We start from the raw sequence: 112,850 nt of genomic DNA, 5'->3' as shown, positions 1-112,850 counted from the left end.
GATGCGGCGAAAGCCCTGGATCGGGCTGTCGTAGCGGGCGGCCTCTTCGACGGCGTTGGGGATCAACTCCGGCTTCTCGCAGAGCAGTTCCCACTGGGTGGGGTGGTGCATCAGATGCAGCATCGTCGTGCCGATCAGTGCGCTCGTGGTGAGATGCCCGGCGAGCAGGAAGTTCTGGAGATGGGCGACCATCTCGTGGCGCTCGTCCAGGGTGAGTTCGGCGACGGGCGACTCGCCGCCCGATGCGAGCGCGCCGATCAGGGCGCTGCACAGGTCGTCCTGGGGGCGGGCGTGGCGTTCTCGTACGTAGGTGTCGAGCAGGTGCTGCATCGCTACGACGTCGCGGGCGGCGGCGAGCTGGTCCGCCTCGGGCATCGGGCGGAACAGGAGCTGTTCGGCGCGGTGGCCGCCGTGCACGGCGAGCGGCACGTCCGCGGGGTCCAGGCCGATGAGGCGGCCGATCACCTGGCCGGGCAGCTTGAGGGCGAACTCCGCCATGAGATCGGCCGAGCCGCGCTCGACGAAGGCGTCGATCAGCGCGGTCGCGCGCTCCGCCGCGTACGGCACGATCGCGGCGACGCGCGCGGGTGAGAGGCCCTGCACGACGGGGGCGCGCAGCCGCTGGTGCAGGGCACCGTCGGAGGTGACCACGACGGGGCGGCCGCCGAAGCCCCGGCCCATCTCGGCGAGCACGGTGGGCCCGGGCAGGACGTCGGGGCGCAACGCGTTGGCGGAGGAGAACGCCTCGGGGCGGCGCAGGACTTCGCGCACATCCGCGTCGCGGGCCACCAGCCAGGCGTCGAGCTCGGACACGAAGGTCAGGCCCTCGGCGCGCCGGGCCCGCGCATAGTGCGGATAGGGGTCGCGCTGCAGCGCGTCGAGCCGAGCGTGCTCATGCCTGTCCACAGGCCCATCGTCTATGACGTCCGGCCACATCGGAAGAGCGCCGGACGGGCGGAACGTGGCGCTTTCGCCGCCGGGGCCCCCTCGGGGCTCCGGCGGCGGTCGCGTACGCCTCAGACGGCCCGGTCGAGCACGCCGATGAGGCGGGTGACGGTCTCGGCCATCGCCTGCCGGCCGACCGTCAGATAGGTGCGGGCGTCGACCGCCTCGGGGTGGGCGGCGAGGTAGGCACGGATGGCGTCGGTCATGGCGATGTTCAGCGCGGTGCCGATGTTGACCTTGGCGATGCCGCCGGCGACCGCGGCCGACAGGGCCTCGTCCGGGACGCCGGATGAGCCGTGCAGGACGAGCGGCACCCGCAGGGCGTCGTCGAGCCGGGCGAGCAGCGCGTGGTCCAGTTCGGCGGTGCGCGAGGTCATGGCGTGGCTGCTGCCGATGGCGACGGCGAGCGCGTCGACGCCGGACTCGGCGACGAACTGCCGCGCCTGGCCGGGGTCGGTGCGGGCGCCGGGCGCGTGGGCGTCCAGCGGGGGCTTGCCGCCCTTGCCGCCGACCTCCCCCAACTCGGCCTCGATCCACAGCCCTTGGGTGTGTGCCCAATCGGCGGCGGCTCGCGTCGCGGCCAGGTTCTCCTCGTACGGCAGGTGCGCGGCGTCGTACATGGCGGAGCTGAATCCGGCGTCGGCGGCCTGGCGCAGCAGTTCGTCCTGCTTGACGTGGTCGAGGTGGAGCGCGACCGGCACGCCGGCGGCCTCGGCGGCGGCCGCGGCGGCACGGGCGAGCGGCAGGACCCGGCCGTAGCGGAACTTGACCACGTTCTCGCTGACCTGGAGGACGACCGGGGACTTGGCGGCCTCGGCACCGGCGATCACGGCCTCGGCGTGTTCCAGCGTGATGATGTTGAAGGCCGCGACGGCGCGCCGCTTGACCGCGGCCTCGGCGACGAGCGTCCCGGTTCTGGCGAGTGGCATCAGTGCTTCCCCTTCACCTGTGTCACGTGGTGCGGTGCCGCGTGGTGCGGTGCGGTGCTGCGCGGTTGCGGTGCCGCATGGCTCCGCGTCACGACGTTCGGTGTCACGGTCCGCCCGCTCAGGCGCCGTCGAGGATGACGGAGCGGGTGAGGTGGCGCGGCCGGTCCGGGTCGAGTCCGCGGGCGGCCGCGACGGCGACGGCCAGGCGCTGGGCGCGGACGAGTTCGGCGAGCGGGTCGAGACGCCCCTCGATCCACAGCGCGCCGGTGGCGGCCACCTGCTCGGCGAGGCCCGCGGGCGCCTCGCCGAACATCCAGGTGGCGGTCGTGGTGGTGGAGATGCTGATGGGACCGTGGCGGTACTCCATCGCCGGGTACGCCTCGGTCCAGGACAGCGACGCCTCGCGCATCTTGAGCGCGGCTTCCTGCGCGAGGCCATTGGTCCAGCCCCGGCCGAGGAAGCTGAACTGGGTTGATTTCACGAGCCGTTCGGGCAGCGGCTCGTCGAGCGCGGTCCGGGCGTCGGTGACGGCCTGCTCGGTGTGCAGCCCGAGGTGAGCGCGCAGCAGCGTGAGGGCGGTGGTGGCGAAGCGGGTCTGGACGACCGACTCCTCGTCCGCGAAGTCGAGGACCACGACGTCGTCGGCGGCCCGCATCACGGGGGTGGCGGGGTCGGCCGTGATGGCTGTCGTACGGGTGCGTCCGCGCACCAGCGCCAGGAGGTCGAGCACCTCGGTGGTGGTGCCGGAGCGGGTCAGCGCGACGACCCGGTCGTAGGGGCGGGAGGCGGGGAATTCGGAGGCGGCGAAGGCGTCGGTCTCGCCGAGGCCCGCCCCCTCCCGGAGCGCGGCGACGGCCTGCGCCATGAAGAAGGAGGTGCCGCAGCCGACCACGGCGACGCGCTCGCCCGGGGCGGGCAGGGCGTCCTTGTGCTGGAGGGCCAGTTCGGCCGCCCGCTTCCAGCATTCGGGCTGACTGCTCAGTTCGTTCTCGACATGGCTCATGCCGGGCTCCCACCCTCTGGATGTGACGCGCTGCCGTACGGAGTCGTGCTTGTTTCTGCAAAATATAACGGGATATCGAGCACGATCAAGCATGTGGCCGTGCGCTAAGGTCACTACGGACGGTTACCGGTACGAAGAACGGAGGGCGCGGATGTCGCGCGATGCCCGCTGGCAGGCGCTCCTCGAACTGCTCGTGGAGCAGGGCCGCCTCGATGTCGAGGAGGCGGCGACCGCCCTCGGGGTGTCGGCGGCGACGATCCGCCGCGACTTCGACCAGCTCGCCGAGCAGCAGATGCTGGTGCGCACCCGGGGCGGGGCGCTGCTGCACGGCGTCTCCTACGAGCTGCCGCTGCGCTACAAGACGGCGCGCCAGGCCTCGGAGAAGCAGCGCATCGCGAAGGCGGTGGCGGATCTGGTGGCGCCGGGCGAGGCGGTCGGCCTGACCGGCGGGACCACGACCACGGAGGTGGCCCGTGCGCTGGCGGTGCGGCCCGAACTCGCCCATGGATCACCGGCGTTGACGATCGTGACGAACGCGCTCAACATCGCCAACGAGCTCGCGGTGCGTCCCCAGTTCAAGATCGTGGTGACGGGCGGAGTGGCCCGCCCGCAGTCCTACGAGCTCACCGGGCCGCTGGCGGGCGGCGTTCTGAACCAGATCACGATGGATGTGGCGGTGCTCGGCGTCGGCGCCTTCGACGTGACGCACGGAGCGTCCGCGCACGACGAGGACGAGGCGGGCATCAACCGGCTGCTGTGCGAGCGCGCCGAGCGGGTCGTGGTGGCCGCCGACTCCACGAAGCTGGGCAGGCGCACCTTCGCCCGGATCTGCGCGACGGCCCAGGTCGGCACGCTGGTGACGGACACGGCGGTCTCCGAGGAGACGGTCGCCGCGTTCACCGAGGCCGGGGTGACGGTGGTCGCGGTCTGAGTCACGGACGGCGGAGCCCCGGGCGACGGTGTCGTAGCCCTCGGGGGCTGCGCCCTCGGCGGCGACGACGCGCGCGAGGGACGCCCAACTCCCTTGAGGGCCGGGCCTGTTGGGCCGGTCAGCCGATCCGCAGCGCCGGGAAGACGACCGCTTCCAGCAGCCCCAGCACCGTGTCGTCGCCGTGGAAGCGGTCCTCGAAGAGCCGCTCGACGCGGAGCATGCCCATGATCATGGGGGCGACGTAGCCGATCGCCGGGTTGTCCGCCGCCACCTCGCCGCGTTCGACCCCGCGCCGCAGCATCGCGTCCAGGGCCGCGATCTCGGGGTTCAGCACGGTCTCGCGCAGGGCCTCGCGCAGGTCGGGGTGTTTGATGTAGGCCTGGCCCACGGCCTCCATCAGCGCCGTGTCGGGGCCTTCGCGCCGGCCCACCACCCGGGCCGCCTCCCGCAGGTCCCCGGCGAGCGAGCCGGTGTCGATGCCGGCGAAGAAGGAGCAGCGGTTGCGCCCGAGCGCCGCCGTGACCAGCAGCGGCTTGCTCTTCCACTGGCGGTACAGGGTGGCCTTGCCGCACCTGGTGCGCGCGGCCACACCCTCCATGGTCACGGAGTCGTAGCCGCCTTCTCGGAGCAGGTCGAGCACCGCGTCGTACAGCTCCAGCTCACGCTCGGGGCTGATCTTGCTGCGGCGGGCAGCGGCCGTGGCGGCCTGCGTCGACATCGTTCCCTCCGGAGAAAAACAAGCGGCACTCCTGCACGTACGAGAGTAGGCTCCGCTCGTTCGAGACGCAAACGTATCGAGACGTTTGCGTCTCGATGAGTTTCGATCTAGCCTTCCTACGTTTGCTTGTGTTTTTCCCATCTATCGATCCAGGTTCAAAGGGGCCGGAGAATGTTTGCCGGTATAACCACGGGGGCGCGTCATCAGGCCCGTCCCGCCGGACCGGAGACGACCGCTTCCCGGCCGCCCCTGGTACGCGAGCTGCTGCTCGTGACCGCGCTCTTCCTCGTCTACAAGTTCGGCCGCCAACTGGCCAACGGTCACGAGGCGAGCGCCTTCGACAACGCCGACCGCGTATGGAGCTGGGAGCGCGCGCTGCACCTGCCCGGCGAGGGCTCGGTCCAGCACCTGCTGCTGCACGGCGACACGCTGGTCGAGGCCGCCAACACCTTCTACGCGACGGTGCACTTCCCGGCCACGGTGGCCTTCCTCGTCTATCTCTACCTGCGCCGCCCGGGTCACTACCTGTGGTCGCGCCGGGTGCTGGCCGGGCTCACCGCCGCCGCCCTGGTGCTCCACATCACGGTCCCGCTGGCCCCGCCGCGCATGCTCACCACGGCCGGACTCGTCGACACCGCGCAGGTCTACGGGCCCTCGGTGTACGCGGCGACCCCCGACACCGACACCATGGCGAACCAGTTCGCGGCGATGCCCTCGCTGCACTTCGGCTGGGCGCTGATGGTCGCGATCGGGCTGATCGCGGCGGGCCGGAGCCGCTGGCGCTGGCTGTGGCTCCTGCACCCGCTGCTCACCCTGCTGGTGGTCGTCGGCACCGCGAACCACTACTGGCTCGACGCCATCGTGGCCACCGCACTGCTGGGTGCGGTCCTCTTCTTCGTGCCCGTGCCGCGTCGCGCCACACAGTTGCCTGCGGCACCCAAGCCTGGCCGTCGGGCGTCCGCCCCCAGCGCGTCCGGCTCGCGCACGCCCGCACCCTCCCCGCTGTCCCAGGTCACGCTCGCGCCCCAGCCGGCGCCCGCTCCCCCGCGCACCCCCGCGCCCGAGCTCACCGAGGCCGTGCGATGAACGAATCCGCGTTGCTCGCCATCCTGCTCTCCCTCGCCTCCGCCGCAGGCTACGCGCTCGCCGCCGTCGGCCAGTCCCGGCTCGCCGCCCAAGGGGGCCCGGGCATCGGCCAGTTGCTCACCCGGCCGCTGTGGTGGTGGGCGGTCGGCCTGAACGTCGCGGGCGCCCTCATGCATGTGGCCGCGCTCCACTACGGGCCGCTCACCCTGGTCCAGCCGCTCGGCGCGCTCACCCTGGTGGCCGCGCTGCCGCTCTCCGCGTACTACGCGCGGCGCCGTGTCACCCGGCGTGAGTGGCGCGGCGCGGCCTGGACCCTGGCCGGGCTCACCGGTCTGATCGCGGTCACGGGGCCCGCGAGCCCCGGAGACGCGCTCAGCCTGCCCGAGGCCCTCGCCATCGCCGCGGCCACCGCGCTGCTGCTCGCCTTCCTGGTCCGGGCCGGGGCGCACTCCCCGCACGGCGGCGGCCTCGGGCACGCCACCGCGTCCGGCATCGCCTCCGGCGTGGCGTCCGCGCTGACCCAGACGGTCACCGCCTCGCTCGCGCGCGAGCTCCCCGGCGGCCCGCTGACCTGGTGGCAGACCACGCTGCTCGCGGTGCTGGTGGCGATGTTCGCGGTCGGTGGCCTGCTGCTCTCGCAGACGGCCTACCGCGGTGGCCTCGCCGCCCCGCTGGCCGTGGTGAACCTCGCCAACCCGGCGGCGGCCGCGGTGATCGGAGTGACGCTGCTCGGCGAGAGCTTCCACGGCGGTCCGCTCGGCTGGCTGGTGGCGGCCTCGGCGGCGGGCGTCGCGGCCCGTGGCGTGCTCATGCTGACCGGCGCCGCACCCGCGGACCTGCCCGCCGCGCTTCCCCCGCAGGTGCCGGTACCCGCGGAGCGGCCGGCCCCCGAGCCGGCCGTGCGGATCCCGGCCTGACGCAGCCGGTGCCCTGCCCGGCACTGGCCCGGAGCGCGCCTCACCCGTCAAGGGCGACGGCGTTCTTGGCGCGCTCCACGGATTCCGTACTGGCCGGACCGCCCGGGTTCTCCGTCGCCAGCGCCTGGTTGAGCGTGACGAAGGGGCGCAGCCGCGCCTCGTACCGGGCGAACGCCTCCCGGTGCTCCCCGCCCGCCCGGCCGAGCTCCTGCGCCAGGACGTACGCCCCCACCAGCGCGAGGCCGGTGCCCTGGCCGGAGAGGGGTGAGGCGCAGTACCCGGCGTCCCCGAGCAGCACGGTCCGCCCCCGCGACCACCGGTCGAGCCGGATCTGGGCCATCGCGTCGCTGTACAGGTCGGGCGCGGCCCACAGCGCCTTCACGAGCCGCGCCCTCTCCCAGCGGAGCGCCCCCATCCGGTCGGCGATCGCGCGCTTCAGCGCGTCGGGCTCCCGGGGCACGGCGTCGAGCGGTCCGGACGCGAAGCCGAAGGTGATCCGCAGCTCGCTGTTGTCGCGCACCGGGTAGATCCCGTACCCGGCGTCGCCGTCGCGCTGCCACACCTGCCAGTTGTCCAGGCCGAGGAAGTTCTCCGCGCCGAAGATCGCCAGATGGCTGCCGAGGTGGTGCGTGAACTCCCGCTCGGGGCCGAAGGCGAGCGCGCGTACCGCCGAGTGCGGTCCATCGGCGCCCACCACGAGGTCGAAGGTGCGGGACGGGCCGTGTGCGAAGTCGACGGTCACCCCGTGCTCGCCCTCATCGAGCCCGGTGATGCGATCGCCGTACATGAACTCGGCCTGTCCGTCGGCCAGTTGCTCCAGCATGGCGACGAGGTCCTCGCGCAGCAGCTCGACGTCCCCGCTGTCGAGCCGCCCGCTGCTGAAGGTGGCCTCGGTGGAGCGGTGTACCTCGTTGCCGTCCGCGTCGAGCAGGGACATGCCCCGCATCCGGGTGGCCGCCTCGCGCACCCGGCCGAGCAGCCCCATCCGCTCCACCACGTCGAGCGCCACTCCCCTGATGTCGACCGCCTGCCCGCCCGGTCGCGTTCCCGGGGCGCGCTCCACGACGGTCGGCGCGAAGCCGTGGCGACGCGACCAGTACGCGAGCGCGCAACCGGGCACCCCCCGGCGAGCTCGCCCCGGGCGACCGGGTCCCCTCGACCCGGGGGATCGTCAAGGAGTGGGGCGTCGCGCTCGCGACCGCCACCAAGGTCCTCACCGTGCTGCGCCTGGAGGGGCTCGTGGAGACGCTCCCCCGGGTCGGCACCGTCGTGAGCGCGCGCACCCCGGCACCGCCGCCCCCAGCACGCGTCAGGGCCGAGGGTGAGCTGACCCGCGAGCGGATCGTGGCGGCGGCCATGGAGATCGCGGACGGCGAGGGTCTGGGCGCCCTGTCCATGCGCGGGGTCGCCGCCCGGCTCGGGGTCGCCGCGATGTCGCCGTACCGCCATGTCGGCGGCAAGGACGAGCTGGTGCTCCTGATGGCGGACGCCGCCTTCGGCGAGGCGCGGTATCCAGCCGTGCCACCGGCCGGCTGGCGCGCCCGGCTGGAACTGGGCGGCCGGACGCTGTGGTCACTGTTCCGCAAGCACCCCTGGCTCGCCCAACTCGCGCCGCTCACCCGCCCGTTGCTGCTCCCCAATCTGATGACGCACGCCGAGTGGGCGCTGGCCGCGCTCGACGGACACGGGCTCGACCCGGCCACCCTGCTCGACGTCCATGTGCTCCTGTACGGCTATGTGCAGGGGCTCGCCGCCGGCCTTGAACAGGAGACCCAGGCCGCGGCCGCCACCGGGGTGAGCGAGGAGGGGTGGATGGAGCAGCAGGCCGCGGCCCTGCACGCGCTGGTGGCATCGGGCAGATACCCGGTGTTCAGCCGGGTCACCACGGCCCTCGACGGCGGATACGACCTGCGCCTGGACGAGCTCTTCGAGTTCGGCCTCGGTCCGCTGCTCGACGGATTCGCGGGGATCATCGAGGGCGGCGGGCGCGGGCCCACCGCCCCCGGGCCGGCCGTCAGGCGTTGACGTCCACGACGGTGCGCCCGCGCACCTGCCCGGCGAGGATGCGTTCCGCGACACCGGGCACCTCGTCGAGACCGATGACCGTGGTCATCGTATCCAGGCGGGCCGGATCGAGATCCCGCGCGAGTCGCTCGTACGCCCTCACCCGGCGCTCCATCGGCGCCTGTACGGAGTCGATGCCGACCAGGGTCACCCCGCGCAGGATGAACGGCAGCACGGTGCCCGGCAGATCGACGCCCTGGGCGAGGCCGCAGGCGGTGACGGTGCCGCCGTAGCGGGTGCCCGCGAGGACGTTGACCAGGGTGTGGCTGCCGACCGAGTCGATCGCACCGGCCCAGCGCTCCTTGCCCAACGGGCGTCCGGGGGCGGAGAGTTCGGCACGGTCGACGATCTCGGCGGCGCCCAGCTCGCGCAGATACCCGGCTTCGGCGGGCCGCCCGGTGGAGGCGAGCACCCGGTAGCCGAGCCGGGCCAGGAGGGTGACGGCGACCGAGCCGACACCGCCCGCGGCGCCGGTGACGAGCACATCGCCGCTGTCGGGGGTCAGGCCGGCGTCCTCCAGGGCGAGCACGCTGAGCATCGCGGTGTATCCGGCGGTGCCGATCGCGGCCGCCTGGCGGGTGCTGAGCCCCGCGGGCAGCGGGACCAGCCAGTCGCCGCTGACCCGGGCCTTCTGCGCGAACCCGCCGTCGTGGCCCTCCCCGACGCCGAAGCCGTTGAGCACCACCTTGTCGCCGGGCGCGAACGAGCCGTGCGCGGACGACTCGACGGTGCCCGCGAAGTCGATGCCGGGCACCAGCGGGTACGTACGGACGATGCCCTTGCCGTGGGCGAGCGCGAGGCCGTCCTTGTAGTTGACGGTCGAATAGTCCACGGCGACGGTCACATCGCCCTCGTGGAGGTCGTTCTCCTGCAGCGTGACGGTCTCGACCCGGTGGCCCTGCTCGTCCTTGGTCACACGGATGGCGCGGAATGACATCGAAGCGATCTCCTGGCGGTGGGGTGCCTGTTCGGCCGTACGCCGATCTTGCCCCAGGCACCCCCGCACACATGCGGAGGGGCCGCACCGGACGGCTCACGGTGCGGCCCCCGAACCGGTGGCGGCCCTCAGGTCACGCGATCTCGACGGAGAAGCCGTGCCCGGTCGGCTGCGACGGCGTCCTGACCTCCGTCGCTCCCGTCGCCGAGTCGAAGAACCAGCCGGAGCCGGCCGCCGCGAGCTCGGCCGCGGACCCGTACCGCTGCGACCGCTTCCCGCCGAGCGCGACGATCCCGGGCGCGGACTGCCCGTGGACGGTGAGGCGGTAGGAGCGGGTGGTCGGCTTGCCCTGGTAACTGCCGTCGCTGGCACCGATGGTGACGACCGAGGCGCGTCCGGCCGAGGTCACCTGGACCCGCTGGGTGGCCGAGGCGCCCTGGGCGAACTGCCGGGTGACGCCGTCGTCCTCGTACAGCGTGTAGGAGGAGGTGCCGAGCCGCGGGTAGATGTCGTAGTCCAGTTCGCCCTTGTCCCTGGTCTGCCAGGAGGTCGTGCCCTGGGGCCACATCGGCACGATCGAGCCGCCCTTGACGAACAGCGGGAGGGTGTCGAGCGGGGCGGCGTAGTGGTCGATGGTGGTGGGGCCCTGGTAGGTCTTGCCGCTCCAGTAGTCGGTCCAGGTGCCCTGGGGCAGATAGATGCCGTCGCGGACGCTGGTGTCGCTGTAGACGGGGGCGACGAGGAAGTCCGGCCCGGCGAGGAACTCGTACTTGGCGTTCGCGCCCAGGGTGTTGGGGTCGTCCGGGTACTCCAGGGAGAGCGGGCGGACGGCGCCGACGCCGGTGGTGGTGGCGTCCTTGGACAGCCCGTACATGTACGGGATGAGCCGCTCCTTGAGCTGGAGGTACTTGCGGTTGATGGAGGCGTACGGCTCGCCGTCGAGCCAGGGCTGCTGGTCGGCGGCCTTGCCGGTGGTGAGGTCCTTGGCCCAGCCGTCCATCGTCATGATGGCGGGCAGGAACGCCTTCCACTGGAGGTCACGCGTGTACATCTTGGGGTCGTGACCGAAGATGCTGCCGACGTCGCCCGTGTTGTACGCGATGCCGGAGAGCGTGGCGCCCGCGTAGGTGGGGATCTGCCAGCGCAGATAGTCCCAGCTCAGCTTCTGGTCGCCGCTCCACAGCACGCCGCAGCGCTGTGCTCCGGCCCAGGACACGGGCAGCCAGACGAAGCCGCGGGCGTCGCTGTTGTCCTCGATGCCCGCCTTCGCCTGGTCGCAGGCGTCGAGGGCGAAGCCGTAGCCGTTGCCGACCCAGGCGACGTCGAGCTTCGCGACGCGCTGGCCCGCCTTGACCTGGTCGGCGAGCTTGTCGAGGCCGTCCTGGGTCCACAGGCCGAGCTGGGCGTTGTGCGCCTGGAGCCCATTGCCGGTCTCGGCGAGGTTCTCGTAGCCGCAGCCGTAGCCGTCGTTGACGAGCATCCAGCCGAGCGGCATCTGGTTGTGGGTGTAGCCGTCGGCGACCTTGAGCGCGTCGAGGGTGTGCCGCTCACCTCGGTTGGCGTTGTGGAGGTAGCAGTCCGAGTCGCCCGGTTCGAGCCCGTACACGGGCGGCATGAACGGCTTGCCGACCAGCGCGGTGTACTTGCCGATGACGGACTTCACATCACCTGTGAAGTAGTAGGCGTCCAGGCGCCGTTCCTGCTGCCCGGTGCGGACCCGTGGCCCGAAGTCGTACACCCCCGGCGTGAAGGTGTTGCGGAACACCCCGTATCCGGCGGAGGAGATGTAGAAGGGCTGGGAGTTGTTCCAACCCCCTTCGTTCCAGTTGGTGTTGTTGCCCACGTTCATGATCTGGTCGCGGTGGGAGAAGCTGCCGTTCTGCTCGCCACCGCCGAAGAACTGCTCGTGGGCGCCGCGGGTCAGGCTCTGGCGCATGCCGCCGGAGGTCCACCGCAGCGGGTCGGCCTCGGACCAGATGACGGTGGTGTTGTCGCCCTTGTAGAGCGCGAAGCGCAGCGGCTTCTTGTAGACGCGCAGGACGGCGTCCTTGCTCCGGATGCCGTAATAGGCGCCCGCGTCAAAGGGCTTGGTGTCCTTCCGTGGCTTCGGCCGGGTCCGGATCATGTGACTGTTGGGCGGATCGGTGAAGGTGCCGTCGGGGGCGGCCCGCAGCCGCAGCGTGTCATCGGCGAGGAAGTCCACGCGCGCCTTCAGATCACCGGCGGTTATGTCGTACGTGCCGTCCTTGCCGCCGAAGGCGGTGAGGTTCCCCGCGTCGGTCGGCTCGGGAAGGTACGCCGTGCCGGTGAACGAGTTGTGGTGCACGTCGTAGGGGACGACGACCACGTGGTACGTCCCCGAGGCCTTCGGGATGACGGTGGCCTCGGGGTCGGCGGTGCCCGCGCTGGAAGCGACCTGCTTGCCCGCGTCGTCGTAGACGTACAGGTCGAAGTCGTCGGTGGGCGTGGCCCATTGCACGGAGACGGGCACCCCGCCCTCCGGGTTGTCGTCCCACTCACCGGCCGGCGGCTTCACGGTCAGGTCGAAGCGGGCACACACCGCGCCGTCCGGGTCCTGCGCGGCCGGCGGGCACTTGTCGGGCGAGTCCACGGTGCCCTTCTCGTAGACCGGGCTGTGCCAGGTGAGCGACTTCGTGCCGCCGTCCAGGACGCCACCGGGCGGCGCCCCGGCCTGCGCGTGGGCGGCCGGAACGGCCAGAGTGGTGAGGCCGAGCGCCAGCGCCGACAGGACGGCGACGGCGGGACGTCGGGGCGGGCGTGAGCCATGCCAGGGGGTCCGCAAGGTTTCGTTCTCCGTTCGTACCGAGCAACAGCCGGGCGCGGCATGCGCGTTCATGCTTGGAACCTTGGAGTTTCGAGCATCAAGATTCACCGTGAGCCGGGTACATGTCAACGGCTGAGGCGCATATGGAGCCCAACTGGGTATCCGCAAAAGGAGGTTGTCGCCCGATAGCGGAAAAGGTGGGGACGGAACGGGTCTTGCTACGACTGCGGCGGGTTCCGGGTCCACTGTTAGCCTGCCGATCTGGATCGCCGAAAACACCGAAGCGCCCCGCTGGACGGTGGCCGCGCTGTTCGCCCTCAACGCCGCCTTCTGCGTCCTGACGCAGACCAGGATCGGCTCCCGCATCGAACCCCCGCAGGACGGCGGCAGGGCGTTCCGCACCGCAGGGCTGCTCTTCCTGGTGAGCTGCCCGATGACGGCGCTGGCGGCGTACGCCCCGGTCCGGCGGCCACGGGGCTCGTCCCTCACGACCCTGGGCGCGGCCGGCCCCGCCCTTGCCCGCTGGGGGACGCGGACCCGGCCGCGGCCGGGGGTTCCGGCGGACGTGACGCGATGACCGTGCGGCAGGTGCCGGACGTTCTCCACCTTCCCGGTACGCGAGCACGCTTGCGTTGCGGCGGCGCGGCCGGCCGACCCCGTCGAAGCCGCTACGGCAGCACGAACCAGTCCATGGCGAAAGCGGCGGCGAGCCCCGCCACCAGCAGCCAGGAACCGAGCCGGGTGCGGCCGTTGCGGCTGAGTTCGATGACGACACCGCAGAGGATGAGGGCGATCCCGTACACGCCGACCACGAGCACCGAGGACTGGGTGGCCAGCCGCACGACGAGGATGGCCCCCATCACCGCCATCAGCACCCCGGCGGCGACCATCCGAATCCGCCGGGCCTGCCACGGCGCCATGCCGCGCCGCCGCTCGGGCTCGACGTCGAGTTTCCCCAAGTCGCTTGCTTCTTGCGGGGGTTGAGGCACCGGACGGCCCTCGGGGGGTGTGGGGCGCTCGGCGTGTTCGGGGGTGGTGCGGGCCGCGGAGACTGCCGACTCGGGGGCCTGAGCGGGCTCCGCGGGCTCGGCGGGCTCGGCGGGCTCGGCGGGCTCGGACGACCCGACGGCCGCCGAGTCATCAGCTGCCGAGCCGTCGGCTGCCGAGCCGTCGGCTACCAAGCCGTCGGCTACCAAGCCGTCGATCACCGAGTCATCCGCCACCGAGTCATCGGCCACCGAGCCGTCGGTTCCGGTGGCCTCGGCCTTCCCGGCGGCCTCCGAGCCCTCCCCCTCCACTGCGGCCCCGCCCACTCCCCGCGGTCTCGAAGCCCCGTCCCCCGTAGGCCGGTTAGGGGCCTGGCTCGGTAGCTTCTTCTCGGGCGGGGTCGACGCTCCGCGCGTTTCCGGGGCCGTGCCCACCGCTTGGTCCTGATCCGACGTGCTCATAAGTCCGGATCGTAATCGCTCCCTCGGGACCTTGTTCGACGTCCCTTCCACGACGGGGAGTCCAGGCGTGCGACAGCACTGCGCGCGCAGTGCTGTCGGCGAACCGGACCGGGTCAGCCCGCCAGGCGAGCCAGGGCCAGGGCGTGCGCCTGGTCGAGGGCGTCGGCGGCGGCGCAGGGGACGTCGGGCCGCACGCCGGTACCCTCCCAGTTCGTGCCGGAGACGGGGTTGATGGCACGCCCGACGGGCACGGTGGCTTCCAGATGGGGGTGCACCGTCCAGCCCTGGCAGGGATGGGCGCCTCCGCGGCTGGGCTCGCCGACGACCACCGCGCGACCGAGCTGTTGGAGGTCGTACGCCAACTCCTCGGCGGCGGAGAAGGTGCTGCTGCTGGACAGCACGTACAGCGGCTTGCTGCCGCCGAAGCGCGCGCCGGGAACCTGCGGCAGGCTCCAGGACTGCTCGCTGCGCTCGTCCCGGCGCCAGTACATCGTGTTGAGGTGGGTGCGCTCGTCGAGCAGGTAGCTGCACGCGAAGGCGACCGCGTCCGGGTCGCCGCCCCGGTTGGCGCGGAGGTCCACGATCAGCGCCTGGGCGCGGGAGGCGAGGGAGAGCGCCGCGGTCAGGGGTTCGGCGGCCCACTCCAGCGGGAACAGCATCGGCGCCAACTCCACCACGGCGACCCCTCCGTCGAGCAACTGCACCCGGGGTGCACCGCCCAGCGAGGCGTCGAAGTCCCGCCGCATCGACTCCAGGGTGGCCGCCCCCTGCTGCTGGGGAACCGGGTCGGCGTGGTACTTCAGTCTCAGGTGCCGGTCGCCGTTGACTGATTGTAGGTCCGCGGTGACCAGCCGGGCGAGCTTCTCGGCATTATCGACGTCGTAGGCCCCTTCGGCGAGGCGTCGCCGCAGCAGGGCACCCAATTGTTCGGCTATGTCGGGGAAAACGTAGTGCTCGGAGAGCAGTTGGACTGTCTCGCCGATGACAGGAGCGGGCTCAAGCTTCGTCAGGGTGGTCATGCCAGGAGTAGAGCATTGCCCTGCTCATGCATCAAAGCGTTTGTACACGTCGGGCAGGCGCGACCACGGTTCAGTCCGCGAAGACCTGATTGCGTGGGGAGTCCCAGAAGAGCTGCTTGATGGCGCCGTCCTTGCCCCGGTAGAAGGCGTGTTGCTGGTCGGGCCACAGCAGGCCGGCCGGGGTGTCCGAGACGTCGGCGGCGACATGCGCCTTGGCGGTCCAGTCGTCGGCGAACACCTGGTTGCGCCCGGAGTCCCAGAATAGATGCTTCAGGCTGCCGTCGGCGCCGCGATAGAACACGTGCTGCTGGTTCGGCCAGACCAATGTCGCCGGATCACCGGCCACATCGGATCCCGCATTCGCCTTCGCGGTCCAGTCGTCGGCGAACACCTGATTCTTCCCGGAATCCCAGAACACGTGCTTCAGGCGGCCATCCGTACTGCGGTAAAAAACATGCTGTTGTTTGGGCCACACCATCGTCGCCGGGTCACCAGCGACATCAGCACCCGCACCCGCCTTGGCACTCCAATTGTCCGCGTACACCTGGTTGGTTCCGGAATCCCAGAACAGATGCTTCAGACTCCCGTCCGCACTGCGGTAGAAAACGTGCTGCTGGTTCGGCCACACCAACGTCGCCGGAGCGCCGGTGACATCGGCAGCCACGTGCGCCTTGGCGCTCCAATTGTCCGTGTACACCTGGTTGGTTGCCGCATCCCAGAACAGGTGCTTCAGACTCCCGTCCGTACTGCGGTAGAACACATGCTGCTGATTGCGCCAGACCAACGTCGCCGGATCACCGGCCACATCGGACCCCGTACCCGCCTTCGCAGACCAGTCGTCGGCGAACACCTGATTCTTCCCGGAATCCCAGAACACGTGCTTCAGGCGGCCATCCGTACTGCGGTAGAAAACGTGCTGCTGATGGGGCCACACCATCGTCGCGGGGTCACCAGCGACATCAGCACCCGCACCCGCCTTGGCACTCCAATTGTCCGCGTACACCTGGTTGGTTCCGGAATCCCAGAACAGATGCTTCAGACTCCCGTCCGTACTGCGGTAGAAAACGTGCTGCTGGTTCGGCCACACCAACGTCGCCGGCCTACCCGCGACGTCTGCGGCGGAATGCGCCTTGGCGTTCCAGTCACCCGGCGCCGGCGCGACCTGCCCGCCGCTCGGAATGGCGCGCTGCCCGTCGATGTTGCCGGCGGCCGCGTACCGGCACACCAGAATCCACCCGGTTCCGCCCCCTACCGGCACGCCCTCTTTCACTCCGCAGCCGATCGAGGTGGTGACCGAGGTGGGGGACATCCAGACCATCTGGGAGTAGTGGCCCCACGCGTGGTAATTGGTGCCGTCGGGCGCGTTGTTCTGGACCACCGCGTTGGCATCCGCGTCGAATTTGGCCTTCTCCGCCGTCCAGCTGTAACTCACTGACGGATCCAGCGCCAGAGCGGGACGCGCGGGCACGGGTGTGCTGTTCAGGAGATTTTCGCCCTCGTTGCCGTTCGCCTCACGCTTGCTGTGGTGCAGCCCGCCGCTCGCGCTGGACTCGGGGTCATCGGCCCAAGCCTGCGCGTCACACGCGAGCTTGGGGCTCCAGGTGACGGGGGCGAGGGACAGCCCGGGGTGGTATGTCTTGATGGCTTCCTGGCGCGCCTCGTTGTGGCCACGGACCATGGCATCGGCATCTGCCGCGCTCATCCGCGAACCCGTTCCAGGAGGAGGATCGCCAGAGGGGCACATGGCGGATTTGTCCTGGGCGGCGGGGACAGAACCGGCTTGCGCGTGTGCGACCGAGGCGGCCGACATCGGGCCCATCAGAACAAGACCGCAGACCATGGCGGCCGCCGTTACGAATGAGTTCGGTTTCATCGAGCGCTCCGATGCGGATTGCACGAAAGGCCAAAATGTCGGGGCCGCCCACTCGGGCTCGACCCGTTCTCGCCTGCGGGCCGCAGGCGGCTGGTGGCGCAGTTCCCCGCGCCCCCGAACCCTCTTGAACCTGCGGGTCGTGGGCGCTTCTCACGCAGTTCCCCGCGCCCCCGAAGCACCCGTCCCCGCCCGCGTAGAGCGGTCGGTGGTCGGTGGTCGTCGGGCACATGACGATCACGACCATTGTCGCCCATGTGGCCTACGTCTGCGCGTTCAGCGCTCGACCGGTTGCTCCAGCGCCGCCGTGCGCGCCTTTGATCGACCGGACATGGACGGCGCTGACGGCTCCGACGGCTCGCACCCGAGGCACCGGGAACCTTCAACGTGTCTCAAGAGAAGGGGAGTTGGCCCGCCTCCGCACCACAAGCACGGCCCGGTCGTCGACATGGCCGGTCAGGGAGTCGTCCTGTGCCATCAAAACGTCCGCCAGCTCCCCGAGAGGTGCCTCCCGGAGGCGGTCGGTCGCGGCGCAGACGTCGGCCAAGCCGTCGTCGATGGGCAGCCGGGGGCCCTCAACCAGGCCGTCGGTGACCAGGGCGAGCACATCGCCGGGGGCCAACTCCAGTGCGTGTACGGGGAATTCGCTACGGGCGAGCACCCCCAGGGGCAGGCCGCCCGGGTACTCGCGGACCCGTGCCCCGTCCCGCGCGGCGTGCACCAGGGGGACGTGTCCGGCGCGCGCCGTCAGGGCCCGGCCGTCGGGGGTGAGCAGGACATACAGGCAGGTCGCGAAGACCGGCAGGCGCATCTGGAGCATGAGGTCGTTGGTGCGGGCCAGTACCCGGTCGGGGGTGGGCTCCTGCCACGCGTAGGCGTGCATCGCGGTGCGTATCTGGCCCATCAGGGCGGCGGCCTGCACATTGTGGCCCTGGACGTCGCCGATGATGCACGCCGTGCTCCCGTCGGGCAGCGCGATCACGTCGTACCAGTCACCGCCCACGTCCAGCCCCTGATGGGCGGGGCTGTAGCGGGCCTCGACCTCGTACCCCGTGACGGTCGGCAGCGTGGCGGGCAGCAGGTTGCGCTGTACCGTCGCGGCCAGTTCGGTGCGGGCGGACTGGAGCCGGATGCGCTCCCACGCCTGGCCCGCGACATCGGCCATCACCCCGACCAGGATCCGCTCCTGGGGGGAGAGGTCGTGCGGCCGGTCGAAGGTGACGACCCAGCCTCCGAGCGGGGACGCCCCCTGGCCCCGGAGCGGAATCATGATGAACGAGGTGGCGGACGTGGCGTCCAGCAGGCCGTGCGCCTGCGGCCACGAGCGCCGGTATTCGTCCCGGGTGGCGATGAACAGGGGTCTTCCGGTGCGGATCGCCTCGGTCAGGGGCTTGGGGGCATCCAGCGGGAGTCCATGCAGGGAGCGGGCAAGGGCGGGGTCGATGCCGTCCCCGAACGTCACCCGCAGCCGTCCCTCCTCGACGAACGCCAGCAGCGTGCCGGTGCCCCCGAAGGCCGGGGCGACGCGGTTCAGGATCGCCGCGGTCAGTTCGTCCTCCGTCGCGGCCCCGACGAACGCGGCGGCGAGCTGCTGAACCAGGTCGACGCGCCGCCGGGCGTCCGCGTGCGCCTTGAGCAGCGTCTGATGGCGCTCCACGGCCGCGGTCGTGTTGGCCGTGGTCCCCACGACGCGCCGCCCGCCGTCGAAGCCGAACCGCACGAGGCGGGCGAGGGTGCGCAGCCAGTGCAGCCGGCCGTGCTCGTCCGGCATCCGGAAGTCGACGTCCACCTGCTGGGTCTCGCCTCTGCGCAGTGCCCAGAACGCTTCCTGCACGCGCGCCACGTCCTCGGCGTGCACCCGGTCGAAGAGCTCGGCGAGCGGCATCCGGTCGCCGGGCCCCATGCCGTTGTACAGGCGCTCCCCGTCGAGCCAGCTGAACCGGTCGGCCTCCTCGTCGTAGACCCACAGCGAGTGGTCGGCCAGGACGGTCATGGAGCGCAGCGCTTCCCAGTGCAGCCACTCCCCGTGTTCCTCCTCCTCGATCTCCACCAGGAGCGCGGGCGGACCGGAGCCGCGCGTGTCCAGGCGGCGTGCGGAGGTCATGCAGATGACCGTGCCGTGCGGATGCGCGTACTCGACCGGCTGACGGTAGGCGCGCCCCTCGCCCCGGACCGCGTCCAACAACAACTGGCGCGAGATGGACGCGCTGCTCGGCGCCACCAAGTCGGCGAAGGTCCGGTGCGGCGTGACCTCGTCAAGGAGTACCTTCCGGGCGCGCGGGCTGGCACACATGAGATGCGCCGCTCCGGCGGGCGCGGTGGCGGGTTCGAGCACCATCCACATGCCGTCGAGGGGGAGCGTCTCCTGCGGCGGGCAGGCTCGGGGCGTGGTGTCTGCGCACATGGACATCGATCTCGAGAGCGGGCGGACGGCGGGCCCTGCCTACGGGCGGGTCTTCCATCCCAGCCGACATCCGCCCCCGGCGGCGGGCGCAAAGGTCACGACCTTCGGGCCGAAAGTCCCTCGCGCACGGACCCGGCTCCTCGACGGCGACCCCGAGCCGGAACCATCGACAAGAACCATCGGCCGAAAACGTGAGCCGGAACCGCCGCGGGCGGGGCCTCAAAAGATCGACAACGGCCGGGAAACGAGTCAGGGCCGGTCTAGGATTTCTCCGTAACCGGCCCTGACCTCGACTCTTTCGAGTCGGGACGACAGGATTTGAACCTGCGACCCCTTGACCCCCAGTCAAGTGCGCTACCAAGCTGCGCCACGTCCCGATGCCCGTCTGACCTGGGGTTTCCCCCGGCCGTTCGTGCATGAGAACAATACCGCACTTCCCCGGGTGGTCACGAACCCCTTTCCCGGAGTGGCCGCCATCGGGCTCGGCTCAGCCGCCCGGCGCGGGGTGGGCGTCCAGGAGCTTGCGCGGGGCGGCCTGGCGCCAGGAGTCGGTCAGGATCGCGGACAGCTCGGCGTCTCCGTCGAGCGCGCCGAGCCGGACCCGCAGCCAGTCGTAGTGGTCGTCGTGCCCCTCGCGCAGGAAGAACTTGTCGGGTTCGGCGGCGATCAACTCCTCCCGGTCCTCCTTCGGGCACTTCACGCCCACCCAGGCGTCGTCGTCCCCCAGGGAGGCGAATATCTTGCCCGCGACCCGGAAGGTGGGCTTGCCCCAGGCGAGCTTCTCCGTCGCCCCGGGGAGCGCGAGCGCGATGCGGCGTACGTCGTCGGCGTTGGCCATGCGAGCACCGTACGCCGCACCACCGACAGCCGGCCCCCTGAAGGAAGCCGCACCACCGACAGCCGACCCGCTGAAGGAAGAGGGCGCCGCTCGGAGGGGGAAGGGAGAGGCGGCCCGCACCGGGCCACCCTCCGGCCCGAAGGCCCCGAGCCGCTCTCATCCGGCGTCTTCCCTCTGGCCCCACTCGAAGTACGCCGCGAGGTCCGGGTCGAGCACCGGCACCTTCTGCGGGGTTCCTCCCGCCCTCAGGGAGGCCGTGGCCTGGAAGCCCGCCGCGACCGCCATGCGGGCCGCGACCGGCGAGGTGTCGGTGGGGCCGCCGTCGCGTACGAAGCGCAGGAACTCGTCGATGACCACCGGATCCGCCCCGCCGTGCCCCTGGTCCCCCTCGTCCCGCGCGGAAGCGCCGGCTCCGGGGATGTCGTACGTTTCGTCCGGTTCGGGGCGGTAGCCGGAGCGGCGGGTGTTCCACACCTTCACCTGGCCGCCCGGGCCGTCGCCGAAGTTCTCCAGGCGGCCCGCGTCGCCGATGACCGTGTAGTTGCGCCAGTAGTCCGGGGTGAAATGGCACTGCTGGTAGGAGGCGAGCACCCCGTTGTCCAGGCGCAGGTTGAGCAGCGACACGTCCTCGACGTCGATCACCGGGTTGAGGGCGCGCTGGGTGTGCGGCGGCCAGTGGCCGTCCTCGGTGTACCAGTCCCGCGCCTTGGGTTCGCCGGGCGCCCGGCGGTGCGGGTTGGCTCCGTACACCATCAGGTCGCCCATCGCCTGGACATCGCTCGCGTAGCCGCCGGCCAGCCAGTGCAGTACGTCGATGTCGTGCGCGGCCTTCTGGAGCAGGAGGCCGGTGGTGCAGCGGCGCTCGGCGTGCCAGTCCTTGAAGTACCAGTCGCCGCCGTACCCCACGAAGTGGCGCACCCAGATCGTCTTGACGGTGCCGATGGAGCCGCGGCGGACGAGGTCGCGCATCATCCGGACGACGGGCATGTGCCGCATGTTGTGGCCCACGTACAGGCGCGTCCCGGTGTCGCGCGCGGTCCGCAGGATCTCGTCGCAGCCCTCGACCGTGATGTCCAGGGGCTTCTCCACGAAGACCGGCCTTCCGGCGCGCAGGGCGGCACAGGTCAGGTCGGCGTGGGTGTGGTCGGGGGTGAGGACGAGTACGGCGTCGAGGCCGGCCGCCTCGGTCACCGCGCGGGCGTCGGCGCGGACGAGCGCGCCGGGGAAGGCCGCGGCGGCCTCCGTGCGGGCCCGGGGGTCGGGGTCCGCGACGGCGGTCACGGCTGAGCCGCGCCCGGGCCGGTGGGCGACGCGCGCGATGCTGCCGCGCATGCCGTATCCGATGACGCCGATACGGAGGTCGGTCATGTCAACTTCCTTCGCTTGGAGCCGAGTTGTGACCATGGCCAAGGATGCGATCGGTGAACGGGCAGGGCGAGGGCGGCGGCCGGAGGACCCGCTCCCGCCGGCGAACCGGAGCCGACCGGGCACGGTTCCGACCGTCGCCCCGTGGCCGGTCGCTCCCGCCGACGAACCGGAGCCGACCGGGCACGGTCCCGACCCTCGCCCCGTGGCCGGATTCCTCACCACTTCCCCACACCTTCGTGCTCGTTACGGCGCACGCGACGCCGCAGACCCTCGGGCACCTGGCGTCAGGCTTCCGGGTCCCGTGTCCGAATGACGCCGCCTCCGGTTCCCGGCGGGGCCGCTCGCGAGGGCGCGCCGAGGGCAGCGCTCGATTCCGTATCTCGCGCTCCGACGCGCGCCCCGAGCCACCGCAATGCACCGTTCACGCTGGTCCACACCCCAACGCGCCCTCGCCGGACGCAACCAATTCCAGGGGCGGCGACCGTTCACCGACCCTTACATCAGCGTCCGACTCCCTTATGGCGCGCGTCCGTTGTGCAACAGTCGGGCCGGTGACCAACGGCCGTCGGGGCCGGTGCCGAGCCGCGGCAAGGGCGCCACGGCCGGCCCGCCAGGGACCGGAGTCGTTCCACGGACCTCGGGCCCGTGCCCCGGGCGAACCGATCCTCACGGAGAACCACCAGGTCAGCGGCGCGATCCGGGGGCTTCCGTCCGCCTCTCCCCCGCCGTACGACGCCCTTTGCCGGAATGTGACGCGCCCGCCCCATGGCCCGATCCGCCACCCGACGCCACCCCGGGCAGCGGAAAGTGCTGGTCGGCGGGGTGGCGCGGAGCTCTTCCGTTCACTCACACGTATGAAGGACAGGTCGTTTTCGTCGATGTCGAAGCGGAATCGGTTCTGCACCTGTTCTCGGATGTCATGACCGTGTCGATCTGATTCCGCTTCCTGGCCCTCAGTGCCACATGCCCACGAAACTTTTGCCGTTGTCATGTGGCGGAAAGTTGTGTGAAGGGGATGCAATCGACTGGGACCGAACAGGCCGGGGCACACACAACACATCGCCATTACGTCGTCAACACGCCACCTTCTGGCCATAGTTGGCGGAGAGTGGTGTAGCGGAGGGGGGCGTTTCACAGCATGGGGAGGTCGGCCTCTTCGGGACGGGACCACTGCCGATGCACCACCTGCCGGGGCCTCCCGCGGCAGGCGTTTCGCGGAGGAGGGCTCGCGGATGGACGGATACTTCAACAGCCGACTGCACCAACAACTGAGGGAAGACGTACGGCACTTCGCGGAACGTGAGGTACGACCCCGGATAGCCGAGATGGAGGCCGCGCGCACCGTCCAGTACGAGCTGTCGCGGCTCATCGCCCGACAGGGCTGGATAGGCGCCACCGTCAGCCCCGCCTACGGCGGAATGGGCGTGGGTCATCTCGGCAAGACCATCATCATCGAGGAGCTGTCCCGGGTGAGCGGCGCTATGGGGGCCATGGTGCAGGCCTCCCAGCTCGGCGTCGCCAAGATCGTGCACTTCGGGAACGAGGAACAGAAGAAGAGCTGGCTCCCGGCCGTCGCCGCCGGGGAGTGCCTGCCGACGATCGCGGTCACCGAACCCGAGTCGGGCGGCCATGTGCTGGGCATGGCCGCGAGCGCGGTCCGCGACGGTGACGACTACATTCTCAATGGCCGAAAACTCTATGTGGGCAACAGCCATGTGGGCGATCTCCACGGGGTGATCCTGCGCACCGGGCCGGGATCGAAGGGCCTGTCGGCGTTCCTCGTCGAGTCCGACCGGCCGGGCTTCTCGCTGGGCGAGCACCGGGAGTCGATGGGCCTGCACGGCTTCAGCTTCGGCGAGGTGCGCTTCCACAACTGCCGTGTGCCCGTGTCCCATCGGCTCGGCGAGGAGGGGGACGGGCTCGCCGTCGCGTACTCCTCCAGCGTGCTGTACGGGCGGGCCAACCTCACCGCTGTCGCGCTCGGCATCCATCAGGCGATCCTGGAGGAGACCACCCGCTTCTGCACCGAGCGGATCCGCTACGGCAAGCCGCTGCACGAACTCCCCAACATCAAAATCAAGTTGGGGCAGTTGCAGTCCCGGGTCATGACGGCCAGGCTCGTCGCCTACCACGCGGTCCAGTTACTGGACCAGGGGCTGCCCTGCGACGCCGAGCTCATGAACGCCAAGGTCGTCAACGTGGAGTCGGCACTGGACTCGGCGCGCAACGCCATGGAGATCCACGCCGCGGCCGGCCTGTTCACCGACCGGCCCATCGAGCGCTATCTGCGCGACGCCCACCACATCTTCGCCCCGGCCGGCACCTCCGACGTCCAGCTTCTGAGGCTGGCCGAGGTGGCGCTGGGCACCGCGAAGGGCCAGTGGTCGCAGCGCCTGTCCGACCTGGTACGCATGCGGGAACTGGCCACCCTCCACTGACCTCGGCCGCGGCGGGGACGGCTCAGAAGCGGCCGTCCTCGCGCCGGTGGATCTGCTCGACCAGCTCCGCCGCCATCGTCTTGATGGTTTCGAGCCCCGCCCTGCCCCAGGGCCGGGGCTCGGTGTCGACCACACAGATGGTGCCGAGCGCGATGCCGGTGCGGTCGATGAGCGGGGCGCCGAGATAGGAGCGGATGCCGATCTCGTCCACCACCGGGTTGCCGGCGAAACGCGGGTAGTCGCACACGTCCTCCAGGACGAGCGCCTTGCGCCGCACCACGACGTGCGGGCAGTAACCGTGGTCGCGGGCCATGATGCGGCTCACTCCGCCGGAGGCGGCCGCCGCCGCACCCAGGTCCGCACCGTTGTGGGTGCCGTTGGGGGTGTGCAGCCCCGCGAAGAACTGCTGGTTCTCATCGATGAAGTTGACCATCGAGAAGGGCGCTCCGGTTACCGCGGCGAGCTTGCGGGCGAACTCGTCGAAGGCCGGGTCGGGCCGGTCCCCCATGCCGAGCTGGCGCAGCCGCTGGACGCGGACCGGCGCTTCCCGGTCGACGGGGGTGAGCAGCAGATGTCCGGTCGGGTCGTACGTCATAGTCAAGCTCCATGGCTGGTAGCTGCCGGGATGGTGGCGAGCAGATGCTGGACCAGGGTGACCAGCGTGCGGATGCCGGAGCTGCCGATGCGGGCGTCGCAGAGCACGACGGGGACCTCTGGCTTGAGGTCTATGGCGGCCCGCACCTCCTCCGGGTCGTATCGGTACGAACCGTCGAACTCGTTGACCGCGACGAGGAATCCGATTCCCCGCCGCTCGAAGAAGTCGACGGCGGAGAAGCACTCGTCGAGCCTCCGGGTGTCGGCGAGGATCACCGCACCCAGCGCCCCCTCCGACAGCTCGTCCCACATGAACCAGAAGCGCTCCTGGCCGGGGGTGCCGAACAGATAGAGCACATGGCGGTCGTCCAGGGTGATGCGGCCGAAGTCCATGGCGACCGTGGTGGTGGTCTTGGACTCGATGCCTTCGAGGCTGTCGTGGGCCACGCTGACCGTGGTGAGGAGCTCCTCGGTGGAGAGCGGTTCGATCTCGCTGACCGCTCCGACAAAGGTCGTCTTGCCGACCCCGAACCCTCCCGCGACAAGGATCTTCAGCGCGGTCGGGAACAGGTCCACGGCGGCCCCGTCGGGCAGGGCGTCAAAGCCGTCGTCGTAGGCCATCGAGCACTGCCTCCAGCAGAGATCGGTCGGTGGGCGTGTGATGGAAGCGGGGGGCCCGCGCGGTCACCGCCCCGCAGTCCACCAGGTCCGACAGGACCACTTTGGTGACGACGGCGGGCAGTCGTAAGTGCGCCGAGATCTCCGCCACCGAGGTCGGGCCCTTGCACAGGCCGAGGGCCTGGGAGTGCTCGGGCCCCAGGAGCGTCTGGGGCATTGTGCCGGTGGCCATGACCTGCGAGAGCAGATCGAGCGTCGCGGTCGGCCGCGTACGGCCGTTGCTCACCGTGTAGGGGCGGATCAACCGCCCGGCCGCGTCGTCGAGCCACGGCCCGTCCTGTGGGGCCGCCACGGTCAACTCCTCAGGCCGCTCGGTGCCCCGGCGCCCTGCCTGGCCGGGGTGACGAGATACGGCCGTACGCTCTTGACGAGCATTGCCATCTCGTAGCCGAGCACCGCCGCGTCGGCCTCCCGGCCGGCCAGGACGGCGAGACAGGTCCCAGAACCCGCGGTCGACACGAAGAGCAGAGTGGAGTCGAGCTCCACCACGACCTGCCTGACCTCGCCCCCGTCCCCGAAGCGCGCTCCCGCGCTGCGGCCGAGCGAGTAGAGCCCGGAGGCGAGGGCCGCCATGTGGTCGGCGCTGTCGGTGTCCAGGCCGTGAACGGACTTCACCAGGCCGTCGGAGGAGAGCAGAACCGCATTGCGGGTGTAGGGCACCCGCTGGACCAGTCCGCTCAGCAGCCAGTCGAGGTCCGAGACGTGTCCGGTCGGCGCATCGCTCGCCATGGTGCATCTACTCCTTGGAGTGTTCGGCGTCAGTTTCCGACTGGAGCGCCTGGGGGGAGGGGTGGGTCGGCTGTGCTGCGTGGCTCTGCTGCGCTTCGGCGAGGCCGATGCCCCGCTGGAACGCGGCCATCAACCCCGGGTCGTGCAGGGCGTGTTCGTCGTTCCTGCGGGGTTCGGGCGCGTCCCGCAGCTGGGGTACGAGGTGTTCCTGGCTGCGGCGCCGGGGCAGATCGGGGCGGCCCATGGTGCCGCGCACGGCTCCGTTCTGGACTCGGGGGGCGGTGATCAGCCGGGGTTCGGCGGCCTCGGGGGGGGTGCCGTGCTGGACACCGGGGGACGCGGAGGCCGGGTTGGGCCGCTCCTCGTGCGCCGCGCGGACCGGAAGCGGCCCGTTCCCCCGGCCGGCCGTGGTCGGCTCGGCCACGTGCGTCCGGGGCGACGGCAGGTCGATGCCGGGCCGCGCCTGCGGTTCGGGTACCGGCCGCGGAGCCTCCTGGCGTACGGGTTCCTGATACAGGGGCTCCCGGTGTCCGGGCTCCTGGTGCTGGGATTCCTGGTGCAGGAGTTCCGGATGCAGGGGCGCCGGGAGTGCGGGCTCCTGGTGCCGGGGTTCCTGGTGCGGGGGTTCCTGATGCAGGGGCGCCGGGAGTGCGGGCTCTTGGTGCAGAGGAGCGAGGTGGACCGGTTCCTGGTGCACGGGCGCCAGTTCCGGGTGGGGCGGGGCGATGGCGGGCGCGGGGGCCGGGACCGGCTCGCCCGCCCCGGCGAGATGCGGGGAGGCCCCCCTTTCGCCGAGCCGCTCGGCGCCCTCCGGCTCCCCCGCGTGCGCCGCCTGCGACTGGGGTTGGCCCTGGTGGTCGAGGCCGTCCGGCTCGGCGCCCAACAGGCCCTGCGGCAGGACCAGTACGGCCTGGACTCCGCCGTAGATGTTGGTCTGGAGGCGCACCGCGATGCCGTGCCTGCGGGCCAGTGCGGAGACCACGAAGAGGCCGATGCGGCCGTCCTGAAGGAGGTGGGCCACATTGACCTGGTCGGGGTCGGAGAGCAGCGCGTTCATCTTGTTCTGCTCGGTGACCGGCATGCCCAGGCCCCGGTCCTCGACCTCGACGGCGAGGCCCGCCGTCACGAACTGGGCGCGCAGCAGGACCTGGGTGTGCGGGGCGGAGAAGACGGTCGCGTTCTCGACGAGTTCGGCGAGGAGGTGGATGACGTCGGCGACGGCGTGGCCGCGCAGGGTGCCGTCGATCGGCGGGACCAGCTTGACCCGGGGGTACTGCTCGACCTCCGCGATCGAGGAGCGCAGCACCTCGGTCATGGTGACCGGGTGGGACCACTGGCGGCGGGAGATCGCGCCGCCGAGGACGGCGAGGTTCTCGGCGTGCCGGCGGATGCGGGTGGCCAGGTGGTCGACGTGGAAGAGGCCCTTGAGCAGCTCGGGGTCCTCGACCTCGTTCTCCAGCTCGTCCAGGAGCTGGATCTCGCGGTGCACGAGGGACTGGAGCCTGCGGGCGAGGTTGACGAAGACCTCGACCTTCTGTTCGTTGCCGACACTGCTGGAGAGCTGGGAGGCCTGCACCACGGCGACCACGGCCGCGTCGTGCGAGCGGGTCAGCTCGTGCGCGAGCAGCTCGAACTCGTCGGCCCCCGACGGCAGTTGGGCCGGAGTTCCGCGCGCGGGCGGCCCTTCGCCGCGCCGCAGCGCCTCGACGACGGTACGGAGGTCGGCGGCCGAGCGGGCGCTGCCCCGGCGCAGCGCGTTGGCGCGGCCGAGCACGGTCTTGGCCGTCCGGTCGGCGCCGATCCCCGCCGCGACCAGCGCGGCGATCGCGAGCGCGGCGAGACCGGCGAGCGTGGCCCAGAGCCCTACGGAGGGATGGCGGCCGGTGGAGTGGAGGGTGAAGGCGACGGCGGCCGCGCCGCACAGCACCGCCACGGTGGCGGGCAGTACGGCGGCGCGCAGCAGCTGCGGCCGTATGCGGGACTCGGGCGACGGGCGCGGCCCGGGGGGCGCCGGCGCCCGGCTCCCCGGGGCGGAACGGGCGGCGTCGGGGGCGGGCTGCGGCCGGGTGGTGGTGCGGCCGTGCCGCCCGCCCTCGCGGCGGTCCGGCCGCGCTGCGGGTGCGCGGAGATGAGACATCGGCGTCCTCGGTGCGTGGGGTCCCATGGATCACTCTGGTGGGCCCAACTCGTCTGTTGTAGGACCCACTTTGATCGTCGACCACTCACCGTAGTGTTCAATCCATCACCCTCGGTGTGCAGTTGGCAAACTTCCCCACGCAGCGTCCCGCTCTGGTATGAGGCCTCGTACGGAGGGCCGATATCGCGCGGGCGCCGGAGTGTTCCGACACCCGTTCGACGGGCGGTTTCGGAAGGGCCGGCACGACGCCGGTCCCGCCACGGCCGCCCGTCCGCGGTGGTTCAGCGCGTCTTGGGGAAGGCCGCCCGGGGCCCGGATCCGTTCACGACGAAGGCGGTCGCGGCGAGGGTCAGGGCGCAGATCGCCTGCAACCCGATGAACCACACCGGCAGGGTGCCGGGGATCACGTCGACGGCGACGATGGCCACGGGCACGACGAACGAGACGATCCGCACCCGTACATAGGCCCATCGCTTCCCCCGTGCGGCGAGCGCGGTCAGCCAGTAGATCACTGCCGCGCTCGCGAGCACCGCCGCCGATCGGCCCCACATGAACGAGGTCACGGTGTGTCCGGTGAAGGCGCGGACGACGACCGCGATCAGCACCGCGGCGCTCAGCGTTCCGTACGCCTTGATGATCAACTTGGTTGTGGTGAAGGCCTGTTCGGCGTCGTCGCGGAGGGGGTGGGGCGCGGTGCGGCTGGTGGTGTCCATGGTCTTCCTCGGCTTCCTGTTCGGTGTGGTGTCGACGTTAGGAAGCGCGTGGACGGGCCGGTATGGGCCTGGACGCACGGGTGGGTGGGTCCAGACCCACTCCTGGTCCGTGAGGGGTTCTCCTCGGTCGCGGGCGGTGCAGAGTGGAGATCACGAAGAACGGTTCACGAAGTACGGGGAGAGGAAAGCTCATGCGTGGGTTGCGGTCGTGGGTGGCGAGTTTCGGGGTGGGTCTCGCGAGGGCGGCCGCGGTGGTCGCCGTCGCCCTGGTGGTACCCGCCGTGTGGGCCGCCGCGGTGGCGCTCGGCATCGCGTGGGGCGCGTCGAACCCGTGGTCGTGGCTGGCTCCGGCCGTCCTGGTGGGGGCCGGCACGCTCGGGCTCTCCCGTCCGGTCTGCCGGACGGTCCGCTTCCTCGTCGCGCGCTGGACGTCCACCGTCATCGAATCCGGGTACCGGCGCCCCGGCCCGGTGACCCAACTGTCCACCGGGTACTGGTGGAACGGCTTCGGCTACGAGCGCACCGGCCGCGACGCCGTCCTCGACCAGAGGATGCGGCTGCGGTGGAGCGACCCGGCCAACTGGCGCGATCTATGGTTCGTCGCGGTCCTGCCGGTGACCGCGGGCCCGGTGGCGGCCGTCCCCCTGGCCGGGATGGCCGCGGCGGTCCTCGGCTTCGGGGGGTCCGGGTTCATCGCGAACGTGGTCGGGACGGTCGGCGTGGCCGTCGCCCTGGGGTCCGCCCCTTACGCCTGGCGGCCCGTCGAGCCGGTGGCCGTACGGTTTCTGCGGCCGTCGGCGGCGATGGAGCTCGCGGACCGGGTGGACGAACTGACCGCGCAGCGCGCCGACACCACCGTGGCGCAGGCCGCCGAGATCCGCCGGATCGAGCGGGACCTGCACGACGGGGCGCAGGCACGTCTGGTCGCGCTCGGGATGTCGCTGGCGACGGCGGAGAAGCTGATGGAGAAGGATCCCGAGCGGGCCAGGGCGCTCATGCGGGAGGCCCGTGCCGGAGCCGCCACCTCCCTGACGGAGCTGCGCGATCTGGTCCAGGGCATCAACCCGCCCGTCCTCAACGAGCGCGGTCTCCTCGACGCCGTCCGCGCCTTCGCCCTGGACAGCCCGCTGGAGGTACGGGTCGACGCCGAGGTCGAGCTCCGCCTGGACCCGCCCATCGAGTCGGCCCTGTACTTCGGCGTCGTCGAACTGGTCACCAACGCGGTCAAGCACGCCCATGCCTCCCGGGCGCGGATCTCCCTGACGCGCCAGGGCCCCGACCTCGTGGTGGTGGTCGAGGACGACGGGCGGGGCGGGGCCGATCCCCGCCCCGGGGGCGGCCTCGACGGGCTGCGCCGCCGCCTCGCGGTCTTCGACGGCACCCTGGAGATCACCAGCCCTGCGGGTGGCCCGACCCGGGCGAGGATGATGGTGCCATGCGCATCGTGGTAGCCGAGGATCTCTATCTCCTCCGTGATGGAATGGTCCGCCTCATCGAGGCCTATGGGCACGAGGTGGTGGCGACGGCCACCACCGGGCCCGAGACGCTCGCGGCCCTCCTGGAGTGGCGGCCCGACGTCGCCGTCGTCGATGTGCGGATGCCGCCGGCCCAGTCGGACGAGGGGCTGCGCGCGGCTCTGGCCGCCCGCCGCGAGGTGCCGGGCCTGCCGGTCCTGGTCCTTTCCCAGCACGTGGAACAGCTCTACGCGCGCGAGCTGTTGGCCGACGGCGCCGGGGGCATCGGCTACTTCCTCAAGGAGAGCGTGTTCGACGCGGACCAGTTCATGGACGCCCTGGAGCGCGTCGCGGCCGGAGGCACCGCCATGGATCCGGCCGTCATCGCCAAGCTGTTCTCCAGCGGCTCCTCGAACCGGCTCCTGGAAGCGCTCACCGAACGCGAGCACTCGGTGCTCTCCTTGATGGCCGAAGGACTCTCCAACACGGCCATCGGACAGCGCCTGTTCCTCAGTGAGAGCGCGATCAGCAAGTACACGACGTCCATGTTCGGCAAGCTCGGCATCAGCGACGACGACTCCGGCAACCGCCGTGTCCTCGCGGTCCTCACCTACCTCAACAACCCCTGATATGCCCGCGGTTCATCTCATCCGCCCGATCCCGGCAGGGTGGTCGTGGTGAGCGTCCCGGCCGGCTGCCCCTCCAGGGCGCCTTCGATGGAGTCGCGCCATACGGGCCCCGCGAGGGTGCCGCCGAAGGCCTGGCCGACGGTTTCGCCGCCGATGCTCTGGCCGTCGAGATCGCGCGGGGTCCTGGTGTCGCTGACGACGGCGGCGCCCGCCAGTTCGGGGGTGTATCCCGCGAACCAGACCTGCTTGCTCTCATCCGTGGTGCCGGTCTTGCCCGCACTGTCGCGGTCGGTGAGCCCGGCCGGTTTGCCGGTGCCGTCCTGCACCACCCCGAGGAGCATGGTGGTGATGGTGTCGGCGGTCTCGGCGGACATCACCTGGTGGCAGTCGGCGCGGGGCACCGGGACGCTCCCCCCGTCCGGCTTGGTCACGGAGGTGAGGGCCACCGGGGCGCAGTACGTACCGTGGTTGGCGAAGGTGGCGTACACATTGGCCATCTCCAGCGGGGTCAGGTCGTTGCTGCCGAGCGTGAGCGAGGGGACCACCTGCAGCGTGGTGCCGCCCGCCTGCGCGGTGAGGCCGAGCGCGTTGGCCATCTTCGCCACGTCGCACAGGCCGGTGTCGGCCTCCAGTTGGGCGAAGTAGGTGTTGACGGACTGGGCCATGGCGTCCGGCATCCCGAACGGGCCGACCAGGGTGGGGCTGTCGTTGTGGACCTCGCCGTTCTCCGGGTAGGTGTGGCCGGCGCAGTCGGACATGGCGGGCCAGGGCATGGAGTACGGCGCCGGGTACTTCTGGCCCGGGCTCGTGCCCTTCTCCAGGGCCGCGGCCGCCACGATCGGCTTGAACGTGGAGCCGGTCGGAAAGCCGAGGCCGCCGCCCATGCGCGCGCCGACGTTCAGGTTGATCTCCGTCTGGTGCGCGCCCAGGCCGTAGTCACGGCTCTGCCCCATCGCGACGATCTTCCCGGTGCCGGGCTGCACGAGGCTCATCACGGCGGCGGCGTCGTCCGTGGTGTAGGCGTGCGAAGTGACGGACTCCTGAAGGGCCTTCTGCGCCTTGGGCGAGAGCGTGGTGCGGATCTGGAGCCCGCCCCTGCTCCACAGGGCCCGCCGCTCGGCCGCCGTCTTTCCGAACGCCGGGTCGCTCAGCACGATGCGGTGCACGTAGTCGCAGAAGAAGCCCTCGCCGAGGCGGGCCGTGATGCACCCCTGGCGCGGTGCGCTGACCTTGAGCCCGACCGGGGTGGCGATGGCCTGCTGGGCCTGGGTCGCGCTGATCGAGCCGTACTTGGCCATCTGGTTCAGGACGGTGTCGCGGCGCTGCTTGGCCGCCTGGGGGTGGGTGACCGGGTCGTACATGGACGGCGACTGGACGAGGCCCGCGAGCAGCGCGGCCTGCGGCAGGGACAGATCCTTGGCGGGCACGCTGAAGTAGCGTCGCGCGGCGGCCTCGATCCCGTACGCCTGCTCGCCGAAGAACGTGATGTTCAGGTAGTTGGTGAGGATCTGGTCCTTGGAGAGGGTGCGTTCCAGCTCGATGGCGTAGCGCAGTTCCTGGATCTTGCGGCCCAGGGTCTGGCGCTGGGCTTCGAGCACCGCCTTCTGGTCGCTGCCCGCCTGCTCGACGAAGACGTTCTTCACGTACTGCTGGGTGAGGGTGGAGGCGCCCTGGGCGACGCCGCCGGTGGCCGCGTTCTTGTTCAGGGCGCGCAGCACGCCCTGGAGGTCCGCGGCCCCGTGCTGGTAGAACCGGTTGTCCTCGATGTCGATCAGCGCCTTGCGCATCACGGGAGCGATCCGGTCGCCGGGTATGACGGTGCGGTCGCGGTCGTAGACGGTGGCGATGAGACCGCCGTCGGCGTCGTAGATCTGCGACGCCTGGGAGAGCGGGGGCGCCTTGAACTCGTCGGGCAGGCCGTTGAAGCTCTCCGCCGCCGACTTCGCTCCCACACCCAGCCCGCCCGCCACGGGCAGCGCGATCCCGGCGGCCATCACGCCCGCCAGAACGCTCACGCCGAGGAAGCGCAGGGTGCGGGTGAACCAGGAGCCGGACGGGCGGGAACGCGGGGAGTGCATAGGGCGAAACATACGCAGGGGAGCTGTGAATCATGCCTGGCGGGCCTCCCCGGAACACATTTCTGGCCGTCCGGGAGCGGGTGGGGTGCGGCAGGCGGCCATGATCGGGCGCTTGCCCCGGGCCGCCGGTGTCCCGGAGGGCTCAGTCCCCGGTGGGCCGGGGCGGCCGGACGTAGGTCAGCGTGTGGTGGGAGACGAGGCCGCCCGCCGTGTCCCTCGTCTCGGCGGTCCCGTAGACGATGAGTCGCCCGGGCCGCAGGATCGTCGACTCGCAGACGAGGTCCGTGCGGGCCGGCCCGAGGAAGCTCGTGGTCATCTGCTGGGTCACGGACGGGTCGTCCTCGCCGAACAGCGACATGATCGCGATCCAGCACGTCACATCGGCGAGCGCCATCGCACAGCCGCCCTGGAGGACACCCCCGGGGCGGAAGAGTTCCGGCCGCCGCGGAAGCGAGACCCGGGCCCACCCCTCCTTGACGGCATCCACCCTGAACCCCCACCAGGGCCCGAAGGGGCTGTTGTCGAGGACGGCTTGGGCGGCGTCGGCATCCATCATCGACGGAACATAGCACCCGGTTCGACCGGCGGCCACGATCACCCAACTGGGCTCGGGCACAGGGTAGTTCGCGCCCCGGCGCTGGTCCGCGCGAGCCACCCCGGACCGGGGCCCGGGCCAGCCCCAGCAACCCCGCTCCGCCGGGGACGCGCCGGCGTCTTGCGCAGTTCCCCGCGCCCCCACAACCCGACGCCGACCGCAGACCGTGCCCACGTCTCGCGCAGTTCCCCGCGCCCCCAGCGGACCGACGCCGACCCACACAAGCACCCTTCAGCCCATCCGGCGATTGAGGACGAGCGCCCTCAAGGCGCGAAACGGGACCTGAGGCAGAGCCCCAGAAACCCGCTCCCCACCGCGAACCATGCCCACATCTCGCGCAACCCCCCGCGCCCCCAGCGGATCGACACCGACCCACACAAGCACCCTTCACCCCATCCGGCGATTGAGGACGAGCGCCCTCAAGGCGCGAAACGAAGCCTGGCTCAGGAACCCCGCACCTTGCTCAAGCCTCCAGCGCGGAGCCGCAGTTCCAGCAGAACCGCGCGGAGCGTTCCGTGGCGAGGCGGCCGCACTCGGGGCAGACCCGGCCGAGGAGGCAGGCCTCCTCGCCGCCCTCGTCGCGCGGCGGCGCCCCGATGGCGAGCCCCGGCCTGCGCCGGTGCACGGACAGGTATCCCATCCCCTCGGCCCCGGCGGCCAGGGCGCGGCGCGAGCCCTTGGGGAGCCAGAGCGCGGTGACCGGGCGCAGATCCTGGGAGCCCGACTCCGTACGGAGTTCGCCGCTCCCTTCGAGGACGATCAGGAGGACGTCAAGGGCGAGGTCGGTGTGCTCGTCGATGGTGCGGCCGGGCGGCAGCCGGAGCAGGTTGGCGTCCAGACCGCGTCCGCTTTCGGCGAGCCGCCACAACGCGCCGCCCGCCTGCGGCGACGCCGCCGCGAGCTCTCGGCCGAGATCGGCCACCACGCGCGCACCTTGCTGTTCCATCCGTTCTCACCCTCCGCTGCCTGCCCGGTCCCTGTGACGTCCGCCCGCCACCATCCGCATGCGTATGACAAGTATCGCGAAGAGCAAGACGGAGGCGTAGAGCCGCCATCAACGCCGCGGAGTGGCGCCGTCACGCGCCGCACGACGGATGCGGCCCGAATGGAAGCGGGACACCGGCAACCGTAAGCCGGCTCGCGGGAGCCGACGCCGCCGCGATCGCAGGACGAGGAGACGGCGGCGGCCGGGAGGGGGTGACCGCCGGGGATCAGGGCCTCTGCGGCGTGCGGCGGGTGCGGGTCAGCACCCGGGTCGTGCTGCCGTCGTCCTCCTGGATGTCGCGGACGTGCGCGAAGCCGAGCCTGGCCAGCAGCGTGAGCGAGGCGGTGTTCTCCGCCGCCACCGTGGCGTGCACCTCGGTCAGGCCGAGGGTGTCGAAGCCGTGGGCGACGACGGCTCGGGCGAGCTCCGTGCCCAGGCCGGCGCCCCATGCCGCGGGCGCCAGCGCGTAGATGATCTCGTGGCCGCCGGTCGCCTCGGTGGGCTTGATCTCGGCGTGCCCGATCAGCTGCCCGTCCTTGCGCACGGCCCATACGTCGAAGAGGTTCCGCGCGTACACCTGGGTGAAGACCCGCCGGAACAGCGCCCGGTCCGCCGCCTCGGAGGCCGGTCCCTCCCCCATCCAGCGCGACACCCGCCGGTCCTGGAACAGGGCGACGAAGTCCTCTTCGTCGCCGGGGGTGTAGGGGTCGAGGAGCAACCGCTCGGTCACCAGCGTCGGGGTCATGAACGGCGACGCTACGCACCCGTCTCGCGGGCCCGCAAACCCTTTCGGGCGAGGCTGCGCGCGGCCTCCTGACCCGCCCGTTCTCACCCGTCGCGCGACGGGCCCGGCCCGGGCGCCCGGCGTACCGCGCAGGCCGCCGTACCGCCCGGCAGCCGCTGCCGGTTGTCGGCCACGAGCCGGTAGACGGCGTGGGCGAGCCGGCGCACGAGAGGCAGCGTGAGCACGGCACCCAGGGGAGCCCACCCCCGGCCCGCGCTCAGCAGCAGTTCGGCCACGGCCCGCGCACCGCCGTGGACCGCTCCACCGGGCGTGACCCACAACAGCTCGTACCGCGCCCGCGGTTCAGTGACACCGAGCGCGTCCAGATCCGCGAACTGCCACGGGGTGATCGCGCAGCGGGGCCGGATACGGCGCTCAACGAACGCGGCGCAGGAGGTGCAGAACGCGCAGTCTCCGTCGTAGACGAGTACGGGCCGGGTTCGCATCGGACCATCCGCCCCACCCGCTCCGGGGGTGCGCACGGCTACCCGCGCGCCGGGCGGACCCGGGGGCACAGGCCCGCTCCGCTCACCGGTCCCCGGCCAGGTCGAGGTCGGCCGCAGGGGTCGCGGTGGGGCGGATGCTCGCCGGGCGTGGGTGGCGCCAGGGGTGCGCGAGCGGAACGGACAGCGCCTGCCACCAGGGCTCATCCGGCAGCACGCCGCCCGGCTCGAAGGGCTCCCCGGGGCGGGGGAAGGCAGCGGCCTGGCCCGCCTCCTCGGCGGCGTCCTTGGTCCACTCGCCCGGCTCGGCCCACGGGTGCGGCGCGAGATTGAAGGTGCCCCAGTGGATCGGCATGAGCACGCCGTGCGGGGCGCCGCCCTGGAGGTCCAGGTGGGCGCGCAGGCCCTCGGCGGGGGTCATGTGGATGTCGGGCCAGAACTCGCTGTACGCGCCGATCTGGATCATCGTCGCGTCGAACGGCCCGTGCTCCGCGCCGATGGTGCGGAAGCCGTCGAAGTAGCCCGTGTCGCCGCTGTGGTAGATCCGGTGCTCGGGCCCGGCCACCGCCCAGGACGCCCAGAGGGTGTGCTGCTGGTTGCGCAGGCCGCGGCCGCAGAAGTGGCGGGCCGGGGTCGCGGTGAGCGTGAGCCCGTCGACCTTCGCGGTTTCGTTCCAGTCCAGCTCGTGGATCCGGTCGAGCGGTACGCCCCAGTGCTCCAGGTGGGCGCCCACCCCGAGCGGCACCGCGAACACCGTGTCGGTGGCGGCGAGGGCGCGGATCGTGGGCAGGTCGAGATGGTCGTAGTGGTCGTGGGAGATGACGACGACGTCGACGGGGCCGAGGGCGGCAAGCGGCAGGGGGACGGGGTGCAGGCGCTTGGGCCCGGCGAACGCGAAGGGAGAGCAGCGCTCACCCCACACCGGGTCGAACAGCACCCGCCGCCCGTCGATCTCGGCCAGCACGCTCGAATGCCCCATCCAGGTGAGCCGCAGCCCGGAGACGGGCGGCTTCGCGATGTCGGCGAGGGTGGTGGGGTGGACCGGAATGGTGCCGGTCGGAGCGCGACGCACGCGCTGCTCCTTGGCGAAGAACCGCTTCGCGAACTCCAGGGTCGAGCCCGAGGGCCTGATCTGCGTCTCGCCCTCCGGGTTGCGGAAGACACCGTCCGCGAAGTTGGGCGAGCGGCGAATGCGGGCCATCCGCTCCCCCGCCGGATCGGCGCCGAACGCGTCGGTCCGCAGCTCGCGGAGTCTGGAGCGAAGGGGAAGCAGAGAACCAGCGCCGGTCACGGCACCTCCAGGGACTCGGGGTCATTCCATTATGGGCGGCCGGTACGTCCGCGCCGGTGCGGGGGCTTTCGGGGGTGAACGGGTGGGGGTGCTACCGGCGGCAGGGGATGACTCTGGAACGCTGCCCCCCGCCCGCGGATTCCCGGAGTCCGCGGAGCCGCTCTGCCATGATGCGGGGATGATCACTCCGATACCTCCCGTCGTGCCCGCGGGCCGCATGGGCCGGCAGCAGCAGCCCTCGTTCGTCCTTCCCGGGGGGCGGGAACTGCGCCCCTGGCGGGAGTCCGACGCGGACGTCCTGGTGGCCTCCGCCCTGGACCCGGACATCGTGCGGTGGAACCGCGTCGAGCAGCTCTCCCTCGATGCCGCGCGGGAGAAGATCGCGCACTGGGGGCAGCGCTGGACCGAGGAGCAGGCGGCGATCTGGGCGATCTCGCGGCGCGAGGACGACCGGGCCGTGGGCCTCATCGGACTGGCCGACTTCGATCTGCGGGGCGGCAGCGCGGAGATCCTGTACTGGCTGCTTCCGGCCGGTCGTGGTGGCGGCGCCGCGCTGGACGCCACCCTGCGGGTCAGCCGGTGGGCCCTCGACGAGCTGGGCCTGCACCGGATCCGTATCACGCACTCGGTGAGCAACCCCGCCTCGTGCCGGGTGGCGCAGCGGGCGGGGTACACCCTGGAGGGCACGATGCGCAGCGCTCTGCTCCACGCCGACGGCTGGCACGACGAGCATCTGCACGCGCGGGTCGCGGGTGACCGCTGGCCGGACGGGAGTTGAGCCCGAACGCCCTGCCACGAGGGGCCCACCCGGGCCCCGCGCGCCCCTCCACCCCGCTTCCCTCTCTCCCCGCCCCGGGCCCCGCCCGGGCTCCCCGCGCTTCCACCCGGGCCCTCTCGCCCCTCGCTCCGGGCCCACCCCCTCCCACTATGCACTCGATGTATACACCTCACGTATAGTCGGCTGCGCCCCTGATCCCGGGGGCGCCGTGGGCAACTCATCTCCGGGGAGGGCACCGCCATGCTCAAAACCGCCTCACGTTCCGCCCGGTCCCGGGCCGCCGCCGGTATCGCCACGGCCGCCGCCCTGGTGCTGACCCTGGCCGGCTGCGGCCAGGACTCCACGTCTCCCCAGGAGGCACGCGGCCGGGCCGCCAACGAGGTCCGGGTGAAGCCCACCGGCAGCCCGGCAGCCGTGGACTGCGCCAGGGCCAAGTGCATCGCCCTGACCTTCGACGCCGGGCCGGGCCCGCACACGCCCCAACTGCTCGACATCCTCAAGGAGAAGAAGGTCCACGCCACCTTCTTCCTGCTCGGCAGGAAGCACGTGGACACCTATCCGGACACCGTCCGCAGGGCCGCCGCGGAGGGCCACGAGATCGCCAACCACACCTGGACCCACCGCCGCCTCGACCAGTTGAAGCCGGACGAAATCCGCTCCGAGCTCGACCGTACCCAGCAGGCGGTCAAGGCCCTGACCGGCCGCGCGCCCACCCTGATGCGTCCGCCCCAGGGCCGTACCAATGACGAGGTCGCGGCCGCCAGCAAGGAACTCGGCCTCTCCCAGGTGCTGTGGAGCGCCACCGCCAAGGACTACGCCACGACCGACAGCGCCCTGATCCGCAAGCGGATCCTCGACCAGGCGAGCCGCGACGGCATCATCCTGCTGCACGACATCTACGACGGCACCGTGCCCGCCGTCCCCGGCATCATCGACGAACTCACCGAGCGCGGGTACACGTTCGTGACCGTGCCGCAACTGCTCGCGCCCGGCACCCCCGAACCGGGCACCCTCTACCGGCCCTGAGCCCCCGCCCGGTTACGCCCACAGCAAGCAGCGTTCCCGATGAGGGCCGCGCCCGGCAGAGTTGAGGGCATGAGAGTACTGATGCTGGGGGGAACGGAGTTCGTCGGCCGGGCCGTGACCGAGGCGGCGCTCGCGCGCGGCCACGAGGTGACGGTCTTCCATCGCGGGCGCCACGAGCCACCCGCCGACGCGCTGTCACTGCACGGCGATCGCACCGCCGAGGGCGGGCTCGCGGCGCTCGCGGAGGGCTCTTGGGACGTGGTCGTCGACACCTGGTCGGGCGCCCCTGCCGTGGTCCGCGACGCGGCGAGGCTGCTGGCCGGCCGGGTCGGCCGTTACGTGTATGTGTCGAGCCGCTCGGTGTACGCGCACCCGACGCCGCCCGACGCGGGCGAGGACGCCCCGCTGGTGGCCGGCTCACCCGACGACGGTGACGCGGCCGACTATCCACGGGCCAAGCGCGGCGGCGAACTGGCCGTGGTCCGTGAACTCGGCGAACATCGGGCCCTGTTGGTCCGTGCGGGCCTGATTCTCGGCCCCTGGGAGAACATCGGCCGGCTCCCCTGGTGGCTCGCCCGCGCCGCGCGCGGCGGCGACATGCTCGCGCCGGGTCCGCGCGATGCGGGGATCCAGTACATCGACTGCCGCGACCTCGCCCGGTGGACCCTGGATGCCGCCGAGGCCGGGCTCGGCGGGGCGTACGACCTCGTCAGCCCGGTGGGTCACGCCACGATGGGCGCGCTCATCGAAGCGTGCGTGCGGGTCACCGGCGGCCGGGCCGTGCCGCGCTGGACCGATCCGGAGACGATCCTGGCGGCCGGGATCGAGCCCTGGCTGCACCTGCCGGTGTGGATCCCGCCGGGCGAACAGCACGACACCATGCACGGCTCCACGGCGGCCAAGGCGCTCGCGGCCGGGCTGCGGTGCCGCCCCGTCCAGGAGACGGTCGCCGACACCTGGGCCTGGCTCGACTCGATCGGCGGGGCCGCTCCCCAGCGCCCGGACCGGCCCCGGGTCGGCCTCGACCCGGAGGTGGAGCGCAAGGTCCTGGCCGGCCGGCCGCGCGACGGGGAGCCTTCCTGACACCGCGCCGGAGCGCGACAGCAGGGGCGGCCGGGCGCTCTCCTGACGCCCCGTCAGGACGGCATCGGACGGGCACGTCTCGCTGACGTACCGTCAGAGCGGCAGCAGGTCGGGCCGCTTGGGCGAGACCTCGTCGCCCGACGACTCGCCGCGCAGCCGCCGCCCGATCCACGGCACCAGATACTCGCGCGCCCAGTTGATGTCGTCGCGCCGCACCTCGAGGGAGTTGCGCGGCGGCAGCGGCGGCCACGGCTGGTCCGGGTCGGCCGGGACGTCGAGCCCGAGCACCTGGGCGGCCCGCAGCGCGACCCGGGTGTGCCCCTCCGGGGACAGGTGCAGGCGGTCGTTGTCCCAAGCCCGCCTGTCCTGAATGGACTTGAGCGACCAGAGGTCGAGCACCGGGCAGCCATAGCGGTCCGCGATGGCGCGCACATGCCCGTTGTACGTCGCGATCTTGCCCCGCAGATGACGGAGCAGGGTGACGCCCCGGGTGTCGAAGCCCGTGGTCACCATGACGGTGCCGACGGCCGGCTTCAGGTCGGCGAGGGCTCGCTCGAAGCGTTCGGCCACCTCGTCCGGGTCGGTGCCCGGGCGGATGATGTCGTTGCCGCCGGCACAGAAGCTCACCAGGTCGGGGGCGAGCTCCTTGGCCCTCGGCACCTGCTCCTCGACGATCTGGTCGAGGAGCCTCCCCCGGACCGCGAGGTTGGCGTACCGGAAGGTCCCCTCCGGCCGCTGGTCCCCGAGGAGCACGGCGAACCGGTCCGCCCAGCCGACGAACGTCCCGTCCGGGCCAAGATCCCCGACGCCCTCCGTGAAGCTGTCGCCGATGGCCGTGTACGACCCGAACGTGCCGCTGCTGAATGATCTCGAATCGTCTGCCACGAGGGCTTATCCTCCACCCCCGCAAGTGACCTACGCCACCGTAGGGAGGGGTTGACGGGGGGTGATATAGACCACCCGGTCAGTTCGGCGGGTCCGGGAATAGGGGTCGGTTCCGGCCGCAACTGCCCTGCGGCGTCCGCGCGTTCAGGTTGTACGGGCACTCCGGAGACCGCCTCTTGACCTCAAGCGGGGTTCAGGTCGGAGGCTGGGCGGCATGAACAACGACACCGCCAGCAGCGGGCCCGCCTCCCGTGCGAACGCCACCGCGTCCATCCCTTCGACCGTCGTGCCGTCCGCTTCGGGCCGCGGGTCCGAGGTCCCCGCGCAAGGCCTGCCCCTGTCGGGCACCGCGCTCGACGAGCTCGCGGAGCGGGCGGCCGCCACGGCGACGATCGTCGGCGTCGGGGAGTCCACACGGTTCTCCCGCGAGACGTTCGGCGTACGGGACCAGCTCCTGCGCCGACTGGTCCGCGACCACGGCTTCCGGGCGCTCGCCGTCCAGGACAGCGCGGGCGCCGGCGCGGACCTGGACGCCTATGTGAGCGGCGGCCCGGGTTCCGCCGCCGACGCGCTCGCCCACGCCTGGCGGCCGCAGCGCACCGCCGAGATGGCCGCCGCCCTGGAGTGGATCCGCGCGTTCAACCAGGCCCACCCCCACGACCCCGTACGGATCTTCGGCGTCAAGCCGGCGCAGGCGGGGCGCGAGGACTACGACACCGTGCTGGAGCACGTTCGCGCCCGGGCGCCCGAGCTGCTGGCGCGGGCGGCGTCCCATCTGGATCCGATCCGCACCGCCCACGACCTCGACGAACACGTCCAGCGCGCCCGGGGAACACACCCGGGGCGGCCCTTCGCCGAGCACGCCCGCGACGCGCTCGCCCTCGTCGGGTCGCTGCCCGAGGGCGACGGGCGCGAAGCCGCCCTGGACCGGATGCGGCTGATCGTCGACTTCCACGAGCAGAGCGTGGCCGGGCGGGGCGACTACGCGGGCGAGGCCACGGTGTGGTCGGACGTCATCGACGGCTTCCACCGCCGTACCGGGCTGCGCGTGGTCTATTGGGACGGCATCGCGCACACCTCGGCGGCCGGGACGGTGCTGGGGATGGCGCCGGAACAGGACTCGCGGGCGACCGTGGGCAGCGTGCTGCGCGCCCGGTACGGCGACCGGTACGTGTCCGTCGCCATCGGATTCCACCACGGCGACCTGGGGGTCACCGTCGTCCCGGAACCCGTCGCGGGCTCGCTCGACGCGCGGCTCGGCGAGGTGGACGCGGCCGCCCACTGGCTGGACCTGCGGCGCCCCGAGGTACGCCGCCACTGGGACGGCCCGGCGAGGGCCCGGGTCATCAGCGGCGTCTACGACCCCCACGACGACGCGGCCGGATACCTCGCCGTCGACTCGCTCCCCGCAGCCTTCGACGTCCTCGTGCACATCCGGCGGGCCTCCGCCGTGCGATGGCTGTCCTGACCCCGCCACCGCGATGCCCCAACGCGCCGATCCGATCAGGGAATTGGGGTGCCTCGGCCACGCGGCGCTACGCCTCCACCCTGCGCAGCCGGAACACGGCCGCGTCCAGGTCGCCGCGCAGCCCGGTGGCGAGCCCCCGGTGGAGCAGCACCGCGCCGCTGTGAACGGCGCCGGTGTCGCGGCAGGCGTAGGACGCGGCCGGGTCGAGCCCACGCAGCCGTACGGCGGGCGGCGGCTCCCCGTAGTGCTGCGCCTGGAGCCAGGCCAGCACGACGGTGTCGCCGCCCCGGGTGTACTGGACCGCGCCGAGGCCGCCTTCAGGGGCCCGGAGGCGGTACTGGGCGCCGAGTTGCACGACCGGCCTGATCTCCTTGTACAGCGCCACCCAGTCGCGCGCTTCGGCGCGTTCTTCCGGGGTCCAGCGGGAGAGGTCCCCGCCCACGCCGAGGACTCCGGCCATCGCGCTCACGAAACGGAACCGCAGGCTGCTGACGCGCCCGTTGAGCTGGGCGTTGGGGCTGTCGGTCACCCAGGCCGCCATGACCCGTGCGGGGTGGAGCTGGCTGAAGCCGTGCTGGATGGCGAGCCGGTCCAGCGGGTCGGTGTTGTCGGAGGTCCACACCTGGTCGGTGCGGGAGAGCACGCCGAGATCGACGCGTCCGCCCCCTCCCGAGCAGGACTCGAAGGCGACCCGGGGGTGGGCGGCCCGGAGCCGGTCGAGGAGGGCGTAGAAGGCGTGCACGTGCTCGGTCCACAGCTTCTGGGGGTACGCCTGGTCCGGCCAGCCGGCGTCCGTGAAGCACCGGTTGAAGTCCCATTTGACGTAGTCGACGGGAGCGCTGGAGAGCAGCGCGTCCAACTGCTCCCCCACGTACTCCCGTACGTCCTGGCGGGCGAGGTTGAGGACGAGCTGGTTGCGGAACTCGGTGCGCGGGCGGCCGGGCTGGAACTGCACCCAGTCGGGGTGGGCGCGGTAGAGGTCGCTGTCGGGGTTGACCATTTCGGGCTCGACCCAGATCCCGAACTCCATGCCCAGCGCGTGCACTTCGTCGGCGAGCGGCTTCAAACCGGCTGGGAACCGCGTTGAGTTGGGGGTCCAGTCGCCGAGGCCCGCGGCGTCATGGGTGCGCGCGCCGAACCAGCCGTCGTCGACCACGAACAGTTCGACGCCCATCTCGGCCGCCCGGTGCGCGAGGACGCGCTGCTGGTCCTCGGAGATGTCGAAGAGAGTGGCCTCCCAGGAGTTGTAGAGCACCGGACGCGGCCGCTCGGCCCCGGGAATCACGTGCGCGAGCTGCCAGGCGTGCCACTGCCGGCTCGCCCCGCCGAACCCGCCGGCGCTCCACAGCCCGGCGAACACCGGTGAGGCGTACGAATCGCCCGGCGCGAGCAGCGCCAGGCCCGAATCGTCGTACCCCGCACTGCCGTTGATCTGCACCCGGCCGTCGGGCAGGTGCTGGACGGCGATGCGCCAGGACCCCGACCAGGCGAGCGCGCAGCCGTACACCTCGCCGCTCTCCTCGGTGGCCTCCGCGTCGGCGTCGAGCGCGACCCAGGGCAGGTGCTGATGTCCGGTGTGGCCGCGCCGGCTGCCGAGCAGCTTCTCGCCGGGGGTGAGGGCGCACCGTACGAGACGGGTCTCGGCGGCCCAGCGGCCGTGCAGGTGGGACAGGCGCCAGCCGTCGCGCTCGGGCAGTGCCCAGGACGCCGCGTCCGCCCGCAGCAACTCCAGCTCCCCGTCCGCCCCTTGATGGGTGGCGGTCGTCCAGCGCTCGATGACGTCGAAGTCGTCGCGCATCCGGTAGTGCAGGGTGATCGCGAGCCCGTTCACGGGATCGGTGAAACGCAACCGCAGTTCGTCCGACTCGGCTTCGGCACCGGCGAAGCCCCAGCCGGTGCCGCGCGTGCGCCCGGCGCGCACCGACAGGGCGGGGCGCACGAATCGGGGCCCTCCCTCGACCGGGTACTCCTCGTGTCCATCCAGGCGCGACTCGAAGGGCCGCTGAGGTGCGAGCGGCTCTCGCGCCAGCGCTGTCGCGTCGGCGAGGGCGATCCTGGGGCCCCAGTGGAGGTGCAGCAGTTCGTCGTCGTCCGTGAGGTGCAGCGCATAGCTGCTGCCGCGCCCCGTGAGCAGCCAAAGGCGTCCGTTGCCACCGGTCTCGATCATCGCGACCCCCAGATCCGCACACGTACGCACAGGATCGGGTCTGCCCGGCCGCGGGGGCAACGGTTGTGCGGTTCGCACCGAGATGATTGCCCCAGGAACACATGTCGTATCGTCGACAGACGCGCAGGACGCGCCACCCAGGATCGACGTCAGGAGTCCCCGTGACCCAGCAGATTCCGCAGATCCCCGCGACCGAGCCCGAGCTGGTGGGGGTGCGCAACTTCCGTGACGTGGGCGGGTTGCCGACCGTGGACGGACTGCGGGTGCGTGGCGGGCGGCTCTACCGCAGCGGGCACCTCGCACATGCCACGGCGGCCGACGCGGCCTTTCTCGCCACCCTCGGACTGCACACCGTCTTCGACTTCCGCAACGCCGGGGACCAGAAGCTGGAGGGGCCCGACATCGAGCTGCCGGGGGTCCGCAACGTCAACATTCCGCTGACGGATCCGGCCGACGGGGCCGAGTTCTGGAAGATGGTCCGCGACGGCGACCTCGACGAACTGCGCTCGGCGCTGGCCGGCACCAAGGGCGCGGACCGGATGATCCACTCGTACCGCGAGATCATCACCCAGCGCACCGCCGAACACAGCCGGGTGCTGCACGCCCTGGCCGAGGACAGCGTGCCCGCGCTCATGCACTGCGCGGCGGGCAAGGACCGGGCGGGCCTGTCCATCGCGGTGGCGCTGCTGGCGGTCGGCGTGGAGCGGGACGCCATCGAGGCGGACTACCTCAAGTCCAACGACCCGCACCGCCGTTACAAGGTGCGCCGCACCAGCACCTCCCCGGACGCGATGTCCGACGAGGTGATGGAGCTCCTGAGCCCCCTCTTCGACGCCCGCGCCAGCTATCTGCACGCGGCCTTCGACACCATCGAGGAGACCTGGGGCACCACCGACCGCTACTTCTCCGAGGGCCTCGGCCTGTCCGGCGAGACCCGGGAGCGGCTGCGCGAACGCCTGGTGGAGGGCGCGGCCTGAGACGGGGGCAGCGGGGTCACTTCCCGCGGGTTACCTCCCGCGGGTCACTTCCCGCCGACCGCGAAGAGCAGATACAGGAAGCCCGCGAAGATGTGCCCCGCTACGAGGTAGGCGAAGAGCCGCACGACCAGGCCCCGGGGGAACTTGGTCTCGGCCGTCTCCTCGATGTTCCTGCGGGGCGCCTGCGCGGCGGGCGCGATCTCGTGCTCGGACATGTCTGTTCCCGTCCTCTCAGCTGTGCGGATGGTGCGGATGCGGGTCGGGGCTCTGGAGCAGGGTGTGGACGAAGAGGAACGCGGCGCCTCCGTGCGAGGCGGCGGAGATCCGGTGCGGGGTCAGCGAGTCGAAGTGGGCGCTGTCGCCCGGGTCGAGCTCATGGGTCGCCTCCCCCAGGCTGAGGCGGAGCCGCCCGGTCAGGACGTACAGCCACTCCTCGCCGGGGTGGACCCGCACCAGTTCGCGCTGGGTGCCGTACGGAACCTCGACGCGCAGGGCCTGCATGGCGCGGCCGGAGGCGCCGCTCTGGTGGTAGGTCCAGCCGTCGGCCTCGCGGGGAGCGGCGCGGCCGGCCCGGATGACGGGCTCGCGTTCGGGGGGCATCTCGCCCAGCAGCTCGGAGACCGTCGTACCGTAGATGCGGGCGAGCCCGAGCAGCATGGGCAGCGAGGGCTGGCGGCCCCCCGTTTCGAGGCGGGACAGGTGTGCGGGCGAGAGGGCGGCCCGCTGGGCGGCGGCCTCCAGGGTGAGGCCCCGGCGCCGACGCAGTTCGCGCAGCCGCGGTGCGACGTCCGGGAGCGCCGCGTCGTCGTCGCCAGGAGTGCTCATGCGCTCCATTCAGACAGCCGATTGCCTCAGAGGCAAACTTTTTGCCTCTGAGGCAAATCCGCTCGGTCTGCCGCGCGGGCTAGCGGTTGGCGACCGCCTGCTTCACCAGGGTCCGGCCGAAGTCCCACATCAGCCCACCGCCGGCGTGCGCGTCGTCCATGACGGCGGTGAAGGCGGTGACGAACCGGTCCACCTCGCGCTCGGTGATGGTGAGCGGCGGAATCAGCTTGATCACTTCCAGATGGTCGCCGGAGACCTGGGTCAGGATGCGGTGCTTCTGGAGCAGGGGCACCACGACCATCTGCGCGAACAGGCCCTTGCGGGCGGCCTGGAGCATGGTCCAGCGGCTGCGCAGTTTGAGCGAGGCCGGGCGGCCGAACTCGATGCCGATCATGAGCCCGCGCCCGCGGACGTCCGAGAGGAGCTCATAGCGGTCGATGAGGGCGGCGAGCCGGGTGCGCAGCAGATCGCCCGTGGTGCGCGCGTTCTCGACGACCTTCTCGTTCCGCATCACCGAGAGGACGGCGAGCCCGGCCGCCATCGCCTGGGCGTTGGAGCCGAAGCTCGCCGAGTGGACGAGCACCCGGTCCATCGACGAGTAGACCTTCTTGAAGATCCACTCCTTGCCGAGCGTCGCGCCGACCGGCACATAGCCGCCGGAGAGCGCCTTGGCCACGCACACCAGGTCCGGCTCGACGCCCTCGTCGTGCTGGTAGGCGTAGAAGTCGCCGGTGCGGCCGAGCCCGGTCTGCACCTCGTCGGCGATCAGCAGCGCCTTGTGCCGGCGCAGCAGGTCCTGCGCGGCGCGCAGATAGCCGGGCGGCGCCTCGTGGACGCCCTTGCCCTGGATCGGCTCGACGATGAGCGCCGCCACGTCGCCGCGCCTCAACTCCCTTTCCAGCGCGGCCAGATCACCGAGGGGTACGGCGGTGTCGGGCAGCAGCGGGGCGAAGCCGTCACGGAACCCGGACTCGCCGTTGACGGAGAGCGAGCCGGTCGTCAGGCCGTGGAAGGCGTGCGCGCAGTACAGGATCCTGGGTCTGCCGGTGGCGTACCGGGCGAACTTGAGGGCGGTCTCCACGGCCTCGGTGCCGCTGTTGCCGAAGAACACCCGGTCCAGGTGCGGGCTGTGGGTGAGGAGCTGCTCGGCGAGCAGGCCGGGCAGCGGCTGGCAGTCGAAGCGGGTCAGGTCCGCCAGCGAGGCGTCCAGGACGTCGTGCAGCGCCTTGCGCACGACGGGGTGGTGGCGCCCCAGGCCCATGACGCCGAAGCCGGCCAGCATGTCGAGGTAGTCGTTGCCCTCGGAGTCCCAGAAGTAGGCGCCCTCGGCCCGCTCGTAGACCTTGTCGAAGCCGATGGTGTGCAGCATGCGCGGGAGCTGGTGGTTGAGGTGTTTGGCGTGCAGCTCGTAGCGTTCGGCCCCGCGCTCGGCCAGGAGCCGCGTCAGGTCGAAGTCCTTGTCGCCGGGGGCCTCCGAGCCCGGTGCGGGGAAGCCCTTCGGCTCGCCGTCGGTCATGCGTCGCTCTCCTTCCCGGCCGCCGGGGCGGCTTCCTTGGTCGCCGCGAGCGCGGCGCCGATCCGTCCCGCGATCTCCACCGGGGTGAGCCCGATGTCGGCCAGCACCTCACCGCGCTTGGCGTGCGCGAGGAACTGCTCGGGGATGCCGAAGCCGCGCAGCGGTACGTCCACCCCGGCATCCCGCAGAGCCTGCCCGACGGCCCAACCGACGCCTCCGCTGCGGACGTTGTCCTCCACCACGGCGACCAGACGGTGCCGGGCCGCGAGCGGGGCGAGCTGTTCGTCGACGGGTTTGACCCAGCGCGGGTCGACCACCGTGCAGGTGATGCCGCGCCCGGCGAGCAGCTCGGCCGCCTGGAGGGAGACCGGCGCGAGCACGCCGACCGCCACCAGGAGCACCTCGGCGTCCTCGTCGCGGCGCAGCACGTCCATGCCGCCGAGCCGGGCGAGCGCGGGAATCCCGGGCCCCACGGACTCCTTGGGGAAGCGCAGCACCGTCGGCGCGTCGGTGACGTCCACGGCCTCACGGAGCTGGGCCCGCAGCTGTCCGGCGTCGCGCGGTGCGGCGATCCTGAGCCCGGGGACGACCTGGAGCACCGACAGGTCCCACATGCCGTTGTGGGAGGGCCCGTCGACGCCGGTCACCCCGGCCCGGTCCAGGACGAACGTCACTCCGCACCGGTGCAGGGCCACGTCCATCAGCACCTGGTCGAAGGCGCGGTTGAGGAAGGTCGCGTACACGGCGACCACCGGGTGCAGTCCCCCGGTGGCGAGCCCGGCGGCGCAGACCGCCGCGTGCTGTTCGGCGATGCCCACGTCCCACACCCGCTCCGGGAAGCGCTCGGCGAAGCGGGTCAGCCCGGTGGGGTGCAGCATCGCGGCGGTGAGGGCGACGATGTCCGGCCGCTCGGCGCCGAGTTGGGCGAGCTCGTCCCCGAACACCGCTGTCCAGGAGGGGCCGTTGGCAGGAACCAGGGGTTCACAGGTCAGCGGGTTCATCGCGCCGACGGTGTGGAACCGATCGGCCTCGTCGTCGAGGGCGGCCTGGTAGCCGCGGCCCTTCTCGGTGAGGCAGTGCACAAGTACCGGACCGTGGAAGCGTTTTGCCCGGGCAAGAGCGGACTCGACGGCCTCGGTGTCGTGCCCGTCGATGGGCCCGACGTACTTCAGGCCGAGGTCCTCGAACATGCCCTGGGGCGCGACCGCGTCCTTGAAGCCCTTCTTCGCGCCGTGCAGCGATCCGTACAGCGGCTGTCCCACGACGGGTGTCTGGCGGAGCACGTCCCTGCCCCATGCCAGGACCCGCTCGTAGCCGTCGCTGGTACGCAGCGTGGCCAGGTGCCCGGCGAGGCCGCCGATGGTCGGCCCGTACGAGCGCGCGTTGTCGTTGACCACGATGATCAGCGGGCGCTCACGCACGGCCGCGATGTTGTTGAGCGCCTCCCAGGCCATGCCCCCGGTCAGCGCGCCGTCCCCGATGACGGCGACGACATGGCCGGACCGGCCGAGCACCTCGTTCGCCTTGGCGAGCCCGTCGGCCCAGCCGAGGACGGTGGAGGCGTGCGAGTTCTCTATGACGTCGTGCTCGGACTCGGCACGCGAGGGGTAGCCGGACAGGCCCCCCTTGGTGCGCAGCTTCGAGAAGTCCTGCCGCCCGGTGAGCAGCTTGTGCACGTAGCTCTGGTGGCCGGTGTCCCACAGGATGCGGTCGGCCGGGGAGTCGAAGGCCCGGTGCAGGGCGATGGAGAGCTCGACCACCCCCAGATTGGGGCCGAGGTGTCCGCCGGTGCGGGCCACCGCCTGGATCAGGAACTCCCGGATCTCCCGGGCCAGTTCACCCAGGACCGTCCGCTCCAGCGCTTTCAGGTCGTGCGGCCCCCGGATGCTTTCCAAGATCGTCACGTTCAGGCCCCCTCCTGTCGATCCCGTTCGGTTCACGAGCGACCCCGGGCCCGGCACGGCGCCCTTCGGCCACCCCCCGGCCTCGGTCACCGGGGCCGGGCCGGCGCCGGGGAGCCCCGGAGAGACCCGCTCTCCGGGGCTCTTGGCGTCAGCCGCGGTTTCCCTGGACGGTTTCGCGGACCGCCCGCAGCGACTCCTTCAGCGATCCCATGGTCGCGAGCACCGCGGTCGGCTCGTAGCCGCAGTGCGCCATGCAGTTCGCGCACCGCTCGTCCTTGCCCCGGCCGTACTTGTCCCAGTCGGTCTCCTCGACCAGCTCGCGGTAGGTCGGCACGTACCCGTCGCTCATCAGGTAGCAGGGTCGCTGCCAGCCGAAGAGCGAGTAGTTGGGGATCGCCCACGCCGTGCACGGGAAGTCGGCCTTGCCCTCCAGGAAGTCCAGGAAGAGCGGCGAGTGGTTGAGCCGCCAGCGTGCCCGGTTGCCTCCGGAGAACGCCTTCTTGAAGAGTTCCCTGGTCTGCTCGACGCCCAGGAAGTGCTCCTGGTCGGGGGCCTTCTCGTAGGCGTACGCGGGCGAGATCATCATCTCGTCGACCTTGAGGTCGTCATTGAGGAAGTTGAGCACCTCGATGATGGTCTGGGGGGTGTCGGTGTTGAAGAAGGTCGAGTTGGTGGTGACCCGGAAGCCGCGCCGCTTGGCCTCCTTGATCGCCGCCACCGCCTCGTCGAACACGCCCTCCTTGGCCACCGACTCGTCGTGCCGCTCGCGCAGCCCGTCGATGTGCACGGCGAAGGCGAAGTAGGGCGACGGCGTGAAGTTCTCCAGCTTCTTGCGCATCAGGAGAGCGTTGGTGCACAGGAAGACGTACTTCCTCTTGGCCACCAACTGCCGCACGATCTCATCGATCTGAGGGTGCATCAGCGGCTCGCCGCCGGCGATGGACACCATCGGCGCACCGGATTCCAGCACCGCTCCGACGGCCTGCGCCACCGGCATGCGCTGCTTCAGGATCCCGGCCGGATGCTGGATCTTTCCGCAGCCCTCGCATTTCAGGTTGCAGGCGAAAAGCGGTTCCAGCTCGACGATCAGCGGGAACTTCTCACGCTTGCGCAACTTCTGTTCAAAGAGATAGGTCCCGACCCTGATGGACTGGCGAAGCGGCATGGCCATCTGGCTCACCTCCTGGGGAGCGGCAAAGAACGGTGCCATTCAAAGAAAGCGGGAAGAACGGCACGAAGAACGCGGAAGGCTGATATTCCACCGCGCACCGTGCCGATCCGGACGAGTTCATGTTCTGGAGCGTCCACGACCACCCGTACGGCCGCAACCGGGCGCGATCCGGTCTGCTGGGCGGCCTTCAGCGTTACGGCGGACTCCATGTCCACCGCGATCGCCCCGGTCGCCCGCAGATCGGCCCGCTCGGGGCCCCGTACGACGTGGTCGGACCCGATGAGGGGGCCGGTGTGGACCGTGCGGCCCGGCAGCGCCTCGGCGAGCGCCTTGGCGAGCACCTCGGTGTCGGTGCACACCGTGGTGCCCGCCGGGCCGCGGGTTTCCTCGGCGACGATCAGGTCCCCGGGGTGCATCCCCGGGACCAGGCCGGCGCAGAAGCCTGAGGCGATGACCGCCGCGTCACGCATCGCGGCCGCGTCAAGGGCCCGCGCCATCGCGCGCTCGGCGGCCCGGGGGCCCATGCCGCTGCGCAGCACGGTGACCGGGCCCGCCGCGCCGCGGGCGCCGCGCAGCGCGAGCCGCTCGATGGTGAGCGCACACGCGATCACCAGCGGCACAGGGCGCGGGGCCTGGGGTGTGTCCATCAACTCCCCTTGGTACCACTGGGGGAGAACGGTTCTCCGTGGACATAGCGGCCGAGCGCGGTGAGCGGGAAGACCTGCCGGTAGAGGTGGTAGTTGATCGAGAAGTCCCAGGGGAATCCGGTCCCGGTGAAGTACGGCTCGTCCCAGGAGCCGTCCTCGCGCTGGTTCTCGGCGAGCCAGGCGACCCCGCGCTCGACGGCCTTGCCCTCCCGCTCCCCCGCCGCGAGCAGGGCGAGCAGCGCCCAGGCGGTCTGCGAGGCGGTGGAGGGCCCCCGGCCCACCCACTCCGTCTCGCCGTAGGAGCGCAGGTCCTCGCCCCAGCCGCCGTCGTCGTTCTGTACGCGCTCCAGCCAGCCCACCGCGCGGCGGATCGCGGGGTGCGCCGCGGGGAGCCCGGCGGCCACCAGGGCGGGCACCACCGAACCGGTGCCGTAGACGTAGTTGACGCCCCAGCGCCCGAACCAGGCGCCGTTGGCCTCCTGCTCGGCGAGCAGCCACTCGATGCCGCGCCGGGTGCGCGGATCGTGCGAGCGGCCCTCGTGGGCGAGCATCTCGACCACATGGGCGGTGACGTCGGCCGACGGCGGATCGATGACCTCACCGAAGTCGCAGAACGGCAGCCGGTTGGGGAAGGAGCTGGTGTTGTCCGCGTCGAACGCGGCCCAGGCCCCGTTCTTCGACTGCATGCCGAGGGTCCAGCGCGTCCCGCGGGCGATGGCCGCCTCGACCTTGTCCCTCCGCGGGTGCTCGACCCGGCGCAGCGCGAGGATCACTTCGGCGGTGTCGTCGATGTCGGGGTAGTTGTCGTTGTGGAACTCGAACGCCCAGCCGCCCGGCGGGAGTTGGGGCCTGCGCACCGCCCAGTCGCCGGGCCGGGTGATCTCCTCCTCCAGCATCCAGTCGGCCGCCTTGACGAGCGCCGGGTGGTCGCGGGGCACGCCCGCGTCGGCCAGGGCGATGACGGCGAGACAGGTGTCCCACACCGGGGACTGACAGGCCTCGATCATCCGGGCACCATCCTCGCGCCACACCGCGAACCGGTCGAGCGACTCCAACCCGGCCCGCATCACGGGGTGTTGGAGGCCGTAGCCGAGCAGATGCAGGGCGATCACCGAGTACACGGCGGGGGGCTGGATGCCGCCCCAGCAGCCGTCGTTCTCCTGGCGCTCGACGATCCAGCGGGCGGCGCCGCGCATCGCGGCCCGGCGCAGCGCGCGGGGGGCCACCTTGTGGTAGGCGTGCAGCACCTTGTCGAGCCGCTGGAAGGCCCCGCTCCAACTCCGTACGGGAGCAAGGGGTTTGACCGGGTTGGGGCACCGCGGGTCGGTGTGCAGCTCGTCGAGCGCGAAGGGCGCCGGGCGCACCGGGCGCTTCGCCGAGACCACGGTGAGCGGCACGATGGTCTGCCGGGCCCAGCAGCCGAAGTCATAGATGTTGAGGGGCACCCACGAGGGCAGGAAGATCAGTTCGGGCGGGAGCTCCGGGAGGTCGTCCCACTTCCACCAGCCGAACAGGGCCAGCCAGATCCGGGTGAACACGCGCGCCGAGGCGATCCCGCCCCTCGCCCTGATCCACGCGGAGGCACGCGCCATGTGCGCGTCCTCGGGCCGGTCACCGGCCAGTCTGAGCGCGACATAGGCCTCGACGGTGGTGGAGAGCTCGCCGGGGCCGCCGTAGAAGGTGGCCCAGGTTCCGTCGTCGCGCTGCTCGCCCCGGATGTACAGGGCGGCCGCCTGGAGGGTCTTGTCGTCCTGGATTCCCAGGAACTGACGCAGCAGCAGATCCTCGGCGTCCATGGTGACGTTGGTCTCCAGGTCGCCCTTCCACCAGCCCTGGGCGTCCTGTCTCGCGAGCAGGTGCCCGATCCCGCGCTCGGCAGCATGCCGGGCGGCGTCGCGCACCGCGTTCGCGCCGGGAGGTGTCCCGGTTGTCGCACTGGCCGCGGCGGCCCGGGGCCGCGGGGCCCCGGTGCTTCCGTCGGTCGTCGCTGTCATGGCTTCCCCTTCGTGCAGTAGCTACTTCTGCTGTGCTGGGGTCTCCGTCGGAGGCGGCCCGGTCTCCCGGGCCCTTCCGGCGACTGCGCGTCATATGGGAATGGTGATCATCTCTTTCGGACGACGACGAAGTCCGCGAGCGCGGTGAGCTGCGCGCGGATCTTTTCCGGCATGTCGACCGCGTCGAGTGCCTCGATCGCGATGGTGTGCTGCCTGCGGGCCTCCTGGGAGGTCCACTCGCGGCCGCCGGCCTCCTCGATGAGGGCCGCGCGGGTGGCGAACTCCGCCTCGGAGAAGCTGTCGAAGTCATTGCTCTTGGCGTCGGCGGCGAGCAGCTCGCCCAGGCGCGTCGAGGCCGGGCCGCCCGCGGCGAGCGCGGCGACGACCGGCAGGGACTTCTTGCGCTGGCGCAAATCGCTCCAGGTCTGCTTGCCCGTGGCGTCGGGGTCGCCCCAGATGCCGAGCAGGTCGTCGACGGCCTGGAAGGCGAGGCCGAGGTGGTAGCCGTACGCCTCCAGGGTGTCGGCGGTACGGTCGTCGGCGCCGCCGAGGACCGCGCCGATGGAGACGGCGCAGGCGAGCAGCGCGCCCGTCTTGTTGCCCTCCATCTCCAGGCACTCCTCGACGGTGACCCGCTCGCGGTGTTCGTAGGAGATGTCCTGGGCCTGACCGTCGATCAACTTCCGCGTGGCGGTGGTGAGTCGGCGGGTGGCGCGGCCGGCCTCGACCGTGCCGAGTTCCAGCAGGACCTCGTTGGCGAGGGCGAACAGGGCGTCTCCGACGAGGATCGCCTGGGCCGGGCCGTGCACCTTCCACACGGTGTCGCGGTGGCGGCGCTGCTCGTCTCCGTCCATCAGGTCGTCGTGCAGCAGCGAGAAGTTGTGCACGAGTTCCACGGCGACCGCCCCGGGAACACCGACCTCGGCGGCGGCGCCGGCCGCCTCGGCGGAGAGCAGGGCGAGCGCGGGCCGTACGGCCTTGCCGCCGTCGCCGTCCGCCGGACGCCCCTGGGCGTCGATCCACCCGAAGTGGTAGGCGGCGACGGTGTCCATGGGAGCCGCGAGCCGGTCGACGGCCGCGCGCAGCTCCGGAGTCGACAGCGCGCGCCCCCGCTCCAGCAGGGCGGTGACGTCCACGGCGTCCACAGCCGGATTCGCCGAAGCCGAAGGCACAGTCGGCACAGTCTCTCCTCTTGTTCCAGTACTGCTGACAGTCATGCCGCCTCCTGAAGCGGATGAACGTGGGGGCGGCCGAGGGCTGCGAGCGCGGCACCGGCGGCACTGAATCCGCTGCGTACGGCGCCCTCCATGGTCGCGGGCCAGCCGGTCGCGGTCCACGCGCCGGCCAGGTACAGGCCCGGTGCGCGGGTCCGCGCCGACGGCCGCAGCCGTCCGACGCCGGGGGTGGGTGCGAACGTCGCCGTCCGCTCCCGGGTGACGAAGAAGTCGAGGATCTCCGCGCCGCGCGCCGCGGGCAACAGCTTTTCCAGCTCGGGGAGATAGCGTGCGCGCAGTTCGGCCACGGGCAGCTCGATCTCGTCCCCGGCGTCCGACTGGGAGAGGGCCAGATACTGGCCCCGGCCGGTGAGGCCCGAGGAGTCCGTACGGTCGAAGACCCACTGCACGGGGCTGCCGAGCGCGGCGAAGAAGGGCTGCTTCAGCACCTTGCGGTCGTAGACGACGTGCACGTTGAGGATCGGCGCGGTCCCGATGTCGAGCAGCCTGCCCGGGTCGTCGAGGGCGCCGTCGGGCAGCAGGTCGTGGGTCTCCTTCTGCGGTACGGCGAGCACGACGGTATCGGCGTCCAGCGTCTCGCCGGACACCTGTACCCGCCAACTCCCGTCTCCGGTACGGGAGATGGAATCGGCCTTGGTGCGCGTCTCGACGCGTACGCCCGCCGCGTCCAGGGCCTTGCGGGCCAGCGTGTCGTGCAGATGACCGAGCGGCACGCGGGCCCAGCCGATGTCGGCGGCGCCCGCCTCGGAGAGCAGTCCGGTCTTGAAGACCATGGCGGCCAGGCCCAGCGAGGCGTGCGGCGCGGTGGCGTTCAGGGTCGCCACGCCGACCAGGTCCCACAGCGCCTCGATGGTGCGGCCGGACTGGCCGTGCCGGCCGAGCCAGGTCGCGAAGTCCACGCCGTCCAGGGCCGGATCGGCGGGGTCGAGCTTCTTCAGCGCGAGTGCGGCGCGCCCGACCGAGGCCCGCTCGGCGAGCGAGAGGTGGGGATATGTCGCCAGGCTGCGCGCGAGGTGCAGCGGCACGGGCAGCGCGTCGCGTCGCAGCCTGCCGAGCCGGGGGCCCCGGGGGTGGGCGACATCGAGGACGGGGACGTCCAACCGGTCCTGGACGGGGGCGAGTTCGGCCCCGCCGACCCGGTCCAGGAACCAGCTGTAGGCGGTGCAGCAGCGCAGATAGACGTGCTGGCCGTTGTCGACGGTGAGGTCGCCGCGCCGGAAGGAGAACGCGCGACCGCCGAGGCGCGGGCGGCCCTCGATCAAGGTCACGTCCAGGCCGGCGTCGGCCAGTTCGAGCGCCGCGGTGATGCCGGCGAGTCCGCCGCCGATCACCACCGCGCGTGGGGACTGCGCGTCGTTCATGCGCCCTCTCCTTGAACCGCGCCGGCATGGCGCGCGTGGCACGCCGATGCAGACAGGGACGCCGCGAGACGCCGGGAAGTTGCACGTCGGGCCCGCGTAATGATCCTCGGCCCTTCGTCCAGGTGGGCGTGGTGCATCAGGCGCGCCTCCTGGCGGACTGCCGGGAGACGGTGCGCGTGTCGAGCCCCGACAGACCGCGTACCGCGACGTACGCCTTCTCCCGCCCGGGCAGCGAGACCCGCCCGCGCAGCACGGCCTCGGGGTCGCGTTCGATGCGGTCGAGCAGGCGCCGGTAGATGCCGGCCATGGCCGCCACACAGGCCCCGCTGCGCCGGTCCAGCATGGGAAGCAGCCGGTAGCCCTCGGCGAACAGGGCCCGGGCGCGCCGCACTTCGAAGTGGACGAGCCCCGCGAAGTCCGAACCGGGCGGCGCCACGGGGCTGTTGAAACCCGTGGAGCAGCCGAATTTGGCGAGGTCGTCGGCGGGCAGGTAGGTGCGCCCGTTGCCCGCGTCCTCGCGAACGTCCCTGAGGATGTTGGTGAGTTGGAGTGCGAGCCCCAGCGTGTCGGCGTACTCCCCGGCGCGTTCGCTGCCCTGCGCCCCGGGCTGGGTGCCGAACACGCCCAGGGAGAGCCGGCCGATGGCGCCCGCGACACACCGGCAGTACACCTTCAGGTCGTCCCAGGTCTCGTAGCTCTCGCCGTGGACGTCCATGAGGACGCCGTCGATGAGTTCGTCGAGCCCGTCGAGCGGGATCGGGAAGCGTCGTGCCGCGTCCGTGAGCGCCACCGCGACCGGGTCGGTGTCGTCCTCGTCCACCGCGCCGTCGCGGATCCGCCCGAGCAGCGCCCGGGTCTCCTCCAGGCGCGTCCGCTTGGCGTCCTCGGCGAGCGTGCCGTCACCGATGTCGTCGACCCGGCGCGAGAACGCGTACAGCGCCGACATCGCCTGCCGCTTGTCGGCGGGCAGCAGCCTGATGCCGTACGCGAAATTGCGCGCCTGCTGCCCGGTCACGGCCTCGCAGTAGCTGTATGCGGCCTGTACCGGTGCGGACACGGGTGCCTGTGCCTCCACTGTCCGGCTCACCCCTCTCTACGCGCTCTTCGCAAGACGGCTCCCACCTCGCGCATCAGCCTTGCCTTGGTGGGCTTGGGCGGCCCCGGGAGTACGTCGTGGCCGGCGGCGGCGACCGCGTCGAGCGCGGCGCGGCCTCCGGCCACGAATCCGGCCAGCAGCAGCTTGAGTCTGCCGTGGACGCTACCCACCAGAGGGGTGCCTTCATTCAGCAACGACCCGGCGCGTTCGGCTTCGAACGCGACCAGGGCACGCACCGAGGCGCTCCCTCGGGGGGCGGCCAGATCGGCCTGCGTGACATGGAAACGGGACATGTCCTCGGCCGGCAGATAGATCCGGTCCCGGCCGAGGTCCTCCTTCACGTCCTGGAGGTGTTCGACGATCTGCAACGCCGTGCAGATCGCGTCGGAGCGGCGGACGCGCTCCGGGCTCGTGGTGCCGGTGATGGCGAGGACGAGCCGTCCCACGGGGTTGGCCGAGAGCTCGCAGTAGGCGACCAGGTCCTCGTACGTCTCGTAACGCCGCACGCGCTGGTCCTGGCGGTTCGCCGCGATGAGCCCGAGGAACGGCTCGGGGGTCAGTGAGCAGCGCCGCACGGTGGGCTTCAGGGCCGCGAGGAGCGGGTGGTGCGGGGTGCCGTCGAAGACGCGGCGCAGGTCCGCCTCGAAGGCGTCGAGCATGAGGAGCCGGTCGTCCGCGTGGGCGGGGTCGACGCCCAGGTGGCGGGCGTCGGCGCCGCCGGGGGCGAGGTCGCCGTCGCCGATGTCATCGACGAGCCGGGCGAATCCGTACACGGCCATCAGGTCGTCGCGCCAGGCGCGCGGCAGGAAGAAGGGGGCCACCGGGAAGTTCTCGTCCGTGGCCTTGTCGAGCGTGGCGCGCGCGGGGGATCCGGTGCGCACATCCCGGACAGGGGTCACCGGGTACCGCCCGGGGCGGGAACGGCGGCCGTCCCTTGGAGCTGGAGATCTTCCGTAGCCATGGCCGTCACATCTCCCGTTCTACACCGCCGACCCAATACATCCTATTTCGGACACGCCGCCTGACCTCCCCGGACGGGGCGACCCGTCGTGCGAGGAGCCGGGGGCGTATCACCCCACTTGCCGCGAATCAGCACCGGTACAGCTTACGTTGTACAACGACCGCCTCCGCGCCGGGGTGTTGCGAGCATTACAAGAACACGTCGATCCCGCCCAACCTTCCCCGCACAGCAGCGCATTGACGGGGTCTTGACCGTCCGACCACACCATAGGACGCACAAGCCCCTGCCGGGGTTGATCGACAGGGGCTTCGCATCGCGGTGCGGCGGGTGACCGTGCGTCAGCGGCCGGACTCCTTCTGGTAGGCCTTGACGACCTCGTCGGTCGGGCCGTCCATGAGGAGCTCGCCGCGCTCCAGCCACAGCACGCGGTCGCAGGTGTCCCGGATGGAGCCGATGCTGTGGCTCACCAGGAAGACGGTTCCGGCGTGCTTGCGCAGCTCCCTGATCCGCTCCTCGGAGCGGATCTGGAACTGGCGGTCACCGGTGGCGAGCGCCTCGTCGATCATGAGGACGTCGTGGTCCTTGGCCGCGGCGATGGAGAACCGGAGGCGGGCCGCCATGCCGGAGGAGTACGTCCGCATCGGAAGGGAGATGAAGTCGCCCTTGTCGTTGATGCCGGAGAAGTCGACGATCTCCTCGTAGCGCTCCTTGACCTCCTCGCGCGACATGCCCATGGCGAGGCCGCCGAGGATCACGTTGCGCTCGCCGGTGAGGTCGTTCATCAGCGCCGCGTTCACGCCGAGCAGCGAGGGCTGCCCGTCGGTGTAGACCCGGCCGCTCTCGGGCGGCAGCAGCCCCGCGATGGCGCGCAGCAGGGTCGACTTGCCGGAGCCGTTGGAGCCGATCAGGCCGATCGCCTCGCCGCGGTACGCGGTGAACGACACGCCCTTGACCGCGTGCACCCGCCGCATGCCCCGGCCGGCCCCGCCGGTCTTGTCCCTCTTGACGATGCGCGACAGGGCCGCGGTGGCGCTGCCCCGTCCGCCGCCGCCTCCGTTGACGGTGTACACGATGTGCACGTCGTCGCAGATCACGGTGGGGATGCGCGCGTCCTCGACGGCGACGCGGTCCTTGATGTCCTCAGCCACGGCCATAACGCTCCTCAGCCTTCCAGAAGTACACGAATCCCAGGGCGCCGACGACCACGGCCCAAGCGGTCGCGAGCAACCAGACGTGCGGGGGCAGGGACCCGCCGCCGTAACCGTCCAGCAGGGCGTAGCGCGCCAGGTCCATGTAGATCGCGGCGGGGTTGACCTGGAGGACGTGCTTGAGCCAGCTCGGCTTGTCGTGGAGTACCGCGGTGATGCTGAACATCACGCCGGACGAGTACATCCAGGTCCGCATGATGAACGGCATGAGCTGCGCGAGGTCCGGCGTCTTGGCGCCCAGCCGCGCGAAGATCAGCGCGAGGCCGGTGTTGAAGACGAACTGCAGCGCGAGCACCGGAATGATCAGGGGCCAGGTCATGCCCGGCGTGAAGCCGGAGGCGACCACCACGATCATCAGGACGATCATCGAGAACAGCAGCTGCTGGAGCTGCTGGAGCGCGAAGGAGATGGGCAGCGAGGCGCGCGGGAAGTGCAGCGCCCGCACCAGGCCCAGGTTGCCCGAGATCGCCCGTACGCCGGCCATCAGCGAGTTCTGCGTGAAGGTGAACAGGAACACGCCGGTCACCAGGAACGGGATGAAGACATCGTTGGGGATGCCCTTCCTCGTTCCCATGAGCACGCCGAAGATGAAGTAGTAGACCAGCGCGTTCAGCAGGGGCGTCGCCACCTGCCAGATCTGGCCGAGTTTCGCCTCGCTGTACTGCGCGGTCAGCTTGGCCGACGAGAACGACAGGATGAAGTGGCGCCGGCCCCAGAGCTGCTTGATGTAAGCGGTGAGCCCGGGCCGGGCACCGCTCACCGACAGCCCGTGCTTGGCGGCGAGTTCCGCCGGGGACAGGGTTGTGTCACTCACAAGTGGAAACTTTCGTGTTCAAGAAGTACGCCCGATGGTCGTGGAGCCGAGACTCTCAGATGACGGGAGGACGGCCCAGCCGGGTGAGCTTGAAGACCGTACGCCACTTCATGGGGCGCCGGGGTCCGCAGGGCGTCGCCCAGCCCTCCTTGAAACCGCCGAACCAGGCCTTGAGCGCCGGGCCCGAGGGCTTGCGCGCGAGTGTCAGGAGCAGCCAGACCCCGAGGTAGACCGGGACGAGCGGCGCGGGCAGGTTGCGCCGGGCCAGCCAGACCCGGTTGCGGGCCACCATCCGGTGGTAGACCGCGTGCCGGGACGGGGCGGTCGTCGGGTGGTGCAGCACCATGTCCGCGCGGTAGTCGATCATCCAGCCGGCGTCGAGCGCCCGCCAGGCGAGGTCGGTCTCCTCGTGCGCGTAGAAGAACTCGCCGGGCAGCGCCCCGACCTCCGCGAAGACCCGGGTGCGTACGGCGTTGGCGCCGCCGAGGAAGGTCGTCACGCGCGAGGAGCGCATCGGGTCGGCGGCGCGCAGCCTCGGCACGTGGCGGCGCTGGGTGACGCCGGTGTCCGGGTCGGCGATCCGGAAGCTGATGATGCCGAGCTCCGGGTCGGCCGCGAAGGCCTGGCGGCACAGTTCGGCGGTGTCGGTGTTGGGGAGCAGCCCGTCGTCGTCGAGGAAGAGCAGCACGTCCATCTCGGCGCCCGAGGGTCCGAACGCCTCGATGCCGACGTTGCGACCGCCGGGGATGCCCAGGTTCTCGGGCAGATCCACGGTGCGTACGCCGTCGGGGACCTCGGGGACCGGGGCGCCGTTGCCGACCACGACGACCTCGACCGGGTCACCGTCCTGCTTGGCCACCGAATCAAGCAGGGCGCGCAGCTCGGCGGGGCGGTTGCCCATCGTGATGACGACCGCGCCGACCTTCAGCGGGGCGCTCACTTCAGCCTGCTGGAGGCGAGGATGGACACGAGGTGCAGCAGCGTCTGGAGCAGGGCGATGCCGGCCAGCACCGCGACGCCCAGGCGCGAGAAGTACAGGTCGCCCCGGACCTGGTCCACGACCGCGAGGACGAGGATCAGCAGGGACGCCTCGATGCCGAGGACGAGGCGGTGGAACTTCAGGCCCGCCGCCGCCCGGCGGGCGAGCGCCATGCCGGAGGAGCGCGGGGTGGCCGCCGCGTCCTTGACCAGGGGGAGACCGCCCTGGTGGCGGGCGACGCCCACGAGGTCGGTCTCGGCCTTGATCAGGATCGCGCCGAGCGCGGCGAGCGTACCGAGGAAGGCCCACAGCCAGTCGATGCGGCCGGGGCCCCACAGGTCGGCGGCGCGCAGGCCGAAGCCGACCAGGACCGCCGCGTCGCACAGGTAGGCGCCGACGCGGTCGAGGTAGACCCCGGACAGCGAGAACTGCTTCTTCCAGCGGGCGACTTCACCGTCGACGCAGTCGAGCAGCAGATAGCCCTGGACGGCCACGACACCGAGGACGGCGCCCCAGACGCCCGGGACGAGCAGAGCCGGTGCGGCGAGGACACCGCTGAGCGTCATCAGATAGGTCAGCTGGTTCGGCGTGACCTTGGTGGTGACCAGGACGCGGGTGATGCGCAGCGAGATCTCGCGCATGTACAGGCGGCCGCCCCAGTGTTCGCCGCTGACCCGGTCCTTCACACCCGCCGGGTGCACGACCGGGCGGAGCTCAGCTACGGATGGTCTTGGCATAGTCGGCGTACGCGTCCCTGATCTGGTCGGTGGACAGGTCGAGGTGTTCGAGGATGGTGTAGCGGCCGGGCCGGGTCTGCGGCGCGAACTCGACGGCCCGGACGAACTCCTCGGCGGTGAAGCCGATTTCCTCCGCGGTCACCGGCAGGGCGTGCCTGCGCAGCACCTCGGCCATGAGGGCGGACTGCGCGGCCGCGCCGCGCAGGTGCATCGCGAACGCGGCGCCCAGGCCGCACTGTTCGCCGTGGCTCCCGGCGCGCTGCGGGAAGAGCAGGTCGAAGGCGTGGCTGATCTCGTGGCAGGCGCCCGAGGAGGGCCGGCTGTCACCGCTGATCGACATCGCGATGCCCGACATCACCAGACCCTCGGAGAGGGTGACCAGGAAGTCGTCGTCGCCGACGGTGCCGGGGTGGCGCAGCACCGCCTCGCCGGCGCTGCGCGCCATGGCGGCGGCCAGGCCGTCGACGGGCTCCCCGGTCTCGCGGTGCGAGAGCTCCCAGTCCGCGATCGCGGACAGGTTGGAGATCGCGTCACCGATGCCCGAGCGCACGAAGCGCGCGGGCGCCTCCCGGATCACGTCCAGGTCGATGAGGATCGCGAGCGGGGTGGGCACGCCGTAGGAGCCGCGCCCGTTGTCGTTGTCGAGGGTGGAGATCGGCGAGCAGATGCCGTCGTGCGACAGGTTCGTGGCGACCGCGACCATCGGAAGCCCGACCCGGGCCGCCGCGTACTTGGTCACGTCGATGATCTTGCCGCCGCCGAGCGCCACGACCGCGTCGTAGCGCTTGCCGCGCATCTGGTCGGCGAGCGTGACCGCCGCGTCGATGGTGCCGCCGTCGACCGCGTACCACTCGGCGCCCGGAAGGAGCGGGGAGAACTGCTCGCGCAGCTTCTGCCCCGATCCCCCGCTGACCGCGATCGCCAGATTGCCGTTGGCGGAGATGCGCTGGTCGGCGAGGACGACCGCGAGGTCGTCGAGGGCGCCGCGCCGGATGTCGACGACGACGGGCGAGGGGATCAGCCGCGTCAGTACTGGCACGCGATCTCACGGCCCTTCGCCAGGTCGTCGTGGTTGTCGATCTCGACCCACGACACCTCGCCGATGGGGGCCACGTCGACGGTGAAGCCGCGGTTGACGAGCTCCTGGTAGCCGTCCTCGTAGTAGAGGTCGGGGTCGCGCTCGAAGGTGGTCTTCAGCGCGTCCGCGAGCTCCTCGGCGGCCTCGGCCTCGATGAGCGTGACACCGATGTACTCACCGGTGGCGTCGGCGGGGTCCATCAGCTTGGTGATGCGCTGGACGCCCTTGCCCTCGGCGGTGATGACCTTCATCTCCTCGTCGGCGAGGGACTTCACCGTGTCGAGGGCGAGGATGATCTTCTGGCCCTGGCCGCGCGCGGCCAGCAGGGTCTTCTCGACGGAGACGGGGTGGACCGTGTCGCCGTTGGCGAGGATCACACCGCGCTTGAGGACCTCGCGGGCGCACCACAGGGAGTAGGCGTTGTTCCACTCCTCGGCCTTGTCGTTGTCGATCAGCGTGATCGCGACGCCGTACTTGGCCTCCAGGGCCTCCTTGCGGGCGTACACGGCTTCCTTGCGGTAGCCGACGACGACGGCGACCTCGGTGAGGCCGACTTCCGCGAAGTTCTTCAGCGCGATGTCCAGGACGGTGGTGTCACCGTCGACAGGCACGAGGGCCTTCGGAAGCGTGTCGGTGTAGGGGCGCAGACGGCGTCCGGCACCGGCTGCCAGTACGAGGCCAATCATGCTGTTTCTCCTTCGTCATGTACGGCAGGTGCTCCGGAGGACACCCAGAAGCGGATGGACTCCACGAGCACCACGAGCGCGATGACCGCCGCGAGGGCGGTGAGCGCCAGGGTGAAGTCTGTGCCTCGTGTGGCGAGGACGGCGGCCAGCACCGTCACCACGAGCGTGCGGCCCTCCTGGCCGCCGATCACCCGCACCAGCCACTGCGGCGGCGCGCCGGAGCCGCCCTTGATGCGGTAGACCGTGTCGTAGTGATGGTAGGCGACCGCGGAGACGAGCCCGAAGGCCGCGGGAAGGGCCCCGTCCACGTCCGAGCGGGCCGCCAGGATGAGGACCGTGCCGTACTCGGCCACCCGGAAGAGTGGCGGCACGAGCCAGTCGAGGGCGCCCTTGAGGGGGCCGGCGACGGCGAGGCCGGACAGGATCGCGTAGAGGACGGCGGCCACGATCATCTGGCGGCCGCCGACGGGCTGCGTCAGGGCGGCGGCGATCAAAGCCGCCGCTCCGACGGCCGCGACCACAGGGGCGCCGGGGATCCGCGGGGCCTTCGCGGCGACGAGCTGGGCGAGCGGCCCGCTGTCCGCGAGGTCGGCGAGCGCGCGGGCGGCGCGGTCGGTCCGGGTGGCGCGGCGGGCCACGGAGCGCAGGACGCGGCCGGCGGTGGTGTAGCAGGCGGCGAAGGCGCAGCCGGTGAGCAGGGCGTAGAAGACGACGCGGGGCGTGGTGGCGGCGGTCAGCACGGCGATCATCGCCCAGCGCTCACCGATGGGCAGCACGATCATGCGCCGCACCCACACCGTCCAGCCGACCGAGTCGAGCCTGCCGGAGAGGGCGGCGGTGGGGCTGGTGTTGGCGGACGCGTCAGTGCCTACGACATGCGCCTCGTTGAAGGAGAAGTCCACGACATGGCGACAGGTCTGGAGGACCATCGCGCCGAGCGCGAGCGCCCATACGTCATCGCCGCCCCGGGCCGCACCGAGGGCGAGGCCCGCGTAGTAGGCGTACTCCTTGGCGCGGTCGAACGTGGCGTCGAGCCAGGCGCCCATCGTCGAGTACTGGAGCGAGTAGCGGGCGAGCTGCCCGTCGGTGCAGTCCAGGACGAAGGAGAGGATCAGCAGCACTCCGGCCGCGACATAGCCGCCCCTGGTCCCGGTCGCCGCGCAGCCGGCCGCGATCAGCGCGGTGATCAGCGAGGCGGTGGTGACCTGGTTGGGCGTGAGGCCCCGGCGGGCGCACCAGCGGGCGATGTAGCGGGAGTAGGGGCTGATGAAGTGGGTGGTGAAGAAGCCGTCGCGGGACTTGACGGCGTTGCGCAGCCGTACGGCCTCGTCGTCGACCGCGCTCACGGCCCGGCTCGCGGCGGCCGCGGCGGCCTCGTCGGCGGGGACGGTGGCGACCAGCGAGCCGAGCTCGGGGTGGTGCACCGCGACGCCGTCGGCTTCGAGCGCGGCGGCGACGCCGTCGGTGAGCACGGCGGCGGTACGGACCTGGGCGGCGGGCGCCGCGGGGACCTCGGCCAGGGCGCGGGCCAGCGCGGGGCGGGCCTCGGCCTGGACGGTGAGGGCGCCGGGCACCGAGGCGGCCGGGAAGCGGGGGTCGGTCAGCGCGAGCCGCAGGGCGTGGAGGTGGCCGAGGAAGCGCGGGTCGACCAGCGCGACGCGTTCACCGGCCGGCACCTCGGCGAGCAGGCGGGGCAGGTCGTCGGGGAGCAAGGCGTTCTGTACGTCGAATCCCAGCGCGCGCAGATCGGGTCCGAGCTGCGATCCGGGCACCGGCGGGCCGGTAAGGATGGCGGTGGACAGACGAATTCACTCCTTGCGACGGACACGGCTGACGGCACGGCCCGGCCCGGTACGGGGGCGGGCGGCACGTCGGCAGAGGCTATCGGATGCACGGAACCGGGAATTCACTGGCCGTTCACGCCCGCTGAGGCCCGGGAGCGCCGGTGCGAGGGGCGCCGCGATCATCATGGTGGATCAAGGCCGCAGCCCACAAACCGCCTACCCAGGGGGCTTGTCCACTCGCCGCGCCGGGTCGGCGCCCCTGAGCTTCACATGATCTCCCCAAGGCTCTGACCTGCACGCATTTCCGCAGGTCAGAGCATATGACAACGGTGTTCAGTGCCGTGTTGCGCATACCCCCTACCCGTAGTTCACTTGCCCCTCGTAGAGCCACGGCGCACAGACGTCGGGATTGATCGGCAACGGATCCGGGAGGGCCTTCATGGGGGCTGGGCACGACCACGGGCACACGCACGGCGGCCCGCCGCCGACCGGCACCGCGGCCGCCGCGTACCGGGGACGGCTGCGCATCGCGCTCGGCATCACACTGACCGTGATGGTCGTGGAGATCGTCGGCGGTCTGCTCGCCGATTCCCTGGCGCTGGCCGCGGACGCGGCGCACATGGCGACGGACGGTCTCGGGCTCGCGATGGCGCTGCTCGCCATCCACTTCGCCAACCGCCCGGCCGGAGGCAACCGCACCTATGGGTTCGCCCGCGCCGAGATCCTCGCCGCGCTCGCCAACTGCATGCTGCTGCTGGGCGTGGGCGGATACATCCTGTTCGAGGCGGTGGCGCGGTTCGTCGAGCCGGCCGGCACCGCGGGCGGCACCGCCGTGGTGTTCGGCCTGATCGGTCTGGTCGCCAACTCGATCTCGCTGTCGCTGCTCATGAAGGGCCAGCAGGACAGCCTCAACGTCCGCGGCGCGTTCCTGGAGGTCCTCTCGGACGCGCTCGGCTCGGCGGCGGTCGTGGTGGCCGGCCTGGTGATCATGACCACCGGCTGGCAGGCGGCCGACCCCATCGCCTCCCTGGTGATCGGCCTGATGATCGTGCCCCGGACCGTCAAGCTGCTGCGCGAGACCCTCAACGTTCTTCTGGAATCGGCGCCCAAGGGGGTCGACATGGCCGAGGTGCGGGCCCACATCCTGGAGCTGCCGGGCGTGGACGACGTCCACGATCTGCACGCCTGGACCATCACCTCGGGGATGCCGGTGCTCTCCGCGCACGTGGTGGTCAGCCAGGAGGTCCTGGACAGCGTGGGCCACGAGAAGCTGCTGCACGAGTTGCAGGGCTGTCTGGGCGACCACTTCGACGTCGAGCACTGCACCTTCCAGCTGGAGCCGGGCGGTCACGCCGAGCACGAGGCGAAGCTCTGCCACTGAGACGCGCGGTTCCCGGCACCTCGCGTGGGGCAGGACATGCGGATGCCGGTCAATGGCGGACACGCCGCTTTTGTACGGCAGACTGAGCAGCCGAGGACCGAAGCGAAGGATGGTTATGCCGAGCACACCTGCCACCACGGCGAACAACTCGTCGACCGGGACCACGGGCGCAGCCGCACCGGAGATCATGCTCGAACTCGTCGACGAGAGCGGCAACACCATCGGAACCGCGGAGAAGCTCTCCGCCCACCAGGCGCCCGGGCAGTTGCACCGGGCGTTTTCCGTCTTCCTCTTCGACCCCGCGGGCCGGCTGCTGATCCAGCGGCGGGCGCTCGGCAAGTACCACTCCCCCGGCGTCTGGTCCAACACCTGCTGCGGCCACCCCTACCCCGGCGAGTCGCCGTTCGCGGCGGCCGCCCGGCGCACCCACGAGGAGCTCGGCATCTCGCCGACGCTGCTCGCCGAGGCGGGCACCGTGCGCTACAACCACCCCGACCCCGAGTCGGGGCTCGTCGAGCAGGAGTACAACCACCTCTTCGTGGGCCTGGTGCAGTCGCCGCTGCGGCCGGACCCGGAGGAGGTCGGTGAGACCGCGTTCGTGACGCCCGGGGAACTCACCGAGCGGCACGCCCACGCCCCGTTCTCGGCCTGGTTCATGACGGTCCTGGACGCGGCGAGGCCGGCCGTCAAGGAGCTCACGGGGCCCGCCGCGGGCTGGTGATCCCCGGCAGCGGGGCCAGCGGGAGTGCGGCCCAGACGACCTTTCCGCCCCCGGCGGTCTGCTCGACGTCGCACACCCCGCCGGCCTCCTCGGTGATCTCGCGCACCAGGAGCAGCCCCCTGCCGCCGGTCTGCGCGTAGTCGGCCTCCAGGGCCTTGGGCCGGTAGGGGTGGTTGTCCTCGACGGACACCCGGATCCACTCGGCGCCGATGGCCACCTCGACGGCCACCTCCGGGGAGAGCAGTGCCGCGTGTCTGACCGCGTTGGTGACCAGCTCGGAGACGATCAGGAGCAGGCCCTGAACGAGGTCCTCGTGGGCCGGCACGCCCTGGCGGCGCAACAGGTCGCGCACCGCGTGCCGGGCCTGCGGAACGGAGGCGTCGACCGAGGGGGCGGTGAAGCGCCACACCCCCTCGTACGACTGCTGCCGGGCCGGAGCGGCGGGTTCGGGCGGCAGGCTCCCGCGGATCTCCATTGTTCCGGCACCACCTTCGCGGCTCGACAGCACACCCGACTGCTGAAAAGTGTCGGGAGTGCGCTGGTCCGGACCGGCCGACTGACCATAAGTCAGCATCTACTGCCGCTTTTTGATCCCCATTGACCGAGAAGGTCACTTCTCCATGGTGTTTTGATCTCCCTCTGAGGGCTTTGCCATGGCTTGCGGGGGTGTCGGAGACATCGGAGGTGTGCCGTCTCCGTTCCCCGCGGGGGCCACCGCGTCACTCACGAGAGTGACGATTCTGCGGCCGCCCACCCCGATCGCGATCAGACCGAGTCCGTCGAACAGAAGAGCCAGCGAGAAGAAGCAGCCGATGACGTACCGGCTGCTGCTCGGCCAGCTCGCGAGCACCAGGATGCCCAGGAGCACGTCGAACGCGCCCTGCACCAGCGTCCAGCCGAATTGCGGCCCGCGCACCACCACGCTGCCCGCCAGGCGGAAGACACCGCCGGTCAGGAAGAGCAGGGCGGCGAACATCGTGAGCGCCTCGGCACTGCCCTCGGGGCGACGGATGATCACCACGCCCGCCGCCAGGTTCAGTGCGGCGACCACGACGGCCAGCCAGAAGAACCCGGAGCCGCGCGACTGGATCGCGTGCGCCAGGCCCACGACGCCGCCGACGAGCAGCAGCCAGCCGAAGAGCAGCATCGTGGTGAGGGTGGCGAACCCGGTGTAGGCGAGGCCCACCAGGCCGGCCACGACCAAAATCGCCCCGAGCAGGGCGAGCAGGCCGAAGCCACGGCTCAGTTTCCTGCCCTCGCGTCCGACGTTCTGCTTGGATCCGGCCATCGGCGTCTCCTCATCGATCCGCGTGCGGCCCCCCTTGCGATCATAGGTTTCGGGTGCCCGGATAGCATCCGGCGCATGCAGCTGGAGCAGAGCCTGTGCGAGGGCGTCGCCACCGTCGTCATCAGCCATCCCGCCAAGCGCAACGCGATGACGTCCGCGATGTGGCGGGCCCTTCCACCGCTGCTCGAAACCCTGGCCGCCGACCCGGACGTAGGGGCCCTGGTGCTGACCGGAGCCGGGGACACCTTCTGCGCGGGGGCGGACATCTCGACGCTGCGGGAGCCGGGCGAGGACCCCCGGGCGCTCGCGGTGGCGGCGGAGGAGGCGCTCGCGGCGTTTCCCAAGCCGACGCTCGCGGCGGTGCGCGGTCACTGCGTGGGCGGCGGCAGCCAGCTGGCGGCCGCCTGCGATCTGCGGTTCGCGCAGGAGGGCGCGCTGTTCGGCGTGACGCCCGCGAAGCTCGGCATCGTCTACCCGGCGTCCTCCACCCGGCGGCTAACCTCTCTCGTGGGCCCCGCGACCGCCAAGTACCTTTTGTTCTCGGGGGAGTTGATCGACAGCGCCCGGGCCCTGCGGACCGGCCTGGTGGACGAGGTGCTGCCGGCGGGCGAACTGGACGAGCGGGTGGCCGCGTTCACCCGGACCCTGGTGTCGCGCTCCCGGCTCACCCAGGCGGCGGCCAAGGAGTTCGCGGACGGCAGGACCGACCGGGACGCCCACTGGGCCGAGCAGGAACGGGCCGCCGACGACACCGCCGAGGGCATCGCCGCCTTCCTGGAGCGCCGCACCCCCCGCTTCACCTGGAGCCCTCAGCCCTGAGGGACGCCCTTGGCCCGGAAGTACTCGACCAGTTCGGCGGGCGCCGTGCGCGGCGAGCCCGCGTCATAGGGCAGCTGGGGGTCGTACTCCAGCAGGAGCTGTACGGACTCGGCGTGCCGGTCCCCGGCGATCTCCCCGGCCAGGGTGAGCCCCATGTCGATACCGGCCGAGACACCGGCCGCGGTGACGTACTTGCGGTCCATGACGACCCGCTGGGCCGTGGGTGTCGCGCCGAAACCGCGCAGCTCGTCCAGGGCCAGCCAGTGCGAGGTGGCGCGCCGCCCCCTGAGGAGCCCGGCCGCGCCGAGCAGCAGCGAACCCGTGCACACGGAGGTCGTCCACGTGGTCATGACGTCGACGGCGCGCAGCCAGTCCAGGAGCGGGCCGCCCGCGAGGTGCGGTTCGACGGCCTCGGGCGGGGCTCCCGGCACGACAACGATGTCGGGCCGGGTCACCTCGGCGAAGGACTTCTCGGCGACGAGGGCGAGGCTGCCCCGGTCGTTGCGTACCGGGCCGGCCTGTTCGGCGACGAACACCGTCTCGGCTCCGGGGAGCGGAGCGAGCGTCTCGTACGGTCCGACGGCGTCCAGGGCGGTGAACCGGTCGTAGAGCAGGATCGCGATCTGCATGGGCTGCCTCTCGGGGCTAGGCGGAAGCGGGGCGAAAGCGCCGGCGGTACTCGGCGGGCGCGGTGCCGAGGACTTTGACGAAGGCGCGCCGCATCGCCTCCGGGGTGCCGTATCCGGCCGCGCGGGACACCTCCTGGACGCCGTCGGCGGTCTCCTCCAGCAGGCGGCGGGCGTATTCCAGGCGGACGCGCTCGACGTAGCGGCCCGGCGTGATGCCGGTCTCGGCGTGGAAGGCGCGGGCGAAATGGCGGGGCGAGAGGCTGGCCCGCTGGGCGAGGGCCTCCACCGACAGGTCGGCGTCCGGGTGCTCGGTGATCCACTGCTGGAGTTCGCGCAGCGGCTCGCGCCGGGCGGTCTGCGCGGCGAGCTGGGCGCTGAACTGGGCCTGGTTGCCGGGCCGGCGCAGAAACACCACCAATAAGCGGGCGACGGCCAGGGCGACGTCCCTGCCGTGGTCCTCTTCCACCAGGGCGAGGGAGAGGTCGATGCCCGCGGTGACCCCGGCCGAGGTCGCGATGTTGCCGTCCCGCACGAAGATCGGATCCGGTTCGACCTGGACGGCGGGGTAGCCGTGGGCCAGCCGGGAGCACAGGGCCCAGTGCGTGGTCGCCCGGCGCCCGTCGAGCAGCCCGGCCTCGGCGAGCAGCAGCGAGCCCGTGCACACCGAGACGAGCCGCCGGGCGCGAGGGCCGTGCGCCCGCATCCACGTGACGAGGCGGGGGTCCGGGGCGGCGGCGCCGTCGCCGCCCGGGACGAGCAGGATGTCGGCGCTCGCGGCGTCGGCGAGCGCGCCGTCGGCCATGAGCCGCAGCCCGCTGTGCGACACCACCGGGGCGCCGTCGAGCGAGGCGAAGCGCACCTGGTAGGCGCCCGGATCGCCCAGGACACGGCCCGCTGCCGCGAACACCTCGGCCGGTCCGGTCACATCGAGGCTCTGGACGTGGTCGAAGAGGACCACCAGGACGGAGCGCTGCTTCATGGCCCCATCCTTGGACGCGGTCCCCGATGGCCGCAATGACGAGAAACCCACCTATCCTGCCATCGGCCATCGAGTCGGGCCCACCCCTTCACGACGTACCAACCAGTCGGTAACGTGCTGGCCATGAGTTCTCTTCCGCCGCGCGCCGGACGGCGCTGCCACACTCCGCTCAACTCGCTGCACGCGACCGTCTACTTCTCGCCGGACTACGCCGAGGAACTGGCCGGGCTCGGCGTCGAGAACCCGAGGGCCGCCTACTTCGCGGGGCGGGCGGCCGCGATGGGAGCCGTGGGTCCCGGAGCGGTGGCGGCGTCGTTCTACAACTTCCGCCACGGCCTGATCGCCGAGCATCTGCCCGCCGTGTGGCGCACCGCATCCCCCGAGGCCGTCCTGGCCGCCCGGCTGAGGTCGGTCGACACCACCCTGCGCCGGCTGCTCGGCGAGGAGACCCTGGCCTCGGACGAGATGGCGGAGGCGGCCCGGCTCGCGCTGCGCGCCACCGAGGGCTGCACCCGGCACGCCCGGCCCCTGTACGCCGCCCACGCCGACCTGCCCGTGCCCGAGGAGCCGCACCTGGCCTACTGGCACGCGGCCACGCTGCTGCGCGAACACCGGGGCGACGGCCACCTCGCCGTACTGCTCGACCTGGCACTCGACCCGCTGGAGGCCCTGGTCAGCCACACCGCGACCGGCAAGGGCATGGCGCCGGGCTGGGTGCTGACCACGCGCGGCTGGGAGCAGTCCGACTGGGACGCGGCCGCCGGACGCCTTCGCGAACGCGGACTGCTGGGCGCCGACGGCGAGTTGACGGAGGCGGGCGCCGCGCTGCGCACCGAACTGGAGGACCGCACCGACCGCCTCGACCTCGCCCCCTACGAACTCCTCGGCGAGCGGGACGTGGCGCGGCTCACCGAACTCGCCAAGGGATTCGTGGTCACCGCGGCCCTGGCAGGCGGTTTCCCCGCCGACCTCGTCGGCAAGGGCTGATCGTCGATTGCCGTCGCCGCCTGCCACAATGGCGCCCCAGGCTCAGCGAGAAGGCGGTACGGCAACGTGACGACGTCCATCGAAGGCAGGATCGCCGAGGAACTCGGCGTACGGGAGCGGCAGGTGAAGGCCGCCGTCGAGCTGCTCGACGGCGGATCGACCGTCCCCTTCATCGCGCGCTACCGCAAGGAAGCGACCGAGATGCTGGACGACGCCCAGCTTCGCACCCTTGAGGAGCGGCTGCGCTATCTGCGGGAGCTGGAGGACCGGCGCACCGCGGTCCTCGACTCCGTACGGGAGCAGGGCAAGCTCACCGAGGCCCTGGAGGCGCAGATCCGGGCGGCCGACACCAAGGCGCGCCTGGAGGACATCTACCTGCCGTTCAAGCCGAAGCGGCGCACCAAGGCGCAGATCGCGCGCGAGGCGGGTCTGGAGCCGCTCGCCGACGGCCTGCTCGGCGACCCGTCCCTCGACCCGCTCGCCGCCGCCGCGGCGTTCGTCGACGCGGACAAGGGCGTCGCCGATCCGGCGGCCGCCCTGGACGGCGCCCGCTCCATCCTGGCGGAGCGGTTCTCGGAGGACGCCGACCTGATCGGCGAGCTGCGCGAGCGCATGTGGACGAAGGGCCGGCTGGCGGCGAAGGTCCGTGCGGGCAAGGAGGAGGCGGGCGCCAAGTTCGCCGACTACTTCGACTTCACCGAGCCGTTCACCGCGCTGCCCTCGCACCGGGTCCTCGCGATGCTGCGCGGCGAGAAGGAGGAGGTCCTCGACCTCGTCCTGGAGCCCGAGGAGCCCTCGCCCGAGCCCGGCCCCTCGACGTACGAGAACATGGTGGCGCGCCGCTTCGGCGTGGCCGACCGGGGCCGGCCCGGCGACAAGTGGCTTGCCGACACGGTGCGCTGGGCCTGGCGCACCCGCATCCTGGTGCACCTCGGCATCGATCTGCGACTGCGGCTGCGCACGGCCGCCGAGGACGAGGCGGTCCGTGTCTTCGCCGCCAACCTGCGCGACCTGCTGCTCGCCGCGCCGGCTGGCACCCGCGCCACGCTCGGCCTCGACCCCGGATTCCGTACGGGCGTGAAGGTGGCCGTCGTCGACGCGACCGGCAAGGTCGTGGCCACCGATGTGATCCACCCCCACGTCCCCGCCAACAAGTGGGACCAGGCGCTCGCGAAGCTGGCCGGCCTCTGCAAGGAGCACGCGGTCGAGCTGATCGCCATCGGCAACGGCACGGCCTCCCGCGAGACCGACAAACTCGCCGGTGAACTCATCGAGAGGCACCCGGAGTTGAACCTCGCCAAGGTGATGGTGTCGGAGGCGGGCGCCTCGGTGTACTCGGCCTCGGCGTTCGCCTCGCAGGAGTTCCCGGACATGGACGTGTCGCTGCGCGGCGCGGTCTCCATCGCCCGGCGCCTCCAGGACCCGCTCGCCGAACTCGTCAAGATCGACCCGAAGTCCATCGGCGTGGGCCAGTACCAGCACGACCTGTCCGAGGTGAAGCTGTCACGCTCCCTGGACGCGGTGGTCGAGGACTGTGTGAACGGCGTCGGCGTCGACGTCAACACCGCCTCCGCGCCGCTGCTTTCCCGGGTGTCCGGCATCGGCTCGGGCCTCGCCGAGAACATCGTGGCGCACCGCGACACCAACGGCCCGTTCCGCTCGCGCCGCGCGCTCAAGGACGTGGCACGGCTCGGCCCGAAGGCGTACGAGCAGTGCGCGGGCTTCCTGCGGATCCGCGACGGCGAGGACCCCCTGGACGCCTCCAGCGTGCACCCCGAGGCGTACCCGGTGGTACGGCGGATGGTGAAGACGACGGGCAGCGAGGTCGCCTCGCTGATCGGCAACACGGCGGTGCTGCGGTCCCTGCGCCCCGAGACGTTCGTGGACGACACGTTCGGCCTGCCCACCGTGACGGACATCCTGCGCGAGCTGGAGAAGCCGGGCCGCGACCCGCGTCCGGCGTTCAAGACGGCCACGTTCAAGGAGGGCGTCGAGAAAATCGGCGACCTGGAGTCCGGGATGGTCCTCGAAGGCGTGGTCACCAATGTGGCGGCGTTCGGCGCGTTCATCGACATCGGCGTCCACCAGGACGGGCTCGCCCATGTCTCGGCGCTGTCGAAGACCTTCGTGAAGGACCCCCGGGACGTGGTGAAGCCGGGCGACATCGTCAAGGTGAAGGTGCTCGACGTCGATGTGCCGCGCAAGCGGATCTCGCTGACCCTGCGGCTCGACGACGACGCCTCCACGCCGGGCGGCGCACCCAAGCGGGAGCGCGCCGAGCGCGGCACCCGGGGTCAGGACGGCCGGCCTCCGCAGCAGCGGCAGGGCCAGGGCCAGCCGCGGGACCAGAACCGGCAGCGCCGGGGCAGTGGAACCGTCGCCGAGCCCCGCGGCGGCAACCGCCAGACCGGTGGCCAGGCTCGCGGCTCCGCCCCGGCGCCCGCGAACAGCGCGATGGCGGACGCCCTGCGCAAGGCGGGCCTGCTCGACCCGAAGGGCCGCGGCGGCCGCTGAGCCGACCGCGCGCACCGAGGGGCGGCCGTACGTCAACTGACGTACGGCCGCCCCTCGTTGACGGTGCTTCACCCGTGCAGGGCGACCGGTCCGGCGGTGACGGGCTCGGCGTTGCGCCGGGTCTTGGCCCAGCCGGCACGGGGCGCCGCGGCCTCAGGCGTCCCGGTCCCCCGGTACCGGTGCACCCGGCCACCGTACGCTCCGGCCCCCGCCGATCGCCGTCGCGAAAAGGCGCACCGCCCGTCGCTACGGCGGTGGCGGGCCACCCGTCTCGGCGGCGGTGGCGGGCCGGGCGGTCAGTGTTCGGTGACCTTGCCGCCCGCGACTTCGAGCCGGCGGGTGGTGTGCACGGCGTCGAGCATCCGGCGGTCGTGCGTGACCAGCAGCAGCGTGCCGGTGTACGAGTCCAGCGCGGACTCCAGCTGCTCGATGGCCGGCAGGTCCAGATGGTTGGTCGGCTCGTCGAGGACGAGGAGGTTGACGCCGCGGCCCTGGAGCAGGGCCAGGGCGGCCCGGGTGCGCTCACCCGGCGAGAGCGATCCGGCGGGCCGCAGCACGTGGTGCGCCTTGAGACCGAACTTGGCGAGCAGGGTCCGCACCTCGGCCGGCTCCGTGTCGGGGACGGCCGCGCAGAACGCGTCGAGCAGCGGTTCCCCGCCCAGGAACAGGCCGCGCGCCTGGTCGACCTCGCCGACCACGACGCCGGAGCCGAGCACGGCGTGCCCGGCGTCAAGGGGCAGCCGGCCGAGGAGGGCGGCGAGCAGCGTCGACTTGCCGGAGCCGTTGGCGCCGGTGATGGCGACGCGGTCCGCCCAGTCGATCTGGAGCGAGACGGGTCCGAAGGTGAAGCCCTCCCGGTGCACCTCGGCGCCGTTCAGGGTCGCGACGACCGCGCCCGAGCGGGGCGCCGCGGCGATCTCCATGCGCAGCTCCCACTCCTTGCGGGGCTCCTCCACGACATCGAGGCGTTCGATCATGCGCTGGGTCTGGCGGGCCTTGGCGGCCTGCTTCTCGCTGGACTCGCTGCGGAACTTCTTTCCGAGCTTGTCGCTGTCGGTGGCCTTGCGCCGGGCGTTCTTGACGCCCTTGTCCATCCAGGAGCGCTGCATCTGGGCCCGGCCTTCGAGCGCGGAGCGCTTGTCGGCGTATTCCTCGAAGTCGTCGCGGGCGTGGCGGCGGGCGGTGGCGCGCTCTTCGAGGTAGGCCTCGTAGCCGCCGCCGTACAGGTTGATCTGCTGCTGTACGAGATCGAGTTCGAGGACCTTGGTGACCGTGCGGGCGAGGAACTCGCGGTCGTGGCTGACGACGACGGTGCCGGCCCGCAGCCCCTTCACGAAGGCTTCGAGCCGCTCCAGGCCGTCGAGGTCGAGGTCGTTGGTCGGCTCGTCGAGCAGGAAGACGTCGTAGCGCGACAGAAGCAGTGAGGCGAGTCCCGCGCGGGCGGCCTGGCCGCCGGAGAGCGCGGTCATCGGCTGGTCGAGGCCGATGGTCAGGCCGAGCGACGCGGCGACCTCCTCGGCCCGCTCGTCGAGGTCGGCCCCGCCGAGCGCGAGCCAGCGCTCCAGGCTGTCGGCGTACGCGTCGTCTGAGCCGGGGGCACCGTCGACCAGGGCCTGGGTCGCGACGTCCATCGTCTCCTGGGCGGCGGCGACCCCCGTACGGCGTGCCAGGAAGGCCCGGATCGTCTCGCCGGGGCGCCGGTCGGGCTCCTGCGGAAGGTGGCCGACGCTCGCGCCGGGCGGGGAGAGCCGCAGCTCGCCTTCTTCCGGGGTGTCGAGCCCGGCTAGCAGCCGGAGCAGCGAGGACTTGCCCGCGCCGTTGGGTCCGACGAGGCCGATGACGTCACCGGGGGCGACCACCAGGTCGAGCCCGGCGAACAGGGTGCGGTCGCCGTGGCCGGCGGCGAGGTCCTTGGCGACGAGAGTTGCAGTCATGAGGTGACCGATCCTAAGCCGTCACCGCACCCCGTTCACGCCCGGTCCACCGGGCCCCGCGCGCGGCCCCCGCCTTCGGCCCCGCCCCCGCACCCCTGGCTCGGCCCCCGCCTCTGCCCCGCGTCCGGCCCCGGACCTGACCCTGGCCGAAACAGGACGCCCACCGAGCCCTGCGATGCGAGACTTCCCGCCGAGGGGACCGTACGGGGCGGCGGCCCCTCGACGCACGATTCGGCCACCGGGTGGCGGCCGGGGCCGTGCGCGGAGGCCGCCCCGCCCCTCGGGGGCGCCGGGAGCCGGGCCGGTGGTCGGCACGTGCCCCGAGCGGGCCCCGGACCGCCGTCCCGCACCCCCGGAGGTTCCCGCACCATGAGCCCTGCCGTGTCTTCCCGTTGGCTCCTCGCCGGGCCGCCGCGCCCCGGCGCCCCCACCCTGTACTGCTTCGCGCACGGGGGCGGTTCGGCCGCCGAGTACATCCGCTGGGCCCGCGACACACCGGCCGCCCAGCTCCAGGGCGTCCAGCTCCCGGGGCGCGGCTCGCGGTACGGCGAGCCGATGTTCGCCTCCCTGGAGGCGCTGGTGGCCGCGTTCCTCGACCAAGTCCCGCTCAGCGAACCGCCGTTCGCCTTCTTCGGGCACAGCCTTGGTTCCCTCATCGCGTACGAGGTCACCCGCGCCCTGCGGGACGCGGGCCGGCCCCTGCCGTACCGGTTGATCCTGTCCGGATACCCGGCGCCGCACCACCGCCACGTACGCGCCGGCGACCCGCTGCACCGGCTGCCCGACGACGAACTCATCGAGCGGGTCGCGAAGATCCACGGCGGCATTCCGCAGGAGGTCCTCGACTCGGCCGAGCTGCGGGAGCTGATCGTCGGGCCCCTGCGGGACGACTACCGCGTCCTGGAGACGTACACCTGGCGGGAGGCGGAACCGCTGCCCGTGCCGATCACCCTGCTCGGCGGCAGCGCGGACCACACCCGCGAGGAGCTCGGCGCCTGGCAGAAGCACACCACCGAAGAGTTGACGATACGTCAGTTCTGGGGCGGTCATTTCTACTTGCGCGAGCACCCCGCCCCGGTGCTGCGGGCCCTGGAGGACGCCCTGCGTGCCGACGCGGGGGCGCGGGCAGGCCGTACCGCGCACTGATCCCCCGCGCGCGGCACGGCCATGGCGGCCCTCCCCCGGCTGAGCTACCGTCCCGGCATGAACAGCGATGTGATCGTGGTGGGTGGCGGAGTCATCGGACTGACGACGGCGATCGTCCTGGCGGAGTCCGGCCGTCAGGTCCGGGTGTGGTGCGGGCAGCGCGCGGCGGAGTCGACGTCCGCCGTCGCGGGAGCGCTGTGGTGGCCCTACCGCATCGAACCCGAGGAGCGGGCCGGTGCCTGGTCACTGGTCTCCCTGCGGGTGTACGAGGAACTGGCCACCGACCCCCTGGAGAGCGGCGTGCGGCTGGTCGACGGGCTGCACGCGGGCGCCCGGCTCGACGGCTTCGGCCCGTGGACGGCCCAGGTGACCGGGATCACCGAGGGCCCTGAGGGCGTGCGGGCCCGGCTCCCGCTGATCGACATGCCGGCCCATCTGCGCTGGCTCGAACAGCGCTTGGAGAAGGCGGGCGGCACGATCGAGACACGGCAGGTCGAGCGCCTTCCGGACGCGCCGTACGTCGTCAACTGCACCGGCACGGGAGCCCGCGGCCTCGTACCTGACCCCCAAGTCCGTTCCATACGCGGCCAGTTGGTGGTGGTCGAGAACCCGGGCATCCACGACTGGTACACCTCGGTGGAACACGCCGGCGAGGAGACGACCTACTTCATGCCCCAGCCGTACGGGCTGCTCCTGGGCGGCACCGCCCAGGAGGACGACTGGAACCCGGTCCCCGACCCGGCGACGGCCACGCGGATCATCGAGCGCTGTGCGCGGATCCGGCCCGAGATCGCGAACGCCCGCGTCCTGGCACACCGGGTGGGGCTGCGTCCGGCCAGGGACTCGGGGGTACGGGTCGAGCGTGAACTCACCCCGTCGGGTGGGGTGTTGGTGCACAACTACGGGCACGGCGGGGCCGGTGTGACCGTCGCCTGGGGGTGTGCGGAGGAGGCCGCCGCGCTGGCCGCGCCCTCCTCCGCTCCCCCCTCCCGCTGACAAGGCTCCCCGAGTCGGCGCGGCACCGTCGCATGACACCGCGGTGACGGCGGCCTCCGCTCCGGCCGGTGCCTCAGTTCTGGCCGGCCCCCGGGACCCGCCGCGTCATGCGCGGCACCGGAACACCTTCGGGGGTGGCCGGAGCGCCGAGCCGGGGAGGCGTCCCGGCGGTGGCCCGTGCGAACGCCCGGAAGCCGCCGACGAACGGCACCTCGGCCCTCGTGCGCGCCAGGTCGACGGTGAGGGCCGGCCTGGTCGAGGCCGGCTCGATGAGCCCGTTGTCGGTGCCCGCGACGATCAGCGCGAGCCGGTGGCCGGCCGGGACGACATGGTCGGTGGCGGCCAGGTCGAGGGTGATCGTGTAGGGCCGGCCCGGGGTGAGCGCGACACCGTGGGTGGCGGAGGCGTAGTGGCCGAGGTCGGCCCAGCCGCGGCTGAAGACGGTGTGGCCGACGTCGACCGTGGCGGCCGAGGTCGTCAGATAGCAGGAGCTGTCGGCGGCCGTGCTCGCGCCCCAGCAGGTGCGGTCGGTGCCGGTGCGGATGCCTTCGCCGGACCCGGCGTAGTCGCGGATCGTGTCGGGCCCGAGGTCGACGAGGACCGCCGAGAGGTGGGCGCTGCTGGTGGAGGGGGTCGCGGTGACGGTCACCCGGGACGAGCCGGCCACCCGTAGATCCTGGGACAGCGGCTGGGTGACGAAGCCCGCCTTGTCGGGCGTGGCCGTGTCGATCGCTGCGGCCCAACTCTGCTCGTCCAGGGCCGGGTTGTCGGTGAACGTGGCGGTGGCTCCGGCGGGCGCGGAGGCCAGGGAGAGGCCGCCCACGCCCGGGGCCGGCCCGTTCACGGGGTGGAGGGCGGTCGTCGCGGTGCCGGACGGCGGCCAGACGCGGTCGGTGCTCCACTGGTCGGGGTGGCGCTCGATGTCGGCCATCGGCCTGCGCTCGATGCCATTGTCGTAACCGAGGAGATAGTGGTCGAACCACTGGTGCAGGGTGTCCACCCAGGTGCCGCGCCGGTAGTCGAACGGGTCGACGTGGCCGGTCTGGGACAGCCAGATCTTCCGCTCGACACCGTTCTTGGCGAGCGCGTCCCACCACTGGCCGAAGTTCTTCGTGCGCACGTTCAGGTCCTGCATGCCGTGCACGACGAAGACGCTGGCCTTCACCTTGTCCGCGCCGAGAACGTAGTCCCGCTCGGTCCACAGCTTGGTCCAGTCGCCGGTGCGCGGCGAGCCGTCGACCAGCTTCTGCCGGACCGCGGCGCAGCGGGCCCGCGCGTCCGGGCTCGTGACGTAGTCCCCGAGGTCCGCGGGGCCGCCGTCGTACAGGGCGGCGCCCTTGGCGAAGTAGTAGTCGTACCAGGAGGAGATCGCGCTGATCGGCACGATCGTGCGCAGGCCCTCGACGCCGGTGGCGGCGACCCCGTTGGCGATGGACCCGTCCCAGCTCTTGCCGATCATGCCGGTGCGGCCGTTGGTCCACCCGGCGGTGGCGCGCTCGGTGCCGGTCCGAGTCGTGTAGGCGCGGGCCCGGCCGTTCAGCCAGTCGACGACCGCCTTCGCGGACAGCACGTCGGAGCGTCCGCCGACGTCCTCGCAGCCGTCCGAGCGATTGGTTCCGGTCAGGTCCACGCCGACGAAGGCGTAGCCGCGCGGCACGAAGTAGTTGTCGTAGAACAGCGGCATCTGCTGGATGACACCGTTCGCGTCGTACGTCTTGAGCTGGCTCTCGTTGCCGCGCCCGCAGCACGCGTAGTAGGGGCTGGCATCCATGATGACGGGCACCTTCCGCCCCGCCTGTGCGGGTTCGCGCGGCCGGACGATGTCGACCGCGACCCGGTCGGTCCTGCCGTTCCCGTCGCCGTCGAGGCCGGTGTCCACCCAGACCGCCTCGCGTATGGCGTTCTCGTAGGAGTAGACGGGACGGCTCTCCCGGGCCGGGGCCGCCTGGGCGCCGACCGGGGCCAGGAGCACCGCCGCGAGGGCGGTCACCGCCGCGAGGACGAGGGCTCTGGGGGATCTTGACCTGTGGCGGGTGCCCCGCGCGCGTATCGGCATGGCCGGAAGGTACTCCGGTCAACTCCCGTGCAAAAGAGGGCAGTCCAAGAACCGGGGGCAGGAAGGAGCACACGTCAACATGTCGGCCGAATGGCGATCGTGTGACAGCAGGGGCCATGGACATGACCGGGGCCACGAGGGCTGAATAGGGTCCGAAGAGATCGTTCATCATCGTTCACCCCACGACGACACTGACGACTTGGAGCTCTTTCGTGCACCGCAAAATCATCGCCCCGAGCGTGCTCGCCGCCTCCCTGCTGCTGGTGATCCCGGCGTCGGCCGCGGACTTCACTCCGGGCGCCCCGGGCATCGGCGACCCCTACTACCCGGCCAGCGGCAACGGCGGCTACGACGTCTCGCACTACGACCTGAGGCTCACCTACCAGCCGAAGACGGACCTGCTGGAGGGCACGGCCACCCTGCTCGCCACCACCCAGCAGGATCTTTCCCGCTTCAACCTGGACTTCGGCCTCGCCGTCAGCGAGGTGCGGGTGAACGGCACCAGGGCGAGCTTCGCGAAGTCCGGCAGCCACGAGCTGGAGGTCACCCCGGCCGCGCCGCTGCCCAAGGGGCGGGCGCTCACCGTGGTGGTCAAGTACGCGGGCAAGCCGTCCGAGTTGAAGGTCGACGGCTGGACGGCGTGGCAGCGCACCCCGGACGGCGGAGTGGCGGCCCAGGAGCCGGACTCGGCGGTGTGGTGGTTCCCCTCCAACGACCACCCGCTGGACAAGGCCACGTACGACGTGACGGTGAAGGTGCCCGACGGCACCCAGACCGTCAGCAACGGGGTGTTGCAGAGCCAGAGTTCCAAGCTCGGCTGGACCACCTACCACTGGCGCTCCAACAAGCCGCAGGCCTCCTATCTGACGACGCTCGCGGTGGGCAAGTTCGACATCACCACCGACAAGACCGCGAGCGGGCTTCCGATCCTCAACGCGTACAGCAAGGACCTGGGCGACAACGACGGGGCGGCGCGCGCCAGCATCGAGCGCACCAAGGACGTCGCCGAGTGGCTTGAGAGCGTGTTCGGCAGCTACCCCTTCAACGCGCTCGGCGGCTACGTCCCGAACGTGCCGACCCACTTCGCCCTCGAAACGCAGACGCGCCCGTTCTACAGCCCGGCCCAGTTCGCGGGCGGCGCCAACGTGTCCGTGGTCGTCCACGAGCTGGCGCACCAGTGGTACGGCGACAGCGTCTCGGTCAAGGGCTGGAAGGACATCTGGGACAACGAGGGCTTCGCGTCCTACGCCCAGTGGCTGTGGTCGGAGAAGGAGGGCGAGGGCACCGCGCAGGAGCTGGCGGACTGGGTGTACGCGCAGCACCCCGCGGACGACCCGTTCTGGAAGGTGAAGCCGGGCGACCCGGGCCCGGACAACCAGTTCGACGGGGCCGTCTACGACCGGGGCGCCCTCGCGATCCAGGCGCTGCGCAACACGGTCGGCGACGCCTCCTTCTTCAAGATCCTCAAGGGCTGGCCGACCGAACACGCCTACGGCAACGCGGCGGTCGGGGACTTCGTGAAGTACGCCGAGAAGGTCTCGGGCAAGCCGCTGGCGGAGCTCTTCGACACCTGGCTCTTCCAGCCGTCCAAGCCGTCCGTCTCCGCGGCCGCCAAGGCGAAGGTGGCTCCCCGCGCCGGCCTCGCGGCCTCACCGTCCGCCACGACGGCCACGCCGGTGGAACCCAAGTCGTGGAAGAAGATCACCGAGTCCCACGCGGCCCACGGCGGCCACTGACCGGGCGGACGGCGAGAGCGCTCTCACGCGGTGCACGGGGCGTCGGGCACCGGGGCGCGCGGAGCCGTGGTGAGAGCGCTCTCGCACGGTGGGTCGTCATGGCGGACACCGGGGCGTACGGAGCCGCCGCGAGAGCGCTCTCGCACGGTAGGTGCGTCATGGCGGACACCGGGGCGTACGGAGCCGCCGCGAGAGCGCTCTCGCGCGATGGGCGCGTAGTGGTGGACGCCGGGGCGCACGGAGCTGAAAGCGCTCTCTCCCCGTCGGTTCGGGCAGCCGATACGCTGCCGGGCAACGCGGTCGCGCCAAGGCCACCGCGACTCGCCGCGCCCCGCCGATGAGGAGAACCCGCCGTGACCGAGCAGTACTTCGGGACGCGACCCACGCTGGAAGCCGTCGCGTCGCGCGCCGGTGTCTCCCGGGCCACCGCGTCCCGGGTCGTCAACGGCGGTTCGGGGGTGCGGCCGACGCTGGTCGACCGGGTGCGTCAGGCGGTCGAGGAGTTGGGCTACATCCCCAATCCGGCGGCCCGTTCACTGGTCACCCGGCGCACCGGAGCGGTCGCCGTGATCGTGGCCGAGCCGGAGACCAGGTTCTTCTCCGACCCCTTCTTCTCCCGGCAGATCCGCGGCATCAGCAAGGAACTCGCCGCACACGACAGCCAGTTGGTGCTGCTGCTCGTCGAGGGCCCGGACGACTACGGGCGGATCTCGCGATACCTGACGGGTGGTCACGTCGACGGCGCGCTCGCCTTCTCGCTGCACGACGACGACCCGCTGCCCGCGATCACCCGGGGCGCCGGTGTGCTGACGGTCTTCGGCGGCCGGCCGGGCTTCCCCGCGGCCGTGCCCTACGTCGACGCCGACAACCGGGGCGGCGCACGCGAGGCCGTACGCCATCTGCTCTCGCTCGGCCGCGGGCGGATCGCGCACATCGCGGGCCCCCTGGACCAGACGGCCTCCACCGACCGGCTCGCCGGGTATCGCGACGTACTGCCGGAGGCCGACCCCGCGCTGGTGGTGGAAGGCGCGTTCACCGCCGAGAGCGGGGCCCTCGCCATGACCGAACTCCTCGCGCTGCGGCCGGAGTTGGACGCGGTGTTCGCCGCCAACGACCTGATGGCCTCGGGCGCGTTGCGGGTGCTGCGCGAGCACGGCCGGCGGGTTCCGGAGGATGTCGCGCTGGTCGGCTTCGACGACATGGCCTCGGTCGCGGAGGCCACCGATCCGCCGCTGACGACCGTGCGCCAGGAGATCGAGGAGATGGGCCGCCTGATGGCGCGCCTGCTGCTGCGCGGGCTCGACCAGGGCGGCGCGCAAGCGGCCCCGCCGACCTCGGTGATCACGCCGACCTCGCTCGTTCGACGCGCTTCCGCCTGAATCGGCACGACCGGCCCGGAGATCGCTCTCGCGCGGCCGCGCCCGGCTTCAGCGCAAGCCCGCGCCCCGGGCCGCCGAGTGGCGGAACTCCGCGCGGGCCCGGCGGGCGAGCGGCAGATAGCGCAGCCGCTCGGGCAACAGCGGCACAACCACCCGCACCACGCGCCCCAGGCGGCGCAGCTTGCGCTCCTGTTCGTCGCTCCAGTCGAGGCCGATCGCCTCGCGTGCGTCCGGCGGCATGAACCCGATGGTCACGAAGCGCCGGAACCGGGCGAGCGGCGGAAGCAGCACCGGCCAGAGCGCTCTCAGACACAGCCGAAGCGGCAGCGGGCCCCGGTCGGGGGCAGGGACGGGACGGTCGGTGGCGACGAGCTCCTCGACCACGGCGTTGGTGGCGATCTCGTCGGCGAGCACCTTGCGGTAGTAGGGCCAGAACTCCTCGATGGTCTGCGGCATGTCCCGGTCGTGGATCCCCAGGATCCGGCCGACCTGGAGCCACTCCGCGTACAGCTCGCGGTGCTGGGCGTCCGTGAAGGGGCGGCCGATGTACTGCTGGGCGTGGGCGTAGACCGGGTAGCCGGTGGCGTGCACCCACGCGTAATAGGCGGGGGTGAGCGCGTGATAGGCCCGGCCCGTGGCGTCGGTGCCCCGGATGGTCTTGTGGAGTTCGCGCAGCCTGCGCCCCTCCTCGGCGGCCCGCTCGCCTCCGTAGACCCACAGCTGGAGCGAGCGCAGCGACCGCTCGCCGCGCCCCCAGGGGTCGGTGCGGAACACCGAGTGCTCGTCCACGCCCGCCCCGACCGCGGGGTGCGCGACCTGCATGGTGAGCGCGGCGGGCAGCGTGAGCAACGTGCGGACGTCTCCGGCCAGGCTCCACAGCACGCCCCCGGGCGGTGGAGGCTCGGGCGTGACGTCGCGGCGGCTCATGACGGGGCTCCTGGGGCGGGCGGGTCCGGAGCGCACAGCCGTGACTCCGGGGGATTCCAGTATGCGATCACCCGGCCCCCCGCCGACACGGAGGGTGTCCCACCCGGGCCGGGCCCGGCCCGCCCGGCCACGATCGGACCGCGATCGACCGCCCCGGCTCAACCCACGACCGAGCTCGGCCGCGCCCGACCACGACAGAGGCACTCTCGGGTCATTCCCGACCGCGACCGACTACGACCGAGGCGCCCCCGAGTCACCCCAGGCCGCGGCCGACCCCTACCGAGGCAACCCCGGCCGTGCTCAACCGCCCCCGCGTCACCCCCGGCCACGCCCGGCACTCGCAGGAGGCGGGGTCTCGCGCCCTCCCACACGACCTCCGCGTGGTGCACGGCGGCGAGCACCGCGCCGGCCAGGAAACAGGCCACCAGCGCGACGAGCGACCCAGACCGTGCGTCACCGCGACTACGTCCGGCTCGCCCTCCCCGGCTCAGCTATTGATCGGGGCGGACAGGGGCTCGCCCAGGGTGCGGCCGGCCAGTTCGACGGCCAGGGCGTCGACGTGCGGGCGCAGTTCGGTCTCGGCGGCCGCTCGGGCGGCGGCGATGCTCGCGGTCGCGGCGGCGACGAGCTCGTCGCGCTCGCGTATACCTTCGGCGCGGGCCGCGGCCATCGCCGCGGTGCCCTCCTCCTTGGCCTGCTGGCGGATACGGGCCGCCTCGTGACGCGCGCCGGCGAGCTCGGCCTCGTAGTGGGCGCGCACCTCGGCGGCCTCGGCGAGCGTGGCCTCGGCCTCGTTCGCACGGCCCGTGGTCAGCGCCTCGCGCTCCCGCAGCGTCCGGTTGATACGGGGCAGCAGCAGGCCTGCCATCACCGAGAAGCAGAGCAGGAACAGCACCAGGCCGATCAGAAGATCCGGAACTGTCGGGTTGAGCGGGCCCACATTGATGGGGAGCAGCTTCACGCCTGGCACCTTCCCTCGCGCACATACCCGTGGGTCACGGCAGTCCCGGGTTTCGTACTCCTGATCGTACGACAGGGGTAAGACAGTGGGCGCACAGAGGTTACCTCCAGGTAACCGCAGCTGCTTTGATGTGCGCGCCGGGCCAAAACACCAGTCCTGACACGGGAGTTCATGTGCCGCACCCTTCGCGCCGCCGGGTCCACGGGGTGGTCCTCGCCGCCGCGCTCACCGCGCTCACGCTGGCCGCCGCCACCCCCGCTCCGGCGGCCGCCGCCGAGCCGCCCCGTCTGAAGGTCCTTACGTACAACACCTTCCTGATGAGCCAGAGCCTGTATCCGAACTGGGGCCAGGACCACCGGGCCCAGGCGATCCCGGCCGCGCCCTTCTTCCAGGGCAACGACGTGGTCGTGCTCCAGGAGGCGTTCGACAACTCCGCCTCGGACGCGCTGAAGCGGAACGCCTCGGCCCAGTACCCGTACCAGACGCCCGTCGTGGGCCGCGGCAAGGACGGCTGGGACGCCACCGGTGGCTCCTACTCCTCGACCTCCCCCGAGGACGGCGGCGTCACCCTGCTGAGCAAGTGGCCGATCCTGCGCAAGGAGCAGTACGTCTACAAGGACGCCTGCGGCTCCGACTGGTGGTCCAACAAGGGCTTCGTCTATGCCGTGTTGAACGTGAACGGCACCAGGGTGCACATCGTGGGGACCCACACCCAGTCGACGGACTCCGGGTGCGGCGCGGGCGAGGCGGTCAAGGACCGCGCCCTGCAGTTCAAGGCCATCAAGTCCTTCCTCGACGCCAAGAACATCCCGGCCGGCGAGGAGGTCATGGTGGCGGGCGACCTCAATGTGGACTCGCACGGCTCCGAGTACGCCTCGATGCTCGCCAACGGCGGCCTGGTGGGCGCCGACGTCCGCACGGGGCACGCGTACTCCTTCGACACCGCCGAGAACTCCATCGCCCGCTACCGCTACCCCACGGACCCGAGCGAGGACCTCGACTACGTGCTGCACCTCGCGGGTCACGCCCGCCCGTCGGGCTGGAACAACACCGTGGTGCGGCAGCCCACCGCGCCCTGGACGGTGAGCAGTTGGGGCACCGACTACACCTACACCGACCTCAGCGACCACTACCCGCTCCAGGCGGGACGGACCGCCTAGCCCACCGCGGGAACGGACGACGACACCCGCCCCGGCCGCCCGGCACCCCCGGCCGGCCGGGGTCTGCGCGTCCGGCGCCCGCCGGCCCGTCGATCCTCGGAGCACGGGCATATTGAGCAGTGCTGGTGAGACAGCAATACTGTTGCACCGGATCGGCCGCGCACGAGGCCGACCGGGACAGCGGGGAGGCGAGGCACTGCCATGGCGACGGAGACCGAGGAGCCGACACTCACGGTTGACGAGCTGGCCGCGCGGGCCGGTGTCACCGTGCGCACCATCCGCTTCTACAGCACCCGGGGGCTGCTGCCGCCGCCGGTGATCGGGCCGCGCCGCGTCGGCCACTACGGGCCCGCCCACCTGTCCCGGCTCGCACTGATCGAGGAGTTGCAGCACCACGGGATGACGCTGGCCGCGATCGAGCGCCACCTCCAGCGGTTGCCGGCCGATCTGAGCGCACACGACCTGGCCATCCACCGGGCCGTGGTCGCCTCCTGGGCGCCGGACTCGGCGGACGACGCGAGCCGCGCCGAGCTGGAGCGGCGGGCCGGGCGCGCCCTGTCCGACACCGACATCGACCGGCTCACCGCGATGGACGTCCTGGAGCGGATCCCCGGCTCCCCCGACACCTTCCGCGTCGACGCCGGTCTGCTCGCGCTCGGCGTCCAGCTCCTGGACGTACCGATCGCACACGAGACGATCCTGGCGGCCCGCACGGTGCTGATGGAGCACACGCGCTCGGCCGCGCACGAGCTGACCCGGCTCTTTCGCGACGAGGTCTGGAACCCCTACCGCGAGCGGGAGTCGGACCCTGACCACGTGGAGGCCATGAAATCGCTCTCGGCCCATATGCAGCCGATGGTGCTCCAGGCCCTGGTCACCGCCTTCCAACGCTCCCTGAAGGAAGAACTGAGGGCCGCCTTCGGCCCCACAAACCCCCACGACCCACAGACACCAGAGGGTTAAGGGACGCGAGGAACCGCGCGCCCACCCACACACGCCCCACAGACGAAGACGGGTTTCAGGGGCGCGAGGAACTGCGCGCCCAGCCACACCCACCCCGCAGACGAAGACGGGTTTCAGGGGCGCGAGGAACTGCGCGCCCAGCCACACCCACCCCGCAGACGAAGACGGGTTTTGGGGGCGCGGGGAACTGCGCGAAACAGCCCCCGAGCCAACGGAACCCCGAGCCCCCAGCCCCCCCCCACCCCCCGGAGGGCTTACGCGTCCCCGAACCCCTCCCCCCGCTCCGCCCTCTCCACCAGCAGCGCCGGCGGCTGGAAGCGCTCTCCGTACCGCTCGGCCAGCTCCCGCGCGCGGGCCACGAAGCCGGGCAGACCGCCCTCGTAGCCGTTGATGTACTGGATGACGCCGCCGGTCCACGCGGGGAAGCCGATGCCCATGATCGAGCCGATGTTGGCGTCGGCGACCGAGGTCAGCACGCCCTCCTCGAAGAGGCGGACCGTGTCCAGGGACTCCGAGAAGAGCATCCGCTCCTTCATGTCCTCGAACGGGATCTCGTGCCCCGCCTTGCCGAAGTGCTCGCGCAGTCCGGGCCAGAGCTTGCCGCGCTTGCCGTCCTCGCCGTACTCGTAGAACCCGGCGCCACCGCTGCGGCCGGTGCGGCCGAACTCGTCGACCATGCGGTCGATCACCGCGTCCGAGGGGTGGCCGGGCCAGACGCCGCCCGCCTCCTCCACCGCGCGCTTCGACTCGTTGCGGATCTTGCGGGGCAGGGTCAGGGTCAGCTCGTCCATCAGGGAGAGCACCTTGGCCGGGTAGCCGGCCTGGCCCGCCGCCTGCTCGATGGAGGCGGGTTCGATGCCCTCACCGACCATCGCGACGCCCTCGTTGATGAACTGGCCGATCACGCGCGAGGTGAAGAAGCCCCGCGAGTCGTTCACCACGATCGGCGTCTTCTTGATCTGGCGCACCAGGTCGAAGGCGCGGGCCAGGGCCTCGGCGCCGGTGCGCTCGCCCTTGATGATCTCCACCAGCGGCATCTTGTCGACGGGCGAGAAGAAGTGCAGCCCGATGAAGTCGGCCTGCCGCGAGACGCCCTCGGCGAGCCCGGTGATGGGCAGCGTCGAGGTGTTGGAGCAGAGCAGCGCGTCCGGCTCGACGATGTCCTGGATCTCCTGGAACACCTTGTGCTTGAGAGCGGTGTCCTCGAAGACCGCCTCGATGACGGCGTCACAGCCCGCGAGGTCCTGGGGGTCGGCGGTCGGTGTGATCAGCGCGAGCAGTTCGTCCCGCTGCGCCTCGGTCGTACGCCCCCGTGAGAGCGCTTTCGCGAGGAGCTTCTCGGAGTACGCCTTGCCCTTCTGGGCTGCTTCGAGCGACACGTCCTTCAGGACGACTTCGATGCCGGCGCGGGCGCAGGAGTACGCGATGCCCGCGCCCATCATTCCGGCGCCGAGGACCGCGACCTTGCGGACCGGGCGCGGCTCGATCCCCTGGGGGCGGCTGGCACCGGAGTTGACGGCCTGGAGGTCGAAGAAGAACGCCTGGATCATGTTCTTCGAGGTCTGCCCCGTCACCAGCTCGGTGAAGTACCGGGCCTCAATGGTGAGAGCGCTCTCGAAGTCGACCTGGGAGCCCTCGACGGCCGCCGCCAGGATGTTGCGCGGCGCCGGGTAGGGCGCGCCCTGGAGCTGCTTCTTCAGGTTGGCGGGGAAGGCCGGCAGGTTGGCGGCGAAGCGCGGGTTGGACGGCGTACCGCCCGGGATCTTGTAACCCTTGACGTCCCAGGGCTGCTGGGACTCGGGGTGGGCGTCGATGAACGCGCGCGCCTTGGCGAGCATCTCCTCCGGCGTGGCCGCCACCTCGTGGACGAGGCCGTTTTCGAGAGCGCGCCGCGGGGAGTACTGGGTGCCCTGGAGCAGCACCTTGAGCAGGGCGTCCGCGATGCCCATGAGGCGGACGGTGCGGGTGACGCCGCCGCCCGCGGGAAGCAGGCCGAGGGTGACCTCGGGCAGGCCGATCTTGGAGCCGGGCGCGTCGAGGGCGACGCGGTGGTGGCAGGCGAGAGCGATCTCGTAACCGCCGCCCAGGGCAGCGCCGTTGATGGCGGCGACGACCGGCTTGCCGAGCGTCTCGATGCGGCGCAGCGAGCTCTTGATGGCGGTGCCGGTGTCGAAGGCCTGCTGGGCGAGGTCGGGACCGACCTTGATCATGTCCTTGAGGTCGCCGCCCGCGAAGAACGTCTTCTTGGCGGAGGTGTAGATGATGCCGCGGATGGAGTCCTTCTCGGCCTCGGCGCGCTCGGCGATGGCCGCGATGGAGTCCTTGAAGGCCTGGTTCATCGTGTTGGCGGACTGGTTGGGGTCGTCGAGTACGAGGGTGACGACGCCGGTCTCGTCCTGTTCCCAGCGGATGGTGGTGCTCTTGGTCATTGCTGAAATCTCCGTATGAGGGGTGCCGGGACGGGACGGTCAGAGACGCTCGACGACGGTGGCGACGCCCATGCCGCCGCCGACGCAGAGGGTGGCGAGCCCGTAGCGCAGGTCGCGGCGCTCCAGTTCGTCGACCAGGGTGCCCAGGATCATCGCGCCGGTCGCGCCGAGCGGGTGGCCCATGGCGATGGCGCCGCCGTTGACGTTGACCTTGTCGAGGCTGAGGCCCATGTCGTCGACGAAGCGGAGCACGACCGCGGCGAACGCCTCGTTGATCTCCACGAGGTCGATGTCGTCGATGGTCAGGCCGGCCTTGGCGAGCGCCTTGCGGGTGGCGGGCGCGGGGCCGGTCAGCATGATGGTGGGCTCGGAGCCGGAGACGGCCGCGGAGACGATGCGCGCCCGCGGGATCATCCCGTAGCGCTCTCCGACGGCGCGGGAGCCGACGGCGACGAGGGCCGAACCGTCCACGATGCCGGAGGAGTTGCCCGCGTGGTGGACGTGGTCGATCTCCTCGACCCAGTGGTACTTCTGGAGCGCGACGGCGTCGAAGCCGCCCATGTCGCCGATGCCGGCGAACGAGGGCTTGAGAGCGGCCAGCGAGTCGGCCGTGGTGCCGGGGCGCATGTGCTCGTCGTGGTCGAGGACGGTGAGGCCGTTGCGGTCCTTGACGGGCACGACGGAACGCCCGAACCGGCCGTCCTTCCACGCTTCGGCGGCCCGCTCCTGGGACATCGCCGCGTACTCGTCGACTGCGCGGCGCGAGTAGCCGCCGAGGGTGGCGATGAGGTCGGCGCCGATGCCCTGCGGAACGAAGTTGGTGTCGAAGTTGGTCATCGGGTCGGCGAACCAGGCGCCGCCGTCGGAGGCCATCGGGACGCGCGACATGGACTCGACGCCACCCGCCAGCACCAGGTCCTCCCAGCCCGAACGGACCTTCATCGCGGCCATGTTGACCGCTTCGAGGCCGGAGGCACAGAAGCGGTTCTCCTGTACGCCGGCGACCGTGTCGGGCAGTCCGGCGGCGATCGCCGCGATGCGGGCGATGTCGGAGCCCTGGTCGCCGACCGGGCCGACGACGCCGAGCACGATGTCGTCGATGGCGGCCGGGTCCAGGCCCGGGAAGCGCGTCTGGATCTCGTGGATCAGGCCGACGACGAGGTCGATCGGCTTGGTGGCGTGCAGGGCGCCGTTGGCCTTGCCGCGTCCGCGCGGGGTGCGGATCGCGTCGTACACATACGCTTCGGTGCTCAACGTCGTGCCTTTCGCATGAGGGTGTGGGTGAGCGGGGTCAGCCGAGCAGGGAACGGCCGATGATTTCCTTCATGATCTCGGTCGTGCCGCCGTAGATCGTCTGGATTCGGCCGTCCGTGAAGGCCTTGGCCACCCGGCACTCGGTCATGTAGCCGTATCCGCCGTGCAGTTGGAGACAGCGGTCGGCGACGCGTTTTTGCAGTTCGGTCGCCCACCACTTGGCCATGGAGGCGTGCACGGCGTCGAGTTCGCCGCCCGAGTGGTCGACGATGCAACGGTCGATGAAGGTGCGGGTGACGGCGCACTCGGTGGCCATCTCGGCGATCTCGAACCGGATGTGCTGGAGCTTGGAGAGCGGCCGGCCGAACGCCTCGCGCTCCTTGACGTAACTCGTGGTGATCTCCAGAAGGTGTTCGGCGGCGGCGATCCCGGCGACCGCGATGCCCATCCGCTCCTGGGCCAGGTTGGTCATCAGATGGACGAAGGCGCCGTTGAGCTCGCCGAGGAGATGGTCCTTGGGGACGCGTACGTCATGGAAGAACAACTCGGCGGTGTCCTGCGACTTCTGACCGATCTTGTCGAGGTTGCGACCGCGTTCGAAGCCTTCCGCGCCGCGCTCGACGACGAGCAGCGACAGCCCCTTGGCGCCGCCCTCGGGGGTGGTCCTGGCGACGACGACGACCAGGTCCGCGAGGATGCCGTTGCTGATGAACGTCTTGGAGCCGTTGAGCAGCCAGTGGTCGCCCCGGTCCTCGGCGGTGGTGCGGATGCCCTGGAGGTCGGATCCGGCGCCCGGTTCGGTCATCGCGATGGCGGTGATCAGCGAGCCGTCGCAGAAGCCGGGCAGCCAGCGCCGCTTCTGCTCCTCGGTGGCGAGCCCGGTCAGATAGGGCCCGACGATGTCGTTGTGCAGGCCGAGCGCGAGCCCGGCCGCCCCGGCGCGGGTGAACTCCTCGGCGAGGACGGCGCTGTAGCGGAAGTCGCTCTGGCCGCCGCCTCCGTACTCCTCGGGTACGGCGAGGCCGAGCAGCCCCTGCTTCCCGGCGGCCAGCCACGCCTGCCGCGAGACGATGCCGTCCTTCTCCCACTGCTCGTAGTGCGGCAGAACCTCCTTGGCGAGGAAGGTGCGGACGGTGTCGCGGAACGCCTCGTGCTCGGCACTGAAGATCTGCCGTTTCAACTCAAGCCTCCTGTACGGGAGTTGACGCGTCGCCCGGACAGAGACCCGGCAGGTCCCAGTCGCGGGCCACCTCCGCCGTGTCGGCGCCGGGCAGGGCGGGGGGCCGCCGGATGGATCCGGGGGTGGCGGAGAAGCGGGGGGCGGGCGCGGGCTGGGTGATGCCTCCGTGCCCGGTGAAGGTGGCGCGCGCCGCGAGATGGGGGTGGTGCGGGGCCTCCTTCAGGGACAGGACGGGCGCCACGCAGGCGTCCGAGCCCTCGAAGACGGCCGTCCACTCCTCGCGGGTCCTGGTGCGGAAGCGGTCGGCGATGGTGGTGCGCAGTTCCGGCCAGCGGGCCAGGTCCTTGCGGGCGGGGGCCTGGTCCTGGATGCCGAGCAGGCGGACGAACTCGTCGTAGAACTGCTGCTCCAGGGAGCCGACCGCCATGTACTGGCCGTCGGAGGTCTCGTACGTCCCGTAGAAGGGGCAGCCGCCGTCGAGGAGGTTGGCTTCGCGCCGGTCCTGCCAGCCGCCGGCCGCCATCATGCCGTGGATCATCGTGGCGAGGTGGGCGCTCCCGTCGACGATCGCCGCGTCCACGACCTGGCCCGCTCCCCCGCCCCGCACGTGCTGGAGGGCGGCGAGGACCCCGATGACGAGGTAGAGCGAGCCGCCGGCGTAGTCGCCGACGAGGTTGGCCGGGACGACCGGCCCCCCGTCGGCGCCGCCGATCATGCCGAGGGTGCCGGTGATGGCGATGTACGCGATGTCGTGCCCGGCCCGCTGGGCGAGCGGGCCGTCCTGGCCCCAGCCGGTCATCCGGCCGTAGACGAGGCCGGGGTTGCGGCCGAAGCACTCCTCGGGCCCGACCCCCAGGCGTTCGGCGACGCCGGGCCGGTAGCCCTCGATGAGGATGTCGGCGCGCTCCACGAGATCGAGCACGAGGCCGGGGCCTTCGGCCGCCTTGAGGTCGACGATCACGGAGCGCTTGTTGCGGTTGGTCAGGTCGTACGCCGGGTCGACGGCGAGGCCGGCGCCGCCCGGGCGGTCCACGCGCACCACGTCGGCGCCGAGGTCGGCGAGGAGCATGGCGGCGAACGGGCCGGGTCCGATGCCCGCCAGCTCGACCACGCGCACCCCGGCGAGCGGGCCGGTTCCTGTCGCTGCCATCAAGCCCCCAGCACTGTGACACAACTGATGTAACATCAATGATGCTAAGAACACGTTCCACTGTGCACAAGCCCCCATGAGCAACCGCTCAGCATGTCGCTCCGGCGCCGGGGCGCCGGTTGCCCCGATACGCCGGGCTTGCCCGCCGCCTCCCCGCCGCTCGCTCTTTCCGCCCCCCGCCCCGGGTGCCCCGCGCCGGGGCCGCACGCTAGCCTCACAACCCGGCCCCGGCCGACGGCGTCACCAGGCAGCGGACATACGGAGGCATGCGGTGGAACCCTCGAAGCGCGACTACGACATCGTGCTGTTCGGCGCGACGGGCTTCGTCGGGGCGCTGACCGCCCAATATCTCGCCACGCACGCACCCGCCGGCTGCCGGTGGGCGATCGCCGGGCGCAACCGCACGAAGCTGGAGCGGCTGCGCGAGCGGCTCGCCGAACTCGACCCGGCGTGCGCCACGATCCCGCTGGTCACCGCCGACTCCACGGACCCCGCGTCGCTGCGCTCGCTCGCCGAGTCGGCGCGCGTGGTGGCCACCACCGTCGGCCCCTATGTCTGGTACGGCGAGGGCCTGGTGGAGGCGTGTGCCGAGGCGGGCACCGACTACCTCGACCTGACCGGGGAGCCGGAGTTCGTCGACACCATGTACGTACGCCATGACGCGCGGGCCCGCGAGCGCGGAGCCCGTCTGGTGCACGCCTGCGGTTTCGACTCGGTGCCGCACGACCTCGGGGTCCAGTTCACCGTGCGACAGCTCCCGGCCGGAGTGCCGCTGCGGATCGACGGGTTCGTGCGGACGAACGCGATGTTCTCCGGCGGCACGCTGGCCTCGGCGCTGACCGCGCTGGGCCGTGGCGCGCAGACCGCGCGGGCCGCCCGCGAGCGCCGGCTGCACGAGCCGCGCCTGGTGGGCCGGCGGGCCCGCGCCCCGCTCGGCGCCCCGCGCTTCAGCAAGGAGACCGGCACCTGGGCGCTGCCCATGCCCACCATCGACCCCCAGGTCATCGCCCGCTCGGCGGCGGCCGACGAACGCTACGGGCCGGACTTCCGCTACCGGCACTTCGCCGCGGTCAAGCACCTTCCGGTGGCGATCGGCGGGGTCGCGGCGCTCGGCACCGTCGCCGCCGTCACCCAACTCCCGCCCGCGCGCGACTGGTTGATGAGTCGTTACGAGGCGGGCCTGGGCCCGGACGAGGCGCGGCGCCGGCGCAGCTGGTTCACCGTCCGCTTCGTCGGCGAAGGCGGTGGGCGCCGGGTCTTCACCGAGGTCTCCGGCGGCGACCCGGGCTACGACGAGACGGCGAAGATCCTCGCCGAGGGCGCGCTCAGCCTCGCCTTCGACGAACTCCCCAAGCTGTCGGGCCAGTTGACACCCGCGACCGCGATGGGCTCGGCCCTCACCGAGCGGTTGCGGACCGCGGGGATGCGCTTCCGGGTGGTCGACACGCGCTGATCGTCCGCGTCGCGGTCGACGCCCGACGATCCCGTCCGCGTCGCGGTCCCCTCCCCCGGCCCCACCCGCGTCGCACAGCCCCGACTACGCCCGGGTGGCGGCCTGTTGGACCTCCTTGAGCGCTCGCCGGCACAGCGCGTCGGCGTGCCGGGTGGACTCGGGGAGCCGGTAGCGCCGGGCGAGGGCCAGGGTGTGGGCGCAGGCCCCTTCGAGGCCCACCCGGTGGCCGACCGAGACGAAGACGGGCTTGGTCGCGTCCTGCGTGCGCAGGGCGCGGCCGACCTCGGCGCCGTCGTCGGCGAGCAGCGGCGAGCTGTCACCGCGGTGGGGTCCGGGCTGCTCGTAGGTGAAGGTGAACGGGTTCTTGGCGACACCCATGACCGGCAGCCCGGTGAGCACGCCGAGGTGGCTGGCCAGGCCGAAGCGGCGCGGGTGCGCGAGGCCGTACCCGTCGCAAATGACCATCCCCGGACCGGAGTCGAGCCGTTCCAGGGCGGCGAGCACGGTGGGGATCTCGCGGAACGCGAGCAAGCCGGGGACATAGGGGAAGGCCACCCGCCCCACGGCGGTGGCCTCCTCGACCACCTCCAGGGTGGCCGCGTCGAGCACGACGGCGGCCGCGACGACCAGGTCCCGCTCGTCGTCGTAGGCCACGTCGACGCCCGTGACGAGCCCGGTGCCGGGCGGCGGCCCGGGCTCGTCCAGCACGACCGCGCCCCGCAACTCGTCCTGGACGGCGAGCGCGGCCGCCTCGTCGCCGGGCCAGCCGTCCGGAATCCCCGTGATGATCTCCATGGCGCCCAGCGTAGGGCTCCGCCCGAGCGGGCCCCACCGTGACCGGCGAGGCCCCGGCGGTCACGGGGTGGGCCCACCCCCGAAGAGCTCCGGCGGCCCGAGTAGCCTCACGATCATGTTCATACTCGAACTGACCTACGTCGTCCCCCTCGACCGCGTCGACGCCCTGCTCGGCGAGCACGTCGCCTGGCTGGACACCCACTACGCGGCGGGTGTCTTCATCGCCTCCGGACGCAAGGAGCCCCGGGACGGCGGTGTCATCCTGGCCGTCGGGGACGATCGCGCGGCCATCGAGAAGCTCGTCGCGACCGACCCCTTCGCCGCCAACGGCTGCGCCACGTACCGGATCACTCAGTTCCTGGCGACCAAGGTCGCCCCTCAACTCCGGCCGTATCAGCAGCAGTTGCCCAGTTGAGCGCCTCGGGTCCGGCAGGGGATCAGCGGCCCAGCCGGGCCACCCGCCCCCGCTCCCCCGCGGCCCAACAGCCGCCGTCCGCCGCGCAGTCGACCGTGTCGTAGGAGCCCGTGTCCACGGTGCGCCAGGTGCGGCCGCCGTCCTGGGTCAGGTCCGTGCCGGTCGGCCCGACCGCGAGAGCGGCCGAGCGCGTGTGCGGCAGCCAGGCGACGCCCGAGCGGTAGGCGGCGACCGGGGTCGCCGAGGGGCGCCAGGTGCGGCCGCCGTCGCCGGTGACGGCCGCGGCCCGGGGTGAGGGCTGGTCCGCCCGGTAGTCGCCGCCGACCGCGAGGCCGTGCGTGCGGTCGCGGAAGGCGAGGCCGAACACCCCGCGGGCCGGGTCGCCGGCGGGGATCGTCGACTCGGCGGCCGTCCAGGTCAGCCCCCGGTCCGACGAGTGCAGGACGCGGCCGGTGGCGCCGCCGCCCGTGGCGAGCCAGACGTCCCGGGGCCCGGAGGCGACCAGGCACTGGCCGCTCGCGGCGAAGCCCGCCTCGCCGGGCTCGGCGGCCGGCATCCCCTCGTTCGGCAGGACCCGCCAGGAGCGGCCGCCGTCCGCGGTGGACAGGACGCGGTACTTGCCGTCGACGGGGTCGCTCACCGCCAGGCCGTGGCGCGGGTCGAAGAAGGCCAGGCAGTCGTAGAACGCCTTCGGGTCGGTGTTGCGGAACGACTCGCTCCAGCTCGCTCCGCCGTCCTCGGTGCGATAGACCCGGGACGCCTCGCCCTCGCCGATCGCGAGGACCACCGCGCGCCGCCCGTCGAAGGCCTCGACGTCCCGGAACTCCAGCGCGCCCGCGCCGGGCGGCGACACGTTCTTCCAGGTACGGCCGCCGTCCGAGGTCCGCAGGACCGTTCCCTTCGTGCCGGCCACCCACGCCGTCGACCGGCTGACCGCCGCCAGCCCCCGGAAGCGGGCATCGCTCCCGCTGTCCTTCACCTCCCACGCCACGCTCCCGTGATCACGCTCGGGCTGGTGCGCCTGGGCCGGCACCGCCAGCGCGGTCACCAGGGCCATCCCGCCCAGCCCCACCGACAGCATGCGTCTCGTCTTCCCCATGGACCTCATGGCGTCGGAAGCTAGCCCAGCCCACCCCACCCGTCCAGGGTGCGTACGCCACCGGCCCCGGGCCGCCGAGCCGTTGGGCGTACGGATGGTGCGCCCCGGCAGGGCGACGCGCGCGACGACGTCCTCAAAGGACCGAAAGAAGTGAGTGGGAAGTTACGGGGGTGATGTGGTGTGGTCCGCGCGGGAGGGGGAAGCAGCCGTATTACGAGCAATCCGGACCCGTGCGCCATGTCCCGGCGTTCAGCCGTGACGCAGGTCACGTGAGCCCGCGGTGCACGGAACGCCGAGTTTCGACGTCTTTCCGGACGGCAGGAGAGAACCCCCGAGGTTGAGGGAGCAGGGCTTTGTCCACCGTCATCGAGCAGCCCGTCCAGGTGCGCCTGATCGCGTCCGCGCCCCGCATGGAAACCGTGCCCGCGACGCTGCGCTACGACCCCGATGACCCCTTCGCCGTCCACATGGCGTTCCCCGCACCGGCCACCCTCGAAGGCGCCGAGGTCTCCTGGGAGTTCGCCCGCGAGCTGCTCGAAGCGGGCATCGAGGCGTCGGCCGGCATGGGCGACGTCCGGGTACGGCCGTACGGCTACGACCGCACGGTGCTCGAATTCCACGCCCGCGAAGGCGTCGCCATGGTCCACATCCGCACCTCCGAAGTGCGCCGCTTCCTCGAACGCACCCGGCTCGTGGTGCCGCCCGGCCGCGAGTACCAACACCTCGACCTGGACGGCGACCTCACCGCGCTGCTGCGCGACGCCTGCTGAGGAACCCCGGAGGCGGACGCCTCCCGCACCGCCTCCGCTCCTGCCCGGTCGCGGCGGTGCCCGGCGCCCGCGTCCACCGCGCCCCCGCCGCACCGCGCCCGTCCCCGCGCACCGCCCGTAAATGGTTTGCGGGGCACGGCGCACCCGCGTACGTTCGTGACTGGCCCTGTTGTCGTCGAACGGAGTAGGACGTTGCTCGTCTGAGGCCCCTGAGACACCGTTTCGCGCACTCCCTTCCGTGTCGCGCGCGCCGGTGTGACCTCTGCCTCCGAGCCATGTCCCCCACCACGATCAGGGCCTTTTTCCTGCCCTGAGCGGTGTCTCAGAACCCCCGTTGCCCTCTTTTCCTTCCCCGCAACCGGGAGACCCGTATGTCAGCCTTCCCTCCGCACATCAGCTCCGCCGCGCTGTCCTTCGCGTGGCCGGACGGCACCCCCGTCTTCGAGGACTTCCCGCTCTCCGTCGGCCCCGGCCGCACCGGGCTCGTCGGCCTCAACGGGTCGGGGAAATCAACCCTGTTGAAGCTGATCGCCGGTGTCCTCGCACCCACCGACGGCACCCTCACCGTCGCGGGCGAGGTCGGCTACCTGCCGCAGAACCTGGTCCTCGACACCACGGTGCGGGTGGACCAGGCGCTCGGCATCGACGCGGTACGCGCGGCCCTGCACGCCATCGAGGACGGTGACGCCGACGAGCGCCACTTCGAGACGGTGGGCGACGACTGGGACGTCGAGGAGCGGGCCCGTGCCACCCTCGACCAGCTGGGCCTCGGCTCCATCGGCCTCGACCGTACGATCGGCGAGGTCTCGGGCGGCGAGTCGGTACTGCTCCGGCTGGCCGCGCTGCTCCTGCGGCGCCCGGACGTCCTGCTGCTCGACGAGCCCACGAACAACCTGGACCTGCCCGCCCGACGGCGTCTGTACGACGCGGTCGACGCCTGGAGCGGGGTGCTCGTGGTGGTCAGCCACGACCGCGAGCTCCTCGACCGGGTGGACCGCATCGGCGACCTCCGCGAGGGCCAAATCGCCTGGTACGGAGGCAACTTCACGGCCTATGAGGAAGCGCTGCGGGCCGAGCAGGAGGCGGCCGAACGGATGGTGCGGGTCGCCGAGGCCGACGTACAGCGTCAGAAGCGCGAACTGGCCGACGCCCAGGTCAAGTTGGCCCGGCGCCGGCGCTATGGGCAGAAGAGCTACGACAACAAGGTGGTGCCGAGGATCGTCGCCAACAACCGCCGCCGCGAGGCACAGGTGTCGGCGGGCAAGCACCGCATCCTCCAGACCGAGCGCCTCGGCGAGGCGCGCGAGCGGCTCGACCAGGCCGTGGAGGCGGTACGCGACGACGAGGAGATCCGCATCGAACTCCCCTCCACCAAGGTGCACCCCGGCCGATCCGTCCTGACCCTGCGCGAGCTCCAACTCCCTTACGGCGCACGGGTGGAGGGGGAACTGGAGGTGCGCGGGCCGGAGCGGATCGCACTGGTCGGCCGCAACGGCTCGGGCAAGACGACGCTGCTGCGCACCCTCGCGGGACAGCTGGCACCGGTGGCGGGCGAAGCGGTCGCCCATGTGCCGCTGCGGTTTCTGCCCCAGCGTCTGGATGTGCTCGACGACGCGCTGAGCGTGGTGGAGAACGTGGCCCGCTTCGCGCCGGGGGCGACGGACAACGCCATCCGGGCGCGGCTGGCGCGCTTCCTGTTCAAGGGAGCCCGGGCCGCCCAGCCGGCCGGGACCCTCTCGGGCGGAGAGCGCTTCCGTGCCGCGCTCGCCGCGCTGCTGCTCGCGGAGCCCGCACCGCAGCTGCTGATGCTGGACGAGCCCACCAACAATCTGGACATGGCCAGCGTGCGCGCCCTGCGAGCCGCGCTCGACGCCTATGAGGGCGCGCTGATCGTGGCGAGCCACGACGTGCCGTTCCTGGAGTCGATCGGCGTCACGCGCTGGCTGCTGCTCGACGGCGAACTCAGCGACACCTCGGCCGAGGAGGTCCGTGGCCCGTCCCGGAGGTGACTTGCCTCTCGTCCCGCCACGGCCACCTGGCCATATAACAGAACGTAACCGGACGAAGGGGAAGGAGGGCTTGGCCTGGGGCTTACGGCCGCCTTAACCTACGGTCTCGTAACCTACGTATGCGTAGGTACGTTTGACGTCCCCCTTTCCCGTCCCCCTGGAGCACACCCGTGACGATCACTTCTCCCCACCTCGGCAGTTCGGACGCGTGGACCGACGCCCGGCTGCTGTTCGCGCTGGAAGAGGTAGTCGAAAAGGAGCTCAACCGGCACCTCAAGGTCGCCAAGGACTGGATGCCGCACGACTACGTGCCGTGGTCGGACGCCCGTAACTTCCCCGGCCTCTTCGAGGACGGCGAGGCATGGGAGCCCCAGCAGTCCAAGGTGACCGACATCGGCAAGATCGCCCTGGTGGTCAATCTGCTCACCGAGGACAATCTGCCGAGCTACCACCACGAGATCGCCTCGCTGTTCGGGCGGGACGGCGCCTGGGGCACCTGGGTGCACCGCTGGACCGCCGAGGAGGGCCGTCACGGCATCGTGATGCGGGACTACCTGCTCGCCTCGCGAGCCGTGGACCCGGACAAGCTGGAACAGTTCCGCATGGCGCACATGAGCGAGGGCTTCGAGTCGGACAACCGGCACTCGATGCTGCACTCGGTGGCCTACGTGGCCTTCCAGGAGCTGGCCACCCGGGTCTCGCACCGCAACACCGGCCACCAGTCGGGCGACCCGGTCTGCGACCGGATGCTGGCGCGGATCGCGACCGACGAGAACCTGCACATGGTCTTCTACCGCAACCTGCTGGGCGCGGCCTTCGAGCTCGCCCCGGACCTGACGATGCAGTCGGTGCGCGATGTCGTCGTGAACTTCCGGATGCCCGGTCACGGCATGCCCGGCTTCGAGCGGGCGGCCGCGCAGATGGCGATCGGCGAGATCTACAACATGCGCATCCACCACGACGACGTGCTCCAGCCGGTGCTCCGCTTCCTCAAGGTCCTGGAGATCGACGGGCTCGGCCCCGAGGGCCTCAAGGCCCAGGAGGAGCTCGGCCTGTACATGGGCGGGCTCGACAGCGAGGCGTCCAAGTTCGACGAGAAGCTCGCCGCGCGCAAGGCGCGGATGGCCGCTCGCCGCTGACCCAGCGCGGCCGGCCCACTGCGGCCTGCCCACCGCGGTCGGGGCCGCGCCCGGGCACGCCGGACTCTCCGGCGTGCCCCGCCCCGGCCGGTGCGGGGCGCTCCTCCTCAGCCCTGGCGCGTGCGTTGCAAGGTGAGCCGTTCCTTCTCGGAGAGGCCGCCCCACACGCCGAATCGCTCGTCGTGGGCCAGCGCGTACTCAAGACATGCCGTGCGTTGTTCGCAGGCTCCGCAGAGCTGCTTGGCCTCCCGCGTCGAGCTGCCGGGGGCGGGGAAGAAGAACTCGGGCCCCGCCTGGGCGCACAACGCGGTCTCCTGCCAAGCGAGTTCCTGGCCGGCGGTCATGGTGTCGTTCAGCATGCGGGCCACGCTGCCGGGCGCTGATCAACGTCCGGTCAACGAATGGTGAACGCGGGCGTCGATCCCCTGCCCACCCGCGCCCGAGGTGCTCCCGGCGGACAGCTAGGACGCGCCCGAGGCGCTCGTGATGAGGGCGATGCGGCCGCCGAACCGGTCGGCGATTGTGCCGAGCCGGCCCACGCCCTCGACGTCCACCGGCCCCATCCTGACCTCGCCGCCCAGCTCCCGCGCCTTGGCGGCGGCCGCATCGGCGTCGGCCACTTCGATGTACGGCATCCAGTAGGCGCCCGCCTCGGCCTCCAGCGGGTCGCTGCCGAGCGGAACGACACCGCCGAACATCGAGTCGGGTCCGGCGGCCGCGGGGTTGACCGTCGTGTACGTACCGCCCGGGAAGCTCACCTCGGTGCTCTCCCAGCCGAAGACCGCGTGGTAGAAGCCGAGGGCCGCCGCGACGTCGGGCGTGCACAGCTCGACCCAGGCGAGCGTGCCGGGCTCGCCGGCCGCCTCCATGCCGCTCATCGCCTTCGGCTGCCAGGCCGAGAAGCCGACGCCCGCCGGGTCTTTGAAGGAGGCGCTGCGGCCGAGCTCCATGACATCGACGGGCTGGATGGTGACGCTGCCGCCGTCCCGCTCGACGGCCTCGGCCGTGGCCTCGACGTCAGGCGTCTGGAAGTACACGTTCCACCCGGGGGCGGCCTGCTCGGGCGGGACGGTCATCGCGCCGGCGATGGTCCTGCCCTCGGCCTGGAAAGTGCCGTATCCGCCGACCTCGGGGCCGCCGGGCGTGTAGGTCCAGCCGAAGACTCCGGTGTAGAAGGCGACCGCCGTGTCGAGATCGGGGGTGCCGAGGTCGAACCAGCTGGGCGAGCCCGTGACGTACTGGGTGGTGAGCATGATGAGCTCCTTGGGGAGTCCCGTTCTCCTGCCATCTTGAGTCTCGCAGCAGGCACTGACAATTCGGGACGGAACCGGGCGCGGGCGCCCGGTGGCCAGGCGCGCGGGGCCCGTCGCGGTGCGGGCCGGACGTCCGGGCCCTTGGAGCCGCGCGGCCCCCTTGAGGACCATCGGCCCCCCGCGTCGCGCCCAACGGCGGGCTCCGGGGCCATGCGCGCCTGTCAGCGTGGTTGGAGTGTGGTGCGCAGCCGATAGCGGTCCCCGCTGTACTCGACGGTCGACAGGAGCACGGGACGCTGGTCCCGCGTGTAGATCGTCTGGTCCAGGGCGAGCACGGGCGAGCCGGGATCGATTCCGAGGTGCTCCGCCAGCGCCCGGTCGGCGCCGCGCGCCTCGATGGTGGTCTCGGAGCGGTCCAACTCGACGCCCCGGGCGTGCAGTTCCTCGAAGAGCGAGGCACCGGTGAAGTCCACCTCGTCGAGGCCGGGCGCGAGCGTGGCCACCAGCAGGGTGCGGTCGACGGCGATGCGTACGCCGTCGAGCAGCCGGACGCGCTCCAGGCGCAGCAGGGGGGCGCCGGCCGGCACGTCCAGGCGGTCGGCGTCGTCCAGGGTCGCGGGGCGCAGCTCCTGGTGCAGCACGAGGGAGCTCGGCCTCATGTGCTTGCGGCGGGCGGTCGTGGTGAACGACTCCAGGTCGTTGGGCCACTCGCGGGGCGCGACGGGGGTCGCCACGAACCAGCCCCGGCCGTGCGAGGCGGTCACCAGGCCCTGGTCGACCAGGTGGGCGAGGGCCTTGCGCAGGGTGACCCGGGAGATGTCGAGCCGCTCGCCGAGTTCGCGCTCGGGAGGCAGCCGGGCGCCGGCGGTCAGCCCGCGGCGCTGGATCTCGTCCTGGATGAGTTCGGCGGTCTGGGCCCACAGCGGGGACGGCCCGCTGCCTCGTTCGGGGAAGCGGACGGGGGGGGCGGGGGTGGCGTGAGGGGTGGCATCGGCGCTCATCGGAACCTCCAGCGGAATCTCCGGAGCATACCACCGCATACCACCATGTCCGGCCCAGCCTGCGGGCCGACCGGACCAGGCCGTTGGTCACCGTTCCAAAAAAGGAACAGACCACTATTGACCACTTGAATACCACTGCATACCTTTGGGTCGCGGCACCCGGTGGGACCGGTGGCCGGCCGGTTCGGTGACCACGCCCCTGGAGGGCAGCGGGACCGCTTGCGCGATGGAGGAAGACGGATGAGTACGGGTCGAGCCAAGACCGCCGGCAAGCGGCGCGGCGGCGGCGGTGTCATGGCGGTCATGCAGCGCATCGGACGCAGCCTGATGCTTCCGGTGGCGACGCTTCCGGCGGCCGCCCTCCTGCTGCGCCTGGGCGCCAAGGACCTGCTGGGCCGCGAGGAGTTCCCCGAGCTGATCCGCAAGCTGGGCATGGTCCTGGCCGCCGGCGGCCAGACCGTCTTCGACAATCTGCCGCTGCTCTTCGCCATCGGCGTGGCCATCGGCTTCGCCAAGAAGGCGGACGGCTCCACCGCGCTCGCCGCCGCCGTCGGCTACCTGGTCTTCAAGGCGGTGCTCGCCAGCGACGCCTTCCCGAAGGGGGTCGACGGCAAGCCGCTGGACGCCAAGGTGCTCGGCGGCATCGTCATGGGCCTGGCCGCGGCGCTGCTCCACCAGCGCTTCAGCCGGACCAAACTCCCCGACTGGCTGGGTTTCTTCGGCGGCCGCAGGCTGGTCCCGATCCTCAGCGCCTTCGCGGGCGTCGCCATCGGCGTGGTGTTCGGCGTCATCTGGCCGATGGTCGGCGGCTGGTTCTACCACTTCGGCGAGTGGCTGGTGGGCACCGGCGCCTGGGGCGCCGGCATCTTCGGCCTGGTGGTCCGCGCGCTGATCCCGATCGGGATGCACCACTTCTTCACGTTCTTCCCCTGGTTCGACGCCGGAACGTTCGTCAGCCCCTCCACCGGCGCCGAGGTCCACGGCGACATCGCGCGCTTCCTCGCGGGCGACCCGAGCGCCGGCCAGTTCATGACCGGTGGCTTCCCGATCTACATGTTCGCGTTGCCCGCCGCCGCCCTCGCGATCGCGCACACCGCGCGGCCCGAGAACCGCACCATGGTCAAGGGCATGATGATCTCGGTCGCGCTCACCTCGTTCGTCACGGGCGTCACCGAGCCCATCGAGTTCAGCTTCATGTTCGTGGCCCCGCTCCTGTACGCCGTCCACGCGGTGCTTTTCGGCGTCTCCATGGCGGTCTGCTACGCGCTGGGCATCCGCGACGGCTTCGGCTTCTCCTCCGGCGCGATCGACTATGTCGTCAACTACGGCATCGCCACCAAGCCCTGGCTCCTGATCCCCATCGGCCTGGCCTTCGCCGCGCTCTACTACGTGATCTTCCGGTTCGCGATCGTGCGGTTCGATCTGCCGACGCCGGGACGCGAACCCGCCGAGGGCGAAGCCCTCCCCGGCGAACCCGGCGAAGGCGAAGCTCTTGCGGGCGAACCCGCCCCGGCGTCCGCCGGCACACCGTCCGGCACTCCCGTGCGCTCCCCCGACGCCGTTCCCCCGGGCGCCGCCCTAAGGGACGATCCGGCGTCCAAGGCCTGACGCTCCATCCGCCACCCCTGTCGCGCTCCCGCCGCCCGCATCCGGCGGGGCCTACGAAAGGACTCCTTCATGTCCGGATCGCGTATCACCTTCCTCGACGGCCAGAGCGGCCAGCCGCAGGCGCTGGAACGCGTGATCGCCCATGTGCGGCGGCAGCTCGACGGGCCGGCCCGGGACCGGCTGCGCTCCAAGCGGCGCCCCCTGCTCGCCGGAATCGGCGCCTCCTACGCGGCGCTCGCCGCCCCGGTCGAGGTGCTCCGCGGCCATGGCGTACCGGCCCAGCGGGTGCTCTCCAGCGAGATCGAGGACGGACTGCGCGGCTTCGACACCGATCTCCTGATCGGTGTCTCGCAGGGCGGCCGCAGCTCCGAGACGATCGCCGCGTTCAGGGCCGCCCAGGACGTGCCGACGCTCGCCGTCCTCAATGTCACGCCCTCGCCGCTCGGTGAACTCGCCGACCTCACCGTCGACTTGGGCAACGAGCCCGACTCGTACGCCTCGACCGTCGGCTTCACCGCCACCGTCGTGGCGCTCGACCTGATCGCCGGGGCCGTCGCCGGACGCACCGGCGATCCCTGGGACGGCGTCGCCTCCCGGGTGGAAACCGTGCGCGCCCGCGCCGCCGAGGTCGTCGGCGCGCTGCGCGCCCGCGCGGCCCGCTGTGTGGCGGCCGACTGCGTGGCCTCCGGCGCCTCCCGGGTCAGCGCCGAAGAGGCGGCCCTGCTGCTGCGCGAGGTGCCGCGGATGCCGGCCGCGGCCTCGGTCACACGCAACTACCTGCACGGCGAGATGGAGTCGGCGGGCAACACCCTGCACCTCGTCTTCGGCGACGGCCGCGAGGTCGAACTGGCCCGCTCGCTCTCCTCGGCCGGGCACTTGACCCTGCTGATCACCACCCAGGACGTCGACCCTGCCGAGCACCTCGGCGTCATATGTCTGCCGAGGACGGCCCCCGGCGTCCGGGTGGTCCTGGAGACGGTCGTGGTGCAGGAGCTCGCGGCCGCGCTCAGCGAGGAACGCGAGGTGCCCATCGAGTCGTTCGTGTTCGCCAACGACGACACCAAGGAGGGCGGCGTGGATGCCGCCGACTTCGAACTGGCCTCGCCCGTCGCGGCCGCCTGACCGCGCTACTTCCCCTTGGCGGCGCGGCTCGGCTGTACCCGCTTGGGCTCCCCCGGCATCTTGGGGTAGTCCGGCGGGTACGGCATGTCGCCGAGTTCGTGGTCGTGCTCGTCCCGGTCGGCGAGTTCGAGGAGCGGCTCCAGACCGAAGGCGTGGTCGTCCATGTCCGCGTGCAGATCGCCGAGTTCGGCGTAGCGCGCGGGCATGGTCCGCAGGTCGAAGTCCTCGGGGTGGACGTCGTCGAGTTCGTCCCAGCGCAGCGGCGCCGAGACCGGGGCGTGCGGCTTGGGGCGCACCGAATAGGCCGAGGCGATGGTGCGGTCGCGGGCGGTCTGGTTGTAGTCCACGAAGATCCGCTCGCCGCGCTCCTCCTTCCACCAGGCGGTGGTGACCTTCCCCGCCATGCGGCGCTCCAGCTCGCGGCCGAGCGCGATGGCGCAGCGGCGCACCTCCGTGAACGTCCAGCGCGGCTCGATCGGCACGAAGACGTGGATCCCCCGGCCGCCGGACGTCTTGGGCCAGCCGGTGATCCCCAACTCGCCCAGCAGCGCGCGCAGTTCGTGTGCGACGGGGACGGCGTCGTCGAAGTCGGTGCCGGGCTGGGGGTCGAGGTCGATCCGGAGCTCGTCGGGATGGTCGGTCGCCTCGCGCCGTACCGGCCAGGGGTGGAAGGTCAGGGTGCCGAGCTGCGCGGCCCACAGGACGGCGGCGGGCTCGGTGGGGCACATCTCGTCGGCATGCCGGCCGCTGGGGAAGGCGATGCGGGCGGTCGGGATCCAGTCGGGGAGGTTCTTGGGCGCCCGCTTCTGGAAGAAGGACTCGCCGTCCACGCCGTCGGGGTAGCGCTCCAGGGTGGTGGGGCGGTCGCGCAGGGCGCGCGTGATGCCGTCCGCGACGGCCAGGTAGTAGCGCGCCACGTCCAGCTTGGTGTAGCCGGACTGCGGAAAGTAGACCTTGTCCGGGTTGGAGAGGCGGACGGTGCGCCCGCCGACCTCCAGCTCGATCGCTTCGCCCTTGCCCATGCAGGCCACGGTAGGCGGAGGGCGACAAAGCCGCATATCGGTGAGAATCGGTTGTATGGATCTCCCGGTGATGCCTCCTGTGAAGCCGATGCTCGCCAAGTCCGTGGCGAAGATCCCGCCCGGGATGCAGTACGAGGCCAAGTGGGACGGGTTCCGGGCCATCGTGCACCGCGACGGCCCCGACATCGTCATCGGCAGCCGCAACGGCAAACCCCTGACCCGCTACTTTCCCGAGCTGGCCCAGGCCCTTGAGGAGCGCCTTCCCGAGCGGTGCGTGGTGGACGGCGAGATCGTCATCGCCCACGACGGCCGGCTCGACTTCGACCGGCTCAGCGAGCGCATCCACCCCGCCGCGTCCCGGGTGAAGCTGCTGGCCGAGCAGACTCCGGCGAGTTTCATCACCTTCGACCTGCTCGCCCTCGGCGACGTCCCGCTCCTGGACACCCCGCTGGCCGAGCGGCGCGCCCTGCTGGTCGAGGCGCTCGAAGGCGTGTCGCCGCCGGTGCATCTCGCGCCGGCCACCACCGACATCGAGGTGGCGCGCCGCTGGTTCGAGGAGTACGAGGGCGCCGGGCTCGACGGGGTCGTCGCCAAGCCCCTCGACCTTCCCTACCGGCCGGACGCCCGCCTCATGTACAAGATCAAGCACGAACGGACGGCGGACGTGGTGATCGCCGGATACCGCCATCACAAGAGCGGCCCGGTGGTGGGCTCGCTCCTGCTCGGTCTGTACGACCCGGCGGGCGCGCTCCAGCACGTCGGGGTGTGCGCCGCCTTCCCGATGAAACGCCGGGCGGAGCTGATCGACGAGCTCGCGCCGCTGCTCATGGCCGACCCGGTCGCCGAGGGGCACCCGTGGGCCGCGTGGGCGCAGGAGGCCGCGCACGAGAGTGCCCGTCTGCCGGGCGCCCCCAGCCGCTGGACCGGAAAGAAGGACCTGTCGTGGGTGGCGGTGCGCCCCGAGCGGGTGGTGGAGGTGGCGTACGACCACATGGAGGGCGACCGGTTCCGGCACACCGCACAGTTCCGCCGCCGGCGCCCGGACCGCTCCCCCGAAAGCTGCACCTACGCGCAGTTGGAGGAGCCGGTCCGGTACGACCTCGCGCAGGTGCTGTCGTCAGGGAGCGGGTGAGGGGCACCCCGGCGCGGGCGGTGTGCCGGCCGGGTCCGGCGTGGGCGATGCCGAGGACGACGGCGCCGGACAGCCCGGTACACCGGGACCGCCCGACGGCGAGGGACTCGTACTGGTACTCGGCGACGGGGACGGCGACGCGGAAGGGCTCGGGTTCGGCGAGGACGAGGGGGAAGGTGACGGGGAGCCCGAGGGAGACGGCGACTGCGGCGGCCGCGAGGCCGACGGGCTGGCGCCGGGATGGGCGGGGGTGGGCGCGGAGGGCCCGCTGCTCGGCTGGGGCCCGATCACGATACCGCCGCCCTGCTTGCGCCCCCGGTCGGCGTGGAGCTGCCCGGCGCTGCCCGCGCCGGGTGTACTCGGCAGCACCCCCGTGCCGTCCGGCACGACATGGGTGCCCCGCCGGTAGAACTCCAGCCACGACAGGACCGTCCGCAGGTAGTCGGCCGAGTGGTTGTAGCCGAGCACCGCGCGGTTCAGGTCCGCCGCGACCGCCAGATCGCGCGCGTCCGCGCACAGATAGGCCCCGGCGGCGAGTGACGCGTCGAAGACGTTGTTGGGATCCTTGCGGCCGTCACCGTTGCCGTCCCTTCCCCAGGTGGCCCAGGTGGCGGGGATGAACTGCATCGGCCCGACCGCCCGGTCGTAGTGGGCGTCCCCGTCCAGCGTTCCGCGGTCGGTGTCGGCGATGTCGGCGAAGCCGGCCCCGTTGAGCACCGGCCCGAGGATCGGTGTGAGGGTCGTGCCGTGCGCGTCGACCCGGCCGCCCCCCGCGTGTCCCGACTCCACTTTGCCGAGGGCCGCGAGGAGTTGCCAGGGCAGATGACAGCGCGGCGCACTCCCCGCAAGCCGTTGTGCCGCCCGCTGGTACGCGGCGAGAACGGTCGCCGGAATGCCCTCCTGCGTCCACACCGGATCGGCCACGCCCACCTGGGGCGGGGCGCTCGGGGGCGTCGGCGGGACCAGCGGCGGAAGCTCGGTGTGGTACGCGCCGTCGGACGGCTGCTCCTCGCGCACGGCGCCCACGGGACCCGCGACGGGCTCGCCCGGGCGCGCCGGCACGGGGCGCAGGAGCCCCGGTGCCTGCGAGGCGGTGAGGGCGGCCATCGCGACGGCCGCGACGGCGGTACCGGTGAACCCGCGGCGTAACCGCCGGTGCCGTGCCGGCGCAAGCCGTCCCAGGTCCAGGAGACGCTCGCGGGCCCTCATGATCCCTGCCCGAAGGTGTCGATGCCGGATATCCGCCAGGTGCCGCCGCCCTGCCGCACCACGTCGACGGCGAACATGGCGGCGGCGTACGTCGTTTCGGGCTTCTTGCCCGCGGTACGCGTGCTGCTCTGGTCGGCGTAGACGAGCACGCGGGCGCGGGAGCCGTCGATCATCTCCACGCCGCTCTCGGTCGCGGTGGTGGTGAGCACCAGTTTCTGCTCCTTGGCCTGGGCCCGCACGGCGGCCAGCATCTCGTGGTGCTGCTGAACCGCCTTGCCGGTCAGCAGAGTTGATGCGGCCTTGTCGGCGGCGGCGGTGTCCGCGTAGTTGTACGAGAACAGCGCGGCGACGGCCTTCTCGGTCTGCCCCTTGACCTCGCTGGTGCGGCCCGGGTCGGTGAGGGCGACATTGCGGGCGGCGGGATCGGAGCGCAGGGAGTCGGCCCGGGTCAGGGCGAGCGCACCGAAGGCGCCGAGCAGCACGACCAGGACACACAGGGCGACGGGAGCCCGCACAGAGAGCAACCGGCGCAGGGCTCCCGAGGACCGCGCCGGGCGCGGAGCCGCCGTGGACCGCACCCCGAACGGCCGGGAGCGGGCCGGCAGTCGGCCTCGGAGCGGACGCGCCCCACCCTGGCCCGGGCCCGCCTCCAACACCGAACTCTCCTCGGCAGGAGCCGAGTTGGCGATCCGCCTGCCACGCCGCGACGGCATCTCGGTGGCCGTTCTGGCGGACTCGGCATGGGCCAGTCGGCGCTGCCGGTTGACCAGGTGACGGGTTGTCGACATGTGCGGCTCCTGTCCGGATGCGAAAGGGGGGTCAGTTGGCCGCGCTGTTGCCGACCGGCGCCTGGCCGAGGGCGCTCAGCTTCCAGCCGGCGGGGGTACGGGTGAGTTCGCCGAGCATCCTGCTGTCCTTGGCGGCGGGCTTCTCCTTCGGCGCCTGCACGGTGATGCGCAGCGCCACCATCACCCTGGCCCGGCCCGCCCGGTCGTCCAGCTCGGTGACCGCGCCGTCGAGCACCTTGGCCGTGGTGACCGTCTGGGCCTGCTGGACCTGCTTCTCGAACGCGCCGCGCCCGTCGGCCAGTTGCTGACGCAGATCACCGGTGGTGGAGTCCTGCCACATGTCCAGGCCGTGGGCCAGGTCCTTGTGATCGAGCGTGGAGAGGTTCTGCACGGCCTGTTCGCCGGCCGCGAGGACCGTGTCCCGGGAGGCGGCGTAGGCGGCCGCGTCGTCGTGTGCGGCGCCGTACCAGGACCAGCCGGCCCACACCGCGAACCCGCCCGCGAGCAGCGTGAGCACCATCGCGGCGATGAGCAGGGGCTGGGTCGTCATGCGTGCCATGTTCTTCGCACTCCCTCTCGCGGGGCCGGGTCGGGCTGGCCCTAGCGGGCTCGGATATCGGTGATCTGCCAGTGCCCGCCGGTGAGTTGGGCGGTGACGGAGAGCTGAGCGGCGGCGGTGGTCGCGGGCCTGGTGTCCCGCTGGGACCGCTGGTCGAGGAAGACGAGCAGCTCCGCCCGGTCACCGGTGAGCCGGACGACTCCGGCCCGGACGACATGGGTGGTCAGACTGAGCTTCTGCTCGGCGGCCCGCTGCCTCAACTCGCCGAACAGGGCCGCGTATTGACCGGCCGCGCGGCCGCCCAGCAACTCCTTGGCCGCCGCCTCGGTGACGGAGGTGTCCTGGGAGGCGTACGAGAAGACCGTGCCGAGCGTGTTGCTGACATCGCCGATGACGCGGGTGGTGGCGGAGGCGTCCGTGAGCGCGTGGTTGCCCAGGGCGGGCGCGGAGGTCAACTGACGCGCCTGGAACAGCAGTCCGGCGCCGGCCAGAACAAGGACGACGACACCGGCGAGCGGGAGGTGACGACGCAGCCCGCGGAAGAGGGCCGGCCCGGCTCCGACGCCCCTCCCGGGCCGGCCCCCCGCACGGGCGGCACTCGACTCGTCGGGCTCGGGCTCGGGCTCGGGCTCGGTCCCCTCCTGGGGCTCGGGCTTGGGCTCGGGGCCGGCCCCGGACGCACGCGCGCGCTCGGGCTCAAGCTGTGGCTCGGAACCGGCCTCAGGCGCAGGCAGGCGCTCGGGCTCGGGCCCGGCCTCAGGCCCAGGCGAGCGCTCGGGCTCGGGCCCGGCCCCGGACTCACGCGCGCGCTCGGGCTCAAGCTGTGGCTCGGAACCGGCCTCAGGCCCAGGCGCGCGCCCAGGCTGAAGCTCAGGCCCAGAACCGGCCTCAGGCGCAAGCGCGCGCTCGGGCTCGGGCCCGGCCTCAGGCGCAGGCGCGCGCCCGGGCTCGGGCCCTGCGGCCGACCTCACCTCTGCTGTGCTCACGCTGTCTCTCCCTATCGGTCGGCTGTCAGGGCGTGGCGACCGGGACCGCGCTGAGTGCCTTCAACTTCCAGCCACCGTCGGTGCGTTCGAGGGCCGCCTCCAACCGCTTGCGGTCGTCGGTGGCCGCGCCCCCCGCCGGAGTGAGGCGAACCCGCACCGTCGCGATGAGCTTCGCCGTGCCCGCGCGGTCGTCGAGTGCGGTGACGGCCGCGTCGGTGACCTCCCCCCGGGCCGAAGTGGTGGGCTTACCCGCCCCCGCGCGGCGGAGCTCGTCATGGAGGGGGCCCGTCGAGGCGTCGAGCCAGCCGCGCAGGGTCGCGTCCGGGTGGGCCGCGTCGAGGGTGGAGAGCGCGGCGATCTGCGTACGGCCGGCCGCCAGGGCGGCATCGCGGGAGGTGGCGTACGCGACCGAGGAGTCCTGGCGCGCCTGGAGATACCTCCACCCGCCGAAAGCGGCGAAGAGGGCCGAGGCCACGAGCGCGGCCGACACCAGGATGCGGCCGGGCCGGCGCGGGCGGGAGAGCGTGATCACGGGCGTACGTCCTTTCCACCGGCGGGGGTGAGGCCGAGCAGCCCGGCCAGGTCCGACGGGCCGCTGCTGGGCAGCGCGGGCAGGGCCAGGGCGCCGGGAAGCGCCGCGGGCCGGGCGGCGGGCGATTCCCCGGCCGCGGCGGGGGGCAGCGCGCCCGGCTGGGCCGGCGGACGCAGCGG

The 112,850-nt window shown here is 71.9% G+C and carries 100 protein-coding genes, 1 tRNA gene and 1 pseudogene (2 of these 102 cut by a window edge); 32 read left to right on the top strand and 70 right to left on the bottom strand.

The annotated features are described in order from the left end of the window. From N4G70_RS15500 to N4G70_RS15490, 3 genes are all read right to left on the bottom strand, one after another. Window positions 1-906: the 5' portion of a cytochrome P450 gene (locus N4G70_RS15500; RefSeq protein ID WP_261713209.1), read on the bottom strand. The gene continues 324 nt to the left of window position 1, outside the view; the window shows 906 of its 1,230 coding nt (coding positions 1-906); it begins with the start codon at window positions 904-906; its stop codon lies off the left edge, out of view. Between the two features lie 110 nt (window positions 907-1,016). Continuing rightward, on the bottom strand, window positions 1,017-1,874 hold the full coding sequence (locus N4G70_RS15495; RefSeq protein ID WP_261713208.1) for a class II fructose-bisphosphate aldolase: 858 nt from the start codon (window positions 1,872-1,874) through the stop codon (window positions 1,017-1,019). 118 nt (window positions 1,875-1,992) lie between these two features. Beyond that, window positions 1,993-2,877, bottom strand: coding sequence for an SIS domain-containing protein (locus tag N4G70_RS15490; RefSeq protein WP_261713207.1), 885 nt, complete (start codon window positions 2,875-2,877; stop codon window positions 1,993-1,995). Window positions 2,878-3,028: 151 nt separating this feature from the next. On the opposite strand from N4G70_RS15490, the gene N4G70_RS15485 reads away from it, so the two are divergent. Further along, on the top strand, window positions 3,029-3,808 hold the full coding sequence (locus tag N4G70_RS15485; RefSeq protein WP_261713206.1) for a DeoR/GlpR family DNA-binding transcription regulator: 780 nt from the start codon (window positions 3,029-3,031) through the stop codon (window positions 3,806-3,808). Between the two features lie 118 nt (window positions 3,809-3,926). Here the strand turns inward: N4G70_RS15485 and N4G70_RS15480 are convergent, their stop codons facing one another. Continuing rightward, on the bottom strand, window positions 3,927-4,526 hold the full coding sequence (locus N4G70_RS15480; protein ID WP_261713205.1) for a TetR/AcrR family transcriptional regulator: 600 nt from the start codon (window positions 4,524-4,526) through the stop codon (window positions 3,927-3,929). 171 nt (window positions 4,527-4,697) lie between these two features. Between N4G70_RS15480 and N4G70_RS15475 the strand changes: the two genes are divergently transcribed. Together N4G70_RS15475 and N4G70_RS15470 are read left to right on the top strand one after the other, a co-directional pair. Then, the gene (locus N4G70_RS15475) at window positions 4,698-5,612 is read left to right on the top strand and encodes a phosphatase PAP2 family protein (protein ID WP_261713204.1); all 915 of its coding nucleotides are present in this window, start codon (window positions 4,698-4,700) and stop codon (window positions 5,610-5,612) included. Then, window positions 5,609-6,529 (top strand): DMT family transporter, encoded by a 921-nt coding sequence (locus N4G70_RS15470; protein WP_261713203.1) that lies wholly within the window; start codon window positions 5,609-5,611, stop codon window positions 6,527-6,529. The genes N4G70_RS15475 and N4G70_RS15470 overlap by 4 nt, the downstream gene beginning before the upstream one ends. A gap of 40 nt (window positions 6,530-6,569) precedes the next feature. On the opposite strand, the gene N4G70_RS15465 is transcribed toward N4G70_RS15470, so the two are convergent. Then, window positions 6,570-7,649 carry an FAD-dependent monooxygenase gene (locus tag N4G70_RS15465; protein WP_261713202.1) on the bottom strand — a complete coding sequence of 360 codons (1,080 nt, stop codon included), beginning with the start codon at window positions 7,647-7,649 and terminating at the stop codon, window positions 6,570-6,572. Between N4G70_RS15465 and N4G70_RS15460 the strand changes: the two are divergent. Beyond that, window positions 7,637-8,554 (top strand): annotated as a pseudogene (locus N4G70_RS15460) (TetR/AcrR family transcriptional regulator C-terminal domain-containing protein); the annotation flags it as partial. The gene N4G70_RS15465 and the pseudogene N4G70_RS15460 sit on opposite strands and share 13 nt — an antisense overlap. On the opposite strand, the gene N4G70_RS15455 reads toward N4G70_RS15460, so the two are convergent. Both N4G70_RS15455 and N4G70_RS15450 read right to left on the bottom strand, forming a co-directional pair. Continuing rightward, window positions 8,544-9,530, bottom strand: a complete 987-nt coding sequence (locus tag N4G70_RS15455; protein WP_261713201.1) for an MDR family oxidoreductase — start codon at window positions 9,528-9,530, stop codon at window positions 8,544-8,546. The pseudogene N4G70_RS15460 and the gene N4G70_RS15455 sit on opposite strands and share 11 nt — an antisense overlap. Window positions 9,531-9,663: 133 nt before the next feature. Further along, a complete protein-coding gene (locus tag N4G70_RS15450) occupies window positions 9,664-12,387 on the bottom strand; it encodes a TIM-barrel domain-containing protein (RefSeq protein ID WP_399035552.1) in 2,724 nt (907 codons plus the stop codon). A 226-nt stretch (window positions 12,388-12,613) separates the two neighbouring features. On the opposite strand from N4G70_RS15450, the gene N4G70_RS15445 reads away from it, so the two are divergent. Continuing rightward, window positions 12,614-12,892 (top strand): hypothetical protein, encoded by a 279-nt coding sequence (locus N4G70_RS15445; RefSeq protein ID WP_261713200.1) that lies wholly within the window; start codon window positions 12,614-12,616, stop codon window positions 12,890-12,892. 91 nt (window positions 12,893-12,983) lie between these two features. Here the strand turns inward: N4G70_RS15445 and N4G70_RS15440 are convergent, their stop codons facing one another. From N4G70_RS15440 to N4G70_RS15410, 7 genes are all read right to left on the bottom strand, one after another. Further along, the gene (locus N4G70_RS15440; RefSeq protein WP_315904255.1) at window positions 12,984-13,628 is read right to left on the bottom strand and encodes a hypothetical protein; all 645 of its coding nucleotides are present in this window, start codon (window positions 13,626-13,628) and stop codon (window positions 12,984-12,986) included. Between the two features lie 248 nt (window positions 13,629-13,876). Beyond that, window positions 13,877-14,782, bottom strand: coding sequence for a S41 family peptidase (locus N4G70_RS15435; protein WP_261713199.1), 906 nt, complete (start codon window positions 14,780-14,782; stop codon window positions 13,877-13,879). Window positions 14,783-14,852: 70 nt separating this feature from the next. Continuing rightward, a complete protein-coding gene (locus N4G70_RS15430; RefSeq protein ID WP_261713198.1) occupies window positions 14,853-16,655 on the bottom strand; it encodes a CAP domain-containing protein in 1,803 nt (600 codons plus the stop codon). A gap of 379 nt (window positions 16,656-17,034) precedes the next feature. Next, complete coding sequence (locus N4G70_RS15425; protein WP_261713197.1) at window positions 17,035-19,062, bottom strand: SpoIIE family protein phosphatase; 2,028 nt, start codon at window positions 19,060-19,062, stop codon at window positions 17,035-17,037. Window positions 19,063-19,359: 297 nt separating this feature from the next. Further along, window positions 19,360-19,433: transfer RNA gene (locus N4G70_RS15420), tRNA-Pro, on the bottom strand. 110 nt (window positions 19,434-19,543) lie between these two features. Further along, window positions 19,544-19,894, bottom strand: a complete 351-nt coding sequence (locus N4G70_RS15415) for an MmcQ/YjbR family DNA-binding protein (protein ID WP_261713196.1) — start codon at window positions 19,892-19,894, stop codon at window positions 19,544-19,546. A gap of 156 nt (window positions 19,895-20,050) precedes the next feature. Further along, window positions 20,051-21,262: a Gfo/Idh/MocA family protein gene (locus tag N4G70_RS15410; RefSeq protein WP_261713195.1), complete on the bottom strand. Its 1,212-nt coding sequence runs from the start codon at window positions 21,260-21,262 to the stop codon at window positions 20,051-20,053. A gap of 1,232 nt (window positions 21,263-22,494) precedes the next feature. Here N4G70_RS15410 and N4G70_RS15405 point away from each other — a divergent pair. Continuing rightward, entirely contained in the window at window positions 22,495-23,700 is a 1,206-nt protein-coding gene (locus tag N4G70_RS15405; RefSeq protein WP_261713194.1) for an acyl-CoA dehydrogenase family protein, read from the top strand. A gap of 22 nt (window positions 23,701-23,722) precedes the next feature. Here N4G70_RS15405 and N4G70_RS15400 read toward each other — a convergent pair whose 3' ends face one another. The 6 genes from N4G70_RS15400 to N4G70_RS15375 form a co-directional block, all read right to left on the bottom strand. Then, the gene (locus N4G70_RS15400; protein ID WP_261713193.1) at window positions 23,723-24,295 is read right to left on the bottom strand and encodes a GAF domain-containing protein; all 573 of its coding nucleotides are present in this window, start codon (window positions 24,293-24,295) and stop codon (window positions 23,723-23,725) included. Window positions 24,296-24,297: 2 nt separating this feature from the next. Continuing rightward, entirely contained in the window at window positions 24,298-24,915 is a 618-nt protein-coding gene (locus N4G70_RS15395) for an ATP/GTP-binding protein (RefSeq protein ID WP_261713192.1), read from the bottom strand. After that, complete coding sequence (locus tag N4G70_RS15390) at window positions 24,893-25,264, bottom strand: DUF742 domain-containing protein (protein WP_261713191.1); 372 nt, start codon at window positions 25,262-25,264, stop codon at window positions 24,893-24,895. The genes N4G70_RS15395 and N4G70_RS15390 overlap by 23 nt, the downstream gene beginning before the upstream one ends. 2 nt (window positions 25,265-25,266) lie before the next feature. Next, window positions 25,267-25,701: a roadblock/LC7 domain-containing protein gene (locus N4G70_RS15385; RefSeq protein ID WP_261713190.1), complete on the bottom strand. Its 435-nt coding sequence runs from the start codon at window positions 25,699-25,701 to the stop codon at window positions 25,267-25,269. A gap of 7 nt (window positions 25,702-25,708) precedes the next feature. Further along, window positions 25,709-27,838 carry an ATP-binding protein gene (locus tag N4G70_RS15380; RefSeq protein ID WP_261713189.1) on the bottom strand — a complete coding sequence of 710 codons (2,130 nt, stop codon included), beginning with the start codon at window positions 27,836-27,838 and terminating at the stop codon, window positions 25,709-25,711. Between the two features lie 281 nt (window positions 27,839-28,119). Beyond that, window positions 28,120-28,551 carry a hypothetical protein gene (locus N4G70_RS15375; RefSeq protein WP_261713188.1) on the bottom strand — a complete coding sequence of 144 codons (432 nt, stop codon included), beginning with the start codon at window positions 28,549-28,551 and terminating at the stop codon, window positions 28,120-28,122. Between the two features lie 191 nt (window positions 28,552-28,742). Between N4G70_RS15375 and N4G70_RS15370 the strand changes: the two genes are divergently transcribed. Continuing rightward, window positions 28,743-30,002, top strand: a complete 1,260-nt coding sequence (locus tag N4G70_RS15370) for a sensor histidine kinase (RefSeq protein ID WP_261713187.1) — start codon at window positions 28,743-28,745, stop codon at window positions 30,000-30,002. After that, on the top strand, window positions 29,987-30,634 hold the full coding sequence (locus N4G70_RS15365; RefSeq protein ID WP_261713186.1) for a response regulator transcription factor: 648 nt from the start codon (window positions 29,987-29,989) through the stop codon (window positions 30,632-30,634). Before N4G70_RS15370 ends, N4G70_RS15365 begins: the two co-directional genes overlap by 16 nt. Window positions 30,635-30,651: 17 nt before the next feature. Here the strand turns inward: N4G70_RS15365 and N4G70_RS15360 are convergent, their stop codons facing one another. From N4G70_RS15360 to N4G70_RS15335, 6 genes are all read right to left on the bottom strand, one after another. After that, complete coding sequence (locus tag N4G70_RS15360) at window positions 30,652-32,712, bottom strand: transglycosylase domain-containing protein (RefSeq protein WP_261713185.1); 2,061 nt, start codon at window positions 32,710-32,712, stop codon at window positions 30,652-30,654. Between the two features lie 142 nt (window positions 32,713-32,854). Next, window positions 32,855-33,268: a PaaI family thioesterase gene (locus N4G70_RS15355; protein WP_261713184.1), complete on the bottom strand. Its 414-nt coding sequence runs from the start codon at window positions 33,266-33,268 to the stop codon at window positions 32,855-32,857. 502 nt (window positions 33,269-33,770) lie between these two features. Next, window positions 33,771-34,253 carry a hypothetical protein gene (locus N4G70_RS15350; protein WP_261713183.1) on the bottom strand — a complete coding sequence of 161 codons (483 nt, stop codon included), beginning with the start codon at window positions 34,251-34,253 and terminating at the stop codon, window positions 33,771-33,773. Window positions 34,254-34,518: 265 nt separating this feature from the next. Then, window positions 34,519-35,037, bottom strand: coding sequence for a GNAT family N-acetyltransferase (locus tag N4G70_RS15345; protein WP_261713182.1), 519 nt, complete (start codon window positions 35,035-35,037; stop codon window positions 34,519-34,521). Between the two features lie 83 nt (window positions 35,038-35,120). Then, a complete protein-coding gene (locus N4G70_RS15340; RefSeq protein WP_261713181.1) occupies window positions 35,121-35,522 on the bottom strand; it encodes a thiol-disulfide oxidoreductase DCC family protein in 402 nt (133 codons plus the stop codon). Between the two features lie 82 nt (window positions 35,523-35,604). Next, complete coding sequence (locus N4G70_RS15335) at window positions 35,605-36,810, bottom strand: MBL fold metallo-hydrolase (protein ID WP_261713180.1); 1,206 nt, start codon at window positions 36,808-36,810, stop codon at window positions 35,605-35,607. Window positions 36,811-36,988: 178 nt separating this feature from the next. Between N4G70_RS15335 and N4G70_RS15330 the strand changes: the two genes are divergently transcribed. The 3 genes from N4G70_RS15330 (at window position 36,989) to N4G70_RS15320 (ending at window position 39,697) form a co-directional block, all read left to right on the top strand. After that, window positions 36,989-37,588, top strand: coding sequence for a GNAT family N-acetyltransferase (locus N4G70_RS15330; RefSeq protein WP_261713179.1), 600 nt, complete (start codon window positions 36,989-36,991; stop codon window positions 37,586-37,588). Between the two features lie 240 nt (window positions 37,589-37,828). After that, window positions 37,829-38,614 carry a polysaccharide deacetylase family protein gene (locus N4G70_RS15325; protein WP_261713178.1) on the top strand — a complete coding sequence of 262 codons (786 nt, stop codon included), beginning with the start codon at window positions 37,829-37,831 and terminating at the stop codon, window positions 38,612-38,614. A gap of 69 nt (window positions 38,615-38,683) precedes the next feature. After that, entirely contained in the window at window positions 38,684-39,697 is a 1,014-nt protein-coding gene (locus N4G70_RS15320; RefSeq protein ID WP_261713177.1) for an NAD-dependent epimerase/dehydratase family protein, read from the top strand. A gap of 93 nt (window positions 39,698-39,790) precedes the next feature. Here the strand turns inward: N4G70_RS15320 and N4G70_RS15315 are convergent, their stop codons facing one another. Then, on the bottom strand, window positions 39,791-40,582 hold the full coding sequence (locus N4G70_RS15315; protein WP_261713176.1) for an SGNH/GDSL hydrolase family protein: 792 nt from the start codon (window positions 40,580-40,582) through the stop codon (window positions 39,791-39,793). Between the two features lie 214 nt (window positions 40,583-40,796). Between N4G70_RS15315 and N4G70_RS15310 the strand changes: the two genes are divergently transcribed. Beyond that, window positions 40,797-42,050: an erythromycin esterase family protein gene (locus tag N4G70_RS15310; RefSeq protein ID WP_261713175.1), complete on the top strand. Its 1,254-nt coding sequence runs from the start codon at window positions 40,797-40,799 to the stop codon at window positions 42,048-42,050. Between the two features lie 67 nt (window positions 42,051-42,117). Here the strand turns inward: N4G70_RS15310 and N4G70_RS15305 are convergent, their stop codons facing one another. Then, on the bottom strand, window positions 42,118-44,217 hold the full coding sequence (locus N4G70_RS15305; protein WP_261713174.1) for an alpha-galactosidase: 2,100 nt from the start codon (window positions 44,215-44,217) through the stop codon (window positions 42,118-42,120). 161 nt (window positions 44,218-44,378) lie between these two features. On the opposite strand from N4G70_RS15305, the gene N4G70_RS15300 reads away from it, so the two are divergent. Next, window positions 44,379-45,194: a tyrosine-protein phosphatase gene (locus tag N4G70_RS15300; protein WP_261713173.1), complete on the top strand. Its 816-nt coding sequence runs from the start codon at window positions 44,379-44,381 to the stop codon at window positions 45,192-45,194. A 44-nt stretch (window positions 45,195-45,238) separates the two neighbouring features. On the opposite strand, the gene N4G70_RS15295 is transcribed toward N4G70_RS15300, so the two are convergent. From N4G70_RS15295 to N4G70_RS15210, 18 genes are all read right to left on the bottom strand, one after another. Then, window positions 45,239-45,409 carry a DUF6126 family protein gene (locus tag N4G70_RS15295; protein WP_261713172.1) on the bottom strand — a complete coding sequence of 57 codons (171 nt, stop codon included), beginning with the start codon at window positions 45,407-45,409 and terminating at the stop codon, window positions 45,239-45,241. 16 nt (window positions 45,410-45,425) lie between these two features. Beyond that, window positions 45,426-46,019 (bottom strand): helix-turn-helix domain-containing protein, encoded by a 594-nt coding sequence (locus N4G70_RS15290; RefSeq protein ID WP_261713171.1) that lies wholly within the window; start codon window positions 46,017-46,019, stop codon window positions 45,426-45,428. Between the two features lie 79 nt (window positions 46,020-46,098). Further along, on the bottom strand, window positions 46,099-47,535 hold the full coding sequence (locus N4G70_RS15285; protein ID WP_261713170.1) for an aspartate aminotransferase family protein: 1,437 nt from the start codon (window positions 47,533-47,535) through the stop codon (window positions 46,099-46,101). Continuing rightward, window positions 47,532-49,439, bottom strand: coding sequence for a 1-deoxy-D-xylulose-5-phosphate synthase (dxs, locus tag N4G70_RS15280; RefSeq protein WP_261713169.1), 1,908 nt, complete (start codon window positions 49,437-49,439; stop codon window positions 47,532-47,534). Before dxs ends, N4G70_RS15285 begins: the two co-directional genes overlap by 4 nt. Window positions 49,440-49,587: 148 nt before the next feature. After that, window positions 49,588-50,610, bottom strand: coding sequence for an adenosyl-hopene transferase HpnH (gene hpnH, locus N4G70_RS15275; protein ID WP_120720413.1), 1,023 nt, complete (start codon window positions 50,608-50,610; stop codon window positions 49,588-49,590). A 5-nt stretch (window positions 50,611-50,615) separates the two neighbouring features. Further along, window positions 50,616-51,257 (bottom strand): 1-hydroxy-2-methyl-2-butenyl 4-diphosphate reductase, encoded by a 642-nt coding sequence (locus N4G70_RS15270; protein WP_261713168.1) that lies wholly within the window; start codon window positions 51,255-51,257, stop codon window positions 50,616-50,618. Further along, window positions 51,257-53,251: a squalene--hopene cyclase gene (gene shc, locus N4G70_RS15265; RefSeq protein WP_261713167.1), complete on the bottom strand. Its 1,995-nt coding sequence runs from the start codon at window positions 53,249-53,251 to the stop codon at window positions 51,257-51,259. Before shc ends, N4G70_RS15270 begins: the two co-directional genes overlap by 1 nt. Before the next feature lie 107 nt (window positions 53,252-53,358). Then, window positions 53,359-54,468, bottom strand: coding sequence for a polyprenyl synthetase family protein (locus N4G70_RS15260; RefSeq protein ID WP_261713166.1), 1,110 nt, complete (start codon window positions 54,466-54,468; stop codon window positions 53,359-53,361). Further along, entirely contained in the window at window positions 54,465-55,847 is a 1,383-nt protein-coding gene (hpnE, locus tag N4G70_RS15255) for a hydroxysqualene dehydroxylase HpnE (RefSeq protein ID WP_261713165.1), read from the bottom strand. Before hpnE ends, N4G70_RS15260 begins: the two co-directional genes overlap by 4 nt. Window positions 55,848-55,983: 136 nt before the next feature. Further along, complete coding sequence (gene hpnD / locus N4G70_RS15250) at window positions 55,984-56,934, bottom strand: presqualene diphosphate synthase HpnD (protein ID WP_261713164.1); 951 nt, start codon at window positions 56,932-56,934, stop codon at window positions 55,984-55,986. Beyond that, window positions 56,931-57,842 (bottom strand): squalene synthase HpnC, encoded by a 912-nt coding sequence (hpnC, locus tag N4G70_RS15245; RefSeq protein ID WP_261713163.1) that lies wholly within the window; start codon window positions 57,840-57,842, stop codon window positions 56,931-56,933. Before hpnC ends, hpnD begins: the two co-directional genes overlap by 4 nt. Window positions 57,843-58,242: 400 nt before the next feature. Continuing rightward, window positions 58,243-59,058, bottom strand: a complete 816-nt coding sequence (locus N4G70_RS15240) for an ABC transporter ATP-binding protein (RefSeq protein ID WP_120720419.1) — start codon at window positions 59,056-59,058, stop codon at window positions 58,243-58,245. Beyond that, window positions 59,045-59,926: an ABC transporter permease gene (locus N4G70_RS15235; RefSeq protein WP_261713162.1), complete on the bottom strand. Its 882-nt coding sequence runs from the start codon at window positions 59,924-59,926 to the stop codon at window positions 59,045-59,047. Before N4G70_RS15235 ends, N4G70_RS15240 begins: the two co-directional genes overlap by 14 nt. Window positions 59,927-59,981: 55 nt before the next feature. Further along, on the bottom strand, window positions 59,982-60,866 hold the full coding sequence (locus N4G70_RS15230) for a glycosyltransferase family 2 protein (protein WP_261713161.1): 885 nt from the start codon (window positions 60,864-60,866) through the stop codon (window positions 59,982-59,984). Further along, entirely contained in the window at window positions 60,863-61,642 is a 780-nt protein-coding gene (locus tag N4G70_RS15225) for a CDP-alcohol phosphatidyltransferase family protein (protein ID WP_261713160.1), read from the bottom strand. The genes N4G70_RS15230 and N4G70_RS15225 overlap by 4 nt, the downstream gene beginning before the upstream one ends. Continuing rightward, window positions 61,620-62,681: an iron-containing alcohol dehydrogenase family protein gene (locus N4G70_RS15220; protein ID WP_261713159.1), complete on the bottom strand. Its 1,062-nt coding sequence runs from the start codon at window positions 62,679-62,681 to the stop codon at window positions 61,620-61,622. Before N4G70_RS15220 ends, N4G70_RS15225 begins: the two co-directional genes overlap by 23 nt. After that, entirely contained in the window at window positions 62,669-63,406 is a 738-nt protein-coding gene (locus tag N4G70_RS15215) for a phosphocholine cytidylyltransferase family protein (protein ID WP_261713158.1), read from the bottom strand. The genes N4G70_RS15220 and N4G70_RS15215 overlap by 13 nt, the downstream gene beginning before the upstream one ends. Further along, window positions 63,403-65,208, bottom strand: coding sequence for a CDP-alcohol phosphatidyltransferase family protein (locus N4G70_RS15210; RefSeq protein WP_261713301.1), 1,806 nt, complete (start codon window positions 65,206-65,208; stop codon window positions 63,403-63,405). The genes N4G70_RS15215 and N4G70_RS15210 overlap by 4 nt, the downstream gene beginning before the upstream one ends. 421 nt (window positions 65,209-65,629) lie before the next feature. Between N4G70_RS15210 and N4G70_RS15205 the strand changes: the two genes are divergently transcribed. Together N4G70_RS15205 and idi are read left to right on the top strand one after the other, a co-directional pair. Then, entirely contained in the window at window positions 65,630-66,571 is a 942-nt protein-coding gene (locus tag N4G70_RS15205; protein WP_261713157.1) for a cation diffusion facilitator family transporter, read from the top strand. 115 nt (window positions 66,572-66,686) lie between these two features. After that, window positions 66,687-67,292 (top strand): isopentenyl-diphosphate Delta-isomerase, encoded by a 606-nt coding sequence (gene idi / locus N4G70_RS15200; protein WP_261713156.1) that lies wholly within the window; start codon window positions 66,687-66,689, stop codon window positions 67,290-67,292. Here the strand turns inward: idi and N4G70_RS15195 are convergent. Both N4G70_RS15195 and N4G70_RS15190 read right to left on the bottom strand, forming a co-directional pair. Then, window positions 67,267-67,767 carry an ATP-binding protein gene (locus N4G70_RS15195; protein WP_120720427.1) on the bottom strand — a complete coding sequence of 167 codons (501 nt, stop codon included), beginning with the start codon at window positions 67,765-67,767 and terminating at the stop codon, window positions 67,267-67,269. The genes idi and N4G70_RS15195 overlap by 26 nt on opposite strands. A 135-nt stretch (window positions 67,768-67,902) precedes the next feature. Beyond that, window positions 67,903-68,580, bottom strand: coding sequence for an HdeD family acid-resistance protein (locus N4G70_RS15190; RefSeq protein ID WP_261713155.1), 678 nt, complete (start codon window positions 68,578-68,580; stop codon window positions 67,903-67,905). A gap of 75 nt (window positions 68,581-68,655) precedes the next feature. Between N4G70_RS15190 and N4G70_RS15185 the strand changes: the two genes are divergently transcribed. Then, window positions 68,656-69,399, top strand: coding sequence for an enoyl-CoA hydratase/isomerase family protein (locus N4G70_RS15185; protein WP_261713154.1), 744 nt, complete (start codon window positions 68,656-68,658; stop codon window positions 69,397-69,399). Here N4G70_RS15185 and N4G70_RS15180 read toward each other — a convergent pair. Together N4G70_RS15180 and N4G70_RS15175 are read right to left on the bottom strand one after the other, a co-directional pair. After that, complete coding sequence (locus N4G70_RS15180; RefSeq protein WP_261713153.1) at window positions 69,390-70,028, bottom strand: DJ-1/PfpI family protein; 639 nt, start codon at window positions 70,026-70,028, stop codon at window positions 69,390-69,392. The genes N4G70_RS15185 and N4G70_RS15180 overlap by 10 nt on opposite strands. 16 nt (window positions 70,029-70,044) lie before the next feature. Then, window positions 70,045-71,007: a GlxA family transcriptional regulator gene (locus tag N4G70_RS15175; RefSeq protein ID WP_261713152.1), complete on the bottom strand. Its 963-nt coding sequence runs from the start codon at window positions 71,005-71,007 to the stop codon at window positions 70,045-70,047. Window positions 71,008-71,130: 123 nt separating this feature from the next. On the opposite strand from N4G70_RS15175, the gene N4G70_RS15170 reads away from it, so the two are divergent. Together N4G70_RS15170 and N4G70_RS15165 are read left to right on the top strand one after the other, a co-directional pair. Then, entirely contained in the window at window positions 71,131-71,994 is an 864-nt protein-coding gene (locus tag N4G70_RS15170) for an SCO6745 family protein (RefSeq protein WP_261713151.1), read from the top strand. Between the two features lie 66 nt (window positions 71,995-72,060). Then, window positions 72,061-74,508 (top strand): Tex family protein, encoded by a 2,448-nt coding sequence (locus N4G70_RS15165; protein ID WP_261713150.1) that lies wholly within the window; start codon window positions 72,061-72,063, stop codon window positions 74,506-74,508. A gap of 296 nt (window positions 74,509-74,804) precedes the next feature. On the opposite strand, the gene N4G70_RS15160 is transcribed toward N4G70_RS15165, so the two are convergent. Then, complete coding sequence (locus N4G70_RS15160) at window positions 74,805-76,442, bottom strand: ABC-F family ATP-binding cassette domain-containing protein (protein WP_261713149.1); 1,638 nt, start codon at window positions 76,440-76,442, stop codon at window positions 74,805-74,807. Between the two features lie 381 nt (window positions 76,443-76,823). On the opposite strand from N4G70_RS15160, the gene N4G70_RS15155 reads away from it, so the two are divergent. Next, a complete protein-coding gene (locus N4G70_RS15155) occupies window positions 76,824-77,588 on the top strand; it encodes a thioesterase II family protein (RefSeq protein ID WP_261713148.1) in 765 nt (254 codons plus the stop codon). Between the two features lie 57 nt (window positions 77,589-77,645). Further along, window positions 77,646-78,584 (top strand): FAD-dependent oxidoreductase, encoded by a 939-nt coding sequence (locus N4G70_RS15150; RefSeq protein WP_261713147.1) that lies wholly within the window; start codon window positions 77,646-77,648, stop codon window positions 78,582-78,584. Window positions 78,585-78,657: 73 nt separating this feature from the next. Here the strand turns inward: N4G70_RS15150 and N4G70_RS15145 are convergent, their stop codons facing one another. Beyond that, on the bottom strand, window positions 78,658-80,640 hold the full coding sequence (locus tag N4G70_RS15145; protein ID WP_261713146.1) for a Xaa-Pro dipeptidyl-peptidase: 1,983 nt from the start codon (window positions 80,638-80,640) through the stop codon (window positions 78,658-78,660). A 212-nt stretch (window positions 80,641-80,852) separates the two neighbouring features. Here N4G70_RS15145 and N4G70_RS15140 point away from each other — a divergent pair, with 212 nt between their 5' ends. Together N4G70_RS15140 and N4G70_RS15135 are read left to right on the top strand one after the other, a co-directional pair. After that, window positions 80,853-82,376: a M1 family metallopeptidase gene (locus N4G70_RS15140; RefSeq protein WP_261713145.1), complete on the top strand. Its 1,524-nt coding sequence runs from the start codon at window positions 80,853-80,855 to the stop codon at window positions 82,374-82,376. A gap of 353 nt (window positions 82,377-82,729) precedes the next feature. Beyond that, the gene (locus tag N4G70_RS15135) at window positions 82,730-83,755 is read left to right on the top strand and encodes a LacI family DNA-binding transcriptional regulator (protein ID WP_261713144.1); all 1,026 of its coding nucleotides are present in this window, start codon (window positions 82,730-82,732) and stop codon (window positions 83,753-83,755) included. Window positions 83,756-83,803: 48 nt separating this feature from the next. Here the strand turns inward: N4G70_RS15135 and N4G70_RS15130 are convergent, their stop codons facing one another. Together N4G70_RS15130 and N4G70_RS15125 are read right to left on the bottom strand one after the other, a co-directional pair. Then, window positions 83,804-84,682, bottom strand: coding sequence for an oxygenase MpaB family protein (locus N4G70_RS15130; RefSeq protein ID WP_261713143.1), 879 nt, complete (start codon window positions 84,680-84,682; stop codon window positions 83,804-83,806). 487 nt (window positions 84,683-85,169) lie between these two features. Beyond that, a complete protein-coding gene (locus tag N4G70_RS15125; protein ID WP_261713142.1) occupies window positions 85,170-85,643 on the bottom strand; it encodes a hypothetical protein in 474 nt (157 codons plus the stop codon). 173 nt (window positions 85,644-85,816) lie between these two features. On the opposite strand from N4G70_RS15125, the gene sph reads away from it, so the two are divergent. Next, a complete protein-coding gene (gene sph / locus N4G70_RS15120; RefSeq protein WP_261713141.1) occupies window positions 85,817-86,803 on the top strand; it encodes a sphingomyelin phosphodiesterase in 987 nt (328 codons plus the stop codon). Between the two features lie 201 nt (window positions 86,804-87,004). Then, complete coding sequence (locus tag N4G70_RS15115) at window positions 87,005-87,766, top strand: MerR family transcriptional regulator (RefSeq protein WP_261713140.1); 762 nt, start codon at window positions 87,005-87,007, stop codon at window positions 87,764-87,766. Window positions 87,767-88,020: 254 nt separating this feature from the next. On the opposite strand, the gene N4G70_RS15110 is transcribed toward N4G70_RS15115, so the two are convergent. From N4G70_RS15110 to N4G70_RS15095, 4 genes are read right to left on the bottom strand one after another with little or no spacing between them, the layout of a single operon-like run. Continuing rightward, entirely contained in the window at window positions 88,021-90,195 is a 2,175-nt protein-coding gene (locus tag N4G70_RS15110; protein WP_261713139.1) for a 3-hydroxyacyl-CoA dehydrogenase NAD-binding domain-containing protein, read from the bottom strand. 39 nt (window positions 90,196-90,234) lie between these two features. Further along, a complete protein-coding gene (locus tag N4G70_RS15105; RefSeq protein ID WP_261713138.1) occupies window positions 90,235-91,449 on the bottom strand; it encodes an acetyl-CoA C-acetyltransferase in 1,215 nt (404 codons plus the stop codon). A gap of 37 nt (window positions 91,450-91,486) precedes the next feature. Beyond that, window positions 91,487-92,629, bottom strand: coding sequence for an acyl-CoA dehydrogenase family protein (locus N4G70_RS15100; protein ID WP_261713137.1), 1,143 nt, complete (start codon window positions 92,627-92,629; stop codon window positions 91,487-91,489). Between the two features lies 1 nt (window position 92,630). After that, on the bottom strand, window positions 92,631-93,779 hold the full coding sequence (locus tag N4G70_RS15095; RefSeq protein WP_261713136.1) for a CaiB/BaiF CoA-transferase family protein: 1,149 nt from the start codon (window positions 93,777-93,779) through the stop codon (window positions 92,631-92,633). A gap of 271 nt (window positions 93,780-94,050) precedes the next feature. On the opposite strand from N4G70_RS15095, the gene N4G70_RS15090 reads away from it, so the two are divergent. Continuing rightward, window positions 94,051-95,232: a trans-acting enoyl reductase family protein gene (locus N4G70_RS15090; RefSeq protein WP_261713135.1), complete on the top strand. Its 1,182-nt coding sequence runs from the start codon at window positions 94,051-94,053 to the stop codon at window positions 95,230-95,232. Between the two features lie 84 nt (window positions 95,233-95,316). On the opposite strand, the gene N4G70_RS15085 is transcribed toward N4G70_RS15090, so the two are convergent. Further along, a complete protein-coding gene (locus tag N4G70_RS15085; protein ID WP_261713134.1) occupies window positions 95,317-96,027 on the bottom strand; it encodes an endonuclease V in 711 nt (236 codons plus the stop codon). Between the two features lie 115 nt (window positions 96,028-96,142). Here N4G70_RS15085 and N4G70_RS15080 point away from each other — a divergent pair, with 115 nt between their 5' ends. Then, window positions 96,143-96,442 carry a YciI family protein gene (locus N4G70_RS15080; RefSeq protein WP_261713133.1) on the top strand — a complete coding sequence of 100 codons (300 nt, stop codon included), beginning with the start codon at window positions 96,143-96,145 and terminating at the stop codon, window positions 96,440-96,442. Between the two features lie 22 nt (window positions 96,443-96,464). On the opposite strand, the gene N4G70_RS15075 is transcribed toward N4G70_RS15080, so the two are convergent. Beyond that, window positions 96,465-97,541 (bottom strand): WD40/YVTN/BNR-like repeat-containing protein, encoded by a 1,077-nt coding sequence (locus N4G70_RS15075; RefSeq protein ID WP_399035501.1) that lies wholly within the window; start codon window positions 97,539-97,541, stop codon window positions 96,465-96,467. Window positions 97,542-97,894: 353 nt separating this feature from the next. Between N4G70_RS15075 and N4G70_RS15070 the strand changes: the two genes are divergently transcribed. From N4G70_RS15070 to N4G70_RS15060, 3 genes are all read left to right on the top strand, one after another. Beyond that, window positions 97,895-98,311: an SsgA family sporulation/cell division regulator gene (locus N4G70_RS15070; RefSeq protein ID WP_261713131.1), complete on the top strand. Its 417-nt coding sequence runs from the start codon at window positions 97,895-97,897 to the stop codon at window positions 98,309-98,311. A gap of 371 nt (window positions 98,312-98,682) precedes the next feature. Next, window positions 98,683-100,320: an ABC-F family ATP-binding cassette domain-containing protein gene (locus tag N4G70_RS15065; RefSeq protein ID WP_261713130.1), complete on the top strand. Its 1,638-nt coding sequence runs from the start codon at window positions 98,683-98,685 to the stop codon at window positions 100,318-100,320. Window positions 100,321-100,490: 170 nt separating this feature from the next. Further along, window positions 100,491-101,459: an acyl-ACP desaturase gene (locus N4G70_RS15060; protein ID WP_261713129.1), complete on the top strand. Its 969-nt coding sequence runs from the start codon at window positions 100,491-100,493 to the stop codon at window positions 101,457-101,459. A gap of 107 nt (window positions 101,460-101,566) precedes the next feature. Here N4G70_RS15060 and N4G70_RS15055 read toward each other — a convergent pair whose 3' ends face one another. The 3 genes from N4G70_RS15055 to N4G70_RS15045 form a co-directional block, all read right to left on the bottom strand. Beyond that, on the bottom strand, window positions 101,567-101,818 hold the full coding sequence (locus N4G70_RS15055; RefSeq protein WP_261713128.1) for a WhiB family transcriptional regulator: 252 nt from the start codon (window positions 101,816-101,818) through the stop codon (window positions 101,567-101,569). A 102-nt stretch (window positions 101,819-101,920) separates the two neighbouring features. Next, window positions 101,921-102,712, bottom strand: coding sequence for a VOC family protein (locus tag N4G70_RS15050; RefSeq protein WP_261713127.1), 792 nt, complete (start codon window positions 102,710-102,712; stop codon window positions 101,921-101,923). 221 nt (window positions 102,713-102,933) lie between these two features. Then, window positions 102,934-103,713 (bottom strand): GntR family transcriptional regulator, encoded by a 780-nt coding sequence (locus N4G70_RS15045; protein WP_261713126.1) that lies wholly within the window; start codon window positions 103,711-103,713, stop codon window positions 102,934-102,936. Window positions 103,714-103,953: 240 nt separating this feature from the next. On the opposite strand from N4G70_RS15045, the gene N4G70_RS15040 reads away from it, so the two are divergent. Then, the gene (locus N4G70_RS15040) at window positions 103,954-105,321 is read left to right on the top strand and encodes a PTS transporter subunit EIIC (RefSeq protein WP_261713125.1); all 1,368 of its coding nucleotides are present in this window, start codon (window positions 103,954-103,956) and stop codon (window positions 105,319-105,321) included. Between the two features lie 69 nt (window positions 105,322-105,390). Then, complete coding sequence (locus N4G70_RS15035; RefSeq protein WP_261713124.1) at window positions 105,391-106,443, top strand: SIS domain-containing protein; 1,053 nt, start codon at window positions 105,391-105,393, stop codon at window positions 106,441-106,443. Window positions 106,444-106,448: 5 nt separating this feature from the next. Here N4G70_RS15035 and ligD read toward each other — a convergent pair whose 3' ends face one another. Continuing rightward, window positions 106,449-107,465, bottom strand: coding sequence for a non-homologous end-joining DNA ligase (gene ligD / locus N4G70_RS15030; RefSeq protein WP_261713123.1), 1,017 nt, complete (start codon window positions 107,463-107,465; stop codon window positions 106,449-106,451). A gap of 55 nt (window positions 107,466-107,520) precedes the next feature. Between ligD and N4G70_RS15025 the strand changes: the two genes are divergently transcribed. Further along, on the top strand, window positions 107,521-108,597 hold the full coding sequence (locus N4G70_RS15025; protein WP_261713122.1) for an ATP-dependent DNA ligase: 1,077 nt from the start codon (window positions 107,521-107,523) through the stop codon (window positions 108,595-108,597). Here N4G70_RS15025 and N4G70_RS15020 read toward each other — a convergent pair. From N4G70_RS15020 to N4G70_RS14995, 6 genes are all read right to left on the bottom strand, one after another. Next, entirely contained in the window at window positions 108,583-109,806 is a 1,224-nt protein-coding gene (locus tag N4G70_RS15020; protein WP_261713121.1) for a lytic transglycosylase domain-containing protein, read from the bottom strand. The two genes, N4G70_RS15025 and N4G70_RS15020, sit on opposite strands and share 15 nt — an antisense overlap. Then, complete coding sequence (locus N4G70_RS15015) at window positions 109,803-110,594, bottom strand: hypothetical protein (protein ID WP_261713120.1); 792 nt, start codon at window positions 110,592-110,594, stop codon at window positions 109,803-109,805. The genes N4G70_RS15020 and N4G70_RS15015 overlap by 4 nt, the downstream gene beginning before the upstream one ends. Window positions 110,595-110,625: 31 nt before the next feature. Then, window positions 110,626-111,153 (bottom strand): nuclear transport factor 2 family protein, encoded by a 528-nt coding sequence (locus tag N4G70_RS15010; protein WP_261713119.1) that lies wholly within the window; start codon window positions 111,151-111,153, stop codon window positions 110,626-110,628. Window positions 111,154-111,194: 41 nt separating this feature from the next. Further along, entirely contained in the window at window positions 111,195-111,608 is a 414-nt protein-coding gene (locus N4G70_RS15005; RefSeq protein ID WP_261713118.1) for a hypothetical protein, read from the bottom strand. Window positions 111,609-112,164: 556 nt separating this feature from the next. Continuing rightward, on the bottom strand, window positions 112,165-112,671 hold the full coding sequence (locus N4G70_RS15000; RefSeq protein ID WP_399035492.1) for a hypothetical protein: 507 nt from the start codon (window positions 112,669-112,671) through the stop codon (window positions 112,165-112,167). Next, a protein-coding gene (locus tag N4G70_RS14995) for an MCE family protein (protein WP_261713117.1) crosses the window boundary here: on the bottom strand, window positions 112,668-112,850 show its 3' end. Its footprint extends 1,110 nt past the window's final position; the window shows 183 of its 1,293 coding nt (coding positions 1,111-1,293); its start codon lies beyond the right edge, outside the window; it ends in the stop codon at window positions 112,668-112,670. Before N4G70_RS14995 ends, N4G70_RS15000 begins: the two co-directional genes overlap by 4 nt.

The sequence above is a fragment of the Streptomyces sp. ASQP_92 genome (assembly GCF_025399895.1).
Lineage (GTDB): Bacteria > Actinomycetota > Actinomycetes > Streptomycetales > Streptomycetaceae > Streptomyces.
The sequence above is the reverse complement of the archived record's forward strand: the minus strand, read 5'-3'. Positions and strand labels throughout refer to the sequence as shown.

What these genes read in the sequence shown, in the direction of transcription:
- N4G70_RS15160 (WP_261713149.1), bottom strand. Translation starts at nt 76,442, where the DNA reads ATGACTGCAACTCTCGTCGCCAAGGACCTCGCCGCCGGCCACGGCGAC.
- N4G70_RS15055 (WP_261713128.1), bottom strand. Translation starts at nt 101,818, where the DNA reads ATGCTGAACGACACCATGACCGCCGGCCAGGAACTCGCTTGGCAGGAG.
- N4G70_RS15355 (WP_261713184.1), bottom strand. Translation starts at nt 33,268, where the DNA reads ATGATGGATGCCGACGCCGCCCAAGCCGTCCTCGACAACAGCCCCTTC.
- N4G70_RS15330 (WP_261713179.1), top strand. Translation starts at nt 36,989, where the DNA reads ATGATCACTCCGATACCTCCCGTCGTGCCCGCGGGCCGCATGGGCCGG.
- N4G70_RS15470 (WP_261713203.1), top strand. Translation starts at nt 5,609, where the DNA reads ATGAACGAATCCGCGTTGCTCGCCATCCTGCTCTCCCTCGCCTCCGCC.
- N4G70_RS15035 (WP_261713124.1), top strand. Translation starts at nt 105,391, where the DNA reads ATGTCCGGATCGCGTATCACCTTCCTCGACGGCCAGAGCGGCCAGCCG.
- N4G70_RS15430 (WP_261713198.1), bottom strand. Translation starts at nt 16,655, where the DNA reads ATGAAACCGAACTCATTCGTAACGGCGGCCGCCATGGTCTGCGGTCTT.
- N4G70_RS15040 (WP_261713125.1), top strand. Translation starts at nt 103,954, where the DNA reads ATGAGTACGGGTCGAGCCAAGACCGCCGGCAAGCGGCGCGGCGGCGGC.
- N4G70_RS15320 (WP_261713177.1), top strand. Translation starts at nt 38,684, where the DNA reads ATGAGAGTACTGATGCTGGGGGGAACGGAGTTCGTCGGCCGGGCCGTG.
- N4G70_RS15150 (WP_261713147.1), top strand. Translation starts at nt 77,646, where the DNA reads ATGAACAGCGATGTGATCGTGGTGGGTGGCGGAGTCATCGGACTGACG.
- N4G70_RS15065 (WP_261713130.1), top strand. Translation starts at nt 98,683, where the DNA reads ATGTCAGCCTTCCCTCCGCACATCAGCTCCGCCGCGCTGTCCTTCGCG.
- N4G70_RS15050 (WP_261713127.1), bottom strand. Translation starts at nt 102,712, where the DNA reads ATGCTCACCACCCAGTACGTCACGGGCTCGCCCAGCTGGTTCGACCTC.
- hpnH (WP_120720413.1), bottom strand. Translation starts at nt 50,610, where the DNA reads ATGGCCATGCCGCTTCGCCAGTCCATCAGGGTCGGGACCTATCTCTTT.
- N4G70_RS15425 (WP_261713197.1), bottom strand. Translation starts at nt 19,062, where the DNA reads ATGTCCATGTGCGCAGACACCACGCCCCGAGCCTGCCCGCCGCAGGAG.
- N4G70_RS15020 (WP_261713121.1), bottom strand. Translation starts at nt 109,806, where the DNA reads ATGAGGGCCCGCGAGCGTCTCCTGGACCTGGGACGGCTTGCGCCGGCA.
- N4G70_RS15485 (WP_261713206.1), top strand. Translation starts at nt 3,029, where the DNA reads ATGTCGCGCGATGCCCGCTGGCAGGCGCTCCTCGAACTGCTCGTGGAG.
- N4G70_RS15225 (WP_261713160.1), bottom strand. Translation starts at nt 61,642, where the DNA reads ATGCCAAGACCATCCGTAGCTGAGCTCCGCCCGGTCGTGCACCCGGCG.
- N4G70_RS15410 (WP_261713195.1), bottom strand. Translation starts at nt 21,262, where the DNA reads ATGACCGACCTCCGTATCGGCGTCATCGGATACGGCATGCGCGGCAGC.
- N4G70_RS15205 (WP_261713157.1), top strand. Translation starts at nt 65,630, where the DNA reads ATGGGGGCTGGGCACGACCACGGGCACACGCACGGCGGCCCGCCGCCG.
- shc (WP_261713167.1), bottom strand. Translation starts at nt 53,251, where the DNA reads ATGACAGCGACGACCGACGGAAGCACCGGGGCCCCGCGGCCCCGGGCC.
- N4G70_RS15025 (WP_261713122.1), top strand. Translation starts at nt 107,521, where the DNA reads ATGGATCTCCCGGTGATGCCTCCTGTGAAGCCGATGCTCGCCAAGTCC.
- N4G70_RS15495 (WP_261713208.1), bottom strand. Translation starts at nt 1,874, where the DNA reads ATGCCACTCGCCAGAACCGGGACGCTCGTCGCCGAGGCCGCGGTCAAG.
- N4G70_RS15045 (WP_261713126.1), bottom strand. Translation starts at nt 103,713, where the DNA reads ATGAGCGCCGATGCCACCCCTCACGCCACCCCCGCCCCCCCCGTCCGC.
- N4G70_RS15400 (WP_261713193.1), bottom strand. Translation starts at nt 24,295, where the DNA reads ATGACGTACGACCCGACCGGACATCTGCTGCTCACCCCCGTCGACCGG.
- N4G70_RS15180 (WP_261713153.1), bottom strand. Translation starts at nt 70,028, where the DNA reads ATGCAGATCGCGATCCTGCTCTACGACCGGTTCACCGCCCTGGACGCC.
- N4G70_RS15075 (WP_399035501.1), bottom strand. Translation starts at nt 97,541, where the DNA reads ATGGGGAAGACGAGACGCATGCTGTCGGTGGGGCTGGGCGGGATGGCC.
- N4G70_RS15080 (WP_261713133.1), top strand. Translation starts at nt 96,143, where the DNA reads ATGTTCATACTCGAACTGACCTACGTCGTCCCCCTCGACCGCGTCGAC.
- N4G70_RS15490 (WP_261713207.1), bottom strand. Translation starts at nt 2,877, where the DNA reads ATGAGCCATGTCGAGAACGAACTGAGCAGTCAGCCCGAATGCTGGAAG.
- N4G70_RS15455 (WP_261713201.1), bottom strand. Translation starts at nt 9,530, where the DNA reads ATGTCATTCCGCGCCATCCGTGTGACCAAGGACGAGCAGGGCCACCGG.
- N4G70_RS15260 (WP_261713166.1), bottom strand. Translation starts at nt 54,468, where the DNA reads ATGACTGTCAGCAGTACTGGAACAAGAGGAGAGACTGTGCCGACTGTG.
- N4G70_RS15375 (WP_261713188.1), bottom strand. Translation starts at nt 28,551, where the DNA reads ATGGACACCACCAGCCGCACCGCGCCCCACCCCCTCCGCGACGACGCC.
- N4G70_RS15010 (WP_261713119.1), bottom strand. Translation starts at nt 111,153, where the DNA reads ATGGCACGCATGACGACCCAGCCCCTGCTCATCGCCGCGATGGTGCTC.
- N4G70_RS15130 (WP_261713143.1), bottom strand. Translation starts at nt 84,682, where the DNA reads ATGAGCCGCCGCGACGTCACGCCCGAGCCTCCACCGCCCGGGGGCGTG.
- N4G70_RS15270 (WP_261713168.1), bottom strand. Translation starts at nt 51,257, where the DNA reads ATGGACACACCCCAGGCCCCGCGCCCTGTGCCGCTGGTGATCGCGTGT.
- N4G70_RS15310 (WP_261713175.1), top strand. Translation starts at nt 40,797, where the DNA reads ATGAACAACGACACCGCCAGCAGCGGGCCCGCCTCCCGTGCGAACGCC.
- N4G70_RS15290 (WP_261713171.1), bottom strand. Translation starts at nt 46,019, where the DNA reads ATGAGCACTCCTGGCGACGACGACGCGGCGCTCCCGGACGTCGCACCG.
- N4G70_RS15215 (WP_261713158.1), bottom strand. Translation starts at nt 63,406, where the DNA reads ATGATTGGCCTCGTACTGGCAGCCGGTGCCGGACGCCGTCTGCGCCCC.
- idi (WP_261713156.1), top strand. Translation starts at nt 66,687, where the DNA reads ATGCCGAGCACACCTGCCACCACGGCGAACAACTCGTCGACCGGGACC.
- N4G70_RS15360 (WP_261713185.1), bottom strand. Translation starts at nt 32,712, where the DNA reads ATGCACTCCCCGCGTTCCCGCCCGTCCGGCTCCTGGTTCACCCGCACC.
- N4G70_RS15480 (WP_261713205.1), bottom strand. Translation starts at nt 4,526, where the DNA reads ATGTCGACGCAGGCCGCCACGGCCGCTGCCCGCCGCAGCAAGATCAGC.
- N4G70_RS15475 (WP_261713204.1), top strand. Translation starts at nt 4,698, where the DNA reads ATGTTTGCCGGTATAACCACGGGGGCGCGTCATCAGGCCCGTCCCGCC.
- N4G70_RS15405 (WP_261713194.1), top strand. Translation starts at nt 22,495, where the DNA reads ATGGACGGATACTTCAACAGCCGACTGCACCAACAACTGAGGGAAGAC.
- N4G70_RS15145 (WP_261713146.1), bottom strand. Translation starts at nt 80,640, where the DNA reads ATGCCGATACGCGCGCGGGGCACCCGCCACAGGTCAAGATCCCCCAGA.
- ligD (WP_261713123.1), bottom strand. Translation starts at nt 107,465, where the DNA reads ATGGGCAAGGGCGAAGCGATCGAGCTGGAGGTCGGCGGGCGCACCGTC.
- N4G70_RS15380 (WP_261713189.1), bottom strand. Translation starts at nt 27,838, where the DNA reads ATGTCTCATCTCCGCGCACCCGCAGCGCGGCCGGACCGCCGCGAGGGC.
- N4G70_RS15340 (WP_261713181.1), bottom strand. Translation starts at nt 35,522, where the DNA reads ATGCGAACCCGGCCCGTACTCGTCTACGACGGAGACTGCGCGTTCTGC.
- N4G70_RS15115 (WP_261713140.1), top strand. Translation starts at nt 87,005, where the DNA reads ATGGCGACGGAGACCGAGGAGCCGACACTCACGGTTGACGAGCTGGCC.
- N4G70_RS15190 (WP_261713155.1), bottom strand. Translation starts at nt 68,580, where the DNA reads ATGGCCGGATCCAAGCAGAACGTCGGACGCGAGGGCAGGAAACTGAGC.
- N4G70_RS15385 (WP_261713190.1), bottom strand. Translation starts at nt 25,701, where the DNA reads ATGGCGAGCGATGCGCCGACCGGACACGTCTCGGACCTCGACTGGCTG.
- N4G70_RS15240 (WP_120720419.1), bottom strand. Translation starts at nt 59,058, where the DNA reads ATGGCCGTGGCTGAGGACATCAAGGACCGCGTCGCCGTCGAGGACGCG.
- N4G70_RS15285 (WP_261713170.1), bottom strand. Translation starts at nt 47,535, where the DNA reads ATGACCGACGGCGAGCCGAAGGGCTTCCCCGCACCGGGCTCGGAGGCC.
- N4G70_RS15350 (WP_261713183.1), bottom strand. Translation starts at nt 34,253, where the DNA reads ATGGAACAGCAAGGTGCGCGCGTGGTGGCCGATCTCGGCCGAGAGCTC.
- N4G70_RS15370 (WP_261713187.1), top strand. Translation starts at nt 28,743, where the DNA reads ATGCGTGGGTTGCGGTCGTGGGTGGCGAGTTTCGGGGTGGGTCTCGCG.
- N4G70_RS15085 (WP_261713134.1), bottom strand. Translation starts at nt 96,027, where the DNA reads ATGGAGATCATCACGGGGATTCCGGACGGCTGGCCCGGCGACGAGGCG.
- N4G70_RS15015 (WP_261713120.1), bottom strand. Translation starts at nt 110,594, where the DNA reads ATGTCGACAACCCGTCACCTGGTCAACCGGCAGCGCCGACTGGCCCAT.
- N4G70_RS15450 (WP_399035552.1), bottom strand. Translation starts at nt 12,387, where the DNA reads ATGAACGCGCATGCCGCGCCCGGCTGTTGCTCGGTACGAACGGAGAAC.
- hpnE (WP_261713165.1), bottom strand. Translation starts at nt 55,847, where the DNA reads ATGAACGACGCGCAGTCCCCACGCGCGGTGGTGATCGGCGGCGGACTC.
- N4G70_RS15325 (WP_261713178.1), top strand. Translation starts at nt 37,829, where the DNA reads ATGCTCAAAACCGCCTCACGTTCCGCCCGGTCCCGGGCCGCCGCCGGT.
- N4G70_RS15415 (WP_261713196.1), bottom strand. Translation starts at nt 19,894, where the DNA reads ATGGCCAACGCCGACGACGTACGCCGCATCGCGCTCGCGCTCCCCGGG.
- N4G70_RS15170 (WP_261713151.1), top strand. Translation starts at nt 71,131, where the DNA reads ATGAGTTCTCTTCCGCCGCGCGCCGGACGGCGCTGCCACACTCCGCTC.
- N4G70_RS15435 (WP_261713199.1), bottom strand. Translation starts at nt 14,782, where the DNA reads ATGACCACCCTGACGAAGCTTGAGCCCGCTCCTGTCATCGGCGAGACA.
- N4G70_RS15110 (WP_261713139.1), bottom strand. Translation starts at nt 90,195, where the DNA reads ATGACCAAGAGCACCACCATCCGCTGGGAACAGGACGAGACCGGCGTC.
- N4G70_RS15395 (WP_261713192.1), bottom strand. Translation starts at nt 24,915, where the DNA reads ATGGCCTACGACGACGGCTTTGACGCCCTGCCCGACGGGGCCGCCGTG.
- N4G70_RS15195 (WP_120720427.1), bottom strand. Translation starts at nt 67,767, where the DNA reads ATGGAGATCCGCGGGAGCCTGCCGCCCGAACCCGCCGCTCCGGCCCGG.
- N4G70_RS15345 (WP_261713182.1), bottom strand. Translation starts at nt 35,037, where the DNA reads ATGACCCCGACGCTGGTGACCGAGCGGTTGCTCCTCGACCCCTACACC.
- N4G70_RS15365 (WP_261713186.1), top strand. Translation starts at nt 29,987, where the DNA reads ATGCGCATCGTGGTAGCCGAGGATCTCTATCTCCTCCGTGATGGAATG.
- N4G70_RS15295 (WP_261713172.1), bottom strand. Translation starts at nt 45,409, where the DNA reads ATGTCCGAGCACGAGATCGCGCCCGCCGCGCAGGCGCCCCGCAGGAAC.
- N4G70_RS15095 (WP_261713136.1), bottom strand. Translation starts at nt 93,779, where the DNA reads ATGGCAGCGACAGGAACCGGCCCGCTCGCCGGGGTGCGCGTGGTCGAG.
- N4G70_RS15175 (WP_261713152.1), bottom strand. Translation starts at nt 71,007, where the DNA reads ATGAAGCAGCGCTCCGTCCTGGTGGTCCTCTTCGACCACGTCCAGAGC.
- N4G70_RS15305 (WP_261713174.1), bottom strand. Translation starts at nt 44,217, where the DNA reads ATGATCGAGACCGGTGGCAACGGACGCCTTTGGCTGCTCACGGGGCGC.
- N4G70_RS15185 (WP_261713154.1), top strand. Translation starts at nt 68,656, where the DNA reads ATGCAGCTGGAGCAGAGCCTGTGCGAGGGCGTCGCCACCGTCGTCATC.